Consider the following 115343-nt stretch of genomic DNA (forward strand, 5'->3'; position numbering starts at 1 on the left):
CACGAAGTTTGATAAAGGATTGGGTGATGTGGAAGCATTGCAGGATATCATTTATGAAATCCAGGACAAATCGGATGAGTACATGGAAAACAACGACCTGAAGTATTTGGGAGCAATCCAGTTCTCCGGTTCATGGATCGAAGGAATGTATTTGGGAATCGACAATAAAAAAGACAAGGAAGAGATCGGGAAATTGCTGGTTGAGCAAATGAGCTTGTTGAAAAACATCATCAAAGGATTCAAGAGCCATCCGGCACAGGAAGATGCACGTTTGAAAGAAGTGATCAAAATGTATGAAGGAATTCTGAATACTTACGAAGGAATGGCTTCCGTGAAGAAAGTGTCCAAAAATATCAACCGCGAAACACCTGAATTAACCGATGCCGAGTACAAAACTTTGGCGGATGAAGTGAAAATGGTGCGTTCCAATATTGTTAAACCAGGGAAATAATTTTTTATGATAAAGCTATTCAAATTCACCCTTCCGCTTGCTGTTTGTTTATTGTGGATCGGATTGGTTTCAGGAGGGAATGATAACGTGCTGGAAGCGCAAATGAGCACCTTGAAACAGGAATGCAAAGAAATGATCAAAGGAACGCGCTACGAAGGTTCCAAGATTACGTACTTCACAGCTGGTTCTTCCAAACAGGTCAAAAATATCGAAGTGTATACTTTCCTGCTGGATGAATACAAATTTGCGATCAGCGCGAAAAAATGTACGGCTGCACTGACGGTGAAAATCTACGATGCACCGGCTGATAATAAAGACCGCGTATTGATCAAGGAATTCAAAAAAGTACAGGGTAAAAACCTGAAATTCAGCACCACGGAATTAAACGATGCGTACGTTGCAAAGATTCCGGATGCTGATCGTTTGAGAAATATCCACATTGAATATTCCATCGGTTCCGGAAAGGGGACAAAAGAAGGGATTGTTTTAGTTTACGGTATTGAACCTTAAATCACAGAAATGAGGCTTATATCCGAGATAAAGCCTATTTTTGTACTAAATTTTATAAGTGATGATTAATGTAACTCTTCCTGACGGATCAGTTAGACAATACGAAGCAGGAGCAACAGCATTGGATGTTGCTCTTAGCATTTCTGAAGGATTGGCTCGTAACGTATTGGCAGCCAAAGTGGATAACGTGGTAATCGACGCGACTCGTCCGTTGACCGGTGACTGTACCTTGCAGTTGCTGACCTGGAACGATGCGGACGGAAAATCGACCATGTGGCACTCTTCAGCTCACTTAATGGCGGAAGCCCTGGAGTTTTATTATCCGGGAATCAAATTGGCTATCGGTCCTCCGATTGCCAACGGTTATTACTACGACGTCGATTTTATGGATTACACCTTCAAAGAAGAAGATCTTCCGAAAATCGAAGAAAAAATGAAGGAACTTGCAAAGCTAAAGAACCCTTTTGTACGTAAAGAAGTTTCCAAAGCAGATGCATTGGCTTATTTCACCGAGAAAGAAGATCCGTACAAATTGGAGTTGATCCAGGATTTACCGGATGGTTCGATCACGTTCTATACGCAGGGGAATTTCACGGATCTTTGCCGTGGGCCGCACATTCCGGATACCGGGTTCATTAAAGCAGTGAAGTTGATGTCGATCGCCGGAGCATACTGGCGCGGAGACGAAAAAAATAAGCAGTTGACACGCGTTTACGGGATTACTTTCCCGAAACAAGCGGAGTTGACCGAATACCTGGAGAAAGTGGAAGAGGCAAAACGCCGTGACCACCGTAAATTGGGGAAAGAACTGGAATTGTTTACCTTCTCTCAGAAAGTAGGTTCAGGTTTACCGCTGTGGTTGCCGAAAGGAGCTGCATTGCGTGAGCGTTTGGAAAATTTCCTGAAGAGAGCACAGCGTAAAGCCGGTTACGAGCAGGTAATCACTCCGCACATCGGGAACAAGGATTTGTATGTGACTTCCGGTCACTACGAGAAATACGGTGCGGATTCGTTCCAGCCGATCAAAACTCCGGACCCGAACGAGGAATTCCTGTTGAAGCCGATGAACTGTCCGCATCACTGTGAGATTTTCAAGAGCAGGCCGCGCTCCTACAAAGATTTACCGGCTCGTTTTGCAGAGTTCGGAACCGTTTACCGGTACGAGCAAAGCGGTGAGCTTCACGGATTGACACGTGTACGCGGATTTACGCAGGATGATGCGCATATCTTCTGTATGCAGGACCAGGTGAAGGACGAATTCAAGAAGGTAATCGACTTGGTATTGTACATTTTCAAGACATTGGATTTCCAGAATTTCAAGGCACAGATCTCTTTGCGTGATCCTGAGAATCCGACGAAATACATCGGTTCCGATGAGAACTGGGCAAAGGCGGAAAGTGCGATCATTGAAGCGGCAGCAGAGAAAAACCTTCCGACAGTAGTGGAATTGGGTGAAGCGGCATTTTACGGCCCGAAACTCGATTTCATGGTGCAGGATGCTTTGGGAAGAGAGTGGCAGCTTGGAACAATCCAGGTAGATTACAATTTACCGGAGCGTTTTGAACTGGAATATACGGGAGCAGATAACCAAAAACACCGTCCGGTAATGATTCACCGTGCGCCTTTCGGGTCCATGGAACGTTTCGTTGCCGTGTTGTTGGAACACTGTGCGGGAGACTTCCCGTTGTGGTTAACAACCGAGCAAGTTGCAATCCTACCGATCAGCGATAAATACAACGATTATGCGAAAGATGTATTGGAATTGCTAAATAATTCCGATATTCGCGGATTCGTTGACGACCGTAACGAAAAGATAGGCAAGAAAATACGTGAGGCGGAACTGAAAAAAATCCCGTTCATGCTGGTTGTCGGAGAGAAAGAAGCTGAGGAAAAGCAAGTATCTGTAAGACAGCGTGGAGAAGGAGATAAAGGTTCGATGGCAATAGATGCTTTCGCAACTTTAGTGGGCCAGGCTATAGAAAAAGAATTGTCGACAAATGTTTAATAAACTGAATGAGAAAAGACAGTAGAAAACCAGTAAGAAAAGAAAATAACGACGAGCACAAAATAAACGGGAAGATCACCGCACGTGAAATCCGTTTGGTTGTGGAGGGAGAAGAACCGAAAGTTATGAGTTTGAGTGCTGCACTGCAATTGGCAGAAGAGCAGGAACTGGACTTGGTGGAAATCTCTCCGAACGCGGTGCCACCGGTTTGTAAGATTATGGATTACCGTAAATTCTTATACAACCAAAAAAGAAAGCAAAAAGAATTGAAAGCGAAACAAAGTAAAGTTGTTTTGAAAGAAATTCGTTTTGGTCCGAATACAGACGATCATGATTTTCAATTTAAATTGACCCATGCACGTAAGTTTTTGGAAGAAGGTTCCAAGGTAAAGGCATATGTATTTTTCCGCGGTAGAACGATTGTGTTCAAAGACAGAGGTGAAATCCTGTTGTTGAAATTCGTTCAGGAATTGGCTGATATCGGGACATTGGAGCAAATGCCGAAATTGGAAGGGAAGAGAATGATCGTGATGATCAACCCTAAGAAGAAGTAATTATAAATGATCAATGGAGGAATTATCAGGACTTGATAATTGATAATTCAGAAATTGATCATTGAAAGACTATGATAAAGTGTTCATTTTTTAAAAAAGAGAAAAATGCCAAAAATGAAAACAAATTCCAGTGCAAAGAAACGTTTCACTGTAACTGGATCAGGTAAAATCAAGAGAAAACACGCTTTCAAAAGCCACATTCTTACGAAAAAAACCAAGAAGCAAAAACGTAATTTAACTCACGCAGGTTTGGTTCACGAATCAGATTTGTCGAACGTTAAATTAATGTTGAACATGAAGTAATCCCTCACTTCTTTCAAGAAGGGAAATTTTTGTCCCGGTTCAGCCGGGGCGGTAATTGTTTAACCAGGTAATGAGTACCAAAGATCCGCCGCGGCGGACACTCCTTATCAAAAAAACTAAAAGTTATGCCAAGATCGGTAAATCACGTTGCTTCAAGAGCTCGCAGAAAGAACTTTATGAAGTTGGCCAAAGGATACTACGGCCGTAGAAAAAATGTTTGGACAGTAGCGAAAAACGCTATTGAAAAAGGATTAAATTATGCTTACGAAGGTCGTAAGCAAAAGAAAAGAAATTTCCGCGCTTTGTGGATTCAGCGTATCAACGCTGGAGCTCGCCTGCACGGAATGAGCTATTCTCAATTCATGGGGGCTGTAAACAAAAGCGGTATCGAATTGAACCGTAAAGTTTTAGCTGACCTGGCAATGAACCACCCTGAGGCGTTCAAAGCTGTAGTTGACTCTGTGAAAAAATAAAAATCGAAAATACACTTTATCAAATAAGAAAGGCGGTTCGAAAGAATCGCCTTTTTTGTTATAAATCTTAATCAATAAAATGTAACTCCGGATTTACTTTGTAGATAGTACAGGTGTTTTCATTCGTCCAATAATCCGGGAATGATCCGCTGATAAGCTTCACTCTTAATAATTCCGTTATGTCCGACTCCTTTCAGTACAAATAAGCGGTCACCGGTTTTGAATTCTTTTTTCAGTTTCCGGGAAGAACCGACATAAATTCCATGATCTTTGTCTCCGTGAAAAATAACCACCGGCATGGTACAATCCTTCAGATACTCATTGGTTTTCAGTTGATACCTCAAAATGAAAGTGGGAAGGAAGGGATATTTATGGCGCATCAGATCCGTGAGGTTGTAATAGGGAGCGTGCAGAATCAATAATCTCGGGTGGTTGACCGAGGCAAGTCTGGAAGCAAACCCGGTTCCGATCGAGTAACCTAAAACACATATCTTATTTTCAGGATAGGATTTCTTCATTTCATTGTAAGCTGTCTGCACATCCCGGTGCAATTGTTCTTCGTTGTCAATACTTCCTTCACTCTTTCCATAACCCCTGTAATCCAACATGAAAACGTCGTAATGCAGTTTTGTAAAGGTTTCGGCAACAATTCCGCAGGAATTCACAGATCCTCCGTTTCCATGTAAATAAAAGATAAGCCCCCTGGATTCCGGCACTTTAAACAGCAGGCCATTCAGGATTTTGCCATCTGTTGTGCGAATGCTTCTTTCTACGAATTTCTGATCGAATTCAAAAGTGAAATCTCCCGGATGTTTGGTCGGGAGGAAAATAATCCCTTCCTGCTTATAATAGAGCAGGATACATCCTGAGACATACAATATGCCGATAAGCAAAAGTGTTCTCAGGAGAAATTTTCTCATTTTAGGTGATTTAAACTTTGTTATAAAGATAGAATTAATCCGGTCGCTGCTTCAAAATAATTCGTGCAAATTTCCAGGTCCGGTTTACCGAGGGACTGAAATTAAATACATATTGCATTTCGCTGCCTATAAGCTTTGGAGTGATGATCTGCTGAAAACTGGCTTCGTATTTTTGGTTGGGGATTTGTGCCAGTTCATCTACTTTTTCACTGCTTTGATATTCGAAAACACTGATGGAAGAATTTTCCATTCCGCCCCAATCGGTCCAAATTTCGAATTTTAAAGTATCTCCTAGAGAAACTTCAAGCTCCAGGATTTGGGAAGCTCCTTCATAACTGGTTGCAACCAGTTTTTGATTGACATAAATCCGCATTTCATCCAACCCGTCCGCATAAGCGAATCTTCCTGCCAGCAGAACAATCAAAAAAAGGAAGAGCTTCATAATCGTCAATTTAATGAAAGGTACGAAAAACAGCTTACAATTCCGTATTTATCTGCTGTAGCGGATTGTTTTTTCAAAAGCTTTCGTTTTTTTCTTGTTCGTAAATCCTTTACGTGGTTGATAACTAATTTTGCCTTGTTGATTAATTATTAATCAAATTTAGATTTTAAAATAATCAAAAGTGTACTTTTGAAACCGGAACGAATCTACGGATTATTCCCTGTTCGGAAACGTTATGCAGCCGTAATTTTTAAAACTACGAGACATGAACGAACAACAACGAAGCATTGTCCACATGGACCTGGATACCTTTTTTGTCTCCTGTGAACGCCTGGAAGACAGCCGCCTGAACGGAAAGCCCATCTTAATCGGTGGAGCATCTGACCGTGGAGTCGTAGCCAGTTGTAGTTACGAAGCCCGCAAATACGGAATTCATTCGGCAATGCCCATGAAAATGGCCAAAGAGCGTTGCCCGGAAGCGATTATTATCAGTGGAAATTCGGCCAATTACACGAAATATTCGCGACTGGTAACGGATATCATCCAGGATGCAGTACCGGTGGTGGAAAAATCTTCAATTGATGAGTTCTACATAGACCTTTCGGGAATGGACCGCTTTTTTGGATGCTACAAGTATGCCGGTGAACTGCGGCAAAAGATCATGAAAGAAACCGGATTACCCATTTCCTTTGGAATGTCGGTTAACAAAACCGTTTCCAAGATCGCAACGGGAGAGGCGAAACCGAATAACCAGATGAATGTCATCGACGGGCAAGAAAAGGGATTCTTAAATCCGTTATCTGTGCAGAAAATTCCGATGGTGGGAATGAAAACCTACCAGACGCTTTGCAGCCTGGGAGTGAAACGCATCGGGACCATTCAGCAAATGCCGGTAGAAATGCTGGAAAGTGTACTCGGACAAAACGGCATTGCCATCTGGAAAAAAGCACAGGGAATTGATAACAGCCCGGTGATCCAGTACAGCGAGCGGAAATCGATTTCCAGTGAACGCACTTTTGAGAAAGATACGATCGATGTGGTACGTTTGAGAGCCATTGTTTTTGCCCTGGCAGAGAACCTGGTTTTCCAGTTGCGTAAACAGAAAAAAGTATGCGCCTGCATTTTGGTAAAGATCCGGTATTCCGATTTTCAAACCACGACCCTGCAGCAGCGGATTCCTTATTCGGCGGCGGATCATGAAATCATTCCGGTTGTAATGAACCTCTTTGAAAAATTGCATAACCGCAGGTTGCTGGTGCGTTTGGTTGGAGTTCGCATGAGCGAATTGGTACACGGGAATTACCAGATGCGCCTGTTCGACGAAGGTTCCAGATTGGCCACTTTGTACCATTCAATGGATGATATCCGGGAGCGTTTCGGAGAACGGGCAATCCAGCGTGCGATTGGCATGCAGGTGAAACGGATCGGACATTTTAATCCTTTTAGGGGAGAAACCCCGGTGATAGTTGCAAACCGTATTGTCTAACATTTTCTGCAAAGGGAGAAAATGGGAGCGGAATTATCGAATATCCGAAGCAAACAGGTTTGAACTACGCAGGCACACTTGTCTTGTAAACCATTTAGGTAATTGGTTTACAAACAATAAACCCGGAGGTGGTCCGTAATGGCGGATCGCCTCCACATCCAATGACGAAATGAAAAAGAAACGAATAGTCAGCCCGAACTGACATTAAATGAACAACCCGACCACCTGAAATCGCACCTGTTGTTGCCCTCTGTTCACTAATAACCACCACCACCGCCACAACCTAAGGCTAACCACAACGAACAGAGGGAAACGATTGGAACCAGGCTCCTGGATGTCACGCATGCTGCCGGATTAAGAGAGAAGGTATAAGCACCGTGACACCAGGAATTTGGTTGTTTAAAAAAAAAGAAGCTTCGACTCCGCTCAGCTTCCTTTTTCAAGAATCTTCGGTGACTTAGCGAAATCTAAGCCATCGCAAATTGGCAATTACTATGATAAATGTTCATTCGTGTTACAGTTTAAAATACGGGATGGTGGATCCGGAAGAATTGGTGCAATGGGGCGCAGGTTCCGGTTATGAACGCATTGCATTGACTGATATCAATAACACTTCGGGAATATTGAATTTTGTCCGTTACAGCCAGGAAAATGGCCGCATTCCTGTTGTGGGTGTCGATTTCCGGAATGGAATAGCATGTTGTTATGTGGTTTTGGCCAGAAACAATGAAGGCTTCATGGAAATAAATACGTTCCTGAGTAAGCATACACATGAAGAAACGCCTTTTCCGGCGAAAGCTCCGGCATTTCAGAACTGCGTGGTTATTTATCCCTGGGGAAAAGAACCGGAAATCCTTGAATCGTATGAGTTTATTGGTGTAGCAGCACACCAGCTGAACCGCTTTCGAATGAATCCGGATAAAGACGGAGCGAAATACCTGGCGCTTGCCGGTATGACTTTTCGTTCCAAACGTGATTTCAACACGCACCGCCTGCTTCGGGCAATTGATCAAAACGTGTTACTTTCCAAATTACCGCCTGAAGAGCAAACCAGGGAAGATGAAGTGTTTTTGCAAAGAGAAAGCTTGCTCGAACGCTATGAAGAATTCGGTGAATTGGTGCTCCGGGCAGAAAAAATCCTCGAAAGCTGTTCCATTGAATTTGAGTTTGCACCCCGGGCAGCTTCCCAGAATCTGGCGCTTTACACCAACTCCAGGGAAGAAGACCTCCAATTGATCCGTTCACTTTGTGAAGAAGGACTGAAAAATCGTTACGATATCACGACAACGGAAATCAAGGAGCGGATAGAAAAAGAAATCAAGGTGATTGATGAAAAAAACTACATCACCTATTTTTTGATCGCCTGGGATATTATTTCCTACGCGAAATCCAAAGGATATTATTATGTAGGAAGGGGAAGCGGGGCAAACAGTTTGGTGGCCTATTTACTGGGAATCACAGATGTGGATCCGCTGGAACTGGATCTGTATTTCGAACGCTTCATCAACCTCTACCGGCAGAACCCTCCGGATTTTGATATGGACTTTTCATGGCGAGACCGCGATGATGTGATCCGGTACGTTTTCGAACGCTTCGAGAATACGGCTTTGATCTGTACTTACAATACATTCCAGTACAAAGCTACCGTGCGGGAATTGGGGAAAGTATTCGGCTTACCCAAAACGGATATCGACATGCTTTCGGGCGATAAGAAAAGAGAACTCAAAGCCGATCCGATCCAGGAACTGGTCTTGAAATACAGTGAATTGATAGCCGGACTTCCTTCTCACCTGAGTGTGCACGCAGGAGGAATGATCATCAGCGAAAAACCGATCAATTATTTCACAGCCACTTTTTTGACTTCGAAAGGCTACAAAACAACCCAGTTTTCCATGATCGAATCGGAAGATGTGGGTTTGTATAAATTCGACATCCTTTCACAAAGAGGTTTGGGGAAAATCCGGGATACGCTGGATATTATTGCGTATAACCAACCGGATCGCCCGCCTCACGACATTCACGATGTGCGCCGCTTTATTGTGGATGATAACATCAATAAACTGTTGCGTGAAGCGACTGCAATCGGCTGCTTTTATGTGGAATCTCCCGGAATGCGTATGCTGATGATCAAGCTGCGAACCAATACCTACCTGGAATTGGTTGCTGCAAGTTCCATTATCCGGCCGGGAGTTGCCTCTTCGGGGATGATGCGGGAATATATTTTAAGGCATCGCAACCCGGAACGTGTCAGGGAAGCGCATCCTGTTTTGCTGGACATTATGCCGGATACTTATGGCGTAATGGTTTACCAGGAAGATGTGATCAAAGTGGCCAATCAGTTCGGAGGATTGGATCTGGCCGAATCAGACGTATTGAGAAGAGGAATGTCGGGAAAATTCCGCTCGCGGGATGAATTTTTGCTCGTCCAGGGTAAATTCTTTGAAAACTCCAGGCAAAGAGGCCATTCCGAAAGAGATATCAGCGAGATCTGGCGGCAGATCGAAAGTTTTGCCGGATATGCTTTTTCCAAAGGGCACTCGGCTTCATATGCGGTAGAAAGTTACCAGTGTTTGTACCTGAAAGCGTATTATCCGCTGGAATACATGGTGGCCACGATCAATAATTTCGGGGGATTCTACCGCACGGAAGTGTATGTGCTGGAAGCCAAAAAATTGGGAGCAACCATCGAAGCACCGTGCATAAACAGGAGCAAGGCAGAAACAATTATTCGCGGAACGGTTATCTGGCTGGGATTTCAGCACATTTCGGGAATCGAATTAAAACACATGCAGCGATTGGTACTGGAACGGGAAACAGGAGGGGAATTTACCGGTTTCAACGACCTGATGCAGCGCATAGAAATTCCTTTGGAACAATTGTTATTACTGATCCGGATAGGAGCGTTGCGTTCCTTTGGAATCCCGAAAAAAGAATTGATGTGGAACGCTCATTTGAACGTTCACAAAGTCGTGTTGAAGTCGGAAAGCCAGCCCGAACTATTTTTACAGGAACGCCGGGAATTTGTGTTCCCGGAACTTACGGAAACAGATTTTGAGGAAGTTTTTGAGCAGATGGAATTACTGGACTTCCCCTTGTGCAATCCGTTCGAAGTACTAAAAGAAAAACCGCTGGATGGAGTTCTGGCGAAAGACCTGTTGAACTATGTAAACCGCAAAGTCCGTGTTTACGGATATTTGATCGCGGTGAAAAAAATTGTGAGCGCCAAAAACCAGATCGTGCATTTCGGGACGCTTTTCGATGCCGAAGGTGAACAATTAGATACCGTTCATTTTCAGGATGTTGCTTTGAAACAACCGTTCCGGGGAAAAGGAATTTATGCGATTGATGGAAAAGTTGCCGAAGAATTCGGGCATTTTACCATAGAAGTGGAAAGTATGGAAAAAGTTCCTTACCGCGAAGACGTGCGGTATAGCGAATAACTCATACAATTGTGTTATATTTGCAGTGAGAAAATAAATTCACACAAATAATTTTTGACAACAGTGCTAATTAAAAAAGTTGTATTTTTGCGACATCAAAACTACGCTACACATCTAATCAATAATGTTACATGAAATTGTTTGATTTTTTCAAGTACAAAAAGACGCAAGTCAAAGACAAAGAGCCTCCTATTACATTAGAACCGGGTGTAGATGTCTTTGATAAAATTCAACAGGAATTTATTAGTAAGGCAACCACAAACGCTGAGAAAATCGTACGTGCATTCAATACTAAATACGACGGAGCTTTTGATTATTCGATCCGCAGTTTAAACGTGCTGGATAGTTTAATCGAGGATTTTTCAGATTTTGCAGATCTTTCCGACGAAGAAATGATTGATGATTTTTGCGCACAAGCCGGGTCATACATCCTGGAAGTTGCACGAAGAACTTATGGCGGAGTTTATTTTTGGGAAGACGCTTTGAAGCAGCCCATGCTAAAAACAGGCCTTCCGGAATTTGAAATATCCATTTTGACCTTCGAAAAGGTGAAAAACCGGATCGTTAACGGAGATGAAGACAACATTCCTTATTTTTTCAAAGGATATTCGGAATGCGTTCGCAGGGCAGAAAAAGGCAATGTGGTAATATTTGTATAGTTCAAATGTTTCAGCCGGGGCTGATTCAAATGAGATTTACTTCAAAACGTTGAACTCTTTAAACTTTTTGAACCTTCTAAGCTTGGGACGAAGAAGATTTGAACTCTTTTTGAACCCCCTTTTAACCAATCAGTTATTCACCGGTTTTTTCTTCTTCCCGTAAAACTTTCTCTTATTGCGGTTTTTGTTTTTCCCGTTTCCGTTAGAAGGACCGTTTGAAGCCTTCCACTCCGGAACAGGCCCGAATGCTTCCGGAAGTGTTACCCGTTGGATTTCCATTTCGATCAACCGTTCGATGCGCGATAATTTCGGCATGTCTTTCTGATTGATTAGGGTAAATGCTTCTCCTTTGGTATTGGCGCGTGCCGTTCTCCCGATACGGTGTACATAATCCTCAGCGTCTCTCGGAGCATCGTAATTGATTACCAGGTTGATTTCCTTGATATCGATTCCACGGCTCATCACATCTGTTGCAACTAAAATACGCGTACGCTTGGAACGGAAACCTCTCAAAACTTCTTCACGCTCTTCCTGTTCCAGGTTCGAAGAAACACCCTGCGTATTTTTATACCCGGCTTTTCGAAGTGCATAAACGATTTCGTGAACCTTGCTTTTGGCAGAAGTAAAGATGATGATACTGTCGTAATTGGCCCGTTCTTTCAGGATAAAATCAAGCACCGCATTTTTTTGTTCGTCAAAACAAAGAATCACATGTTGTGTTACTCCCGCCGCAGGTTTTGAAATAGAAAGGGCAATTTCCTTCGGATGGATCAGGATTTTGGACGCCAGGTTCTTGATCTTTGCCGGCATTGTAGCACTGAAAAGCAGCGTTTGACGCTTTTTGGGAAGATGGGAAATGATGCGCTCAATGTCATCGGAGAATCCCATATCCAGCATTTTATCCGCTTCATCCAGGATCAGGTGTTCCAATTGCGAAAAATCAACATATCCCTGCATCATGTGGGATAACAATTTTCCGGGAGTGGCAACAATAATATCTGTTCCTTCAACCAGGGCACTTTTTTGTTCCTCCCAGCGTGCACCGTCACCACCACCGTAAATGGCAGTTGATCCCACTGAAACAAAATAAGACAATCCTTGAATTTCCTGTTCTATCTGTATGGCAAGTTCCCGTGTAGGGACCAATATTAACGTATTGATGGATGCGTCTTCCTTCCCGGTCAGCTTGTGCAGGATCGGCAGAATGAAAGCAGCAGTTTTTCCCGTTCCCGTTTGGGCACAAGCCAATAGGTCGTGATTAGCAAGTACTTCAGGGATGGAAAATTGTTGGATTGGAGTTGCATTTTCGAAGCCCATGTGATGGATGGCTTCAAGGACCAAATCATTTAATCCTAATTCATTGAATTTCATAAAGACAAAGTTAGTTATTCTTATTGAAGAAGAAATGCTTTTAGATAATAAGATGGTTTCTTAATAAAATGTTAAAAAAGATTCTTCAAGCAACTAAATAGTTACTATATCCGTTTAGTCTTCATAGATTTGCGTTATGAAGAAAAAAAATGCGGGTGCAAAGTTTTCCCTGAGCCTAACAGGTGTTTTTGCATCAATTGATAGTACATCCAGATTCATTTGTATGAAAGCTCTGCCTTTAATCCTCTTGCTGATTAGTTTTACGAATAGTTCCGACGCCCAGATCGCTTCGGATAATCTGAGCTGGGTTCCCACAAGTTCGGTTACTTCCGCAACAAGCCCGTCTTTTAATACCTGTAATGGTCCGGTTAGCTACACCATTACTTCGACGCTTGGTTTCAGGAATATTTCCGCAGCGGGTGATCCGAATTATACTACAGGAATGGTAACTCCGGCAGCAATTTTTGATCCGTCTACAACGATTCCTATGACGATTACCTTCTCGCAAACAGTGTGCAATATACGTATCCGGTTTGTTGATCTGGATGGTGCTCAAAATGAGTATCTCAATGCAATTTCTCCGGCATACAGCGGTCTGATCGATGAGGTTGGGAACTTTTCTGACCCGGGAGGTTCTACACAGGTAAATACGAATATCGATAATTCAAGTGGCTGGGTTGAATGGAACGGGCCAATTTCCAGTATTTCCTTCAATTACAATCGTCCCGGACCGGGTTGCGGTTTGATTATTGATTCCATGATCTTTGAATGTTGTTCAACTTCACCGTGCAGTCAGTTTCCTCCATTGAATCTTGGGAATGACACCACGCTTTGTCAGGGTGCATCCATCACGTACACGGTTCCTGCCGGATATGATACCTACAACTGGAATATCGCACCGGGGAACCAGTCTAGTGTTACGATTACTTCACCGACCACTTTGGTACTGAATGTTGCAAATTATACACAAAACCTGGTAGTGAACGGAGACTTTGAAGCCGGAAATACCGGATTCACAACCGGATATGGTCCGGGGACCGGCGGAAGTTTCGGATTATTGACGAATCCGAGTACCTATGCCATCACTACGAATCCCAACAGTGTTCACAATAATTTCGTGAATTGTGCGGATGTGACAACAACAGGGCCCGGAAACATGATGGTGGTAAACGGTTCCACTGTGCCGAATACAACTGTTTGGTCGCAATCAATTACGGTAGATCCGAATACGAATTATTCCTTTTCTGCCTGGGTAACCAGTGTGGAAAACATTACTCAGCCAAACGTGGCAATTTTGCAGTTCTTCATTGATGGAGTTCAGATCGGGCCAGTATTCAGTCCGACGTTAAACGGGTGTGACTGGCAGCAGTTTATTCAAACCTGGAATTCCGGAGCGAATACTTCCGCTACCATCAGTATCGTGGCGCAGGTATCCAGCGGAAACAATGACTTTGCACTCGATAACATTACTTTTAATACGGTTTGCCCGCAAACGGACACGATTGTGATTTCGTACGATTCGTCAAGCATCAGTGCCGGGCCGAACATTACTTTCTGTGCGAACGAGCCTCAAACGGTTACTGCAACTGCTAATTTTGCCAACCCGAATTTTACCTGGGTTTCCGGACAAACGGGAGCAACAATTGCTCCGATCGTTTCAGGAAGTTATGTGGTACAAGCTGTATCTCCTAACGGATGTAACCTGAAAGATACCGTAGCAGTAACTGTTAAAGCGATGCCATGGGATTTTGATACGGTTGCTCAGATCCCTTCCGATTGCGGAACAAACAACGGGGCGGTTTACGTCTTGATGAACGGAACGTTTAACGGGAACCAACCGATTTATACCTGGAGTGGTCCGGGAGCGAATAATCCGAACCAGATCAATGCTTCCGTATGGCAGAATTTATCTCCGGGATGGTATTACATTGATGTGGAAAGTAATGGTTGCCACAGAAACGATTCCATATTGGTAGTTCCGTTGAATCCACCTGTGGCTAACGTTTCTGCCAATCCAACTTCCGGTTACGGGCCATTGTCTGTCACCTTTACAAACGGAAGTACCAACTCGAATACTTTTGACTGGTATTTTGGAAATGGAAACAGTACCACGACAACGGATCTTTCCTCTCAGAACCAGGTATACGATTCAGTGGGAACTTATTTGGTAACACTGGTAGCAATCAACGGAAGCTGTACGGACACTGCTTTTGTAAATGTCACCGTACTTCCTCCTCCGGTTCCGCCGGTTATTCCTCCGGTAGTGCCGGTAGATCTGAAAACTCCGAACATCTTCACACCGAACGGGGATAACGTAAATGACTTCTTCACATTCGAATTGCTGAACATCAAATCACTGGATGTAACGATTGTGAACCGCTGGGGGAACCCGGTTTATACTTCCAGTGCGATTCCATTTATCTGGAACGGAAAAGATGCAGCCGGCAATATGATGGACGACGGAGTGTACTTCTACAAATACACTGCAAAAGGAGCTCAGGACGAACCGTTCGAAGGACAAGGGTTTGTGCAGCTGATCAGATAAAAAACAAATGTAAAAGATATACGATGGCGGGCTTGGATTATTTCCGGGCCCGCCATTCTTTTAAGGTCAATTCTTCATCTTCTGCCACATCGTAATAATAGATGCTGTTGTCGGGATAAATGCGGAATTCAAAATAAGTTGCCAAAGCCTCACCGTTGTCCTCCGAAATGGAAATGCCGTAGTATTCCTGGTCATCAGACGGTTCGGAAGAGATACGGCCTACCAGGTGGCGTTTTCCCTTCGATTCACGTTCTACTTTATCGGATAAAGCCTGCACTTCCGGAAGTTTCCAGATTTCGTCAATGAGCTTGTCTTCCGTTTTGGTTATTTTAACATGGGTATCTTTTTTCGGCTTGGGAGCTTCGGCTTCTGTTTCCACCTTCGTTCCGTCAACGCTTTTCTCTGTCTCAACAGGAGCTACAGGAACTTCGGTTTCTTCCGGCGTGTCGCCACATGAAAACAGAAGGGTCGTAAAAAGAATTGCTGCTATCGGTTTGTAATTTTTCATGAAAACAAGTTAATTATAATTCCGTATATTTAGTAATAATTTTAACACCTGTTATATGAAAATAGTAGTCGGATTATTAGCATGTTTTATCAGTTCATTCAGTTTCGGACAAGTTGCATTGGCGATGCCGGAATACAACGTTGTGTACCGTGGATACGACAATAAGTTTGAAATCGGAGCAGGAGCGGATACCCGTTTTATCGTTTTGGAAAGTACACAGGCTGAAGTTTTCAGAGGAGATTCCTGTTTTTATGTCAGACCGAACGGGCCTGAGAAAACCATTACGGTGACGATGAAAAACCTGAAGGAAAATAAGGTGTTGAAAACGTACGAATTCCGCGTGTTGAATATGCCCGTTCCTTCTGTTTATGTGGGAAGTGCTCTGGAAGGAACAACAGTTGTTACCCTGGATAATGCAGATGTTCGTGTAGGCTACGAAGAAACTGCCGTGCTGCAGAGCGCCGGATTTGACGTGATCAGTTATGAAGTGACTTCCGTTTCCATTGCAAACCCGCTTCCTTCCATTACAGGATCGAAAATTACCCCGGAAGTCATCGAAGCGCTGCGAAAAGCAAAAGAAGCAAGCAAAGGAAAACCGATTACGTTCAACCTGGTCGTTCAGGCGAAAGGAAAAGATGGACTGATCCGTAAAAGAACCGCGGCGTTTATTTATTAAAGGTTAAAAGTTCCAGGAGTTCAAAAGTTCCAATACTGTTAAACTTTTGAACCCTTTGAACTTGTTTTGAACTTTATGAGGTTTCGGTGAAGTTTTGTTAACTTTGCGGCATGATTCCCGGATTTACTCGCTTTACAGCCCTTTTTGTATTCCTTTTTTTGCTTTTTAGCTGTCAGACAGAAACCATGTCAACTAAAAAAGCAGGCTCTCAAAAGGCGTCCGGTGAGTTTCGGTTTCCGAAGTTCAATCCGGTTCCGAAATCTTTTGTTCCGCATTATTACGATAGTATCAGTCAGTTTTACCGCGATCGCATTGCACCCGATTTCAACGGAATGTTCCTGGTGGCAAAAAACGGTGAAATTGTCTATGAACGCTACAAAGGAATGGCGAATCATCAGTTCAATCGACGGGTGGACAAACACACACCGCTGCATGTTGCCTCTATTTCCAAAGTCGTTACAGCGATGGTGATCTGCAAATTGGCGGATTCAAACCTCGTGGTGCTCGATAAGGACATTCGTTCGTATTTGCCGGAAATCATGTATGAAGGAATTACAGTAAGGATGTTGCTGAATCACCGCAGCGGAATTCCTTATTACGGTTATTTTCCGTATTCCATCTGGCCGGCAAACAAAAACCTGACCAACCAAAAGATTGTCCAGTTGCTGAATGCGTATAAAATGCCTTTGTATTTCCCTCCGAATTCACAGTTTTCCTATTGCAATACAAATTATGCGCTATTGGCATTGATAGCAGAACGAATTACACATAAAAAGTTTCCCGCGTTGGCGAAGAAAATGATCTTCGATCCCTTGAAAATGACCGACTCGTTTATCAATGACGGATCGCAGAATTCAGATTCGCTCGCAAGATCCTACGATTCGCGAAACAGATTGGAGCCGTTTACAAACCTGGACGGCGTTTATGGAGATAAGAATTTATACACCACCGCAAGGGATTTGCTGAAACTGGATAAAGCGACTTATTCCAACGCTTTTTTAAGTGATTCGATCAAGAAACAGATTTTCAGAGGTTACAGCTACGAACACAAAGGAAAAAGCAATTACGGCCTGGGATACCGCATGCGAGAAGACAAGGGAAAATCAACCTTGTTCTTTCACACCGGATGGTGGCATGGAAATACCGGATGTTATGCTTCACTCAGACAGGACACCATTTGCATGGTCATCATATCAAACCATTATACTAAAAAGGTTTTCAGTATCAATCATTTGTCCGTTTTGTTCGGGAATTATCCTTACGAGCCATTGATCGACACGAAAGAAAATTTCATCAAACCGAATGCAGCTATCCGGCAAATGGATGAAGCTGTGCGGAAAAAGAAGAAACCATGAGTTCGGAATCGGGTCAAATGTGTTATTGCTGCAGTCAAAAAAGCTTCGAGGCATGCTGCGAACCTTTTCTGCTGGGAACTGCTTTTCCTGCAACTGCTGAAGAATTGATGCGTTCCCGTTATTCGGCCTACGTGACGAAAAATGTTCCGTACATCATGGAAACGACTTCCCCGAAATTCCGGAAATATTACAGTGCAAAATCCATCCTGGAATGGGCAGCTTCCAGTACATGGATCAGTTTGGAAATACTTTCTGCTTCCGAAAAACGCGTCAAATTTGTGGCAACTTACCTGGATGGGAATGGGGAATTAACACGTCATACCGAAGATTCCAGGTTTGAGAAAATAGGAGACCGCTGGTATTTCAGGGACGGAAATTAATTCAAAATTCAAAAAATTGTGATTAGCAAAATTAGATATGTTGATCTGCTCGAATCCGATAATTCGTAATCCGGCATTCGCAATTGGGAATTATTTAAACAATTCTTTCAAAACCCGGCCTTTCCCGGTTGGTACGGAGAAATGCAGGATTTCGGAGATCGTTTTGCTGATATCCAATTGCTCTGCGCACTCTTTGGATTCTACGTTCTTCTTGAAATCGGGGCCCATGGCCAGTAAACTGATGTGTCTGCATCCTTCACAGTTATCGCCGTGGCTGATGTATCCATCCTTGTGTCCGTCCAAATGACGGCCGTGATCGTTGGTAATGATCAAAGCAGTTTTGTCTTTCAATTTCTCATTCGACTGGATCATGTTCCACAACTGGAAAGCATAATCGTCGCATTTTTGGATGGATTTCAGGTACATGTCCCATTGCTTCGAATGCGCGTAGGCATCGGCTGCCAATAAGTTGATCAGCATCAGATGCGGCGGGTTATTCCCTGAAAGCAATTCGGTCACTTTATCAAATGTTTCCTGGTCTGAAGTGTAATCGGCCCCGTTTCCGTGCAATCCGCAGTACGTTTCCGGTTTGTACACATTCCACCATTTCTTGTAGTTCGTATTTCCAAGCACTTCCAGTTTTCCCTTGCTGGAAACCACCCATGCGTCCGATTTAGGAACTCCTTTTTCCCGCAGGTAGTATTGGAACATGGTTGGATACTTGGGCAATTGTTTTCCGGCATTTGAAAGACGCTGGTATCTTCCTGTAATAATCGCCGAATGCCCGGAAATGGTGTAAGTAGGTCCGTTATTCCGGAAATTGCTCAGCAATACGCCTTCTTTTTTGAGTTCATTTCCAAGATGCGGGATGTATTGATAAGTCGTGTCGCCAAATGTTTCCGTATAGCGGGGCCCGTCAATAATCAGCACAAAAACGTATTCCGTATGGTATTTTACGGGTTGCTCCTCAGGCAGTCTGTTGAAATCGAAAGAGGAGGTAAGGATTACTCCAACTGCGATTACCACTGAAAGTAACAATTTAGCCATGTTTCACTTTGAAGCCATAAAGTTACTTTTTTAAATGAAATAGAACGATTGTGAAATATTAGCATTCTAAAATAAACCCAATTTTGTAACGTTTCTTAATTTTAGAATTCTAAACTGAGAGACTTCTGCTTATGGTAAGCTTTTTCGGGATTAAATTTTTAATTCATTGCGTAAGATTTCTATTTTCAAATAGGGAAAAAGATCATTCCTTTTTTGTATCTTACTATTCATTAATTTCAAATCCGGTTCAAAAGATTCCTTTCAAATTTACTCTACAATTTTTGCCGCAATTTTAACTAAGGAGATTACAACTATTTATTTCGATGACTATGAAGAACAAGAGAGTATTAATAATTGATGACGAAGTCGATGCTAGGCGTGTTATCTCTAAATACTTGGAGCGCTATTTTCCAAATTTCCAGGTTCTCGGAGAAGCAGATTCATTTAAATCTGCTGTACAACTAATCAATGAAACAGAAGCTGACCTGATATTCATCGATATCAATTTGGGTGATGGTACGGGGTTCGATGTACTGGATGAAAGCGATGCTTTTGCTGCCCAGATTATTTTTACGACTGCTTTTGATCAATATGCCGTGAAAGCTTTCAGGTACCAGGCTTTGGATTATCTGATGAAACCGATCGATTCGGAATTATTTGTGGAAGCGGTCAACCAGGCATTGGATAAAGTGCGTGAAAGACGTTCCATGAGTGCCGACCAAATTATGATTTCATACGGGAACGGAGAGCGTAAAATTTCCATTCCCACAGCAGACGGAATGTGTTTCGTGCGCCTGGATTCTATTGTGTCGTTTGAAGCAGACAGTTCTTATTGCAAAGTTTTCCTCGATGACGGAAAGGAAATCCTGGTTTCCAAACCTCTTAAATTCTTCGATGATAAATTAAAAGTGAATGTCAACTTTATTCGTCCGCATAAATCATTTATTGTCAACATGAAATTTGTGGAAGAATACCTCAAAGAAGAAGGCGGTTACATCAAGATGAAAAACGGCTTGAAAATCCCGATCTCACGCCAGAAGAAAGAAGATGTGATCCGCGATCTGCAAACGCATTTTTTGTAAAATATTTTTGGCATTCTGGTAGGGACGCGACGCATCGCGTCCCCACTGGCCAAAAATATTTTAAGGGATCAATTTCTTATAATCTCCGGTAAATAAGGATACATTCAATACTGCGGTTCTGAGGTTGAACTCCGAAGTCAGTTGCCTGTTCTTTGCCTGGATGATAGAGAACTGGATTTCGCGCAATTCAAATTGTGTCAATGAACCGTTTTCAAAGGATTTTTGAGCGATCTCAAACATTTCAGTGGTATTCACTATTGAACTGTTCTCCAAACGGTACATTCTTTCTGAAAAAGTGTAATCCTGCCAAGCTTTGTCCACTTCCGTCTTAATGGTTTGTTCCTGTTTTTCAACGGCATATTCGGCATTTTCTTTCTGAAGTTTGTTATTCTTCACGTTAGTCACGTTGGATAGACCGTCGAGAATGGTCCAACTCAACGTGAGCCCGATTCCCGGACCTAAACTGCGGTTGGAAGAGAGCACGCCAACTTCGCTTTTGGAAATTGTAGCTGCATATTGGGTATAGAACGACAATTGCGGATAGTAACGGCTTTGCAGTTCTTTTCGCTGCTGATCAATAATAGCGATCTGGCTTTTCTGAACCAGCAAACTGGTGTTTTGAGCGAGTGCGTTTTCCAAAATAGTGGTTTTGTCCAGCGCCTGAATGACCGGAATATTATCGTCTACATCGAAGGATGTTTCGCCGGCTTCTCCCATCACCATAGCCAAATCCACTTTCATTTTACTGATGAGGTTTAAATGGCCCAGGTAATTCGAACTGTCGGTATTGAGATCCAATTTTGCCTGGAGTAACTCCAGATCACTGGCAGCGCCGTTTTTGGATCGCAGCAGGATGAGTTCGTAACGCTCTTTGGATAATTGAATGGCTTCCTCATAGACGACCTGCATGCGTTTGTAATATTGTAAACTGTAGTACAAAACGGAAGCCTGGTAGATCGACATTTCCATCTGTGCGGTAAGATTCACGGTTGCCAGGTCTTCCTGCAATTGCAGGCGTTTATCCCGTGCAAACATTGCAAAACCATCAAAGAAAGTCCAGTTCAGGCGGGCAGAAGCTACCAATGAGTTGTTGTTTGCTCCTTTCTTTTCATTCACCTGTCCGGAATAAAATTCCTGACGCGTATTGGTGGTTGTCCAGTTCTGATCGGCATTTATAGCAATTGTCGGGAGATACCCTGCCGCACCGACATTGTTCGAATTATCGGCCATTTGGACATTGTTGCGCTGGATCAATACATCGAAATTCTTTTCCAGCGTGCGTTTGATAACCTCCTCCAGGGAGAGTACCTGCTGGGAAAAAGCGTTGGTGCTGAAAAAAATAAGGAAGACAAGAATGCTGTTTTTCATGGCTTTACTTTCAATTTTTTGGATGTCAGGTAGACGTATAATCCCGGTATCACGAACAGTGTAAGAATCAGGGAGAATGCCAAACCACCTACAATGGTAATACCCATGGAAACCCGGCTGGTTGCCGCATCACCCAGTGCCAGTGCAATCGGAAGTGCTCCCAGGATAGTTGCCAGGGTGGTCATCAAAATAGGCCGGAAACGCTGAGCCGCGGCTTCTATGATCGCATCACGGATGTTAAATCCTTCCTCACGTTTTTGGTTTGCAAACTCCACGATCAGGATTCCATTCTTAACGACCAAACCAACCAATACAATGACACCGATCTGGGAAAAGATATTGAGTGTTTGATCGGTAATCCACAAGGAAAGGAATGCTCCTGCCAGAGCCAGGAAAATAGTGATCATGATAATGACCGGATCACTGAAACTTTCAAATTGTGCTGCCAGAATGAGGTAAATGAGTACCAGGGCCAGTATAAAAGCGAAAATGATGCTGTTACCGCTTTCTGCGAATTCCTTGGATGTTCCTGCCAAACTGTGGGAGAAACTTTCCGGAAGTACTTCTGCAGCAACTTTATCCATTGCCCGTATTCCGTCGCCAATCGTAAATCCATCATTGGGCTGTGCAGAAACAGTTGCTGAAATGTAGCGGTTATACCGGTAAAGCTGTGGCGGGCTCGATTCATTGGAAAGCTTAACCACGTTGTCTATCGGAATCAGATTTCCCTGGTCGGTACGAACCTGCACAGTACTTAAGTCGGCCGGATCATTTCTTTTATCCCGGTTTGCCTGGCCGATTACCTGGTATTGTTTACCATTCAAAACGAAATAACCGTAACGTTGCCCCGAAAAATAAAGTTGCAGGGTGGAAGCAATCTCTTTTACATCTACGCCCAGGCTGGAGGCTTTGTCGCGGTCGATCTCGACCTGCAATTCAGGTTTGTTGAATTTTAAATCCACATCAACCATTTTAAAAGCAGGATCTGCACTTGCCTTTTCTAAAAACTTCGGAAGGATCTCTTTCATCTGATCGAAGTTCGGGGCCTGGATAACATATTGGACCGGAAATCCTGCCTGGCGTCCACCACCGATCGTTTGCTCCTGGATGATCATGTTCTTCGCAAAGTTGTAGGATCCCAAAACCGGAGTGAGCGCATTGACAATTTCTTCCTGCGTGCGTTTCCGTTCTTTTCCCGGTACGAGGTTTACCCGGATAAAAGAGGTATTTACGGCATTGGAAGAGAAATTCGGAGAAGTTACAGCGATGATATTGTCTTTTTCCGGCATCGTATCGATTAAACTGATCAATTGCTGCTGGTGTGCGTCCATGCGTTCGAAAGAAGTTCCTTCGGGGGCAGTGGAGCGGATTTGAAACCGCCCCTTGTCTTCCATAGGAGCAAGTTCGGACTGTAAGCTCAGGAACGTCCAGATGATGATCCCGATACACGTTAGTGTCAGGATGAATGCGATCCACGCCCGTTTCATAAAACGGGTAAGGCCGTTTCGGTAACCTGACATCAATTTATCCAGCCATACTTCCGTCATTTTGTAAAAACGTGAATGCCGTTCCTTCTTTTTCAATAAACGGGAACTCATCATTGGCGTCAGTGTCAATGAAATAAAAGCGGAAATGATCACCGATCCCGCAACCACGATCCCGAATTCACGGAATAAACGACCCGTTAATCCCTGCAGGAAAATAACCGGTAAAAACACTACGGAAAGTGTGATGGTTGTGGAAATAATGGCGAAGAAAATTTCAGCGGAACCTTTGTGCGCGGCTTCTTTCGGATCTTCTCCTTTCTCCACGCGCGAGTAAATGTTTTCCATCACTACAATTGCATCATCAACAACTAATCCGGTAGCAAGAACAATTCCCAGGAGTGTCAGTAAGTTGATGGAGAAGTTGGAAATGTACATGATGAAAAACGTCCCGATCAAAGAAATGGGAATCGCAATAATGGGAATGAGCGTTGTGCGCCAGTCACGCAGGAACAGGAAAATAATGACAACTACCAAACCGAAGGCTATCAAAATAGTCTCTTCTACTTCTGAAATGGATTTACGGATGTTTTGTGTGGCATCCAAAGCTACTCCTAAACGCACATCAGCCGGAAGTTCTTTTTTGATCTGATCGATCTTCTTGTAAATTTCATCAACTATTTCAATGTAATTTGCCCCGGGTTGCGGATTCACAGCAATACCGATCATCGGAGTTCCGTGATTTCCGCGAAGCAATGTACGCTCGTTTTCGGGAGAAAGAACAGCCTGGCCGATGTCTTTTAAACGAATGATCTGCGTTCCTTTCCTGGCAATAATCATGTTGTTGAATTCTTCCTCCGTGGAAAGCCTTCCGAATGTGCGAATCGTAAGTTCGACAGAGTTTCCTTCAATACGTCCGGATGGTAATTCGACATTTTGATTTGTCAGGGCATTCTGAACTTCGAAAGGAGTGATATTCATACCTGCCATTTTCTCCGGGTCGAGGTTGAGTTTCATGGAAAACTTCTTTTCTCCCCAGATGCGGATTTCGGAAATTCCTTTGACCGTCTGAAGGCGCTCTTTAAAGACGTTATTCCCCAAATCAGACAGTTCCAGCAAGGATTTTTTATCGGACTGAACAGTCAGCGAGAAAATGGTTTCGGCATTGGCATCTGATTTTACGACCACAGGCGGATCAGCGTCCTGGGGAAGGTTTCGGATTGCTCCGGATACTTTGTCGCGAACGTCGTTTGCCGCCGCATCGAGGTCTACACTCAAATCAAATTCCACCGTAATGGAACTTCTTCCGTCTGAACTGGTGGAACTTACGGTCCGGATCCCGGAAATACCGTTAATGGCTTCTTCCAGTGGTTCGGTAATCTGTGACTCGATCACATCCGGGTTTGCTCCGGTGTAATTGGTTGTAACGGTAATGATTGGCGGATCAACGGAAGGAAACTCGCGAACTCCCAGGAACAGGAACCCGATCACCCCGAAAAGAACCACGATGATCGAAAGTACAGAGGCCAGTACCGGCCTGTTGATACTTAGGGACGCGATATTCATTGGCCGGCGATTTTAGTTTTCACAGCTGATCCTGCTTTCACAGCCAGCAATCCGGAAATCAGCACCTGGTCGCCTTCTTTCAAATTCCCGATTACCTGTACTTTATCCGGCGTTCTGATGCCTATTTCAACAGGGATTTCTTCTACCAATCCGTTCCGTACAACGAATACCTTTTGGCCTTTCAAGATCGGAACAACGCTTTCTGTCGGAACCATGAATGCATTTTCTTCTTTGCCCATGTCGTAATTGATCGAAACAAAAGATCCTGCAATAAGCCCACCGGGGTTGGGAAGAGAAGCACGAACAGTCATCATTCGTGTTCCTTCGTCTATGCGCGGTTCGAAAGCATACACTTTCCCGGAATACGACTTGGAATCACCGTCTGTTTTGAATTTGATGATCTGCCCGATCCGGACATTCCGTGCATACTTTTCAGGTACGGAGAATTCGATCTTGACAGGATTTTCCTGTACAATAGAAGTAATCAGGGTGCTGGAAGAAATAAAAGCTCCTTCACTCACATGCCTCAAGCCGATTTTCCCTGAAAAAGGAGCGCGGATCGTTGCTTTGGAGATCTGAACGTTTAACAGATCCAATTTCGCTTGGGCATCTGCAAGTGCCGATTGGGAAACTTCGTAATCCTGCAAACTGATTCCTTTTGACTGGTATAAACTTCGTTTTCGTGCTTCGTCTTTTTCCGCCAGGTCCTGTTCTACCAGCAATTGTGCTTTTTGCGCCTTCAGGATGTCGGAATCGACCTGCACAAGAACGGTTCCTTTTGCAACGGTTTGCCCTTCTCTGAATGAAATACGCTGGATTCTTCCGGAAACTTCCGAATAAATATCTACTTGCTCGTTCGGTATCACAGAACCGGGAATGGCTATGGACCGGACAACTTCACCGGCTTTGATCTGAACAACATCCACGGTAATGGTGGGCGCTTTTTGCGCTTTTAAATCCTCTTTTTTCTCTCCGCAGGCGCTCAGGAGAAGGATAAATGCCAGAATCGGTGAAATCTTTGTTGTCATGGGTTTTATTTTCGTTGGATGAAAAAAATTCCGGCAGGTTTATTTCTGCGGGTAAAAAAATTCAAACTGGTCTGCCGGGATATCTTGTGTTTTGGTAACCAGTTCCGACAGAATTAACTGAAAGTTAGCATGTAAAGATGGATCAAGCAAGCTGAAAAAGTATTCATTGGCCTCTTTAATCCCTTTTTCGATTTCCAAAATCCATGGTTCCGCCTTGGCAGTAATGTGAAGCGTGCGTTCCCTGCGGTCTTTGGGGTTGGTTTTCCGCTCGATAAAACCGTCTTTTTGCAAAGCATCAATAATACGCACCATGGAAACTTTATCCATTAAAAGCTGATCTGCCAGTTCCTGCTGATTAATATTTCCGCTGTTCTTGCCGATGAGGTACAAAGGGAAATAATACCGGTCAACAGGAGTGTGTTCCAGGAGCATTGCTACTTTCCCGATATATTGTTTTGTTAGAATGCTGAAAAATCGGCCTAACGGCCATTCTTGTGTATTCATAATCTTTTTTTGGATAGTTAGTAAAGCTAACTAATTACGGGGTAAGTAGTTTTTGATTTAACGAAAAATTGACGAAAATTAGCAGATTCATGTACATTTACATTCCTGTATCAACAAGTTCATCATTTTGATCAAGTATATCCTATATAGCCTTTTTCTGGTTTTCACTGCTGCAAAAGCTCTTTCGCAACAAACAAAAGAGATTTCCTGGGAATACAACTACAAGCATTTTGGGATTAAAAATGGGTTGCCGAGTTCGGAAACTTACCAGGTTTACCAGGACAAATCAGGGTTGTTGTGGGTTTTGACTGACAGGGGAATAGTGCGTTATGACGGATATGAGTTCCATACTTATACGATGGAAAGCGGATTGGCTGACAATGTCAATTTCCGGGTCGTGGAAGATTCGCAGGGAGGTGTCTGGTTTGTCGGGTACAACGGATTGTTGAGTGTTTTCAGGGATGGAAAAATGCAACCCTATCCATACAATCACCTGATTAGGAAGAAGCTCGATACCGCCCAGAATCCAATCATTTCCATGCACGTTAATGAGGATCTTTCCATTGTTTACAGTTCTTTCAAATCGGGAATTTTTACAATCAGTAAAAATGGCCGGTTAAAAGAGTTGCCCTTTCGATCACTAAACGGAGCGTCATTCTGGCAGTTCGGGAATGATTTTCTGCCCCATAGTGCTTTGCACAGAGTCAATGGTCCGGTAAATACCTATTTGATAAGGAATAACCGGAAAATAGTCATCGGTAAGCTTTTTTTTACGATTACAGTCAGGGCTAAGGAACACAAGAAACAGTATTTCGCCCTAGCCAATCACAAAGCTTACATGAATGGTGGGAAACAATTCGAATTGATTCCCGGTACAACTGCTGCAATTGGATTGGATACAGATGAGGAATTCGTATATATCGGATATTACAAGGGAGGAGTGAAAAAATTCCGTTTTGATCGCAGAACCAGAAAGCTGATCCTGGCAGGGCATTACTTAAAAGGTTTTTCAGTGACATCGGCTTGCCGGGATCTGAATGGCACGTTGTGGTTTACCACGCTGGAAAAAGGAATGTTTGCTATTCATGATGAAGCTATCCGGCAGTTATCAATCAATGGCAAACGATTCAACGGTGAAGTCCGGTTCATCAATGGGAATAAAGACAAAGTGGTATTGACTCATTATGTGGGAAAATGGCAGCAGCTTTACCCGCCTTATTTGTGTAAAGATGCAGGAAAAATGCTTGAGAAGTATAATTTACTGCCTTTTGGAAATGGATTTGCCTTTAAAAAAGGGATTGTGGATTGGAGTGACTGGCCTGAAGTGGACGATAGCTATCCGGTAAATCCGGTCTATCAAACTGGAAAGTCACTTGTTGGAAACACGAAGGAAGATACTACCAGGGTTATGGAAATAAGACCTGTGAATACTATTTTGAGGGTTTTGGCGCATACCGGTGGAGACGACAAGCTTAGCAGCGCGTTTCATTGGTATTACATCACTGCGAATAATCAGCTTTTTGAAGTGTATAACCAGGGAGTGTTTGTTTTGGAAATACAGCATAAAAAATTTGGCGACAAACCACGTCCTGTTTTAAAGAAAAGGATCCATTTGATGAAATATAATCCCGTGTGGGGATTGATTGCCTGCTCAAATTCGGAAGGAATATTTACCATAGATACGCATACCGGAAAAGCGAGAGAATTTGCTTCTGATCTGGGATTAGGGAAACAAATTTTAACCTTCTTTTTCGATGAAAAAGACCAATTATGGGTTTCAACACGGAAAGGAATTTTCCTGCTTGTCAGGAAGCATGGAAAGATGTCGGTCAATTCGTTTCTGGATAACAGTCTTTTATCCAGCAGTGAGATCACAGACTTGTATGCGTATAACCAGGTGGTTTACCTGGGAACCAAAGTGGGCGTTCAAAAAATTGAATGGCAGAAAGTAAAAAAAGGATTGAGCGGTTTTCCGTTGGAAGTATTTTCCGCGAGGGGATTTACCAGTAATAAACAGCTTGTCAGAAGCAAGGTTTATCCGGCTAAAACGGATCTGATCAAAATTTCGCTATTCAGTAAAAAACTCGATAAACCTGTCGAATACCGTTACCGTTTTGCTGCAGATGAAACATGGGTCAAATCCAATAAAGGAGAGATTATTTTGAACCATCCAACCAACGGGGATTTTAACCTGGAAGTGGCATGTTTGAACGAAAACGGAAAATGGTCTGCATCCAAAATTTTGTATAGTTTTTCCGTTGAAAAGGTCCTTTTCCTGCGTTGGTATTTTCTATTGCTTTATGCTGTCTTGTTAATTGTTCTGTTTTACATGATCCTGAAATTATCGATTCAATCGGTCAATAAGAAAAACTACATGCTCAACCGGATGATGGAACTGGAACGCATGGCACTTTCTGCTCAAATGAATCCGCACTTTATCTTCAATTCACTGAACTCCATTCACAGTTTCCTGTTGTATGAAGAAAATGAGAATGCCGAAAAATACCTGCTGCGATTCGCCAAATTGATCCGCCAGACGCTTTCCAACTCCAGGGCAACCTACATTACGGTTGAAGAGGAATATGAAACGTTGAAGAATTACATTTTACTGGAAAATATGCGTTTTAAAAATGGGTTTACCTTCCGGATCGAATGTGATTTCAATCAAATGCCTTTAAATCCATGCATTCCGCCGATGCTGATCCAGCCTTACGTTGAAAATGCCATTATTCACGGATTACCGAAACGGACCCAGGGTGCTGAACTACTGATCCGGTTCTACAAAGAAGGTGACCGTCTGAAAGTAATGATCCGGGATAACGGAATCGGTTATAAAGAATCGCAAAGGAACAAGCGGGATACCGGGCATAAATCTTATGGGACACAGATCACGGAAGAGCGGATGAAATCCCTCCAGGAAAGGAACAGGGAAGGTTTCAGTGTGGAGGTAAGTGATGCGGACGAGTCCAATCCGGAATTCCCGGGAACAAAAGTCATTTTGACTATTCCCATTTAAACAGGCTAAAAAAATGAAGAGATACGGAATTCTTTTACATTTGCTGTAAATCTAAATCTCCGGTACTGTTTTGATCAGGTCTTTTTTTTGTGGGTTTCTCTTTCTTGGAATTGCAATTACTGTATTTGCACAAGAAAATCGTATTTCATGGGAATACAACTATGATCATTTTGGAATCAAGAACGGGCTTCCAAGCTCGGAAACGTACCAGGTTCACCAGGATAAGTCAGGACTGTTGTGGATTTTAACAGACAGGGGAGTTGTGCGCTACGACGGATTTCAGTTTAAAACTTACACCACAGAAAATGGATTGTGCGATAATGTCAATTTCCGGATGGTGGAAGGCCTTGATGGAGGAATTTGGTTTATCGGGTTTAATGGACTGTTAAGTGTGTACAAGAAAGGGGAAATGAAGCCCTACCGGTACAATCCGAAAATTCAAAAATCCTTGAAGTCATACAAGTCGGGTAATATAATGATCCATGTAAACCGGGATGGATCGATCATCTATAATTCTTCCGGACGAACAACTGTTAAGATCAGTAAAAAAGGAAGAGTAACTAATTTAATGAAGGAAACGGTGGATGCCGGCTACCTGATGGATTATGGGGGGCAGCTGCTGCTTCAAAAGACCATTACAACGAATGATTTCAAGAAGGTTTTTTTGATCAGAGGGAAGAAGAAAATATTTCTGGGAAAAATCGTTTTCAACCAAACACTTCGGGCAAAAAAACACAAACAGCATTATTTTGTGATTGCCGGATCGAAAGCCTATTTGCATGACGGGTACCAATTTCGTTTGATTTCAGGAAATCAGTCAGTTATCGGTTTAGATACAGATGATCAATACCTTTACATCGGTTTTTACAAGAACGGAGTAAAAAAATACCGGTTCGATCCAAAGACCAAAGAGCTTGTTTTCGTCCGGCATTATTTCCCGAATTACTCTGTAAGTTCAGTGAGCTTAGATCACAATGGGGCTTTGTGGTTTACAACCCTTGAGAACGGAATTTATGTTATTTACGATGAGGCTTTTCAACAGCTTTATATGAATAAGCACAAATTGAACGAAGAGATCCGTTTCGTGAATGGAAACAAAAACAAAATTATCCTCACTTACCATGTAGGTAAATGGCAGCAATTGTATCCCCCTTTTTTACAAAAAGAACAGGGAAGAATAAATCATCAATTCAATATGCTGCCAGCTAATAACGGTTTCATTTTTCACAAGGGAGTTGCGGATTGGAGCGATTGGAAGGACGTAGATGATAGTCATAGTCTGATCCCGCTCTATAAAACAGATACTTCTTTTTTGGGAGTAGATCAGTTTGCAAGGGAAATTGTCGAGGTGGGAAAAAGCACAGTAACCAGGAATGACTTTAGCGAAGTGGTCCGTTCGGGAATAACCGGATCGTTTTACTGGTTCCATTTCTACAGGAAGGATAAGTTGTTTATGTTGTTCGATGACGGGGTGTTTGTTCTTCCAGTTAAAGACGGAAAACTTCAGAAATCGTATCGTCCAGTGCTCTTGAAACGACTGGACCGTTTGATTTACAACCGTGTTTGGGGGCTTCTTGCCTATTCAACAAGTGAAGGAGCTTTTGAAATCAATGAGGAAACGAACAGGGCGGTGCAGTTTGCCCCGGATTTAAATCTGGGAAAACAGATCATCCGCATTTTCTTTGATGAAAAGGACCAGTTATGGTTGGCAAACAAAAAAGGAATATTTCTGCTGGAAAAGAAAAACGGGAAAGCGAAAGTCCTGTTTTTCGTGAATCGTGACCGATTGTCTTCTCCGGAAATTATGGATATGTATGCCTATGAGGATGTGCTTTACCTGGCAACTAAATTCGGTGTTCAGCGGATAAACGTTCCCAAAGTGAAGAAAAAACAATTTACGAATCCGATTTCTTTACTTGAGATAAAAGTATTTGCAAATAACAGGAAATTGGAACGGAATATCGTTTATCCTTCTGAAACGGACCTGATTAAAATCTTTCTGATGAACAAAGGTTTGGATGGCAGTAACCATTATAGGTACCGTTTCGGTGCAAACGAAACATGGAATGTTTCAGATAAAGGAGAAATTGTTCTGAATAATCCATCTGATAAAGTATATGCTTTGGAAGTTTCTTATCTGGATTCGTTTAATCATTGGACGAAACCTGTAAAACTGGGAGTGTTTGAAGTTGAGAAAATCATTTTCCTGCGCTGGTACTTTATCTTGCTTTATATCGGGTTGGTCGTTCTTGTGTTCTATGGAATTTTGAAATATACGGTAAGAGCAGCAAACCGCAAGAGTGAATTGTTGAACCGGATGATGGAGTTGGAACAAATGGCACTTTCTGCTCAAATGAATCCACATTTTATCTTCAATTCATTGAACTCCATTCACAGTTTCCTGTTGTATGAAGAGAATGAGAATGCTGAAAAATACCTGCTGCGATTCGCCAAACTGATCCGCCAGACGCTTTCCAACTCCAGGGCAACCTACATTACGATTGAAGAGGAATATGAAACGTTGAAGAATTACATTTTACTGGAAAACATGCGTTTTAAAAATGGGTTTACCTTCCGGATCGAGTGTGATTTCAATCAATTGCCTTTAAATCCATGCATTCCGCCGATGCTGATCCAGCCTTACGTTGAAAATGCCATCATTCACGGATTACCGAAACGGACCCAGGGTGCTGAACTGCTGATCCGGTTCTACAAAGAAGGTGACCGCCTGAAAGTAATGATCCGGGATAACGGAATCGGTTATAAAGAATCGCAAAGGAACAAGCGGGATACCGGGCATAAATCTTATGGAACACAGATTACGGAAGAGCGGATGAAATCCCTCCAGGAAAGGAACAGGGAAGGTTTTAGTGTGGAGGTAAGTGACGCGGATGAATCCAATCCGGAATTCCCGGGAACAAAAGTCATTTTGACAATTCCTATTTAAACCGGCAAAAAAAATAAAGAGATACGGAATTCTTTTACATTTGCTGTAAATCTAAATCTCTGGTACCGTTTTGATAAGGTCTTTTTTTTGTGGATTTCTCTTTCTTGCGATTGCATGTATTGCGTCTGCGCAAAAAAATAGTATCTCATGGGAATACAATTACGATCATTTCGGAATAAAAAACAGATTGCCAAGTTCAGAAACCTACCAGGTTCACCAGGATAAGTCAGGACTATTGTGGATCCTCACGGACAAAGGAGTTGTTAAATACGACGGATTTGAATTTTATACCTATACCACGGAAAACGGACTGAGTGATATTGTCAATTTCAGAGTGGTGGAAGATCCGAACGGAGGAGTCTGGTTTATTGGATTTAACGGCCTTTTAAGTGTTTTCCAGAATGGGAAAATGCAGGCTTACAAATACAACCATTTACTTGAGAAGCATGTCCCGGTCGGGAGAAACATAGGCATCTCCCTTCATGTCAAAAAAGACCAGTCGATTGTTTACTGTGTTGCCCAAAAGAAAATGATTGCTGTAAGTGCAACTGGTAAAGTGAAGGATTTATCTGACGGGTTCAATGAAAACACGTATCTTTTTGAGTTTGGTAATGAATTATTAAGCCTGCAGAAAACAAACGCTACGACATCGGATATTTATTTGAATAAGAATAATACCAGCGGTTTATTGGGAAATGTCCGTTTAGCAGGAACAACCAGGGCTAAGAAATATCAAGGCAAGTATTTTTTGACAACGAATTACAAGCTTTATTTTAGTTATGATCAAAGGTTCATACAGGTGGTCGATGATCCGGGGCATGAGATAATTGGCTTGGATGCGGATAAAGACTTTTTATATGTAGGATTGTACAAGAATGGGTTGAAAAAGTTTCGGTTCGATCCGGAGAAAAAAGAACTGGTACTCGTCAGCCACTATTTACCAAATTATTCAGTAACCTCGGCGTATAGAGATTTCAATGGAACTTTATGGATTACGACATTGGAAAACGGCATTTTTGCTTTGTATGACGAAGCATTCAGACAATTATCCGTCAACGGGAATAAAGTGAACGAAGAGGTGCGCTTTATCAGTGGAAATAAGGAAAAGATCATTATCAACTATTATGTGGGTAAATGGCAGCAATTGTACCCGCCGTTTCTCTGTAAAGACGTCGGTAAAATAGTTTATAAGTATAATTTGCTGCCTGTAGGAGATGGATTCGCTTTTAAGAGTGGGATTGTGGATTGGAGCGGCTGGAAGGATGTCGATGCAACTTATGATGGAAATCCTGTTTATACCAACGGACAATTCGTGATGGGCTTGTCGAGACGACGGTATGAAATAGTTGAGATGAAGGGGCCCGTATACATGAACGGATATGATGTTAATTTTATTGACCGGTCAAAGCTGGTAGGAGCTTTTTACTGGTTTTATAAATTCAGGAATAAGAAAATGTTCATTTTATTCGACGAAGGTGTTTTTTGCTTTGATCTGGAAAAATCAAAAATGTCAGAACATTACCGGCCTGTTTTAAGAAAGCGGATCAACCAGTTGGAATATAATAAAACCTGGGGCTTACTGGCCTATTCAAGCCTGGCGGGTATTTATCACATTGACATGGAAAGTGAGGTAGCTTCCGGATTTGCTCCGGATCTCAACATCGGAACACAGGTTTCGGGTATTTTCTTCGATGAAAAAGACGGGCTTTGGGTAGTAAGTGAAAAAGGGCTGTTTTTATTGGAAAAGAAAAACGGGAAAATAAACAGTAGTTGTTTTGTAAACAGGAACCTGATTTCCAGTGCAGAAGTAATGGATATCTATGCCTACAATAAGACCGTTTATGTTTCCACCAAGTTTGGTGTTCAGAAAATCGACTTCCTGAAAGTGAAAAAAGAACGCAGAGGATGCCCGATTGAACTTTTTTCAGTCCGTGCTTTTGCCAAAAACAAGGAACTCTCACCTGGTAAGATACTTCCTTCAAAAACAGATCTTATTAAAATCAATCTTTCCAACAGGAACCTGAATCCTTCTGTTGTTTACAAATACCGGTTCGGTAAAGATCAAACCTGGACGAAAACAGATAAGGGTGAAATTGTCCTGAATAATCCTTCGAATGGGATTTATACATTGGAGGTTTCCTATCTGAATCACTTAAATTATTGGACAAAACCGGTCAAACTGACTGTTTTTGAAGTGGAGCAGCACATTTTTCTGCGCTGGTATTTTATCTTGCTTTATATCGGGTTGGTGATCGGATTGTTTTATGGAGTTTTGAAGTATACCATAAAAGCTTCTAACCGGAAAAACGAATTGCTGAACCGGATGATGGAACTGGAACGCATGGCGCTTTCTGCGCAGATGAATCCGCACTTTATCTTCAATTCATTGAACTCCATTCACAGTTTCCTGTTGTATGAAGAAAATGAGAATGCCGAAAAATACCTGTTGCGATTTGCCAAACTGATCCGCCAGACGCTCTCCAACTCCAGGGCAACCTACATTACGATTGAAGAGGAATATGAAACGTTGAAGAATTACATTTTACTGGAAAACATGCGTTTTAAAAATGGGTTTACCTTCCGGATCGAGTGTGATTTCAATCAATTGCCTTTGACTCCTTGTATTCCGCCGATGCTGATCCAGCCTTACGTTGAAAATGCCATCATTCACGGATTACCGAAACGGACCCAGGGTGCTGAACTGCTGATCCGGTTCTACAAAGAAGGTGACCACCTGAAAGTATTGATCCGGGATAACGGAATAGGTTATAAAGAATCGCAAAGGAACAAGCGGGATACCGGGCATAAATCCTATGGGACACAGATCACGGAAGAGCGGATGAAATCCCTCCAGGCAAGGAACAGGGAAGGTTTCAGTGTGGAGGTAAGTGATGCGGACGAGTCCAATCCGGCATTCCCGGGAACAAAAGTCATTTTGACGATTCCTATACCAACTAATTGAAAATGCAAAATTCAAAATTCAAAAAAGAGTGTCTACAATTTTTTGCATTCTACATTTTAAATTTTGAATTGATTAGCCGTGCATCGTCTCTGCCTTCCCGTATTTGTCCATCAGGGATGCTTCAAATTCCAGGAATGCTTTCCAGCGCGCATCCACGTCAATTCCATCGCCGTATTTGCGGGCAAAATTCAGGAATACGGTATAATGACGTGCTTCGCTTTCCATCAGGCTTCGGTAAAACCCGCGAAGGTCTTCGTCGTTGATCTCTTCTGAAAGGATTTTGAAGCGTTCGCAGCTGCGGGCTTCGATCATTGCTGCAAAAAGCAACTGGTTCACCATGTGCGATTTTTTGGGATTACCCGAATGTGCGTGCTTTAAAAAGTCCAGCAAATCATGGACATAAGGATCCTTGCGCTCAAACCCAAGTTCAAATCCGCGCTCCAGTATCTTATCGTGTACCATCCCGAAATGTTCCATTTCTTCCTGGCAAATTTCTATCATGGCTTTTACCATATCCGGGTATTGCGGGTACTGAACAATAATAGAAATGGCATTGCTGGCTGCTTTTTGTTCGCAGAAGGCATGATCTGTCAGGATCTCCGCAATGTTTTTCTCTACAATGTTCACCCAGCGCGGGTCGGTTGGTAATTTTAAACCTAACATAATTGAAATTTTACCGCAAATTTCGCGATTTCTTGAATTCAAATCCTAGTTTTGTTAGAATAAGTTTGAATTATGAGATCGTTAGTTGTGTTGTTGCTGGTTTGTTTTTCCTGGAATTTCAATCCGTCATTTTCCCAAAAAAATGCCCCGAAAGTAGTTGTCGGAATTGTAGTGGACCAGATGTGTTACGATTATTTATACCGCTTTTATCCGCAGTTCGGCAAGGACGGTTTCAAACGGTTGATGGACAAGGGAGCTCATTTCAGAAACGTGACCTATAATTACGTTCCTACCTATACCGGCCCGGGACACGCGTCCATTTACACGGGAAGCACACCGAGCAATCACGGAATTGTAGCCAATGAGTGGCATTACCGGCCTTTTAACCGGGAAGTGAATTGCGTGGAAGACACAACGGTTTCAACGGTTGGTTCAACAAGTGCTTACGGACAGCGGTCGCCGTATTTCCTGCGATCAAACACCATTACGGACCAATTGAAACTCACTTACCCGTCTTCCAGGGTGATCGGAGTTTCCATCAAAGACCGGAGCGCCATTTTACCTGCGGGGCATTTGTCAGACGGTTCTTATTGGTACGATTATGCAACCGGGAATTTCATCACTTCGACCTTCTATAAAAAAGAACTCCCGCTTTGGGTGAGCCAGTTCAACGATCAAAAACTGGTTTCGAAATATATAAGTACCCCGTGGAATTTATTGAAAGATTCGGTTTGCTATACGTACATCAACCAGGACAATTCTCCTTATGAAGGATTGGTAGAAGGGAAGACAAGTCCTGTTTTTCCTTACGACTTCAGTAAAGCAGCTCTGATTGATCAGTACAATTTATTCACTATCACACCTTCGGCAAATACTTTCCTGACAGATTTCGCCATTCAGGCACTTTCCAAAGAACAACTGGGAAAACATGCAACAACCGATTTCCTGACAATCAGTTATTCGACTCCGGATATTGCAGGCCACACCTTCGGACCTTATTCCCTGGAGATGGAAGACATGTATTTCCGTTTGGACCGGGAACTGGCGCGTTTGTTCCAGACCCTTGATAAAGAAGTAGGTAAAGGACAATACGTGGTATTCCTGACGGCAGATCACGCCGTTGTTCCAGTTCCGCAGTTTTTGAAAGATCATCAATTGCCGGGAGGTTATTTGTTTCTTCAGAGCAAGATAGCGGACTTGAGAAAAGCTTGTGTGGCAAAATTCGGGAAAGACTATTTGAATACGATTGAGAACGACAATGTGTATTTGACCGATAATGTGTTGGGTACCGAATTGGAAGCATCCGTTATTACGCTGTTCAAAGCAGAAATTGCGAAATGGACGGAAGTAAAGCGCGTTTACACGAAAGAAGAATTGCTTTCCAAAACGGCAGAAAACTGGCAGCAAATGGTAGCTTCCGGGTATGACAAGGAACGAAGCGGGGAATTGATCTTCATTCTTCAGCCGGGTTATCTGCCAAAAACGGCTGATACTCCGGGGTCACACAAAGGAACAAGTCACGGCTCTGCATTTAATTACGACACACATGTGCCGGTGTTGTTTTATGGAAAAGATATTCTTCCGCAGGATGTATTTACACCATACGAGATTGTGGATATTACAGCAACCTTGGTGCATATACTGGATGTGCAGCGGCCAAACACCGCAGTCGGTAAACCGATGGTGGAATTATTTAAGTAGTGACGCGATGCCTCGCGTCACTACTTGTTTAAAATCGCCTCACATATGTTTAAAGATCGTGTCACCATATTTAAAAAAATAAAATAAACCAGTCAGATAATTGATTCATAATCGATTAGAACAAAAAGTAAAGGCAGCCGGGCGAAGCCGAAGCCCCGTTTTTACTTTTTTTATTGAAAAATCTTTCCATCTGCTTGCAGAAATTGAAATAATCACTAATTTTGTGCACCCAAAAGGGCGGAATTGATCGAAATTCCTGGAAATTGAAATAGAATATTTGGTGTTTTACACTTAAATATATGCGGATGTGGTGAAATTGGTAGACACGCTAGACTTAGGATCTAGTGCCGAGAGGTGTGCGGGTTCGAGTCCCTCCATCCGCACTTCAGATGGTCTCGTTGTTTGTCAATGAAGACCATTTTTTGTTTATACACATTAAGAATTAAAAGAAAACGGAATGAACGTAACACGTCAAGAAGTTAATGCAGAAACAGCATTGTTAACAGTGCAGGTTTCACCGGCAGACTACCAAAGCAAAGTAGCTGCTTCCTTAGATAAATATCGCAAGCAAGCGAAAATTCCTGGATTCCGTCCGGGGAAAGTTCCGATGGGCTTGATCCAAAAACAATACGGAAAAGGTGTTTTAGCTGAAGAAATGAACAAATTGGTTTCCGATGCTTTGTATGCTTACGTTCAGGAAAATAAACTGGAAATCCTTGGAAACCCGATCCCGAAAGAAGGATCAGAGGTAAAAGGCGATTTCGACAATCCGGGAGATTTTGAATTCGTTTACGAGATCGGATATTCTCCGGCTATCGATTTGAAATTGACCAACAAAAGCAAATACGATTACGTTCAGGTGAAGATCGATGATAAACTGATCGACCAGCAAATCGATGATTTACGTCGCCGTTACGGAAAAATGACTTCCACGGATGAGGTAAACGATACGGATATGATTTTGGCCCAATTCGTTGAGTTGAATGAGGACGGATCTATCAAAGAAGGCGGAATCATGCACTCTTCAACAACTTCTATGGAGTTTGTGGAAGACAAGAAAGTGAAAAAATCATTGGTTGGTAAGAAAGTAGGAGATAAAGTAACGGTTTCTGCTTCTGCAATTACACGTGGTGACAGCGATAAAGCTGCAATGCTTGGAATTAAGCCGGAAGAATTGGCAAACCATTCAGATTCCTACCAAATGACTATCAACGACATCAAGCGTATGGAATTGGCTGAATTGAACCAGGACTTGTTTGACAAATTGTTCGGTGAAGGGGCTATTTCTTCTGAAAAAGAATTGCGTGAGCGCATCGGCTCTGATTTGAAAAACATGTTCGCAAATGATTCGGACCGTTTGTTGACTCGCGAAGTTTACCGTGATTTGGTTGAAAACACACCTGTAAACCTTCCGAATGACTTTTTAAAGCGTTGGATCCAGTTGTCAAACGAGAAGCCGATCACTATCGAGCAAATCGAAGCGGATTACGATAGCTATGCAAAAGATTTGAAATGGCAGTTGATCCAGGGGCATATCTTCAAAGCGAACGATATCAAATTGGATAACGCAGAAGTGATCGAATTCACAAAAGGATTGATCGCAAACCAGTTTGCACAGTACGGAATTCCTGCTCCTGAGGATGCGGAATTGACCAAACAAGCTGCGGGAGCGTTGCAAAACCGCGAGGAAGCAAACCGTATTTACGACATGCTTGCAGAAACAAAATTGACACAATACTTCAAGGATACAGTGAAATTGAACTCGAAAGAAGTTTCTTACGATGAGTTCGTTGAACTGGCGAATAAGTAATTAGGTTATATTAATCATATTGAAAGGGAGGCAGTTTGTCTCCCTTTTTGTTTTTTTAGAAGAATTAATTCGAATATTGAGACAAAAAATTACTTTTGATGTTTAGCTGCTATTTTCTTGTAACCACTATAACAGCCATTATGTATCATACTTATCAAATCCTTAAAATTTTATCTAGGGATTCGAGAAAATCTAAATTGTAAAGAATGCGTTATACTTATTTTAGTTTTAAAAATTTTAAAGGTATTGAATCAGCTAGAATAGAGCTTTCAAAAAAATCAAATAGTAATATTTATACATTGGTTGGACTTAATGAAAGTGGTAAAACTACAATACTTGAAGCAATTAATTTTTTTGCACATAATCCTGAAAAACTTGATGCCTTAGATCTTCAGAATTATTCAATTGATGATATTCATGATTTAATTCCAATTAACAAACGGGATAATTTTAATGATGAAATTACTATAGAAGCTGAAGTTGTCATGGAAGATTCTGATATTGAAGGCTTGAAGAGAATATATAAAGAAAATGATCTGAATCTAGTCTCCTTTGAGAAGAATATTATCTTCACTCAAAGCTATGTTTTCAAAAATTCGATTCATGATCAAAATGAATCCCAAATGTTATGGAGACCTAATTTTTACGGAACTGAAGGGAAAAAGAAAAAAGTTCAAAAATTCGATAAAACTCAGACTGATTTAGTTGTCAAATATATTTTGGAATGCTTGCCAAGTATTTTGTATTTTCCAAATTTCTTGTTCGAATTTCCGGAAAAGGTTTATTTGAATTCAACCATAAATGACAAAAAACATTTGTTTTATCAGAAAATAATACAGGATGTTCTGGATTCCTTGGAAAATGATACTGATGTGAGTGAGCATTTAGTTAAAAGAATTCAATCAACAGATGATAAGGAAAGAAGGAATTTAGATAGTTTGATTGGTAAGATGCAAAAGAAACTTACAGAAGTTATTTTTACAAAATGGAATCAAATTTTCAATAAAGAAATATCAAAGACGGAAATAATATTAAGAGCATCTAAAGATGAGAAAGGGCCCTTTATTGAGTTTAATATAAAAGATGATGTTGATACTTATCGCATAAATGAGCGTTCTCTTGGGTTTAGATGGTATTTTGTATATATTTTGTTAACTCAATTCAGAAGCTATAGAAAAAAGAATAATCAGGTTTTGTTTTTGTTTGATGAGCCTGCGTCTAATTTACATCCTTCTGCTCAGTCTGAATTGCTTAATAGTTTTGAGAAATTGCATAATGTTATTTACACTACCCATAGTCATTATTTGATAAACCCTAAGTGGTTAGAAAATACTTTTGTAATAAAAAATGATGCAATAGATTATTTAGATGAATCAAATTATGTATCCAAAAACACTAAAATTCATGTGAAAAAATATCGTGAGTTTGCGGTGAAACATCCAAACCAACATAGTTATTTTCAACCAATTTTGGAGGTGTTAGATTACAAACCTAGTAATTTGGATTTAGTTCCTGATGCTGTTTTTACAGAAGGAAAAAATGATTTTTACACGTTGAATTATTTACAAAACATTTATTTTAAAACTAAGAAACCAATAAGTGTAATTCCTGGAACTAGTTCAAGTAATCTGGATACTTTAATAAGTCTCTATTTAGGTTGGGGAAGAAATTTTATTATTCTTTTAGATTCTGATAAAGAAGGTCGTAAACAACGTGATAGATATATTGAAGCTTTTGGAGAAAGCATTTCAAAAAGAATTCATACTTACGATATGATTGATCCTACGTGGAAAGATTACACGTTGGAAAAGTTCTTTAAAGAAGATGAAAAACATACCATCCAACAAAGAAATTATCCGTCAAGTCACAAGTTTAATAAAAAACATTTTAACCGAAGTATCCAGGAGCTTAATTTAAAAATGGAAAAAATTAGTTTAAGTAAAGAGACTGAAACAGATTTAATCAAAGTATTTAAATATTTGAGTGAAAGGTTAAAATAGTGTGGAATTGTATTCAAAGGATTGAAAGATCTATTAGTCTTTTAGGAAACTATTTGACTAACTTAGTACCTTCATTAAAACTCCATGAATAATACGTTAACTCCAGGACTGATTACCGCCGTTTTGATCGGTTACTTCGGATTGCTTATCCTGATGGCTTACCTGACATCCCGAAAAGCCGATACAGATTCGTTCTTTACAGGAAACAGGCAAAGTCCCTGGTATTTGGTAGCATTCGGTATGATCGGTACTTCACTTTCCGGAGTTACGTTCATTTCTGTTCCCGGAAAAGTATATTCCGAAGGAATGGCCTATTTCCAGATCGTTTTGGGTTACATTCTCGGTTACGTAGTTATCGCACAGGTGCTGATGCCGCTCTATTACCGGCTGAATGTTACGTCCATTTACGAATACCTGAACAAACGCTTCGGAATAGTGAGCTACAAAACCGGGGCAGCATTTTTCATTCTTTCACGCACCCTCGGATCAGCAACCCGTTTGTACCTTGCCACGGAAGTGCTCCAGATGTTCCTCTTCGAAGATTTGGGTGTTCCTTACTGGGTTACAACTCTTACGACCATCGTCCTGATCTGGGTTTATACGTTCAAAGGCGGCGTGCGGACAATCGTTTATACAGACGCATTCCAAACGATCTTCCTGGTTTCATCCGTTGTTATTTGTACGGTCATCATTGCACAGACTTTGGGAGTGGATTTCTCAGGCTTGTACAACAAGATCACTTCTTCCAGCACTAAGAACGGGTATTCCATGTCGCGTATTTTCTTCTTCGATGATCCGAATTCTCCCCTGTATTTCTACAAGCAATTCTTCGGAGGAATGTTCCTGGCGATTGCAATGACGGGGCTGGACCAGGATTTGATGCAAAAGAACCTGACGTGTAAATCCATCGGTGATGCGAAGAAAAACATGTATTCTTTTACAACCGTTCTGGTAATTACCAACTTCCTGTTCCTGCTTTTGGGTGGAGCATTGTACGTGTATACACAGGCAAAAGTCATCGACGTTCCGGCAAACACCGATCACACATTCCCGCAACTGGCTTTGAGTAATTTTGGTTCCATAGCCGGGATTTTCTTTTTACTGGGAATCACCGCGTCCTCGTATGCATCGGCAGATAGCGCACTTACAGCACTTACCACCGGTTTTTGTATCGATTTCCTGAACTTTAACCGGAGAGAAGAAAAAGAAAAGAAACGCATCAAATTACTGGTGCATATCGGGTTTTCCCTGCTTTTCCTGTTGATCATTATTGCAACGAACTGGTATGTGGATTCCACGCCGGGAACAGATCTGATCGGTTTGATCCTGAAGTTGGCAGGTTATACCTACGGTCCTTTGCTCGGATTGTTTGCTTTGGGAATTTTCACCAAACGGCGTTTGAATGAAAACCTGGTGCCGTTGATTTGTGTGTTGATCCCGGCAATCTGTTTCTTTATCAGCAAGTATTCACAGGCCTGGACAGGCGGTGTTTTGCAGCCCGACGGAAAATATGCCGGCGGATACATATTCGGGAATGAATTGCTGATCCTGAACGGGTTATTGACCTTCATCGGATTGTGGCTGATTTCGAAACCGGGAAGTGAAACTGTCCAATCTGTTCAAACAGTTTAAAAGTTCAAGGTATTAAATCTTTGAACCTTTGGAACCTCTTTTAAACTTTTGAACAATTAAACTATGACACATCCAAAAGCATTTCTTTTCGACCTCAACGGGACCATCATTGATGACATGGACTTTCATTTACAGGTCTGGAACAGGATCATCAATGAAGACTTGCACGGTGGCCTCACCCTGGAACAGGTAAAAAAACAGATGTATGGCAAGAACCACGAATTGCTGGAGCGTGTTTTTGGAAAAGGAACCTTGAGTGAAGAAACAATAGCTATCTATTCTCAAAAGAAAGAAGAATTATACAAGGAATTATACCGGCCGTATGTGGCTTTGATTCCTGGCCTGAGTACTTTGCTGGAAAAAGCTGAAAGATCGGGTATTTCCATGGCGATTGGTTCGGCGGCAGATCGTTCGGCAATTGATTTTATAGTGGATAGCCTGGATATCCGTTCCCGTTTTCAGGCCATTGTAGGTGCGGAAGATGTAACGAAAAGTAAACCGGATCCGGAAGTGTTTCTGAAAGGAGCGGCGCTTTTGGGCGTAGAACCGGAGTCCTGCATCGTGTTTGAGGATGTTCCCAAAGGAGCAGAAGCAGCTATGAATGCAGGAATGAAAGTGGTCATCGTTACCACCACGCATCACCCGGAAGAATTCACGAAATACCCGAACGTATTGTTTTTCATAGAAGACTTTAACGACCCTCGCCTGGCTGATTTGTTCAAATAAATCGTAATTCAGCAATCGCAATTCGCAATTAGTAATTAGAAAGACGTATCTTTAATTTAACAAATAGCAACCATGAACATCATTCTTCACGACAACGAATTGCACCTGCGTTTTGCGCCATTAACACTAACGCGCCCTGTTGGTGATTTGAGGGTTGGAATTCTGACCAATAAAGAGCGGTGGGAAAAATGGATCCCGGAAGCGACGGTTTCTTTCGAGACGGAAAAATACATTTCCAAAAAGTTTCCGCGGATTTCAGGGAAAGCAGAAATCGAAGTCAACGCAGCGATTATTCCTACGGAAGCCATTGCAGCGGCAGTGGTACTCCTGGAAGATAACCAGGTGTTGGTTTCGGAAGATACCTGGATTGCCAGAAGAGGAGACGGAAAGCAAAAGATCAAATGGACGGAACAACATCCGCTGGAACTGACTCAGCGCTGGGATTTGTTCCAAAAGAACGACGAGATCCTGGTTGCCGACTATTTCTTACTGACAGGTGGCAGGGAATCACAATACATTTCACATTCAAACACGATTATCGGAGATCCGTCACTGGTTTTCCTGGAAGCAGGAGCATCGGTGGAAGGATCGTTTTTAAATACCACAGCAGGTCCTATCTATATTGCCGCAGATGCCGAAGTGATGGAAGGTTCCATGATCCGCGGGCCATTCTCACTGGGAGAACACGCAGTGGTGAAAATGGGAGCTAAAATTTACGGAGCAACCACCATCGGGCCGTTTTGCAAAGTCGGAGGTGAAATCTCGAATTGTGTGTTCCAGGGATATTCCAACAAGGGGCATGACGGATTCTTAGGAAATTCATTGATTGGTGAATGGTGTAATTTCGGTGCCGACAGCAACACTTCCAATCTGAAGAACAACTATTCCATGATTCGAACCTGGTCTTATGAACAGGGTGCCGATGTGGAAACCGGTTTGCAGTTTATGGGAGTTTGTATGGGCGATCACAGCAAATGCGCTATCAATACGATGTTCAATACGGCAACGGTAGTCGGGGTTTCCTGCAATATCTTCGGTGGTGAATTCCCGAAAAAATTCATTCCGTCCTTCTCCTGGGGCGCTGTAAACGGAACAGATCTCTTCGACCTGAAAAAAGCAAAAGATGCTGCAAATGCCATGATGGACCGACGCGGTCTGGAACTCACGGAAGGCGATCACTACATATTCGATTACCTGGCGAAGCACGGTGGATAACGGGCGTTATGACCGTTTAATCAATCACAGGTACACTTCAATCCTTCAATCCTGATTTAGCGTCAGGAATCCGCATGATCCGCCAACGCTTTCTCAATGACACCCGTTTGCCCTTATAAGCAAACATGTTTAACTACTAAATAATGTCATTATGAGAATAATTTCTACCTGTCTCGTTCTGTTAATAAGTGGATTTGCTTTTTCCCAATTTAACAGAACCTTTATGCATGGAACTGCAACAAGCGGCAATGCGGCTTTTTCAAGTTTCAGTTACTTCGATTCCCAGAACAAGATAAACCTGGCAAGTTTATCCGCTGTAGGTTCCGGACAAATCAAGATTTCAACACAGCGCATCTCCGATCTGGGTGATGTGGAGGCTTTTGATCAGCGATCATACGCTGTGACGCTGCCCGGAACTATTCAGAATGTCGTACTCCTGACTGTCATAGAGCAAGGAAATGAATTGTATTATGCGTTGGAAGTCGGGACTTCTTCTTCCATGAAACTGATCTGGTTGAAGGTCAACAAGACCACCGGTGCATTAATCAATTCCGTGACCAGTACGAGCAGTTACCGGCTTTCTTATTTTGAACCGAAACTGATCGGGAACGAATTAGTTACTTACGCACTTATAAATACGGGTGGTTTCGTGCGTGTAGCGGTAAATGCCGGTACTTTTAACCTTCCAACGGAAGAAGTGGTGGATGCTACCATTTCAACTACAGTTACACCGACAAATATTCTGAATGCCGGTTACAAAAGCGGTAATCTCTTTGTAGTAAACGGATTGGAGAAGATCGTTTGCAGTATAGGAGTGCCTACAGCCGTGCTTTACACCAGAACAGCCGCGAATACCTATACCAGTGTAACATCCGGTATTACAACAACGCGTTCGGTAAGTTCTTTTTTAGTTGACCCGACTACAATCGGAATTACAAATGGTGCGAATATCGAACATTACAACGCTGCCGGAGCAATGACCAATAGCGGTGTTTTTGTGTCGCCTTCCGGTGCAAATGCCAGCCAGGTTGAGTTTGTGAATAACAGATACCACCTTTTCTACAAGTACAATAATGCTTTCAAAGGCATTTTCTTTCTGGCAGATCAGTCGTTCAACTTTATTGATTCGGTAAGAACTACGAATATCATTTATCACATTGTTAAAAGAGGTGCTGACGGAGTGGTGCTTACAGGATCGAATGACACAAAAGGCTTGTCACTTGACCTGGAGAATAATCCGATGCAGGGAAGAGCGGCTTATTGCGAGTTTTATAAAAACCGTCCGGTGTTGCAGCGAGAAGAGTACGAAACTCCTATCCAGGCAGGATACAATTTAAGAGCCTCCATCGGTTTGGGTACCAAAGTAATCACTAGCCCTGATAACCTTTCCGGAGCAACCTACAATGGGATTTCCGCTTGTTATAACCTCAGTGAAAGCTTTGTAGGATTTATCGGGAACGATACCATTGCAAATGCCGAATCCGGTTTCAACGAGCAATACCACGAACTTCCCGGCCCGTATACCACAAGTTCCATGTACGACGAGGTTCTGGAAGCAAAATACAACCGTCCTTACCATGTGAGCCTTCAAATGATCGAAGATCACATTGATTCCCTGCAATCAGGATCGTCCAGCTATGTTCCGGTATGGCAGATCAGAAACTGGCCTGCACACGGAAATACCGCTTTAGGGCAGGAAGCAGATCTCGCACCTTTCGTAGATGTGAACAGTAACGGAACTTATGAACCGCTTCAGGGAGATTATCCGAGCATTTATGGAAATGATTGCGTGTTCAGTATCACACATTACAGAACAAACGGAAATGCAGCGAAAGCAGTTGAGTTCCACAGCTACGTGTATACGGAAGCATGTGATACTTCGGAAACTTTTGAGAATGTACTGATGCGAAAAATCCAAGTGTATTCCCGCGGAGCTGAAATTGATTCCATGTTCTTCGGTGGGCGTTTTGACGGCGATTTAGGAAATTATAACGACGATTATTTCGGAACGAAAGTCGATTTAGGATTGGTATACAATTACAACGCAGACCTGAACGATGAAGACAATGCAGGCCGCCGCGGTTTTCACGATACCATTCCTGCACAGGGAATCATGGTGTTGAAAGGATTCAAACAGGCAAACGACGGATTGGATAACGGAATCGGTTTGATGCCGGGTGAATCTGTAAACGGTTACGGATACAACGATGGAGTTACAGACAACGAGTATGAAGGATTGTATGCTTCTTCCATTTACACAGGAACGAACGCAGCCCCTGCTGTATCAGATCCTTCAAATACCGGGGACTTACACCATATCCTGAACGGGTATTTCCGGTTCGGTGATCCTATGTATTATGGAGGGATAGGTTTTCCGGGAAGTCCGGGTGTGACCGCTGTCCAAACCAAGTATTTGTATTCCGGTTATCAGGACCCGAACCATTTCGGAACAGAAGGAATTGATCCAGGATTTGATAACTGGTCAGAATATGAACCGACTGGTCCTGGATCAACTGCAAATCCGGGTGGAGATCGCCGCGGAGGATATTCTTTCGGGAAAGCAGCTTTAGGCAACGGCGAATCTTTCGAATTGGATTACGCATACCTGATCAAAAGCGAAGGCGTACAAACCGCCGCTATTTTCGATCCTGTAAATGCATTATTCGCAAAAGCAACGGCTGTCAGAAACGCTTTCTTAAGCAACGAAGGACCATGTGGGATCGACTTTGGTACCGTTCCGGAAGATTTGGGAGTGGAAGAAAGCATGATCAATGGGGATTCCTATACGGTTTACCCGAATCCAACTACCGGTTCTGTGCGCATCAACGGAATTTCAGAAGCAGGAGCAACCATTCATGTGTTTGATATCAACGGAAAATTGCTTCAAACAATATCCGGTTATCAAACCATGCAGGAGATTGACCTGAGCGGTTTGGATGGAAACCTGTTCATCATCCGAATTACTGACGGTTCCAAATATTCGCAAAAAAGAGTTGTGAAACACTAAGTGTTAAGTGACTGAGCCTAGTCGAAGTCACCCTGGAATTAAAACCCATTCGTCATCCGGCGGATGGGTTTTTGTTTATAATTCGTTGATTAATTCAGGATTTGAAGCTCCTGCTTTCGGAATAAGAAACTAGATTTGCGTACAGGACACACATTCTTTTTTATGAAGCTTGATCAAAACATAAAAGTAGCTGTAGACGCCATTGTTTTCGGGTATTCCGGGAATAAACTAAGCGTGTTGCTCATCAAGCAAAAATTTGGTGTCATGAAACAGCAATGGGCTTTGGTAGGCGGTTTTGTAAAGGACGATGAATCCTTGTCTGCAGCTGTAAAACGGGAACTCCAGGAAGAAGCGGGAATAGAAGTGAACTTCCTGGAACAACTTTATACCTTCGGAGACAATATTCGCCGCGACCCGCGTTTCCGGGTCATTTCAGTGGCCTATTTTGCTTTGGTAAATCCTGCCCAGTTCCAGGTAAAAGCAGATACCGATGCGGAGGATGCGCAATGGTTCCCGATCGATGAACTTCCCGATTTGGCTTACGATCATAGGGAAATTGTAGAAACGGCCATTCAACGGTTGAAAAATAAAGTGACCTACCAACCGATCGGGTTCGGGTTACTTCCGGATGAATTTCTATTCTCCGAATTGGAAAACCTGTATTGCACGATCCTCAACCGGGAAATAGACCGCCGGAATTTCCGGAAGAAAATCCTAAGCTTCGGATTTGTAGAAGAAACAGACCGGTTTGCCAGTAAAAAGAGCGGACGCCCGGCAAAATTATTTCGATTTAATGCGTTAAAATACAACGAGTTAATTGCAAATGGAATACACTTTGAAATTAATTTTGCGTAATTTTTACGCAAAATACTTGCTAAATCAATGCGTGTATTTTATATTTGCGTAAAAAGAACACAAATTAAAATCTATGATACTCAATCTCGACAAAAATTTCAAACCGCTTGAGGGCAAAGAAATTGAATTCCAGGTATTCACTTTTGCAGGTGGAGAACCGCACATCAAGATCAACCCGGATTTTGACACCACACAAGCGGTAACGGTAACACATCGCCTGAATTCCTTCCACGATTTGGGAATTTTATGCCTGGCAGCAGATGCATTACAGCGTATGGAACTGGAATTGGCCCAATTAATCATTCCTTATTTTCCGGCAGCGCGCCAGGACCGGGTGATGATCAAAGGTGAACCGCTTTCCGTGAAAGTTTATGCAGACATCATCAACGGATTGGGTTTCAAAAAAGTAACCGTTTTCGATGCACATTCCGAAGTAACACCGGCCTTATTAAACAAATGTGATGCTGTTCCGAATCACCGGTTTATCGCCGAAGTAATCAAACAAATCGGGAAAGAACCGTTATTGATTTCTCCGGATGGAGGAGCTTTGAAGAAAATTTACAAAGTATCCGAATTCCTGAACGGGCTGGATGTAGTGGAATGCAGCAAACACCGCGATGTAAAAACCGGGAAACTGGAAGGCTTCAAAGTCTATTCCGATGACCTGGGCGGTCGTGATTGTTTGGTGGTGGACGACATTTGCGACGGCGGCGGTACATTCATGGGGCTGGCACAGGAACTGAAGAAAAAGAATGCCGGGAAATTGTACCTGGCGGTCAGTCACGGAATTTTCAGCAAAGGAGTAGCGGACCTGGCAAACTATTTCGATCGTATTTTCACTACCGATTCTTTCAAGGAACTGGAGCATCCGAATATGACCCAAATCAAATTAAATCAAACTATTTTATCTTAAAAAATCAATCGATATGAATCCTTTATTATTAACAGACGGGTATAAAGTAGACCACAGAAGACAATATCCGACCGGAACAACTTTGGTGTATTCCAACTGGACTCCCCGAAAAAGCAGGCTGGACGGAGTAAACGAAGTGGTTTTCTTCGGTTTGCAATACTTCATCAAAAAATACATTTTGGAAGATTTTGAAGAACATTTCTTCAAACAACCGAAGGAAAAAGTACTGGCGCAATACGAGCGACGCATCAACAATTACCTGGGAGAAAACCAGGTCGGGACGAAACACATTGCAGACCTGCACGATTTGGGATACATTCCGATGGTGATCAAAGCATTGCCAGAAGGAGCAATCGTTCCGATGAAAGTGCCGATGTTTACGATGTATAATACGTTGCCGGATTTCTTCTGGCTGACGAATTACTTCGAAACCCTGGTTTCAGCAGTTGTTTGGATGCCATGTACTTCTGCAACTCTGGCAAGACAATACCGTCTGATCCTCGATAAATTTGCTGCTGAAACATCTTCTATGCCGGAATTTGTAGACTGGCAGGGACACGATTTCTCCATGCGCGGAATGGCAGGTATTGAAGCGGCTTTAATCTCAGGAATGGGACATTTGACCAGTTTCACAGGAACAGATACCATTCCGGCCATTGAAACATTGGAGCACTATTACGGTGCGGATTCTAATAAAGAACTCATCGGAGGATCCGTTTCAGCAACGGAACACAGTGTGATGTGCATGGGAACGATTGAAGATGAGATCGGAACGTTCAGAAGATTGATTTGCGACGTATACCCGAAAGGAATCGTATCCATCGTTTCCGATACCTGGGATTTGTGGAAAGTACTGACAAATTACCTGCCTCAATTGAAAAATGAGATTCTGGGGCGTGAAGGAAAAGTAGTGATCCGCCCTGACAGCGGTGATCCGGTAGATATCATTTGTGGAAATCCGGAAGGGAAAACGGAGTACGAACGCAAAGGAGTCGTGGAATTATTGTGGGATACATTCGGTGGCCAAACCAATGAAAAAGGATTCAAAGAACTGGATCCGCATATCGGTGCAATTTACGGGGACAGCATCACAACCACGCGGGCCACACACATTTGTGAGCGCTTGAAAGCCAAAGGATTTGCATCTACGAATGTGGTTCTTGGAATCGGTTCTTACACGTACCAATACAATACACGTGATACGTTCGGGTTTGCCATGAAAGCAACTTACGGAGAAGTAAACGGAGTAGGGCGAGAGATCTTCAAAGCTCCGGTTACGGACGATGGAACGAAAAAATCTGCCAAAGGATTGATGAAAGTGGAATTCACAAACGGCACTTATGTTTTACAGGACCAGGTAAGCTGGGAAGAAGAAAAACAGGGAGCATTGAAAGAAGTGTTCAGAGACGGAAAATTACTGGTAGACCAATCTTTGGCAGAAGTCAGAGAACGGGTGAAAGAATCAACGACTGTTTCTGAGAAAATCTGAAAAAACTGAAATATCTTTCAGGAATGAAAAGCTGTCTCTGTGTGGGGCAGCTTTTTAGTTTTAGGTTCCTGTAGTATCTTCGCATGAAATCAGTTCAGCATGAAAAAAGAATACTGGGATGTAAGCGATGAGCAAGTCATAGAGAAAACAGGTAAACCCATTTCTTTTTGGATGGAAACCCTGAAAGATTTCAAGGCGGAAGAAAAGAAGTCGAATGAAGTGGTGGCATTCCTTCAGGAAATGCACGCTGTTCCTCGTTATTGGGCACGGACTTTAACGACTCATTACCTGAAAGGCCTTGAATGATAATCGTTTACTTTTCGGGAAAGAAGACATGCATAAGTATGAAAAGATTCATGTGTACGTTATTGTGCTTTTGGTTTGCTTTTACTGCTAATTCCCAAAAGAACTTTCATTTTTCCGATTCCACCTTTACTTTGGGCCAGAAACACATATTAACGGATGTGCGTTACGCATTGGGCGGCTACAACCAATTGCTGGTAACAGATAGTCTGATGTTGTCCCAGTTGGATAGCGTGGTACAATTTTTAGAAAAGAACAATACGATCACTGTTGAGATCGGCGTTCACACGGATCATAGAGGATCGGATACCTCGAATGCAAGAATCACTCAGTTTCGTGCCGAATCCGTTCGCAATTATTTAATAGCACGCGGAATTCCTTCTCTAAGAATTACTGCCAAAGGGTATGGCGAAAGTCAGTTGGTTGTTCCTTCGGAAGAAATCGAAAAATACCGGAAAACCGATAAGAAAACCTACGAAGCTCTGCATCAGCGGAACAGAAGAACCGAATTAAAGATTACAGGAATTTGATTTCAACAGTTTCCGGAATTGTCGTAATTTATAGTTCGTAAATGACTATGTCAAATCGTCAGGGAATTTGAATTGGCACAGCTCTTGCCAAACCCTATCGTCTGCGTTTTTTTAGTGAATGAATGAAATTCATTTATAAGAACAATGACATTTTGACGTTAAATACACATACATGAAAGATTCATTCGACCATACAATTATCGTTTCATCGGAAGAGGATGCAGAATTTTTGCCTTTGATGTCCCAGGACGACGAGGACAATATGAACAAAGAAATTTTCCCGGAAGATTTACCGATTTTGCCTTTACGAAATAATGTACTTTTTCCGGGAGTCATGATTCCGATTACGATCGGACGCGATAAATCCCTGAAATTATTGCAGGACGCCAATAGCGGAAAACGCATCATTGGAGTGGTTGCCCAAATTGACCAGGAAGAGGAAAGCCCGGAATTCAATGATTTGCACCGCGTCGGAACAGTTGCGCAGATCGTGCGTTTGCTGAAAATGCCTGATGGTTCATCGACTGTAATTATCCAGGGAAAAAGACGTTTCGAAATCACCGAACCGTATCAAACCGAGCCGTACATGCGTGCCAAGGTGAATTTCCTGACAGAGATCCTTCCGGAAAAAGACGACCAGGAAATGGAATTGCTGTTCCGCAACGTTAAAGAACTGGCGCTTCAAATTATCAAAGACAGTCCGAACATTCCTTCCGAAGCAGCATTTGCTATCGGCAATATCGAATCTCCGACCTTCATGGTGAATTTTATTTCATCCAACATGAATGCGGATGTGAAGAAAAAGCAGGAATTGCTGGAAGAGTTGGATTTCCGCAAACGTGCACGAATGGTGGTGGAGCATTTGACACTGGAATCCCAGTTGCTGGAAATGCGCAACGAAATCCAGTCTAAAGTACGCATGGACATGGACCGCCAGCAGCGCGAATACTTCCTGCACCAGCAAATTCGTACTATTCAGGACGAGTTGGGCGATAACCCGCAGGAACAGGATGTAAAAGACTTGGAAGACCGCGCAGCTAAAAAATTGTGGTCGAAGGAAGTGTCGAAATTGTTCTACAAGGAATTGGCAAAATTACAGCGCATGAATCCGCAGGGAGCTGAATATACCGTTCAGCTGAATTACCTGGATACGCTGCTGGACCTTCCTTGGAACGAATATTCGACCGATAATCTGGATTTGAAACATGCGGCGAAGATCCTGGAACGCGATCACTTCGGATTGGAAAAAGTGAAAGAGCGTATTTTGGAATACCTGGCGGTTTTGAAACTGAAAGGCGATATGAAATCCCCGATCCTGTGTTTCTACGGTCCTCCGGGAGTTGGAAAAACTTCCCTGGGGAAATCGGTTGCTGAAGCTTTGGGCCGCAAATACGTGCGCATGTCTTTGGGAGGTGTTCACGACGAAGCTGAAATCCGCGGTCACCGTAAAACCTACATCGGAGCGATGCCTGGCCGGGTAATGCAGCATTTGAAAAAAGCAGGTTCCGCCAACCCGGTTTTCGTATTGGACGAAATCGATAAACTGGGAAGAAGCAATCACGGAGATCCGTCTTCCGCTTTGCTGGAAGTACTGGACCCGGAGCAAAACTCGGCGTTCTACGACAATTACGTGGAAACGGAATTCGACCTTTCCAAAGTGATGTTCATTGCAACGGCAAATAGTTTGTCAACTGTGCAGGGGCCTTTGCTGGACCGAATGGAAATCATCGAGGTGAACGGCTACACGATTGAAGAGAAAATTGAGATCGCGAAAAAACACTTGTTGCCGAAACAGCTGGAAGCACACGGGATTACGAAAAAAGACCTGGTAGTAGACCGCAAAACACTGGAACGCATCATTGAGAATTACACCAATGAATCCGGAGTACGCGGTTTGGATAAAAAACTGGCAAAACTGGCTCGTCACCGGGCAAAACAAGTGGCTTTGGAAGAGAAATACGAGGAGAAAATCGGTATCGATGAATTGACAGGTATTTTGGGGGCTGGCCGCGAAAAAACGAAATACGACAACAACGATGTTCCTGGAGTGGTAACAGGTTTGGCCTGGACAAGTGTCGGAGGCGATATCCTGTTTATCGAATCTTCCCTGACAAAAGGAAAAGGGAAACTGACCCTTACCGGAAACCTGGGAGATGTGATGAAAGAATCCGCGGTGATAGCCCTGGAATTCTTAAAAGCACACAGCGACTGGCTGGATCTGGACCAGGATTTATTCGACGAGAAAAACGTACACATTCACGTTCCGGAAGGAGCAACTCCGAAAGACGGGCCGAGTGCCGGTATCACCATGCTGACTTCATTGGCCAGTTCTTTCTCGGGAAGAAAAGTGAAAAAGAACCTGGCAATGACCGGAGAAATTACCCTTCGTGGCGAAGTGCTTCCGGTTGGGGGGATCAAGGAAAAGATACTGGCTGCAAAACGTGCAAACATCAAAGAAATCATCTTGTCTGAGCGCAACCGCAAAGACGTGGAGGAGATCACTGCTGATTACGTAAAAGGACTGAAATTCCATTATGTCAAAAAGATGAAGGAAGTCATCGATCTGGCATTGGAAAAGAAAGGAAAATAAAACCAGTAGGCGCGCGATTAATCGCGCGCCTACTGGTTTATAAATGTGGAGGCGCACTGCATTGCGTTCCCACATTTTTTTATCTTTGAAAACCAAATCAGCAAACAAGTGGTTTTTAGCAGTACTCTTTTTCTTTTTTACTTCCTGCCTTTATTCCTGCTTGTTTACCATGTAGTTCCGAAAGCGCTGAAAAACTGGACCATTTTCTTTTTCAGCATCCTGTTCTACACCTGGGGAGCTCCCGTTTTCGTTTTTATCTTGTTGGGAACTTCCTTTATGGACTTTCTGTTTGTTCGCGAAATTCATCGTTCACAGCAAGCCCGGAAGAAGAAAACCCTGCTGATACTCTCTCTGACGGTCAATCTGGGGCTTTTGGCCTATTTTAAATACTCCAATTTTTTTATTGGAAATGCGAATGCCATTTTGGAAAGTTTCGGGCTGAAAGAAGTTTCCTGGACGAAAGTCATTATGCCGATCGGGATTTCATTCTTTACGTTTGAATCAATAACTTATACTGTGGATGTTTACCGCGGGAAACATGCTCCGCTGAGCAATTTGAAGGATTATTTATTGTACCTGCTGGCTTTTCCGAAACTGATTGCCGGACCGATCGTTCGTTTCCAGGAAATTGCCGATGAGGTGATAGAGCGAAAAGAGAACATCGATGAAAAATTGATCGGTTTCTACCGTTTTACCCTTGGTTTGGCGAAAAAGGTATTGATTGCAAATGTCATGGCGGAACAGGCAAATGTCATTTTCGACAGCGATTTTCATCAATTGAGCGCTTCAACGGCGTGGATCGGTATTATAGCTTATACCATGCAGATCTATTTTGATTTTTCCGGTTATTCCGACATGGCGATCGGATTGGGGAAAATCATGGGCTTTCATTTTCCGGAGAACTTCAACAGTCCTTACAGTTCCAAAAGCATCACGGAGTTTTGGCGCAGGTGGCACATGACTTTGGGAAATTTCATGCGTGATTACCTGTACATTCCACTGGGAGGGAATCGCGTTTCATCCAAATCGCGTTTGTATTTCAACCTGGCTTTGGTGTTTATTCTTTCCGGGTTCTGGCACGGCGCCTCCTGGAATTTTGTGGTTTGGGGAGCTTTCCACGGAACTTTCCTGATTCTCGACCGCATTTTCCTGGTAAAACTGCTGAATCGCCTGGGAAGTGTGGTTTCGATTGCTTTTACCTTCCTGGTGGTTATGATGGGATGGGTCATTTTCCACATCGAAGACGATTTGGGGCAAGTGGGACTGTACTTTCAACGCTTGTTTGATTTTAGTTGGGATTCAACATTCATCACCTTGCCGAATTTTTGGCCTTTGCTTGCAGTGGCGGCTTTCTTTTCATTTTTCCCGGCTTTGCGGATCGGAAAGAACATCCAGGAATTTGTCTATAACCGGAATGCGTATTCACTATCAACAAACGGGCTTTTCCTGCTGGTGACTGTTTTGCTGTTTATAATGAGCGCAAGTTCTGTTATTTCATCCGGGTTTAATCCGTTCATTTATTTCCGTTTTTAAGATGAAACAGCAGCCGTCATATAAGCGATTAAAGCAACTTGTTTTTGCAGGGATTATCGCGGTGTTGTTTATTCCGATGATTCAGCACAAGTTTCGCTTCCTGGAAGAGAAGCCGTTAAACGGTTCTTTTGCACTTTCTACGAAACCCGAATGGACCAAAAAGAGCTGGTTTTCGGGCGAATACCAGGAAAAACAGGATAAATACCTTGCCGAACACACCGGATTTTATCCTTCCTGGGTGCGTTTATACAACCAGTGGAATTTCAGCCTGTTTGATGTCATTCACGCGAATGGCGTGATTGCAGGAAAAGAACACTACCTGTTTGAGGAAAATTACATTTCGGCTTATTACGGGATGGATTTCGCAGGTGATAAAAAAATAGCCGAAACAAGCAGGCAGTTGAAGCTGGTGCAGGATACCCTGAAGAAAAAAGGAATAGACCTGGTTGTTATCCTGGCTCCCGGAAAAGCAAGTTACGTGCCTGAATTCATCCCGGATAAATACGCCTCTTCTAAAAAAGGCAAGACCAATTTTGAAGGTTATCTTAAAGCATTCAACAAACAGGCTGTTGCTTATATCGACATGCACACCTGGTTTGAATCCATGAAGCGTACGACAAAACATCCTTTATTTTCCAAAACCGGGATACACTGGACGGCTTATGGCCAGTTCTTAGTAGCTGATTCCCTGGTAAACTACGTTTCAAAAAGCACGAAGCATGAAATACCCCGGTTGGTATTGGAGAAAACGGAACTTTCAGATATAGCCTTGATTGATGACGGGGATATTCAGAAAGGTGCGAACCTGATGTTCGATATCCGGGATTTGAAATTGGCCTACCCGAAATTCCATCCGAACCGTGCACCGGAAAAGGAAGATCCGAAAGTCATGGTGGTTTCGGATAGTTTTTATTGGGGATTATTCAATTCCAATGTATCCAATTGGCTGTTCAATAACGGAGAATTCTGGTATTATAACGAACAAATCTATCCGAATTCCTATACAAAGGAAACCTGGGCGAAAGATCAGGATCTGAATAAAAAACTGGAAGAAAACAAGGTGGTGTTCATTATTTGTACGGATGCCAATTTGCCGCGTTTGGGCTTTGGTTTCATAGAGCGTGCTTATGAGCTTTACTATCCGAAAAATAAAGGGACTGCTTTCGCAAGTCCCCTTATTTGATTTAGGCGCAGGTAGAAATCGGTGTTTACTTTAGGTAACTTTTATTGTGGTTCAGTTTTTTCTGTTGGTTCTACCGGTAATTCAATAGCAGGGACTCCGGCCGTTGGTTCGTAATAGTCCGGAATGACTTCACCCTCAATTACATCTCCGTTAATCTGGATAGGAGCTTCTCCAAGCGTGTAACTGCATTTGGCAGGTTCTGCTTTTAAAGTCAGGATCAATTTCTTCCCTTTTGCAAAAGATTCCAGTTTTTGTTGGTGCAAAGTGTCTGCAATGTGTTTTTTGGAAAGATAAATCAAATCAAAAGTTTCCTTCTTGAGATGGTCTTTGTATACCGTGAGTTCGAAATTCCCGGATTCATCCGTGTAGCCTTTCAGGATCGTTTTTCCTTCCTGGTGGATCTCAACCGGAGAGTTTGCCAAAGGCTTTCCGGTTTTTTCATCTTTTAGTTGTCCGCTGATCTTCATAGGGAATTTCAGCTTGTTGAAGGCTTTTTGTTTCACAGTAGCTGCATCATCCGGTGCCGACTCGCAGGAAGAGGTTATCGGACCCAAAAAACCAAGTATACCCAGTAAAGATAATCCTACCCGATAGGAAGCACCGGACAATGCAACAGATGAAGTTTTCGAACTGATTTGGTGGTTATTGAAAATCCCACAAACCTTTTTCGGGCTTGAGGAAATAATGTGGCTGATTTCAGGTGCTGTTTTCTGACGAAAATCGATCAATGTTTTCTCACAGCTGGAACAATAATAGTCACCGTCACGTTTTTCCATTTGCGTATGTGACTGATTACAAGGTAATGACATGATCGGCTTGCTCATAACTGTAGTTTGATGAACTGAAAATAGAGATTAATTGATTCGCCTCTTTTCAAAAAATGTGAAGTGTATATTTGCTTTAGTCAGAGGTAAACTTTTGATCTTAAAAAGAATCGTTCGCCGGATTTTGAAATAAAAAAGGGATTTCGGGGTACTTGTTTGAAGGGATTATGTAGTAATTTTATCGGGAAAAGCAGTGATTAGTTCAAATTCATTGCTGCTAAAAGAGAATGGAACCGATGAAAAAGTTGAAGCAAGTACCGCTGGAGCAAATTAACCTCATGGGAAAAAATACCATGATGGACCACCTGGACATGAGATGTGTTGAATTGGGGGATGATTACCTGGTTGCAACCATGCCCGTTGATCACCGCACGCACCAACCGATGGGATTGTTGCATGGCGGAGCAAGTGCTGCATTAATCGAATCGATTGGTTCCATGGGATCTGCCTTGCTGATCGATTTATCGAAAGAAGCTCCGGTTGGGATCGAGATCAACGCCAATCACATCGGGGCGATTAAAAGCGGTTCGGTGAAAGCCATCGGGAAGATCGTACACGCAGGTTCGCGCACCCACATTTGGCAGGTAGATATTTTTGACGAATCCAATGACCGCTTGATTTGTACAGGCCGGTTAACCGTAATGATAGTTCCGAAAGCGTGAAAGATTTATTGATTTACAGATTGCCTAAAGCTTCGCCTGTTATAAAAAGAGGTGCTTTTTCCGAATTGAAAGCAGGAGAAAAACCGCTTGGATTTGTTGTTTCCGATTTTTTGCGCGAACGGATTTTTCATTTCAGTGAAGCTGCGGAATTTGATCCGGAATTTGACTTTCATTACAATGGGAAATTCCCGACAGTTATTTCACGCAGGGATTACCAGATCGAAGCACAGGCTTTTTTGAATTCCTTTCCTTTATTGGGGGTCGAAAAGGGCGTTTTTTCGCGTGTGAAACAGACTCCTTTCCCGGGTGAAAAAGCATTTGACCTGTTCCACATCCTGGAAAATACCTATCCCAATGCCTTCTGCTACCTGATTTCTTCATCGGAATTTGGTACCTGGATAGGAGCTACACCGGAATTGCTGATGAACCAGGAGGGAATGGTTTGTAAAACCGTTGCATTGGCGGGAACTCACGGCGAAAACGAAGAGCACGAATGGACGCCGAAAGAATTGGAAGAACATGCTTTTGTAGTAGATGCCATCAAGGAAACACTGGAACGCAACGAATGTGTGGAAATTGAAGCTGAAGGGCCGTATGTGGTTCAGGCCGGGCCTGTTCAGCACTTGAAAACAGATTTTCACGCACTCCTGACGAAACCCAATGCGTGGTCCATTGCTTTGGATTTGCATCCGACTCCTGCAGTTTGCGGAACTCCGCGCAGAAATGCCATGGAAGCCATCGCAAGCCGTGAAATGCACAACCGCGAATTGTATACGGGGTTTATCGGCTTATTTGAAGAAGGAAATACGAATTTGTTTGTAAACCTGCGTTGCGCGCAGTTATTTGCAGATAAAGCATTTTTATACGTAGGTGGAGGTTTTACGGTGGATTCGATTCCGGACCTGGAATGGGAAGAAACGGAACACAAAGCCGAAACCCTGATGCGGGCAATGAAGAAAGTTTATTAAAAGTTCAAAAGTTCAAAAGTTCAAAAGTTCAAAAGTTCAAAAGTTACTTTAGTTTTAAACCTCTTGAACCATTTAAATATTTTTGATCTTTTTGAACCCTTTGAACCTTCAAAGAAGTTAATTTTACACCATGATTTCAAGTGCAAAATTGGAAGTGCAACTCATCGTTGATGGTTGTAAAAAAGTAGGTGTAACGCATGTGGTTATTTCCCCCGGATCCCGGAATGCTCCGTTGAGTATTGCTTTTGATGAAGATCCTCACTTCCATGTTTTTGTAGTGCCGGATGAACGTGTGGCGGCATTTTATGCACACGGAATGGCCCAAAAGCTGAAGAAACCGGTCGTTATCACCTGTACTTCAGGTTCTGCACCCTTGAATTATTACCCGGCTATTGCCGAAGCATTTTACCAGGAAACTCCTTTGATCGTTATTTCTGCCGACAGGCCTGTTGAGTGGGTCGACCAGGGAGACGGGCAAACCATTCGCCAGGAACGTGTATTCGATCAAATGGTCTTGAAAAGTGCGCAATTGAATGAAATCCATTCGGACAATCAGCGCTGGCATTTTGAACGCAAGCTTTCGGAAGTGTTGCAAGCTGCAAACGGCGCGAGAAAAGGCCCGGTGCATCTGAATGTTCCTTTTTCCGAACCGCTCTACGAAACAACGAGTGATATTCACGTGCTGAAGAATTGGGTAGAACTTGCCGAAACGCAGTCTTCTCTGACAAAAAACAGCAAAAACAAACTGGAAACGCTCTGGAACGGTTCTGAAAAGCGACTGATCATTGTAGGGCAAATGGAGAGAGATACGGATTTGCAGGAAGTTCTTGAAAAATTAGCTTTGGACGGATCAACAGCAGTCCTGACAGAACATACTTCGAATGTATTCAGTCCGTATTTTGTTTCAAATATCGACAGAACGCTGAATATTATCCCGGAATCGGAAGTGAAATCCTTTCACCCGGATTGCATTGTTACCATCGGCGGAGCAATTATTTCAAAGAAGATCAAAGTGTTTTTGCGTCAATCCAAAGCGCCGGTTATTCGTTTCGGGGAAGATTTTCCGTTCATGGATACCTATCAGCATTTGCGCTTTACGGCTCCTGTTACTGCTCTGCATGGTTTGGAATTTCTCCTGGAATTGGTTCAAAACAATCCGCATAAATCGCGTTTCGGGTTTGCCTGGAAGAAAATCGACCAGTTTGGTTCTGATGATCAGAAGCAGATTTGTGCCGCGCAGCCCTGGAGTGATCTGAAAGCGATGGAATTTGTCATGGATGTGATCCCGGATTACTGCAACCTGCATATTTCAAACAGTTCACTCATTCGCTATGCCTTGTTATTCGATCCGATCAAAACGGTAAATTACTGGTGTAATCGCGGAACAAGCGGAATCGACGGAAGCAGTTCAACGGCGGTCGGTTCGGCAATCGTCTCCCCGAATGAGCCACATGTCCTGGTAACAGGCGATCTTTCCTTCTTTTACGATTCCAATGCCTGGTGGAGCAAATACCTTCCTGCCAACCTGCGGATTATTTTGGTAAATAACGGGGGCGGAGATATTTTCAACATCATTCCCGGACCGAAGTCAACCAATCAGTGGAAAAAGATTTTTGTTGCCGAACAGGAACTATCTGCAAAGGACATTGCAAAAACATACGACCTGGAATATTTCCACGCAACATCACAAATTGATCTGGACCGGCAATTGGAACCGTTTTTCGCTGCAAGTGCCAATGGAAAACCAAAGCTTTTGGAGATTAATACCATGAAGGAAGCGAATAGTGAAATCCTGGAAGCGTATTTTAAAGCGTTTAAGAAAAGAGTATAAATGTTCAAATGTTTCTGACGTGGCAGATTCAAATGTTCAAATTTGGGTTCAAACACGATTTGATCAGAATATTGATTTTGAACTTTTTGAACCCTTTCAACTCTTGAACCTGGAAGAAAACAAAGGGAATCCAAACTGCTAAAAACTACTACGAAAAAGACAGCTGGACTCCCTGATTGGTTTGAATGCCTCTTAATAGGGCAAGGTTCAATAATGCTAATGTAAGTAAATCAGTCTTTTAAAACAAAATTTAAATTCCAAAAATTCTGTTAAAAATGAAAAAAATCACAAATCCATTTTTTGTAGTTCAATTGGGGTTAAATTTGTTCCAAAAAATAGAAAGTGGATTTTCATATATTGACTACCGGCATCGGAATTTTTTACCTCGTTGTATTAACCCTGTTAGAGATTGTTCTGGGGATTGATAACATTATTTTTATCTCCATCATTACCGATTCTCTGGTAAAACAGGATCAGCGTAAAGCACGGCTGTTAGGTTTGAGCCTTGCATTGATCATTCGATTGTTGATGCTGAGTATTGTTTCGTACATCATGACACTGGATAAAACGCCTTTGTTTACGGTTTTCGATATCAAGTTCACAGCCCATTCACTGGTGTTATTGATCGGGGGATTGTTCCTGATCTATAAATCAGTCGGGGAAATGCACTCCAGTGTGAAAGGAACACACGATGAAATCAAGAAAAAGAAGAAAGTGCGTTTAGGCGCTGTGGTTTTGCAAATCGTTGCAATCGACTTTATTTTCAGTTTCGACTCTGTGATCTCTGCGATTGGTATGACCAACGATATTCGCCATGAAACACACGGAAACCCGTTCATCATTATTGTTTTGGCCGTTATTATTTCGATGATCATCATGCTGATCTTCGCAAAACCGATTGCAGACTTTATCAATGCGCGACCAACGATCAAAATGATCGCGCTGGGCTTCCTGGTAACGATCGGAGTATTGTTGATTGCAGAATCATTCGGTCAGCACATCCCGAAAGGATACATTTATTTCGCGATGGTCTACGCCTTGCTGGTGGAGTTCCTCAACATCCGTATGCGCAGAAACAATAAGGAACAGGAATAGTGACACCGGAAGAAATTTTGGCTGTTCTGCGTATTGAAAGCCCGGATGAGGTAGAAGATGCGCTGGAATCGGAGCTTTTTGAGATCCGGAAATCCATCCTGGCGAAACCCTTGTTGCGTTTGACGCTCAAGTCGAAGCTTACAAGATTGAACATCCTGGCGAAAATTGCAAAGAACGGGCACTTGCTTCCGGAACAACCGGTCATTCCGTTTCAGTACGAATTGGAACAGACTGACCGCGTTCTGGCTTTGTGGGAAAATTACATGCAGGCAAAAAGCCGCTGGAAAATGATCTTTACCCAAACGCATACGCCGCTTGCAATGGCAGCAATTCTTGAAGAAGGACTACAGATGGAATTGGCGTTTTCAAAACAATTTCTCGACCGCGACTGGGCGGAGGAAGAACCGGTTTTCGGTACGGAACCCGATCCGATGCTGATCCAAAACGGGTTGAAACAAGCTGCCCAAAAAGGCTGGTTAACCTTCGCTGATTTGGAAAAGAATAAAAGTGAGTTGGAAAAAGACCTGCTACTTGCTTTAAAGCGCTTATCTTTGCTGCCGAAATATTTACACTGAGCGAAGCAGAAGTGCTTTGCTAAAAAGAATCAAAATAGATAAACAATGAGCGAAGGAACTTTTGATAAGTTAAAAGAACAATTAAGCATGGAGGAATGGCCCAATGTCTATTTCTTTAAATTCATTGTACCGAATACTCCGCATTCTTTGGCTCAAACAACCGCTTTATTTGATGAAACGGCACAAATCCAGTTCCACGAGTCAAGCAATGGCAAATTCGTCAGTGTAAGTGTGAAAGAAATGATGCTGGACGTGGATTCGATCATTGCGATTTATGAAAAAGCTCAGGTAATCCCGGGAATAATTTCCTTGTAAACGATGAAGAAAAGAAGTGTATTGACCCTGGTGGGGCTGAGTCTGGCAATTACGTTATTGATCCTGTTCCGTGTGAATTTCGTGAAAGGAATCCGTTCCTGGGAAAGTAAAGTGCTTGGAACGCTGATTGCCCTGGCTGCGATTATGATGTTGTATGTTGCCTATAAATCGGTGATTAAGCGGTTCTCCAAAGGAACTTTGAAAAAAGAAGAATATGCCTTGCTTTTCGACCTGGAAAATAAATCCCAAAGCGGCGAAGTGGAATTCTATTTCACCATTGAGCAATCTAAAAAAGTTGTGTTTTCAATTTTGAATGAAAAAATGGAAGCAATCAAAGTCGTCCAGGACAAAGAATTTCCTTCCGGAGGCCATATTGTCCGCTTTGATGTCAAGGAGTTGGCCAACGGGATCTACTTCTATTGCCTGGAGACAGATAATCAGAAAACCATGAAGAAAATGTTTGTTCAGCATGACAATCTGACAGTGTAAATTGTCCTGGCAAAGCTTTTGACAAACAAAAACAAATAGTAACTTTAGACCGACGAAAGAAGTCACACAAAATTGAAACAATTATGGCATTAGAAATCACAGATGCAAACTTTGAAGAGCTTGTATTGAAATCAGACAAACCGGTTATGGTAGACTTTTGGGCAGAATGGTGTGGTCCATGTAGACTAATAGGTCCAATCGTTGAAGAAATGGCAAACGAATACGACGGTAAAGCAGTTATCGGTAAGGTAAATGTTGACTTGAATCCGGGAGTTTCTGCTCAGTTTGGAATTCGTAACATCCCTACGATCATTTTCGTAAAAGGTGGTGAAATTGCTGACAAATCAGTTGGTGCTGTTCCGAAAGGACAGTTGACTGCTAAGTTAGATGCATTGATTTAATTTAGAATTCAATCATAAAAAGGTCCGCTTGTCGGACTTTTTTTTTGAACCCTCACACGTATACACATGAAGAATTTTTGGAGACGCCTGCGATTGTATGGATTTGGCTTTGGTGTCGGGCTGATAATGGTTTTTTTCTTTTTCAGGAACCGCGGTTGTACCTGGCTGCCCGAAAACCGGGTAAAGAATACCTTCCTGGGGAAAGTACTCGTCATTTCGGACGCAAACCAGCGGATTTTTGACAAGCAAGGCCTGAGCGATTCCCTGATCGTTTCTTTTCTGAACGACGGCGCAATTGCTTTCGGATCGAGCAAGAAACAGGGAAACCTGAAGGTTTACGAGATCGAAAAAGAGATCAACGGAAAGAACGTCGAATTGTGGTTTTCCATGCCTGAAGATGCATATGTTGCCGAAGCTGTCTGGCCGAAAGGATCCATCCAGAAATTCAAAAGTACCACCGAAGGAATGGGGCGGATGATCCATTTTCCGAACGTGAAAAGCTTTGTTTACCTGAAGGAAAACGATGAGTTGAAAAAACAAATGGCCGAATTCGGGATCAAGGACGAAGAACAGCTTCAGTTCCTGTTGATGAAAAACGGATTGATCGATTTTTCAAAGTCGCAATTGAATGCTGAACCGGTGCCGGAACAAATGGTGGTTATTCCGCGAAAAAACGGGGATACACTGACCTCCAGAACGACGTGGTTCAAGGATCATATCGAGTTTTACGAATTCGGTCGCAACTAGCTTCGGATTCAAGTCATTTCAACACAATGACATGTTAATAAATATGGGTTAACACATACGTAACCTAAAGGTTTTTACTAATTTTGTCGAATGGAATTTTCAGCGCTGCAAATAGCTACTATACTGAACGGTGAAGTCGTTGGCAACTCGGATGTTACAGTTGCTGGCCTGGCTAAAATTGAAGAGGGACAGAAAGGCACACTTTCATTCCTTTCGAATCCGAAGTATGAAGAATATATTTATACAACGCAATCAAGTATTTGCATTGTCAATAAAACATTTACACCTTCCAAACCGCTTCCGGAAACATTGACGCTGGTAAAAGTAGACGATGCTTATGCGTGCTTTGCCAAGTTGCTGGAAGTTTACAACCAAATGCGCCAGAAACAGCCGAAGATCGAAACTCCTTCTTTTATTTCTGAAACCGCTAAAGTCGGGGAAGGCTTATACCTGGGAGCATTTGCCTACATCGGTGAAAATGCCGTGATCGGGAACAATGTGAAAATTTATCCGCAGGCATACATCGGAGACGGAGTAGTCATCGGAGACGATTGTACAATCCACGCCGGAGTGAAGATTTACGCCGATACGAAAATCGGGAACCGTTGTGTATTGCACGCCGGTGTTGTGATCGGTAGTGACGGTTTTGGTTTTGCACCGGACGAAAAAGGCGTATTCTCCAAAGTTCCCCAAATCGGGAATGTGATTTTGGAAGACGACGTGGAAATCGGTTCCAATGCAACAATCGACTGTGCAACGATGGGATCAACCGTTATCCGTCAGGGAGTAAAAATCGACAATTTGGTTCATTTGGCGCACAACGTAGAGGTTGGACATCATTCGGCAATTGCGGCTCAGGCAGGTGTTGCCGGTTCGGCAAAAATCGGGAAGCACGTCATGATCGGCGGACAAGCCGGTATCAGCGGGCATTTGCATGTAGCCGACGGGACAAAAATCGTAGCACAATCCGGAATTCCGAATACCATCAAAAAAGCGGAAGTATTGATGGGATCACCGGCCATTCCTATGGATGATTACAAGAAATCATTCGTCGGATTCAGAAGACTTCCGATCATTATCAAAAAACTATCTGAACTAGAAGATAAAATTAAAACACTTTCAAAATCTGCAGAATAATATGTCGGAAAAACAGTTTACCCTTAAAGAAAAAATCACATTCAATGGTGTTGGTTTACATACCGGAGAAGCAGTAGTTATGGAAATTCATCCGGCTGCTGAAAACCACGGATACAAATTCCAGCGATTAGACGTAGACGGTCAACCGATCATTAAAGCAGACGCAGATTTAGTAGTTTCTACGGATCGCGGTACTACATTGGAGGCAAACGGAGCAAAAGTGTATACCACCGAGCACGTATTGGCGGCATTGTACGGAATGGAAGTTGACAACGCGCTGATTACACTGACAGGGCCGGAGATTCCGATTATGGACGGATCTTCTTTGCCGTTTGTAAAAGAAATCCAGCGAGTTGGAAGAGAAGAGCAAAATGCAGAACGCCTGTATTTCGAATTGACTGAAAACATCAAGTGGGAAGACGCCGAAAAAGGAATCGAGTTTTTGGTTGTTCCCGATAAAAATTACCGCGTTACGGTAATGGTGGATTACAATTCACCGGCTTTGGGCACGCAGCATGCTCACATGTATCATTTGGGTGAATTCGAGAAGGACATCGCGGCGTGCAGAACATTCTGTTTCTTGGGAGAATTGGAGTTCCTGGCTAAAAACAACCTGATCAAAGGAGGAAGTTTGGACAATGCCATCGTTTTGGTTGAAAGAAACGACGTGACGGAAGAAGAACTGGACCGTTTGGCGAAATTGCTCGGAAAAGATAAATTGAAAGTGAATTACGAAGGGATCGGGGTCCTGAACAGCCTGAAATTGCAGTTCGAGAACGAACCGGCTCGTCATAAATTATTGGATATCGTAGGTGACTTGGCTTTGGTAGGCCGTTTCATCAAAGGACATATTTTGGCAGCCCGTCCGGGACATTCCGGGAATACACGCTTTGCCAAAGTGTTGAAAGAAGAAATTAAAAAACAAGAAAAAGGGCCGCGTTCATTTGATCTGGAGCGCGAACCGCTTTACAATATCAACGATATCGAGCGCATGCTTCCTCACCGTTACCCGTTCTTACTGGTTGATAAGGTGATGGAGATCACAGAGGACAAAATCGTGGGTGTGAAGAACGTAACGATGAACGAACCGATGTTCCAGGGACATTTCCCGGGCAACCCGGTTTTTCCGGGAGTTCTTCAAATTGAAGCAACAGCGCAGTGCGGAGGAATTTTCGCTTTGAGTAAAGTAGAAGATCCGCATTTGTACTCCACGTATTTCATGAAAATTGATAACGTGAAGTTCAAGCAAAAAGTTATTCCGGGAGATACATTGGTATTCGAATTAACATTAATTTCACCTATCAGACGTGGGTTGGTACACATGCAGGGAAATGCATATGTAAACGGAAAACACGTCATGGAAGCAGAAATGCTTGCACAAGTCATTAAAGATAAAGTAGAAGCATGATAAGTCCGTTAGCACAGGTTTCTCCGAGCGCGAAATTAGGAGAAGGGGTAGTTGTAGAAGCATTCAGTACAATTTACGATGATGTTGTCATCGGAGCAGGAACGAAAATCCATCCGAATGTAACCATTTATCCGGGTGCCAGAATCGGTGAAAATTGTGAGATTTATCCGGGTGCGGTGATTGCCGTAATTCCCCAGGATTTGAAATTTGACGGCGAATACACCACCGTGGAGATCGGTGACAGAACCGTGATTCGTGAGTGTGTAACCATTCACCGCGGAACGAAAGATATGTGGAAAACTACTGTAGGAAACGACTGTTTGCTGATGACTTACGTACACGTTGCCCACGACTGCCAGATCGGGAATAATGTGATTATGGCAAGTTATTCCGGTTTGTCCGGACACTGTGTAGTGGGAGATTATGCGATCCTGGAAGGACGTTGCGGATCCCAGCAGTTCATTCATGTCGGAGCGCATTCCTTTATTGCGGGCGGATCATTGATCCGTAAAAATGTTCCTCCTTACGTGAAATGTGCGCGTGAACCGCTTACTTATGCCGGTATTAACTCTGTGGGATTGAGAAGACGCGGATATACGGATGAGCAGGTTCGTGAGATCGAAGATATTTACAGAATCATTTTCGTTCAGAACAGCCACGTAACGAAATCATTGGATATCGTGAAAGAAACTATTCCGGATTCACCGATCAGAAGAGAAATTCTTTCCTTTATCGAAGCTTCCGATAAAGGAGTAATTAAAGGATTGATATAACAACCTTTACAACGGTATTTGCTCTTTTTTCGAAATTAATTGTAAATTAGATCAACTGACTTATTTCAATGTTATCAAAGAAAACAAAATATGCTTTACATGCTTTGACCTACTTGGCAAAGAAGGAAGCTAATGAACCAACTTTGATCCTTGAAATAGCAGAGAACAGCCGTATTCCCCGGAAATTCCTGGAATCCATTCTTCTGGACCTGAAAAAACAGGGAATCCTGAATTCCAAAATGGGGAAGGGCGGAGGTTATTTCCTGCGGCAAACACCGGCACAGATCCAGATATCCACAATTATCCGGCTTTTCAACGGGCCGATTGCGCTGCTTCCGTGCGTGAGTTTGAATTATTATCAACGCTGCGATGAATGTACGGATGAAAAGACCTGTGGTTTGAATAAAGTGTTTATCGACGTCCGGAATGAAACACTTCGCATTTTAGAAAACAAATCAATTCAGGATATTGTCAATCAGGAATTGTAATAGCATACCATCCGGTTGCGGCCGGATAACAAACAATCAAAGTGGTACATAGAAATCAGATTATTGAAGTTAAGATCGACGATTTTGCATTCGGCGGTCAGGGAATTTCACGCATGAAATCGGAAGAAGGGGATTTTATCCTGTTTGTGGAAAATACCTTCCCCGGACAATTTGTAAGAGCACGTGTTGACAAGAAGAGAAAACGCCATGCCGAGTGCAAATTGCTGGAAGTACTGGAGCGTTCTCTTTTGGAAAAAGCATTGCCTTTCCAGGAGATTTCAGGTGCTCCTTACCTGTTTGTACCGATTGAGGTGCAGCAGGAATACAAGAAAAAATCTACACTGGATGTGTACCGCAAGATCGGCCGCATTCCGGACCCGAACAGTTTGTTCGACACCTTTATTTCCTCTCCGGAAGCATTCTTTTACCGCAATAAAATGGAATACAGTTTTTCCAGCATTGAACACGTGCCGGAAACAGGAGAAGAAATTGACGATGCTTTCGCTTTGGGTTTCAAACGAAGAGGAACCTGGTGGAAAGTAGAGAACCTGAATAAACCCAGCGGATTATTCGATGAGCAATGGGAAACCATTCTTCCGGAATTCCGCGATCTGCTGAAATCATTCGGGCTCCCGGCCTGGCATCCGCCAAGAAAAGAAGGTTTTTTCCGTCACATCGTGGTGCGTAAGTCATTCGACCAGGACCAGTTGTTGCTGCACATCGTAACCAGTTCGGCAGGAATCAAAAAGTTCGACAAAGCACAGGTTGTTTCCTTTTTGAAAGAAAAGCTAGGGAATCGCCTTGCCGGAGTCTGGCATACCATCAATGACAATGTTGCCGACCGTGCAAAAATTGAGAACGGGACCAGCGAACTGCTTTTCGGTGACTCGGTAGTTGTTGAAAAAATGCTGGGATTGTCTTTCGAGATCAGCATGGAAAGTTTCTTCCAGACCAATCCGAAAAGTGCCGAGCGACTATATACCAAAGCAATCGATTATGTTTGCGACCACGCGAAAGACGGAGGTGTAATCATGGATTTGTTTTGCGGAACAGGAACAATCGGACAGTTGGTGGCACAGCGCGTAAATGCCGGAGAGATTATCGGTGTAGACATCGTGGAGGAGGCCATTGAAGACGCCAAACGAAACGCTAAGCGCAATAAGCTGGAGCATTTACATTTCTTTGCGGCAGACGTAGGAAAATTCCTGTCGCTGCACCCGGAATACCTGAACCGCATTGATACGATCGTATTGGATCCGCCGAGAGCAGGTATCGCCCCGAAAACCTTGCAGAAAGTGATGGCTTTGGGAGCTTCTCATTTGGTTTATATTTCCTGCAATCCTTCCACACAGGCACGGGATACGGAAACGCTGGAGCAAGGAGGCTATAAACTCACGAAATTGTCGTTGGTAGACCAGTTCCCGCATACGAGCCACATTGAGGCTATTGCGGTTTATGAAAAGATATAATAGCATTCCCGTAGGTACGCGATTAATCGCATTCCTGCGGGAAAATATCAACAAATAAACGGGATTACCGCCTTTCGGTCTTTCGGGTAATCTTCAAATGTTTGCTTATACCATTTGTGATTTGCAAGAGCTCTTGGGAATAAATTGCAGAAGGTAAAGAAAGCGAAGCAAAATGCCGGCATATTCCAGCACAGGATTGCGAAACCGATCCATTCTACCAGTTCCCCGCCCAAGTTCGGCGCTGAAATGTAATTAAACGGTCCGCCATATGGGATTTTATACCCGTCTGCCGGATTCTTTCTTAAACCGATCAGAATGGTGTCTGAATAAATGTTTGTGAACATCCCGAAGACAAACAGGAAGCCTCCAACTATGAACTGCCAGGAAGTGAACCAATCCAAGGTATACGAAGAAAAATGTGACAGGTAATAACCGATCAGAAAACCGTTTGCCAGGTTGTGGAACATAGCCATCCCGACGATACTTACCGGAATCTGCTTGCCTTTTGTGCGCGTTCTGAACGGATAAATAAAGCTTCTGTTAATATAATGAGCTGTAAACAACCCTACGATCGTCCAGTCAACGGCAGAAAGCGTTTTCGGGCCGGTGAGAATGAACGAATAAAGAACAACCAGCACAAAACCTTCCATGATCACCCAGCCCCAGCGGTTCGACATTAACGGGCCCCATTTGGAATTGGTGAATTTCCCGTATGGAGCATCTTTGAACTGAAGTCCTAAAAATGCAATGATCCCTACACCGATCCAGGCATAGCAGAAGTAGTAAAATGTTTCTTGTGTCATACTAGTGATTCTCGCGATGCCAAGATAATAAATCTTTCATCGTTTCATCGACCGGGCGCGGATTATGTCCCAAATCTTTTTTGGCTTTCTCCGATTGAATGTGTTTGTTGCCGAATTCCAGGATTTCAATACTTTCTCTTGTCACGGAAGGATCCTGTTTCATGAGTTTGTAGTAGGTGCCGATAACCGGGAGGAAAGATTTCACCAGGCCGATCGGCACTTCAAAACACGGAATGCGTTTATTGGAAACTTTGGCAACCACGCGGGAAAGGTCTTTTAAGGTATAATAGCTTCCCCCGAGAATGTACGCTTCTCCCAATTGGCCTTGCGTCAGTGCATTGCAGACCGAGTTTGCAACATCGCGTACATCGACCCAATCGTAGCCGCCTTTGAATACGAAAGGAATGCGTCGTTTCGCCATGGAAACAAAAGCATTGTTCTGCTTGCATTTTGCATAATTCGGAGGGCCGAACACACAGGTAGGATTTACAACAATAATGGGTAAACCTTCTTCAAAGTATTTGCGTGCGATCATTTGCCCGTCGCGCTTGCTCTTGTCATATGAATAGGCCGAATCGGAGACAAAATTCCGCGTTTCATTCATCGGTTCATCCATCGGAAGGTGATCGTATGCATGTACGGAGGAAAGATGAACAATCCGTTTCAGGTTGCTCGCTTTTGCGACTTTCAGCACATTTTCCAGTCCTTCGATATTGACTTTCTGTACCAGTTGGTTTTTATCCCCGTTGATGGAAATAACGGCCGCGCAATGAATGAGGTAATCGCAGTCTTTCATTAGCTCAGTCAAAGCTGCTTCGTCATGCAAAGAACCCTTAACGGTTTCGATGTTTTTGCTTTCCAGGAAATTGCTTTTGGAATGGACCAGTGCTTTGATGGTGTAATCCCGGCGGATCAATTCTTCAATGATCGCATTCCCGATATGGCCGTTGCCGCCTGTGATAGCAACTTTCATTATTTTCCTTTTGCTTTCACAATGATCAATACGGTATGCATCAGGATTTTCAGGTCGAGTGCAATGGATCTGTTCCGCAGATAAAGCAGGTCAAATTTCATGCGCTGGATCATTTGATCCACATTTTCGGCATAGCCGTATTTTACCTGTCCCCAGGAAGTAATTCCGGGCCTTACTTTAGTTAATTCCAGGAATTGAGGTTCGCGTACTTTGATCTGGTCAATAAAGAATTGTCGCTCCGGCCTAGGACCTACCAGGGACATATCGCCCTTCAGTACGTTGAAAAATTGCGGAAATTCATCCAAACGCGCTTTGCGCATGAACTTACCGATCGGTGTGATCCGCGGATCATCGGTACTTGAAAGCTGTGGGCCCAATTTTTCCGCATCGGTGTACATTGTACGGAACTTAATGATCTTAAACGGTTTTCCGTTCAGTCCGATGCGTTCCTGGAAAAACAGGATAGGTCCCGGAGAAGAAAGTCTCACGGCAATTGTCAGGAAAATATAGACCGGGATGAGTAAAATAATGGCAATAATGGAAAAGACTATGTCGAATAAACGCTTGGCAACGCGCTGCCAGTAAGGCATTACTTCTGCATTGACCTCCATCAGAAGCGCTCCGAAAATGTTGTTCAATTTTACTGAACCCGAAAGGATGTCATACATATCGGGAAGTACTTTGATGACAATATTTTCTCCGTTGATCCGGGAAATAATGGTTTTCAAACGTTCGTGTTCCGTACTTTCCAGAGCAATGATAATTTCTTCGATGCGGTTATCTGCAATGATTTTTTCGAGTTGGTCAACATGGCCCAGGTAAGGCATTTTGTTTTCCAGCAGTTTGTCGATGCCGTTCAGGTTCACGAACCCCACAAATTGATTTCCGCCTCCTTTTTCGATTCCTTCTATTTCCTGGTAAATGGCCACTGCTTTTTCGGATCCTCCGATCAATAAAGTTTTAAATCCGTCTTTGCGCAAATGAATTCTTCTTACGAGAATACTGGTGATCACCAATCGGGAGAAAAAAGTAAATCCGAAGTGAAGCAGGGTCAATGTTAAAAGGGAACGGTAGTAATTCACGTACGTATTTACGTCATCGTCCAATAACAGCACAAAAAACAAGACGATTGACCCGAAAATGGTTGCAAAAGCTGTGTAGGAAAGGATTTTTAAGCGATACAATCTTCTTACATCCTGGTACGTTCCCTGAAGTGCGTAAAACAGGAGCCAAAGTGCCGGAATGATTAGTATTCCGTAGTAAAAAGTTTGATTGAAAGAGAATTGTTCGTGCTCAATATTTGTTTTGCGGTAATAATAAAATAACGCCCACGATAACGCCGCCGTCAGGAAATCACTCGCAATAAATAAACCTCTGAACAATTTTTGCATTCTAACTGATAATTCTAGAAGTGTACCACTTTAATGTTATCGATAGAAACCTCACCCGAACTTAATCCTGCATCCAAATGCATTCTCAGATATTGGCGATACTTAATTCCGTTGGGAGTATTGGAAACCACATCTTTCAAATCAATGTAGATCTTTTTCCATTGCAGGTTGTCGGGACTTTGCTTGTTTGCCGTATAACCACCATGATCTACGGTATTACCGCTGACTTGTCTTTCGATCATTCCTGTCAAAATAGAACTGGTGTTTTTGTAGTCGAATTCCAGGTAAACCTCAGCACCGCTCTTGGGTAAAGTGAGTTCAGGCAATAAACCGATCCACAAAGAATCCGTTGTATTCAGGGAAAGATACCCGTAATTACCCCAGGGACCATTGGTAGGAATCTGGAGATTCAAATTCGGGCTGGAATTAACGGTTTCTTTTTCAAGGGTCAGGGAAGAGCTTTCGAAATCTTCGATATCAAAATGGGTGTTCGCTTCGTAGCTGGTAACCGGGTTGAAAGTGTAAGTTTCTCCCGGATTCAACTCTAAAGTGGTTTCGAAAGCTTTCGCAAAGGGATAGATCTTTTTAGCTACAGAAAGCCCGTTGTTTCGAATGGCAGGAAACAGTTGCACTTTGCAATTGCCGGAAACAAGCACCGGAATTTTGCAAGGCACTTCAAATACGCCGATAACTTTTCCGTCTACATATACCCAAACGTCACTAAAATTATGAGTTAACGCTCCGGGCGACATTGCCGAATTCGGGTTTGAATTAAGTGTCCATTGATTGATCTCAAGCCAAACAGGCAGCGGATTATTCTTCACGCAACTTGACAATCCGAAGGAAAGCAAAACAAAAAAGTATAAATATTTCATAGATAAGCCTATCTGTAGCTAACGCAAATTTACGTTAATTATTGTCGAAAACCGATAGATGTGCGGATTTCAGTTTGTCAATAATTTGGTAAGCTACATCCAAAGCACGGTATGCATCATCGATCGAAACGACAACAGGTTGATTATGAACGATGGAGTTATAAAATGAGCGCAATTCTTCCTGGATGGCGTTAGTCTTTTTAATTTCCGGTTTCAGAGCCGAAAAGTTCACATCGTCATTGAGTTGAAAGCTGAAAAATCCTGGCGCTTCTTCGTCTTTCGGTGTAATCATGATCTGGTCCACAGACTGGTTTAAGAAATCGATCACCAGGTATCCTGTTTTCTGGAAAATGCGTGTTTTTCGCATGTTGTTCAGCGACATCCGGGAAGCTGTCAGGTTGGCTACGCATCCGTTGTCGAATTCAATGCGTACGGAGGTAATATCCGGAGTTCTGCTAACTACGCTCACACCACTTGCAGAAATTCTGCGGATGGATGAATTGACACAACTCAAAACGATGTCCAGGTCGTGGATCATTAAATCGAGGATCACCGAAACGTCTGTTCCGCGCGGATTGTATTGTGCCAGGCGGTGAATCTCAAAGAACATCGGTTTGACGATCAACGGAGCTGCAGCCTGGAAAGCAGGATTGAATCGTTCTACATGCCCAACCTGCACAATTACACCTGCCTCGCGGGAAAGATCCAACAGGATTTTTGCCTGTTCAGTTGTTTCAGCAACCGGTTTCTCAATAAATACGTGTTTGCTGGAACGAATCGCCTTATAAGCAATGTCGTAATGATGAAGGGTAGGAGCAACCACATCTACGCAATCAGATGCATCAATGAGTGCCTGCATATCGTCCCAGCGCTTTACGTGATATTCGGAGATTGTTTTTTCGGCAGATTCATCCGACGGATCGTAAAAACCGATCAATTCGAACAGGTCCGGCAATTCAAGCAGCAACCGGATGTGGATCCTGCCCAAATGTCCTGCTCCAAAAACACCGATTTTCAATTTTTTATCCGCCATATTACAAATGTACGGATTCACCGAAGCGAATCCCGGAACAAACAGTTGTGTTATTAACAACGCATGTTTAGTTGAAGAAATGAGCTCAGAATCTGTCTGTTACCTGGTAAATAGTCAGAATTGCGAAAAAAAATCCGTTTCCCTGTAGGAATTTTAATAGAAATGCTTATTTTTGCGCCCACTTAACGGAGGTTGTAGCTCAGTTGGTTAGAGCGCCGGATTGTGGTTCCGGAGGTCGCGGGTTCGAGACCCGTCTCCCTCCCTCCAAAATAAAAAGGGCATTTTGCGATAGCGGAATGCCCTTTTTATTTTTCCTCAATGCTCGCACTCACTCTCACACTTTTTAATCGTAATGAATGCCCTTTTTTATTTTGGCAGTGTGAGTGATGAGATCAGAGTGTGTTTCTCATTTTACTCTCATTCTTATTGATGTATCCCTTCTTTAAATTCCTCGATCATTTTCCGGTTGAAAGCAGGTAAATCCTGTGGAGAGCGACTGGTAACCAATCCGTTGTCAACGACCACTTCTTCGTCCAGCCAACTTGCTCCGGCGTTTTGCAAATCAATTTTAACGGACTCAAAAGAAGTCATTTCGCGCCCTGCTACCACGCCTGCGCTGATCAATACCTGCGGACCGTGACAAATAGCTGCAACTGGTTTCTTCGCATCAAAAAAATCTTTCACGAAATCCAATACCTTGTTTTCCCGTCTTAATTTATCGGGGTTGATCACGCCGCCGGGAATTACCAATCCATCGTATTCAGAAGCTTTTACATCGTCGATGATATTATCAACCGGGTATTCTTTTCCCCAGTCACCTTTCGACCAGGACTTGATCGTTCCGCTTTTCAAACTCACAATTTCGGCCTGCCAGCCTTGTTTTTCAAGCGCTTCTTTCGGTGATTGCAATTCACTTTCCTCAAATCCGTCGGTAGCCAAAATGGCAATTCTCTTATCCATAATTCCTCGTTTTTACAATTGAAACTGTAAGTTACGGGAGCGGTGCCAGTATAAAAACCGGTTGCTGTTAAAGTGTGGTAAAGGATGTTAATAAACTAGTGAGGGTGAAAAATTTTTCAACCTTACTAGAACGAAACCCGCAATTGTACCGTAATATCTGATTTCTTTGAACCTTTAATCTCTTCTGCGCCGGAACTGATCGCATTTTTGTTGGCGTAGAGGTAAGTTCCGTAACGGATCCACAAATCGCAATGTCTCAGGAATGAAAACCGGACCAGAGCGTAGGCTCTTGATCCTTGATAATAATAAGCCGGGATCGAAAAAACGTAAAGAGCATTGTTTTCGAAGGTGTAAATCCGCGAATCGTAACTGTCTGTATCAAACAAAGCATAACGCAATGTCAGGTCAAAAGGCAATTTCTTGGGCTTAAACAGGATGTCCTGCGTAAAGATCCAACCGTCTTCCGCCGGACTGCTTTTACGATTGATGGTCACGTATTCAACCCGACTTTTCAGCGTAAAGCTTTCCAGTACTTTGTAAGACATGTTCAAGCGGTAATTGTTTTGTACCACATCTTCTATCGGAGTGATCGTTCCGTCCGAATCGCGCGAGTTTTTTTGACGGACCTGTTGTCTGAAGCGTGCATATATTTCAAAGACTTTATTCGGCTTATAAGTCGGCTGAACTAAGAATTCATAGCCTTTTGAAGGAGCATCAACCTGGTACTTCAGCCAGGGAAATTTGAAAAAATCGATGTAGGAACTTACCGACCATGCCGGCGCTAATCTGACCTTAATCCCGGAAAACAATCCGCTCTCATTCTGGGTGTTGCTTCCTTCTGAGAATCCGTTGTTGTAGAAGGAGAAATATCCTTTCGAGTAATTCCGGTAAATGACGGAGATGGAAACACTCGGATCTAAAATGGCCATTAGACCGTGCAGTTGCGCAAATGATTTCGAATGGGTACTGTAGGAAACTTCCCCGAAAAAGTTGACGTTTTTCAATACGAAATTATAGTCTCCGCTGATCGCCGTTGTGTTTTTTCCTCTGAATGCGTAAAGGTTGTACGGAACAGTGTCTTTTTGAAGCGGTTGGTTGTATTGCTGGTTTACGACCGCAATTCCTGCATTGAATCGAGTAGAGTTATAGCTCACGTAATTCCCGATAACCTGTTCGCTCAGTTTGTTCTTTTTGGCAATTTCACTGTTGGTACGGTGCAAACCGGAAAGATCGATTGTTGTGACAAATTCCAGATCATCTGTTAATGAATCGTTGATTCCCGAACCGTCTATTTTTTTGTTGCTGTAGAAAGTCAGCAAGTTCCACTTTTTATACCCGATAATAGCTGCTCCTCCGCGGAAAAAACGGTTTTCATCGACAGAAGTATAAGGCCGCAGTAAATTTGCAGCTTTCTTGGATGAGAAAATATCTGCACTTTTCCCAAAAGCATATCCGCTCCAGGTATTCAATCCTTGTCCGATCTGGATTTGGTAATCACCGGCTGCAACCGCGCGTACGTATTTTCCGCCTTTGTAAAATGCGTGAAAGGAATAATAATCGAAGCCGTTTTTCTGTGAGCCTTTGAAGAATTCTTCCCCAGGGTCTTTTTCGGCGGTGAATCCCAGGCTGATGTTTGTGCGGTAAGTATAGCGGAAACGGGTGTAGTATTTATCCGCATTCCCATGATAATACCCGTTGGAATTATTCAAAATGGAATCGGAGACCGGAGTGTATCCTTTTTTTCGTTCCGGTGTGCGCTGGTAACGGGTATACCATTCGATCTTCCCGTTTTTGATCGCATCTTTGAACGTAATGTGCAGATTTTCAAGCCGGTCGTCGACTTTGATGAAGGGAAGTACGAGTGAAATGGTGTTCAAATCCCAGTATTTCAGGGATTGAAGCTCGTAAATACTGATGAATTTCCCGAATCGTTCGATATGCAGAAGCGCATCGGTAATCTGGACTTCTGTCAGTAATCCGAGGGAACGCAATTCATCCGGGTTTGTATTATTCAGGTTAATGGGATTGTCGTAGAAATAGTTCAGCTGATCGAAAATGTTGGTTAAATCCAGTTCTTCCGATTCGGATTGTTCCGCGATAAACTCGACCCGTTGCTGGATAATCTCATTCCGTTCCTGTCCGAAAACACAAGAGCAAATAGTGGTGAAAAAAAGCAGCAGCAGTCTATTTTTTCTCATGCTCTTTGAATTGGTAGTTTAAACCGAAATTGGGCGACCAACCAAGTGTTTGATGGTATTTGGATCCCAGGTCGATGGAGAATCCGGAAACCCGGTACCTGATTCCGAGTGCAAATTCCATCGGTGCACTTTGAGCTCCGAAACGAATATAAAGTGGTTGCACCGGTTGATATTCCACGGCTCCTTTGAATGAAATTTTGGTAATGACCTGTTTTTCAACTTCTGCAAAAATGGAAACCTTTTTAGATGGTTTGTATTGAAATCCTCCGCGCAAAACCGTTGCAAAGCGGTCGTTTGTAGGGTTGGTGCGCTGTCTGCCGATATTCATGACAGATATTCCGACACTCCATTTTTCGGAAATTTTCGCCAAAACCCCGGCTTCAACAGTTCCGCTAATCGTTGAACCATAGTTTCCTCCCAGGCGCAAAGTCTGTACATTTCCCTGGACACCAACCTGGAGAAAATCCGTGAATTTCATACTGTATCCCAATCCAGCCCGGGTATTCCGGTATTGCTGATAACCGAAAAATTGTCCGCCGGCAGAAAGAACACCAACTTTTAAAGGAATGGCAACAGCAAGGGCTTGTGTTTGAAGTTCTTTGGTTAAAAAACGCGTTTCGTAGTAAGCACCGATTGAAATAGCCCTGATGGAAGCGGTAGCTCCCGGATTGTGGTGATATGCCCAGACATCATTGAGGCAAACACTGGTATTGGCCAGCGAAACTGCCCGTGATCCAACCGGATTCCATCCTTGTCCGAATGAGAACAGGTAGCTGAAGGATGTGAAGAGTAGTAGTAGTAAAAGTCTTGTCATGTTTTATTTTGAGAACAAACGGTGTTTGAGTGGAATTTTTTGGAGAAAATAATCCTCCTGCGTCAGGAAAAACCAATTATTTCCGGCATCCGACGAAATGGCGTAGATTTCATAGTTTTTATCGGAATCATCACGTGTTTCCTTATAAATCGTGTATTTGCGTTCAATCCAGTCGCCTTGTGATTTCATTTCCCTGAATAATGGATTGTATAAATTAACTGAATTTTCTCCGGTTTCGTTACTAAAGTGTTGAATAAATTCAGAATCTCCTAGGGAAGTATAATAACGGACAACGGCTGGATGACTTAAACCAGCATATTCCAGTGTGTTGTTTTCGTTATAGGATTTGACGTATTTGGATAATTGTTTATTTAACCGGTTTTCCTGCTCAGCAGACAAGGTGCAGGAGAATACCAGGAAAAGGACCATTGTGAAATTGAAAAATTTGAGCATGGATAATCAGTTTTGTCTGTGACTAAAATTAAATTATTTTTGAGAAAAATCTACTATGAAAAAAATCTTAACGCTACCTGTATTTTTATTTAGCGTATTTGCGGCATTTGCCCAGCTTACAGACCAAACTATTTCGATCAATGGCGTTTCCCGTGCTTATAAATTGTATATCCCGTCAGGATTTAACGCCCAGACTGAAAACCCGGATATGATCATCATCATGCACGGCCTTGGAGGAACCAATTCGGATATGGTAGGTGCCGGTTTCAATTTTATTGCCGATACTGCCCGTGTGATTGCGGTTTATCCTCAGGCTTTGAATAATAACTGGGGAATGTCGGCTTGGAATAACGGAACACTCCTGGGAAGTACGGCGGACGATATTGCGTTTATGAATGCATTGATCGATAAAGGGTTGAGTGATTACCACGTGAATCCTGCCCGGGTTTACGCTACCGGTTTTTCTATGGGGTCGATCATGTCTCATCACATGGCTTGTGTGATGAATAACCGCATTGCAGCTATCGGAGCGATGTCGGGAACGATGCCTTCTTCGGATATCAGTTCCTGTGTTCCTGCTTATAAAACACCGGTTATTCATTTGCACGGAACGGCTGATGGAACGGTTCCTTACGACGGATCAGCTTTGCCTTCTTTGAGTCTGGTTCCGCAAACCATGGCTTTCTGGAGAGGTGTTCATGGTTGTGATGCCGCTGCCGATTCTACACGTCTTCCGGATACAGGTACAGATACCATTACGATCGACCGTTTTGTCTACGACAATTGTAATCCGTCAGGGTCTGTGGAGCTGTGGAGATTCAACAATGCTGACCATGTTTATTTATACAAACCGGTGAACGATATCAACGAAATGATCGAAGTTTGGTTGTTTCTTCGGAAATGGACTCATTCAAATCCTACATCGCTTGGATTGCAAGACCAAGAGCTTTCAGTGCTGAAGATAAGTCCGAACCCATCCAATGGATTGGTACAGGTGAGCAGTGAGTTTGCTGGAATGTTTCAGCTAATCGATTTAAAAGGATCTGTGATCATTGAACAGCAAATTCAGGCAGGAACAACAGAGTTGGATCTGAGTGCTGTGAACAAGGGAGTTTACCTGGTGAGAATAGGAGAGAAGACCAGTAAGTTTGTTCTGAACTAAAAGGGAATCATTAAAAAAATAAGGAAATCCATTCGTTAACAAACGGATGGATTTTTTTATGAGAAGTACTTCGTAATTTCTTCTTCATTCATCGGCACATAGCTGAATGAACAGGAAATCATATCCTGGATTCGCAATTTTTCAGGGTATTGGATTGCCTGGATTGGTTGATGCCTGATCTCACCCTGCGCAATCGTTGCTTCAATGAATAAGTCTGCGCTTTCTATTTTGTAGAAGCGGGAGAATCCGTCCAGTTTACGGTATATGGGGAAAGTTTGAGGGTTCAAAAGTTTAAAAGTTTAAATGGTTCAAAATGGATTTGGAGGTATGTAAGTTTGAACCTGTTTAAACCCTTTGAACCGAATGTGATGAATAAAAAAACCATCCGACAATGTGGATGGTTTTTTTATAATGATGAAATGTGTTTAATTCACTCTGAAAATAACGCGTCTTCCTTTTGCCAGTTTCAAATCGTCATCATCTGTTTCTTTGATTTCCGGGCTTGGATTTTCACTTCCTTTGCTTTCGGATTTCAAACGCGAAGCACTGATTCCTTTTGAAATCAGGTATTCCTTAACAGTCTGATTACGCTTCGTATCCATGTCCGCATAGAAATCTTTTTTCTCAGCCAATTTGTCTTCTTCTTCGTTGTTGTGTCCGATTACTGTGATTGTCATGTTCGGATTTTCCGTTAAAACCTTTGCAACGATATCCAAAGCAGCTTTTGCTTGCGGAGTAAGGAATGTTTTCCCGAATCCGAAGTAAATTTCTTGTTTCTCGATACGCTCTTTGGTAGACATTTTGTCGTTATCTGCAACCTGCTTCATGTAAACTGTTGTAGACAATTCGTTTTTGTCTTTGTCTGCATCGTAGCATTTACAGTCTTCGTCTTTATCCAGCATGGTTACAACCACGTCATCGATGTAATAGTATGCAGCAATAATCTGGTTGATCTTCGAATCTTTCGGTTTTTTGTTTACTTCGTATTTCGTATCCTGGTCAGAAGTAAAGTTCCCGATTGTCAGGAATTTCTCACCGCCTTCAGCCTTGTAAGAACCACATACTTTCTCCCAGTTGTAAGTTGCATTGAAAACCTTATTGTCGGGATGCTGAATTTGAGTCTGATCGATCAAATGTACTTTTTGATCCGTCCCGAATTCTTTTTTCGAAATGTTTGCCCCGATCTGGTTGCAGGAATACTTGGAAGCTTCAGATAAAGAAACGTAGAACGAAATACAATAAGTCACATCTTTTTTCAAAGGTGTTTTTAATTTGGCCGTAATGTAAGTTCTCGGAAGCTTGTTTCCGTAAGAAAATGCATAAATTCCGGCATAATTTTCACCTTCTTTCGGTGTTTCTTTTCCGTAAGCATTATCGGGAGCACCCACATCCGGAATCTTGGAATCACTTAAAAAGTAATCAGCTCTTGCTCCGGTAGGAGATTTCCATCCGGTTGCCAAATCAATCTGACCTAATTTTTTCGGTTTCCCTGCGTTGGACTCAAATCCCCCGTTATCGATCAGGTTGTCTCCTTTTTGCGCTGATGCAATCAGTGGTAATCCAATCAAAGCACCTAATGCAAGTTGTTTTAGTTTCATACTATTTGGTTTCATAAGATTTTACAGTTTTAATGAATGTTTTAACCTTTTCTGGGTCGACATCCGGATAAACACCGTGGCCTAAGTTAACAATATGTCTTTTATTATTGCCGAACGAATTTAACATTTTTATTGTTTCAGCCTCAATACTTTGGTGAGAACCGTATAAAGCACAAGGATCCAAATTTCCCTGAAGCGTTCTGGAATCACCGATTAAAGAGCGCATCACCGGAATATCCATGTTCCAATCGAGCCCAATCGTATTACAATCTAATTTCGCCAAAGCCGGGATGGATGTGATAGCTCCCTTCGAAAATAAGGTAACCGGAACATCTTCAATAGCGGATGCTATTTGTGATAAATAAGGAAGAGAAAAAGTCGCGTACTGCTCCGTTCCTAAAATTCCAGCCCATGAATCGAACACTTGTATCATACTTGCTCCGGCTTTAACCTGTGCTTTTAAATAAGCGATTGTAACATCTGTGACGTGCTGTAACAATTGATGTGCCAAAGTCGGATTGGTATACAGGAGTTTTTTCGCTTCGCTGAATGTTTTTGAACCGTGCCCTTCCACCATGTAGCAAAGAATGGTCCACGGCGCACCCGCAAATCCGATTACCGGAACACGCCCGTTCAGTTGTTTGACTGTTAAACGAATGGCTTCCAAAACATACCCCAGGCGGTCTTCAATATCGAAATCGAACTCCAGTCTTTTGGCGTCTTCTTCCGATTTGATGGTATGCTCGAACCACGGTCCGCGTTTTTCGACCATTTGATAAGGAATGTTCATTGCTTCCGGAACCACCAGGATATCCGAAAAGATAATCGCTGCATCCACATCCAGGATATCAACCGGTTGAATCGTTACTTCTGCAGCCAAGGCCGGGTTTTCAACCAATTCTTTAAATCCGCTCACACTTTCGCGAACTGCGCGGTATTCGGGTAAAATTCTTCCTGCCTGGCGCATTAACCAAACCGGGTATCGTTCAATATCTTCGCCTTTTGCAGCGCGTAAGATCAAATCGTTTTGCAAATTCATCGGTGCAAAAATAGGTAATATAAAAAAACGTAGGGATGAAAAATTTTTCATCCCTACGTTTTCAATGAATTATGCCCATTTGATTCCGGATTTCCCGTTTTTCTCCAAAATTCCATTGATGGTTGAAAAAGGTTTGCTGCCGAAGAACCCACGGTAAGCAGATAACGGAGAAGGATGCGGTGCTTTTAATATGAAATGTTTGTTGGGATTAACTCTTGCAGCTTTTGCCTGTGCGGGAGATCCCCACAAAACAAAGATCACACCTTCCAACTGGTCATTGATGGTCTGGATCACATCATCGGTGAATTTTTCCCAGCCCTGATTAGCATGAGAAAGCGGCTGGCCTTCACGTACGGTCAGGATAGAATTCAATAATAAAACCCCTTGTTTGGCCCAGTGGTTCAAATCCCCGTTTGGCGGTGCCGGAATTCCCAGATCATCTTCCAGCTCCTTGAAAATGTTTTGCAGGCTCTTAGGTAAAGGTCGCACATGCGAATCACAACTGAAACACAATCCGTGTGCGTGGCCTCTCGTCGGATATGGGTCCTGGCCTAAAATAACGACTTTGAGCTCATCAAAGGGACAGCTGTCGAAAGCCCTGAAAATGTATTTTCCCTCCGGGAAGATCTGGTGCGGAAAACGCGTGTATTCCTGCTTCACAAATTGAACAAGGTTTTCAAAATAAGGAGCTTCAAAAGATGGCTGAAGGACCTTTTCCCACGAAGGATGTATCGAAACTTTCATTTAGCTAAGGTAATGAAAGTTCAAAAGGTTTCAGCCCGCGGCTGATTCAAAGTTTCAAAAGGGTAGTGAGTTCGGGAGGTTCGGGAAAGTCAACTTTTTGAACTATCTTTGTGCCCCATTAAACAGCAATCATGAGCAACGACGTAGAAATTGAAAAGCGCAGGACCTTTGGAATTATTTCGCATCCCGATGCGGGTAAAACAACTTTGACTGAAAAGTTACTGCTTTTCGGAGGAGCGATTCAATCCGCAGGTGCCGTGAAAAACAACAAAATCAAGAAGACCGCTACTTCGGATTTCATGGAGATCGAGAAGCAACGTGGAATCTCGGTTGCCACTTCGGTAATGGCTTTTCAGTATTCCGGGAAGCAGATCAATATTCTGGATACTCCCGGCCACAAGGATTTTGCGGAAGATACTTACCGAACGCTTACTGCTGTTGACAGCGTTATTCTGGTGATCGACTGCGCAAACGGGGTGGAAGAACAAACAGAGCGCCTGATGGAAGTTTGCCGCATGCGCAAAACACCGGTGATCATTTTCATCAATAAGATGGACCGCGACGGAAAAGATCCGTTCGAATTGCTCGACGAACTGGAATCTTCCCTCGACATTAAAGTAAGACCTTTGGCATGGCCTATCGGAATGGGCGACCGTTTCAAGGGAGTTTACAATATTTACGACAAGAACATCAATTTATTCGCAGCGAATAAGACCAAGATCTCTACGGACATCGTTTCCCTTTCAGATATCAATTCTTCGGAATTGGATGAGTTGGTGGGTGAGAAGCCTGCTTCCGAATTGAGAGAAGAACTGGAAATGGTGGAAGGTGTTTACGATGCTTTCGACCGTGATTCTTACCTGGCGGGAGATGTTGCCCCGGTTTTCTTCGGGTCGGCAGTCAATAATTTCGGGGTGAAAGAGTTGCTGGATACGTTCGTGCGCATTTCACCTTCTCCAAGAGGAAGAGATACGGATGCCGGACGCATGGAACCGTCTGATAAGAAATTCTCCGGATTTGTATTCAAGATCCATGCGAACCTCGATCCGAAACACCGCGACCGTATCGCGTTCTTACGCATTGTTTCCGGGAAATTCGAACGAAATACATTCTACAACCACGTGCGTTTGGATAAGAAATTCAAATTCCCGAACCCGACATCTTTCATGGCTCAGGATAAAAGTGTGATTGACGAAGCTTTCCCGGGAGACGTAATCGGTTTATACGATACCGGTAACTTTAAGATCGGTGATACTTTGAATGAAGGAACACCATTCATGTTTAAAGGAATTCCAAGCTTTTCGCCGGAATTGTTCCAGGAATTGGAAAACCTCGATCCGATGAAATCCAAACAGCTGGATAAAGGAATTACACAATTAATGGACGAAGGAGTTGCTCAAATGTTCATTCAGCAGCCGGGTAACCGGAAGATCATCGGAACGGTCGGACAGCTTCAGTTTGAAGTAATTGCTTACCGTTTGGAGCACGAATATGGCGCAAAATGCCGTTTTGTTCCGAAAAATTACCACAAAGCCTGTTGGATTACGACAGATAATGACGAACAATTGAGAGATTTCATGCGGGCAAAATCCCAGTACCTGGCGAAAGACAAGGACGATAACCTGGTTTTCCTGGCGGAAACATCTTTCTTATTGCAAATGGCAGAAAAGGATTACCCGGATCTGACATTCCACACAACCAGCGAATTCAAACTGGAGGCGAAACACGCGTAGTATGATATGTACGTAGGCCCGCGATTAATCGCGGGCCTACTATATTTTATAAATCCGGTAATTCCTCCAAAAACACATCCGGGTTCCTGCATTCCACAATCACGTGGTTCAATCCGTTTGTCATCCAGAAATAAGCAGCCTTGCTTTTTTGGATGTAATTGCTCGTTTGCAGGAATACTTTTTCATCCAGGTTGATCTCTGAAGCCTTGCATTCTACAATAAGTTTCGGATTTCCGAAAGCATCGATTACCACAATGTCACAGCGGCGGTTCTGGCCGTTGATCTTCAGTAAATGTTCGCTATTTATCCGCTCAATTGGAGTTCTTTTATGATGAATGAGGTAGTGGATCACGTGCTGTCTTACCCATTCTTCGGGCGTCAGCAATAGTTTTTTTCGTCGAATGATGCACCACACGAAAAACTCCTCCTTCTCTTTCGAAAGTTTCAATTGCGCGGAAGGTAAATTCAACGAGGGGTACGACATTTAGCAAAATTACGAATTCCAAATTCCTAATTACGAATTTGAATTCGTAGCGGCGAAAAAATTTCCGTCCAGGTTGATATTTCCAGTAAGAAAATAATTCAACAATTGGGCTTTCATAATTCGTAATTCGTAATTTTGAAAGATGGATTACAAAGCGCTTCTCAAAGACATTAAAAACGGTGATTTCAAGCCTTTATATGTGTTGCATGGTGAAGAACCGTATTTCATAGACCTCTTGTCTGATGCTATCAGCGAGCATGCAGTGGACGAATCCGAAAAAGATTTCAACCTGGCGGTTTATTACGGGCGCGATATCGACGCGCTCACGCTCATGAGCGAAGCCCGCAGTTTTCCGTTTATGGGAACTCGTAAAGTGGTGATTGTTCGTGAGGCGCAGGACATGAAAGATATTTATGAACTGGAAAAATTACTTCCGAATCTGGTGGAAAGCAACATTCTGGTGATTTGTCATAAATACAAAGCACTCGACGGAAAACGCAAGTTTACCAAAGAGATTGCGAATGTGGGGGTGAATTTTAAGTCGGAAAAAGTCAAAGACTACAACCTCACGGAATGGATTGCAACGTACGTTCGTTCCGAAGGATATGAGATTACTTCGAAAGCGGCTGCTTTACTAGGAGAATTTTTAGGGAATGACCTGTCGCGCATTGTCAATGAATTGGACAAGCTGGCTATTGTGCTGGAAAAGGGCACGAAAATTTCCGACATCCATATCGAAGAAAATATCGGGATTTCGAAAGATTATAACGTATTTGAACTAGTGAATGCCATTGCGATTCGCGATACGCTGAAAGCTTTTCAAATCGCTGATTACTTTGAGAAAAACCCGAAAGATCACTCGATAATTGTGGTCATTCCGTCTGTTTTCAAATTATTCACCAACATGATGCGCGTACACTTCGCTCCGAATAAATCTCCGGAAGCAATAGCCTCTTCGGTTGGATTACATCCGTTCGTAGCGAAAGAACTAATCCGCAACTGTCCGAATTATCCGCCGAAAATACTGGCACGAAACGTAGAGATTTTGCACAACTACGACCTGAAAGCAAAAGGAGTAGGGAACAGTTCTACTTCAGATGGTCAGTTATTGAAAGAAATGTTGGTCCAAATACTCAACTGATGAGACGCTTTTTCCTCCCCCAAATTCCAGATACGGAACTGATTTACCTTCCGGAAGAAGAATCCAAACACATTGTTCGGGTATTGCGTTCCGAAGTGGGTGACCAATTCCTGTTACTGGACGGAAAAGGATTGATCGTTACTGCCGAAATTATCGATGCACATCCGAAAAAATGCCAGGTAAAAGTGGTTGCGAAGGAAATAAAAAGCCGCAGTGGAAATGGTTTTCATTTAGCAATTGCACCGACTAAAAACCTGGATCGCATGGAATGGATGGTGGAGAAGATCGTTGAGATCGGCGCTACAAAATTGACCTTCCTGAATTGTGAACGGTCGGAACGTGTGCAATTAAAACCAGACCGTTTGCAGCGTGTTGCTATTTCTGCCATGAAACAGGCTCAGCACGATTTTTTGCTGGAGATCGAAGCATTGCAAAACTTCTCGGATTTCGTAGCAAACAACCCGAATGGCGGAATTGCTCATTGTATGGAAGGCGAGAAGAAATCAGTGCGCGAATTGAATCATCCGTTTCGTATTTTAGTGGGCCCGGAAGGCGATTTCAGTGAAAAGGAAGTACAACTTGCTTTGAAACACGGATACGAAGCCGTACATTTGGGAGAATCGCGTTTGCGAACAGAGACAGCCGGAATGGTTGCCTGCGTACTAGCCGTTAACAGTTAAAAGCATGAAAGTATTCATTATAATCACCGTCCTTTTTTGGAGCGCGACCGGATTCGCCCAGGGAAGCTATCAAATTGCATTTTTGAAATACAGCGGAGGTGGAGACTATTACGCCAATCCGACTGCTTTGCCGAATTTGGCCGCATTCTGCAATGCAAACCTCGGAACTACCATTTCGAAAGAAGCTCCTTACGTGGATGTCGGAAGTCCCGAATTGAGCTTGTACCCGTTTATCCACATGACTGGTCACGGAAACGTGGTTTTCTCACTCACGGAAGCTGAAAACCTGCGCAATTACCTCTTGGGAGGTGGATTTTTGCACATCGACGACAACTATGGGATGGATAAGTTTATCCGCGAAGAACTAAAGAAGGTATTCCCGAATAATTCGCTGGTGGAACTTCCGTTTTCGCATCCCATTTTTCATCAGAAATACGATTTCAACGGTTTACCCAAAATTCACGAGCACGACGGAAAACGTCCGCAGGCGTTCGGGATCATTATTGAAGGCCGGTTGGTTTGTTTGTATACTTTCGAAACGGATTTGAGCGATGGCTGGGAAGACCAGGCCGTGCACAACGATTCAGAAGAAAAGCGCAAGCAAGCACTTCAAATGGGTGCGAACATCCTGATGTACGCCTTCCTGGGCGACTCGAAGTAACAGAGCAGGCACGAGACCGGGAATGAGGACTTGAAAAGGTGTTCTTGCTTTCGGACTAATTACTTTCTTCATTCTGTTTCTCATTCTCATTCTGTCCTTGTTAACAGATGCTAAAACCTTTTTTTGTTTCATCACTTTTAGCTACATTCAAAACAGTTCACATCTAAAAATAGGAAGTTATGAGTTGGTTATGGGCATTAATTATAGGAGGTGTCGCCGGTTGGTTAGCCGGGGCAATCATGGATAGCGACAGAGGAGGAATTTTCTTCAATATCGTACTGGGAATCCTGGGTGGTATTGTCGGGGCATGGCTTTTCGGCTTACTGCATATTTTCGCACCCGATAATATTTGGGGAGTTTTGTTGACGGCAACGGTCGGGGCGGTCGTCATCATTGTAATAGCCCGGTTGATTACGGGTGGTAAGGTTTAAAAGGAGAGATCAGCTACTGCTGATCCACTAAAGCAAATTGTCTGCTAAAGGCAGTACGATTTGGGTTAATAAAGGAGGCACGCGATTAATCGCGTGCCTTCCTGGTTTTATTACATTCTGTTAGGTACTGTAATTCCCAACAAATTCATGGAGCTCTTTATCACCTTCGCCACATTCTGACTTACCGTCAGGCGTAATGCTTTTTGATTTTCATCCGTCTCACTCAGGATCATCACATTCTGGTAGAATTGATTGAACAACTTCACCAGTTCGTACGTATAGTTCGCCACCACAGAAGGAGCGTACGTTTTTGCTGCTTCCTCAATAACGGAAGGATACAACACCAATTGTTTGATGATTTCCTTTTCGGAAGCACCGATTTCTGTGTTTGTGTCCAGTTTAAAGTCGCTTGCTTTCCCCAAAAGTGATTGGATACGTGCGTGAGCATACTGGATAAACGGACCTGTGTGGCCATTCAATTCGATGGATTCCGCCGGGTTGAACATCATGCGTTTCTTCGGGTCTACTTTCAGCAAATAATACTTTAAACCTCCCATCCCGATCGTCTTATACAAGGTTTCCCGATCGGCTTCGCTCATTCCGTCCAAATGTCCGCGCTCTGCCGTCATTTCTTTGGCGCTTTCAATCACTTCGTCCATCAGGTCATCTGCGTCAACCACCGTTCCTTCCCGCGATTTCATTTTTCCGGAAGGAAGGTCTACCATTCCATAAGATAAGTGGAAGCATGATTTCGCCCAGGAATAACCCAGTTTGTCCAAAATCAGGAATAACACTTTGAAGTGGTAATCCTGTTCATTACCTACGGTATAAATAATTCCGGTCAATTCCGGGTAATCGTTGAAACGGTCAACGGCAGTTCCCAAATCCTGCGTCATATACACGGAAGTTCCGTCCGAACGCAATAAAAGTTTGTGGTCCAATCCGTCGCCTGTCAGGTCGATCCAGACAGAACCGTCTTCTTTTTGGTAGAAAACGCCTTTGCTCAACCCTTCGTTTACCAGGTCTTTTCCAAGAATAAATGTATCGGACTCGTAGTACAAACGATCGAAATCAACGCCCATTTTTTCATAGGTTTGATTGAATCCGTCGTATACCCAGCCGTTCATGGTTGTCCAAAGCAGATACACTTCCGGGTCTCTTCCTTCCCAGCGAACCAGCAAGTCTTTGGCTTCGCGCAAAATGGAAGTTTCGTTTTTAGCCAGTTCCTTGATCTTATCGTCCAGTCCTGCAATGGCCTTTTCGTCTTTACCGGCTTTCGCTGCCGTAAATTCGTGGTATTTGGCAATTGCGGCTTCGGAATAACCTTCAAAGTTTCCGGTATTCCATTCCGCGATGATTTCTTTGGCTTCTGCGTTGAATTGCTTGTCGAATTCCACGTAGTACTTTCCAACCAGTTTATCGCCTTTCATACCGGTGTTTTCCGGATTCTCACGTTCTCCTTTTTCATTCAGAGGCGAGAATTTCTGCCATGCAAGCATGCTCTTACAGATGTGGATCCCGCGATCGTTGATGATCTGCGTTTTGATCACTTTGTGTCCGTAAGCATCGAGAATCTGAGCAACCGAATATCCCAGGAAATTGTTGCGTAAATGTCCCAAATGCAATGGTTTGTTCGTATTCGGGGAAGAGTATTCCACCATGATTTCCGGTTTGGAATGCTTTGCTGCCAGTCCGAATGATGCATTTGAGTCTATTTCGCTCAATTGTCTGGTCCAGTAATCATTCGGGAAACTGACGTTTAAGAATCCTCCGATAATGGAATAATCACTGATACAGCGTATATCGTCCCTTAAAAAATCACCAAGCACTTTTCCAATTTCTTGCGGAGCTTTTCCGGCAAGTTTCATCAAAGGAAACAATACCAAAGTAGTATCGCCTTCGAATTCTTTTTTCGTTTTTTGAAACTGAATCAGCGAGTCAGAACATTCGAAACCAAATAATTGATTGGATTTCTCAATGATTGCCGACTTGATTAAATCTTCCATCAGGACTGTTTATTTTTATTTTGTGTTATTATCATGTTCAAATGTTTCAAATGTTCAAGTTGAACTGTTTAAAACTTTGGAACTTCTTGAACTATTTTTGAACCTTTTGAACTGTTCAACCCTTCAACGCAGCGGTAACCGATTCCAACAAAGAAAAAGCCGTTTCTGCCATGGCGTTCACTCTGTTATCCAGGCACGGATTTACTTCAACGAACTCGATGCAAACCGTTTTTGGATTTTTAGCTAACAAAGTTAATATTTCTTCGGCTTCCTCGGGAAAAATACCGTTTCCAACCGGTGTTCCTGTTCCGAAAGAGGTGATTTCCGGGTCCATGGAATCCACGTCAAAGGAAACATAGATGAGTTCGCACGCTTCCAATTGCTTTAAAACGTGTTGTACAATTGCCTCCGCGCCTTCTTTTCGCACAAACTCTACCGTGTGATTGGTAATGTTATTCTCGGCGATTAACTGGTTTTCTTCGAATTCCGTATCCCTCACGCCGATAAATACCAAATCTGAAGGATTCAGTTTAACAGCGTTGGTGTATTTGTATTTAAGATCGTTCCAGATTCCTGTTGTTTGCCCGGAAGGAGTATTTCGCTGATAAGCCAGATTATCATTTCCCAGTGAAAGGCTCAACGGCATTCCGTGGATGTTCCCGGAAGGAGTAGTGTATGGAGAATGCAAATCTCCGTGTGCATCGATCCAGACAACTCCCAGGCGTTTTTCAGGATAAGCTGCCTTGATACCCGCAATTGTTCCTGCAGCCGATCCGTGATCCCCGGCAAGAATAATCGGGAAAGAACCTTTATTCAGCAAGTCTTTGGTCTTTTCGGCTACAGATTCGAAAACCAATTTGAATCCCAACAGGTTTTTGGCAAATTCAGTTTCGTTTTTCTGATCGAGAAATCCATTGTAATCCGGCAAAGGGTGAAGCGGGTATAATCCGAAGTAAGGATTGTTTGCTTTTCTGGCCGCTGTCATAATAGCTCCGGGCCCAAGGGATGATCCGCGGGTTCCTGCTGCCAGTTCTGAGGTATTTACAATGATTTCAATTTTCCGATGCATAACATATTGTTAATAGCGCAAAAATACATATTTGGTTTAGTCTGACTCTTTCAAGTTCCCGAAACCTTTTCAACAATTTGCCGTATTAAGTTCTTATTAAAGATCTTATATGTTGGTAAAGCAGTCATCCATATTCTTAGGAATTTGCATTTTTCTGTTGTGTTCGTGCACTTCCAAAAAGGAAGTCATCAGTGAGGGGACGATCATTTATTCGGCTGATTATCCGAACCACAAGAAGAATATATTCCTGTACAATATCCTGCCGAAAGAAATCCAGATCAGTTTTAAGGACGGAAAGGTCCGCAACGATATCAGTCGCGGTAATTTTCAAAATGTTTTGCTGTTCGACTGTAACAAAAAACAAATGGACATTTATTTTCAATACGGGGAAGAAGCATTTAAAACAAAACTGACCCCGGATGAGATCCGTAAAATGTTAAACGATCAAACAAAATACGACATCCGCTTTTCGGATGAAACCGATACGCTGGCAGGTTTTAATGTGAAAAAAGCCATTGCTACGAGCAAGAAAAACAAGTCGGATGTGATTACGCTTTGGTATACGGAGGAAATTGCATTGAAGAATCCGAACTGGTACAATACATTTAACGAAGTCCCCGGAGTTTTACTGGCTTATTCTGTCGACCGTTTCGGGATTCGCATGGACTATAAAGCCACGAGATTTATTCCCAAAGCAGACGAATCTAACAAACAGTTGTTTACTTTGCCGGCAAAAGGTACGACCATTAGCTACAATGAGTACAACCAAAAAATGAACAGTTTATTTGCAACATTTGAATAATATGAACAAATTCCTTGCTGCTTTCAGCATTACCCTACTTACTGTATTTACAGCGTTTTCCCAAAAACCGTTTTCAGGAGTTTTGAAGTACAAAGCAACCGTGATGGCACCGGATTCAAACGTGGTCTGGAAATCCTGGAATGTAACGCTTTACACCAATGATACGGTGGTTCGGGTGGAAACGGAAACCGAGCAATTCGGGGTGCAGGTCTATATCCGCAATATGACTTTGAACAAAGCGTATTTATTGCTTGAACTGGATGGGAATAAATATGCGATCCATACAGACTTGTCGAAGAAAACGGATACCATTCCAAAAACCTACACCGTTACGAAGAAAACGGGATCTAAAAAAATAGCAGGCCAAAAAGCAAAAAAATACCTGGTGAAGGATGAAAATACCGAAGGATTTTACTGTTATTTCGCCAAAAACCTGGGAAATAAATACCTGCAGGTTTACCCGGAAGTAAAAGGCCTGGCTTTGGATTATTACATTCCTTCCCAGGATGGTTTGATCCACTACGAATTGGTAGAGAAAAAGGACGAAACCGTGAACCGTGATTTATTCGGGATTCCTTCTGATTATAAGCGTATCAGCTTCGAAGAATTCATGCGCGCCTTTTATTCGAATAATGAACAGTAGTTTGTTTATAGTTAAATCGAAAACCATTAACCAAACCCCTCTGATGTCGTTATCTTCGTAAGATACTTCGTGAAGAATGGCATTGGAAAACGAATACAGGCAAAAAAGCGAGCAAACAGCTGACGAAAAAATCAAAAAGGAACCCAAGGGAAAGCCTGCGAAAGAACGCAAGCCTTCCGATAATGCCTTGTTGGAACGTCTGTCGAACCGCTTCGATAAAAAAAGATTTAAAACAATCCTTGGGATTGCAATGATCCTGTTTTCCTTTTTTACGTTTCTTTCCTGCCTTTCCTATTTCTTCACCTGGACTTCAGACCAGGACCGCGTTCTGGATGTTTCCCTGTTTACATTCCTGTTTGACAGCAACCCGGAACCGGTGCAAAACTGGCTGGGAAAATTCGGTGCGTGGATGGCTCATTTATTCATGTATCGCTGGTTCGGAGTTTCGTCTTTTGCCATTTCGTTCATCATTTTCCTGATCGGTTTCAAATGGACACTGAACATTTTACTCCTTCCTATCAGACGTTCAATTGCGGTAGCGGCCTTGTTCATGGTTTGGAGCTCGATCTTCCTGGGGTATTTCGTAGAACACATCGATTACTTAGGCGGGACTTTCGGTTTTGCAATCAATAACTGGCTGCGCTTAACGATCGGAAGCTTCGGAAGTTTCGTTGCAATTGTAGCGCTTCTGTGGGTGGTACTGGTAGTGCTGTTCAATGCAGATATTATGTCCTGGTGGAACCGGGCGAAAGGTGCGAAAGAATCGTTCTTCGAAGACGATCAGCCTGTTACGGCAAACATGACGGATATCCACGTGGTGAATACGATCCGTGAAGACCAGATCCGTGCGGAACAGGATGCAGCGGAAGTCAATTTCGACGAAGAAGAGGAAGAAGACGAATCGTATGGAGACGGGGAAGAAGATAGTTTCATCGTGATCCAGTCAGGAGCAGAAAAAATAGAGGAGGAGCCTTTTGTTGAAGAAGAACCGGTTGAGGTATTCGAAGAAGATGAAGAAGAGGAAGAAGGCGATTTCAAAGTCAGTATTGCGAAAGCAGAAACAACGCTTTCCGATGACGAGTTCAATTCCATTCGCCAGGAATACGGGGATTACGATCCAACCCTGGAGCTTTCCGGTTACTTGCTGCCCCCGATCGATTTGTTGAAAGACTACGGAAACGGGCAGGTTTCGATCAATAAGCAGGAACTGGAAGACAATAAGAACAGAATTGTCGAAACACTTTCTCATTACAAGATTGACATCGCGAAGATCAAGGCAACGGTTGGTCCGACGGTAACTTTATATGAAATTGTACCGGCTCCGGGAGTCCGTATTTCGAAAATCAAAAACCTGGAAGACGACATTGCATTGAGTTTATCCGCACTGGGAATTCGTATTATTGCACCGATTCCGGGGAAAGGAACAATCGGTATTGAAGTTCCGAACAGTAAGCCGGACATGGTTTCCATGAAATCACTGATCGCTTCGGAGAAATTTCAGAATTCCGATTTCGAATTGCCTATCGTGATGGGGAAAACCATTACGAATGAAACCTATACGTTTGATCTCACAAAAGCGCCACACTTATTGGTTGCCGGAGCTACCGGACAAGGTAAATCCGTTGGTTTGAACGCGATTTTGGTTTCCATCCTTTACAAGAAGCACCCGGCGCAGGTCAAATTTGTACTGGTCGATCCGAAAAAGGTGGAATTAACGCTGTACAACCGCATTGAACGCCACTTCCTGGCCAAACTTCCTGGAGAAGAAGATGCCATTATTACGGATACTTCCAAAGTTGTCAATACCCTGAATTCTCTGTGTATTGAGATGGATAACCGCTACGAATTGCTGAAAGATGCCCAGGTGCGTACGATTAAGGAATACAACGCGAAATTTATTGCCCGCAGGCTGAACCCGGAAAAAGGACACCGTTATTTGCCGTACATTGTAGTATTGATCGATGAGTTCGCGGATTTGATCATGACAGCCGGAAAAGAAGTGGAACACCCGATTGCCCGTTTGGCGCAGCTGGCCCGTGCGATTGGTATTCACCTGATCGTGGCAACACAAAGACCTTCCGTAAACGTTATTACGGGTATGATCAAGGCAAACTTCCCGGCACGTATTGCATTCCGCGTACTTTCGAAGATCGATTCGCGTACCATCCTGGATTCTTCGGGTGCAGATCAGCTGATCGGCCGCGGGGATATGCTCATTTCACTGGGTCAGGATTTGATCCGTGTACAATGTGGTTTCGCTGATACACCGGAAGTAGAAGATATTTGTAAGTTTATCGGGGAGCAGCGAGCTTATCCGGAGGCATTGATCCTTCCGGAGTATGTTGGCGCAGATGGCGGCGGAGATAATGATATCGACCTGGATGAAATAGATTCCATGTTTGCAGATGCGGCGCGTATAGTTGTGATCAACAATCAAGGTTCGGCGTCCTTGTTGCAGCGTAAACTGAAACTGGGTTACAACCGGGCAGGACGTATCGTGGATCAATTGGAAGGTTACGGAATTATCGGCCCGTTCCAGGGAAGTAAGGCGCGTGAAGTGCTCTTCAGTGATGTAGAAAGCCTGGAAGAATTCCTGCGTGCAAAAGGGATCAGTTAAGTTCAAAGAATTAAAATTGTTCAATTGTTCAAATGTTTCTGCCCCGGCAGATTCAAATGTTCAAATTGAACTATTAAACTTTGGAACCTTTTGAACCTCGTTAAACCTTTGATCTTTTTCGCAGAAAATCTTTTAAATATGTAATACTATTCTTGGCACAATTTCTGATATTTGCACAGAAAAATGTGAAACATGAAATACTTACTTATTTGCTTGACTTTATTGGGGGGAACATTGGCGTACAGCCAGGATGCCAAAGCAGACGGAATTCTTGATAAAGTTTCTGCTAAAATAAAGGGGCTTAAAACATTCTACGTAGAATTCAGTGCAACTATCAAGAACAGTACAAACGGAACGAACTCCAACATGTCCGGAAAAGGATGGGTAAAAGGAGATAAGTTCAGTGCTGTTTACGGAGAAACCACTTTGATTTCTAACGGTATTAAGAAATGGTCTATCGTAAAAGAAGAGAAAACCGTTTATGAATCAGATGCTTCCGGAGACGATGAAGATGCGATCAACCCGAAAAAACTGATGACTATCTGGGAATCGGGATTCAAGAGCAAATACGAAAAAGAAGAGACATTGAACGGTGAAAAAGTTCACATGATCTATTTGTACCCGAAAAACCCGAAGAAAGCGAATTACCATACAATCATCGTGTATGTTTCGAAAGAAGACAACGAAGTGAAAAAGGCAATCATGAAATCAAATGACGGAACGGTTTCCACATTTACCATGACCAAGTTTACTTCCAATCCGGCTATCGAAGACAGTAAATTTGTATTTGACAAGTCAAAATACCCGGGATACACGGTTGTGAAAGATTAAGATTAAATTAATTGATATATGAAAGGCGTTCAGGTTAAACCGGGACGTCTTTTTTGTTGTTAGTGTGTTGTAATTGTAATTCCGCCTGGTCATTTCTTCCATTATTTGGTTGCTTCGTTTTGATCAAAAAGTTTCTATTTGTGGTGAACAGACAGATTTAGTTACCACTTATAGCCTTATTTATGATTTTAAGTTTTCTTCGGTTTCATGCGTTGATTATTCCGGCGCTTGTATTTTGCTTTCATGCCCGTTCCCAGTTAACCACCAGCACCCTGGATGCTACAATTGATGCACAAGTTTATTCGGGCAATCCAACAACCAATTTCGGGACATTGGCGACATCAAACGTTTCTGTAGTTTCTGGGCCACGTGTCTACCGGTTTTATGTAAATTTTGACATCAATAGTTTAAGTATTCCTGCGAATGCAGTTGTCACAAGTGCGATTTTAAGGCTTACACCTACGGCAACCGGTGAAGGTGGTGCAGGAAGCTCCGATTTTGTGGTTAACGGAGTAACAAGCAGTTGGACAGAGACTGGGATTACCTATGCTTCACAGCCATTTCAGACAGTCGTTAATCAAGGTTTTACTTCTGCACTGGTAAGCAGTAAACGGGAATTTAATGATTTGAAAAATATGGTTCAAAACCATGTAAACGGAACCATTCCGATTGTTGGTTTCTGTGTGATGCGAATCCAGGAAACTACCGCAACAACAGCCTGTCAATACAATACAAGAGAAGCAACCACATCAACGGATCGTCCCAAACTGGAAATCAAATGGTACATTCCTTTTGCAATGACTACTGCCACAGTTACTCAGGCATCAACCGCAACCAGTGCGGACGGAGCAATTTCACCCACCATCACCGGGGGATCCGGAAGTAACACTTATTCCTGGATCAATAGCGGTGGATCAAGTGAAGGAACAACTTTGAATATTACCGGTAAAGCCCCCGGCTGGTATGGTTTGCAGGTTACTGGAAGTTTGGGTGATAAATTCTATATGTCCTTTATTATCGGGGCGAAATGTGAGGTGATTAATGTACTTTTTCGACAGGATCCGAATTTTATTGATAATGCAACAGTTATCCTGGGAAGTACTCTTTTTAATAATAGTAATTTCGGTACCGGTATCAACGCAGATGCAGGAGGAAAAGCATTGAGTGATAATTATTTTTTTCTGAGATATCGCCTCTGGTTTGACCCCAATAATTATTTCTACCAGGTCAATCAATACCTTTTCGGAAGTGCTCATTCCACTCAAACAAATGCTTGTATTTTAAACAGAGTCACGGCGGATTGGAATGAATTAACCATTACAGGAGCAAATCAACCGGGTGTGAATATATCCACACCTCCCGGAGTTTCGCTTCCTGCAACAGCAACTACTACGGAAAATAAAACACTGGATATTACGGCATATTTCCGCTACTGGACATTGAATCCAACAGCTAATTATGGATACCGTGTTAGCGGTACGGTTTCATCTCCGACGATCGGTTACCAGAGCTACAACTCTGACGATGCTACAACTGCTTCCCTGAGGCCTTATGTATCCATGGTCGTTGAAGACAATAATTGTGACAGGACGTCACACGTTTCATTCAAGGCCGCTTTGGACGGCCAGTTATATCTTGCTTACAAAGGAAATTTAAAACTGCAGTTTACTGAAGAATACCAGCAGGAAGGAGGTAAAAAATGGCCACTGAAACTCTACGACTATAATCGGACACTGATTGCAGGAATTAATTACAATGGCTCTCAGATTGGGTCCAATCCGCTATTGCCTGCGATCGATTATGTCTTTGGCGACAACCGGACAACACTCAATTTCAGTAGTTATGGTTTGCTTGACGGAGGATACTATATCCTTGAATTGACTAAGAGCACCGGAGAAAAAGAATACGTTGAATTTATTTACAAGAAATAATGGAAAAAAGGATAATCAGTAAAGAAGCGTCTAATCAAACGCGGCTCATTGCCGGATGTTTGTCGGTTTTAATGCTTATTCAAATAGGTCAACCGGTTGTCTATGCAGCAACGATCCGGGAGGCAAATCGAAATTTCAATCGGTTGAAAATGAATCTGCCTGCAGATGGTTTGGGATCAGCCCGCGTGAAGCAGGATCGAATGGATTTAAAGGAACACACAATCGACCGCCTCATTGACCGGGAAATAACAACAGATTTTATCGAGGAGCAAGGATCAAACAGCTTGGCAGTTGCCGCGTTGGGTGGGCCCGGACAATCGGAGTCATCCGGTTTTTCACTGACCAGCACGGATGGAATGGTGGATAAATTCTCCGGTGATTTCACGTATTCCATTCCCTTGGCGGATGTGGAAGGGTATCCGCTGGTACTGACTTACAATTCAGGGGTGAATATGCAATCAGAAGCATCCTGGGTTGGTTTGGGCTGGGATTTGAATGTGGGGGCGGTGAGCCGGGAAATGAGAGGTTTACCGGATGAGTTTAACGGACGCCAGACGATTGTAAAAACATTTCATCAAAAATCCAATACGGATTACGGGAATAAATTCGGTCTTTATGCGGGGGTGAAAATTCAAACACCGGGAGATGACAATCCACTTGCTCTTCAAACACAAATCACTGCCTTGATAGGAAAATATACCGATAACTACATCGGAAAGGGAAGAACATTCGATTTCCGCCTGCAATCTTCTCCTTCATTGGTGGTGGCGGATAAAGACAGTTATGGTCCGTCGATCGGTGGAACATTCGGTCTCGGATACAGCCGAGATTCCAAGCGCGGAATCGGCAGAAGTAATGATATTGGTTTTAATGCCGGTTACGCAAGCCCTAATTTACCTAGCGGAGCAGAGTTTTCTCTTTCATCCGGTAAAAATTACAATTCACGCCAGGGATTGGTATCGAAAACCACTTCTTTTGAATTGGGGGGAAAATTGGTCGGCGATAATGCCGGAGTGGGTGGAAGTTATGGAGCATCGTCTACCGTTATGTACGGAACACAAACTGCCATCCCTTACATTTCCATGCGTAACAGGAGTGTATCCAGTTCCAGCGAATTGAACATTCACATTGGTAAGGAAATAGGTAAAAGTTTTGTTTTGACTGCCGGGATAATTACCCAAACTCAAAGCCGGTCAACAGATGTGGTACTGAATTCCAATCACCAGATCTTTCAACCTGCCATCGGGTATTTCCACAACGGGAAATACTACAACTATTCTGTTACGGATTTTCAATATCCGTTAATGGATTTCAACCGAACCAATGATGTGGAATATTCGGAAGAAATGAAAAACCTGGCCTTTTCTGTTCAGACATACGACATTTTCCGGGTAAATGCCCTTGGACTGGGTGCTACTTTCAGGGGAAGAAGAAACGATTTCGGAACTTACAGGGATCCGGAAAAATCCAATGACAATAGCGTAAGCGGGACAAACCTTGCGGGGGGATATGTTAATGGAGCCCCATCGGTAATTAGCGTCAACCCGAGTGTGACAGTGGGGAATTCCAGTACAAAGGCCGGGGTGCTTAAAAAAGAAGACGGCAGCTATGCGATGGAATTTACGCAGGAGCCGGTGACAAATAAGTTTGATAAAGCGGTTTATTTCAAGGGAGTCGGTGAAATGACTCCGGAAGATATGACCGATGAAACAGCGTTGGGCGGAGCGAATAAAAGCTATGTCAGGCTGGCGAAAAGCAGCAACGGAAAAGATATTGTTCTGACGAGCGACCTGGTTACAAACGGTACTTCTTCAACAATCAACCCAACTGCTTTGAACCAGCCGGAAGCATTAGTAAGAGCAACCAGTTATTTACCGTATACGGCGGAAGATTACGCTGCCATCGGGTCTAAATATACTTCCTATAGATCGTATACACTGAATAGTTCTCCGGTAAATTTTACGTTGATCAACAGGTTGCAAACGAGCGCAGCCAATTCACCGAACTATTCCAACCATCTTTCGGCAATCGAAGTGGTTAATGAGGAGGGAATGAAGTATGTTTTCGGAATTCCTGCTTATGACCTGAATTCGTCGCAGGTAATGTTTTCTGCTGACGGATTGAGCACTACCACGAATACGGTTACATACAATACCGGTGATAACACGGTCAATAATCCGCATGGTGTTTCGGGGTATTATGATCAAACCATTGTTCCGGCGGTTGCCCATTCCTTTTTATTGACCGAATTACAAAGTTCGGACTACATTGACCGCTTGAATGATGGCCCTACACTCGATGATGTGGGATCTTATTACAAATTCAATTACACGCGCCTTTACGATGCTACCAATCCGTACAAATGGCGGATGCCCGTTGAGTTAAGATCGGCTTATTTCGATGAAGGAAAGCTGGCTACCAACACGGATGATATGGCCAATTATGCGTATGGCGAAAAAGAAATTTGGTACACCAATTCGGTGGAATCCAAAAATGTAATTGCTGAGTTTGTATTGAGTGACGCAACGAATCCGCGCATGGATGGTTGTGCCGTGAATGGCGACAACGGAGGTTTGAATCCTGCCAATCGACTGAAATATTTGAAGAAGATCGTGATTTACAACCGTTCAGAGCGCATGAATCCTACTACCGGTTCAGCAGCAGTTCCATTACAAATCATTGAATTCGAATACAGTTATGAATTGTGTAAGAACCATCCAACCAACGTAAATACGGGGACCAATTATAATGAATCCGGTAAACTGACATTGAAAGCTATCCGCTCCTACAGCGGTAAATCGGAAGAAATGGGTTTATATGCTTACAAATTTGATTATGAAACTGAAGAGAACCTTGATTTCACATACAATGTAGATGCATGGGGAAATCCAAAAATAGCGAGTCTTGCAAATACTAGAAAACCGCTGACACAATTTCCGTATGCTGATCAGGATGCAACCAATGCGGGTGATGTGGCAAAAATGTGGAAACTGAATAAGATCACCAATCCGACAGGAGGAACACTGGAAATCGTATACGAACCGGATTCTTATGCAACAGTGCAGAACACACGTGTTATGAAACATACGGATGTAGCAGGATTCACCAATATCTATGATTTACTGACAATTACCGGTGGATCAACCTGGAACGGAACAACCGGATTACATACGGATTTCCATCAGAACTTAAGCGGTTCCATGTCGGGAACCAATAAAACAAAAACAGAGAAATATTATGGCGATTTGGGAGTTCTGAATGAAAGCATGGTCCCGAATAATGTGGTGTTGTTTAAACTGGAACAAACCATTCCTAATTCGGTGACGGATGCCAATTCGGAGTTGAAAAAACTGTATTTCTCCCAGAATGAGGGAGCTCATCTGCCTTTAAAAGAACTGTTATTTAAATTGCATGTCAATGTAAAAGGATCGGCATTCGGAACCGAATTGATCAATGCTTTCGCCGAGATCCAGGAAGATATGGATGATATTGCATCGATCGGTGTACTTCCTCCGCTGGGAACCGATAATTTCTATTCCTACGGATATGTGATCCTGAAAACATCACAGGTAAAGAATAATGATACAAAACAAAAAGGAATTGTATTCAATAACATGGAATTATCAGCGATCCAATTTATTCGCAGGGAATTACCGGACCTGGTTTATGGAACCTGTGTGGGGTGTGCCGGTGACCTGAGCATTGATAAAGCATTGAAAAAAGACGGTGATGTGGATTTGATCATGCATCAGAACGGTTGGGCGAATTCAATTAGTACGGATATTAACTATGCGTTGACAACTGTTCGCCTGTACATTCCGGGGAATCTGAAATATGGTGGAAACGGTCGTGTGAGACAATTGATCTATACTGATAAATGGAATGCTATTTCGACCGAAAATGACGGGAAATACACGTGGGATTATTTGTACCCTTCCAGGTTTACAACTTCGGGAAATGCTGCTTCCGAGCCGGTTCCGGTTTTGGACGAATGCGAATTCTACCGGTGGGAAACCTATATCAACAGGATTGAGAAGTATCCGGATGAGTCAAGGTATTCTGTTGCTCCGGTATCAGCTATCCTATTACCGCCCGCGATGGTCGGCTACGAGGAAGTACGAGTGCAAATCAATGGAACCCCGAACAAAGGGTATTCGAAAAGTAACTATTACACCACTCATCAGTTTCCGATGATAACCAACAAAACGGATGTGATCAAAGGACTCGATATTGATGAGCCGACATCTGTTCTCTTGGGGAATTCTACGAGTAAACATGGCTACAGCCAGGGATTTGTGGTGGAAACGAATGATTTCCATGGAAAACCCAAAGAACAGGCAATCATTAATTCTGAACAAGCTGGAAACGGAGCAGTGAATGAAGTGGTGCAATCACGAACCACGTATAACTATTCGGGATTAACCAATACACACAAAGTTATTAAACGAAACGGAACCGTTGTGGATGCAAACCTGGCACAGGAAACAGATGTGCACCTGGATGCGCGGTACGTATTGAGTAAAAGTTTACATCAGCAGTTCGGGATCAATTTGAGTATCCTGCTGGTAGGACTACCACCGGTTCCAATCATACTGCCGTCTTATTCACGGGCAGAAACAGTAGAAGGTTTTTCCTCTGCGGCATTGATAAAACACATCAATCGTTCTGCGATCGTAGAAAGTGTGGTGACAGAAAACCTGGGATCGATCAATACAGCCCAAAACGAGTTATATGATTACCACACCGGAAATGTCTTGTTATCCAGCCTGAACGATGAGTACAATGACCGTTTGTATTCCTTTTCTTACCCGGCTCACTGGTATTACAAAATCCTTCGGGAATATGCCGAAAGTCATCGCGCTACAGTTTCAGTGATCATTAATTCGGACAATACGTTTTCCAATGCGGATGACGTCCTCACCGAAGGAGATTATGTGCGCTTGCTGGATATTTCCGGTCAGCCTGAAGCTTGGGTGGCACGCCACAATGTAACCAATCAATTGTATTTAATGGGCCAGGGCGGAAGTATTACAGCAACTTCTATCTCCAGTCCGGGAACGTTGCACAGTGTGCTTATTCTCCGATCAAACAGAGCCAATAAACAGGGAATGATCATGCAGAGTGTTGTTACAAAACACAACCCATGGTCGGGGTCCGCTATTGTGATGCCCGTATCGGAAATCATCAGCTCAAGTGCCATAACGCTACGGAACCGCAGAAGTATGAAATGCGGCATGGAAATGAAAGAAGAAACAAGGATGAACAACAACGAAGTGACCGTTGGATCAGTCGTTAATCCATACCTGTACGGTGTGCGGGGTGATCTGGTTCCGGATATCCAGTATACGTGGCAAAGTGAACGTCTGAATGCGCAGCATCCTTATAAAACGCGTTTCGACGGAACATATACCTCCTACAAACCATTCTATCAGATTCCTGCTATCGGAAGTACAAGCGGCTGGTTCCAGATCAACCAGAACGGACACCCGGATTACATCAGTCCGACGGATTTCTATTACTGGAGAAAAAGCGGAGTGGTTACAGCTTATGATCCGTACGGAGCTCCCCTGGAAAGTAAAAACCAGATCGATGTGAGATCATCTGTTTTGTACGGCTATAACAATTTATTTAATCTGGCTCCGATTGCGCAGGCTATGAATGCCCGTCAGCAGGATATTGGTTACGATGGGTTTGAAGATTACGGGTACTACAACTACCTGATCGATGATGCCGCAGGTGGTTCCAATACAAACGGGATTATGGTAAACAATACTCATTTTGACTTTAAGGCAGCAGATGCAGCCAATTCAAATGTTTCAATCAGCAATACGGTTCGTCACAGCGGCTTAGCGTCCCTGAGTATCGGGAATCTGTCTTCCGTAACCAATACGTATACGATTTCACCTTCCAATTGCCCGGTAACGGAACCGAATGACCGGCAGACACCTGCCTTGGGATTTGTTGCCAATTCCTGTTACTGTGTACAGCCTTTTGCTCCCGATGCGGTAAAATATGTAATCAGTGCATGGGTGAAGGTTAGTAATCCAGCAATAGCGGATGGACAAATAGTGGTTACCATTGCGGGAGCTCCGTACACGTTTACTCCGACAGGAAATATCCTGGATGGCTGGAGACGTGTGGAAGGAGTGTTTGATATTCCGGCGTCAGGCAGTATTTCTATCAAGCTGCAACACATCAATGGGGCAGCCGCTTATTTCGATGATTTGCGGATACATCCGTATACAGCCGGAATGACGACAACCGTCTACGATCCCAAAACCATGCTGCCGATGGCTACACATGACGGGTATAACTATACGACTTTCTACAATTACGATGAAAATTTGAACCTGGTTCGCATGAGAGTGGAAACCATTGAAGGGATCAAAACGGTATCGGAAAGCGAAATGAGTGGATTCAAACAACCAAAACCTTAATCAAGATGAGATCATTAGTAATCCTTTTTTTAGTTGTTTTTTCAGGCTTGCAGGTGCATGCAGGAATAGAACAGTTCAGCGCACGTAAATCGGGAGGTACGGATTTGGTAGTTTCCCCGACCGTTCCTTTGCTGAGGGTCTATGATGACCGGTATAATGAAATGTTTTCAAATCCTTCCTGGAGTTCAAATTACACGATCAAGAGTGTGAAGAACAGGGTTCGGTTGGGAATCAATCCGGCGGTAGCACAGACCAATGATTTGATCGGGAATATCACCGTTCAGATTAAAATGTGGAAATGGGTGAGCGGTAGCTTCACCATGAGTACAACTACACAAACGCTGAGTTTGAACTACGTTCATGCAACACCTACCGGTTCAGCCATTGATCTGCAAACGTATGCATTTTCGGATGCCCACCGGGTAGAAGTCTACCTGATTGCGATGGATGCCAGTTTGGATAAAGAGGATATCTATATCAGTTCTGAAATCGAAGTAGACCGAAATTATACGCTGACACCGGGAATGGTAACCGGTTTAAGTGTGGACGCCAGCGATGCGAATTATTACGAATTCAATTGGGACCAGAAAGTGGGTGCCGAAGGTTATGAGTTGGAATGGGTGCATGTGAGTGATGTAACAATGACCAGTAATCCGAATACGTTGGGCGGAACCTACCTGACAACGGGACAATTGAGTTATGACTATTACTTAAATTCCACCAGGGTATTTGTATTGGGGAATACCTGGCGCATACCGAAGGTTTTTAATAGCGGGTATATTGTCTACAGGATCCGCCCGATCGGTTATATCGGTAATACAACAGTTAGGAATGAAGGAGACTGGACAAATGTGGAAAGCGGGTTGATTGCTCTACACGTGGGGGCCAACGTGATCAACGTAGTTGGTGATTATGATCCGAATATGAACTGGAGTCACCAGGTGAGTTACGACGACAAAGGAAACCGTTTTGAAGGAATTTCCTATGCGGATGGACTTGGTCGTGGCCGCCAGCAGGTAGGACACAATACCGCAACCAAACAAGCTGTCGTGTCGAACGTCTATTACGATGAATTGGGAAGAGGAGTGATCGCAGATTTACCCACCCCCGTTGATGGAGAAGATTTGCATCACAAACCGAATTTCAATGCATTCCAGACAGACAACAGTCCTTCCGGGATTGACTACAAGGATTTTGATGCTGCAACAACCACAGCCTGTAATACCGTTACCGCGCCATTTTCCAATGCAAGCGGGGCCGGAAAGTATTATTCGTCGGCTAACACCACCCAGGATGGTGCCAACAAGCGCATTCCGGATGCAGAAAAGTATCCGTATTCCCGGGCTTATTATATGAATGATTTTACCGGTCGACTGGAAAAAACGGCTGGAGTAGGAGGAACCCTGCGTGGCGGAAATGGTCACGATTCCTGGTTCTATTACCCGACCCCGAACCAGGCTGAACTGGACGGATTGTTCGGTGCAGAAGTGGGTCAGGCCAGCCACTACGAGAAAATGGTGACCGTAGATGCAAATGGTCAGGCGTATATCCAGTATTCCGATATGGCCGGTAGAGTAATTGCCAGTTACCTGGCCGGAGATGCTCCGTCTTCCTTATCACCGATCGATGGGAACGGAGGTGTAACGGCAACAACCAATATTTTACCGCAAAACCAGCAGCACATTGATTGGAGTGTGCCGTCTTCTACTTTGACTTATAATGAATACTTTACGACATCCGGAAATTACACCATTAATTACGCCTTTACTCCGGCACAATTCCACAATGCATGCATGACAGAGAACTTCTGTATGGACTGTGTCTACGATATGACGCTTTCTGTAGTGGAAGAATGCTCCGGAACCGTAAAATATTCCAATACCATCACACTTGCTGGAGAAGATGTGGGAAATGTGTGTGCTGCTGATGCAGAAGAAAGCTTCACAAGTCCGGCTTTTTATTTGGACAAGGGCCTTTACCAGATTGTTAAAAAACTCAGTCTTCACGAACAGATTATCCAGGATAACTGGTGTGTTTATAGTGCGCAGTCTACTTGTCTGACACCATTGTCTGAGTTGTTTAATCCAGCTTATGCGGCTGAACCGTTTGAGAATTGTATTGACGAAATAACAGAGCAGGAAACGGACGACTGTACATTTTACCGGGCTCAGATGCTTGCAGATATGACACCGGGAGGTCAGTATGCCGGTTATATCAATACATCAGGATCATATAGCCCTTATATAGGTGGCTCTACAATACATTCTGTTTTAACGGAGGATGCTTTGGGAGCCAATATGGACTGGAAACATCCGCGTAAAGCAGATGATTCCGGTTATGATCATTATAAAGAGGCAGATGGAGTTACTGATGCCATGATCGATGGAAACTACGCAGAATATGCTTCATTTCAACGCTTTATTGAAAGTTTTCAACCAAGTTGGGCAAATGCATTGCTGCCTTATCATCCGGAATACTGCTTTTTAAAATTCTGTGAAAGTGATTTGACTGCATCGAATAATTACGACCGGGAGATGCTGAATACGTACGATTATGCCACTGCCTGTTCGGAAGGGTATTTTGCTCCGTTTACAGGATGTGACGTAACTCCGATTCCTTGTACGGCAACGGGAACAGATCCTTATTTCAGTACGCATGGAACGGATATTCCACAGATGTTAAGCCTGATGAATAATTATATGAGTTCGGGACACAGCGCGTGGGAAGAAGCAGTTTACCAGGCTTACTGTGGCGGAACAGGAGATTTTTCGTCCTGTATCTCTGCATTTAGTGATTCAAGCAATACCGATCAGGGATGTTACCTGGATTTGGTCTGGATCAATTACCGCTCGATTTACCTTCAACTGAAAAACATCGTTACTTACGGTGCACAAACCAAGATCTGTAATAATACCCAGATCGGAAGCGGAGACTGGTCCAACCAACATGCACTTTGGGGCAATTCGAATATGCTCGCCGGTTTTGATGCCAATATGGATGGAAGTATTTCAGCGAGTGAAGCTCAAACTACTCTGGAAACTTATTCGGCAAGTGCATGCCAGAGTGCGTGTCAGCAATATGCCAATGATTGGGTAGCACAACTTGCCGGTTGTGAACAGTATTGGGCATTAAGCGCTATGGACAGCGTTCAGTTCTACAATGACCTGGTGACGCTTTGTATGAGTGGTTGCGATACGGCTCATCCTGCCGGATCAACTACTGCACCTCCGGGATACGGTGGAACTTACAGCACGATCGATGAAATTCTTGCACATTATTTCGGATCGGGGTATGAAGACGAATTGTGTACTTCTTTGCTGATCTCTGAACCCGGTCCATATATTTCAAACGGGGCGCTGGATTCCATGCTGGTTCATCCGTTGGATACCTGCGGATGCCGGGCTATCGAACAAGCCAATTACGATCTGACCCATAATAACCCGTTAGGATACAACCTGGAACAAATGCTCGCGCACAATACGGGAATAGAATTACAGGATGCCAACTACTTGCTGTGTGAATGTGATAAGTTCGTAGAAGGGGCATATGATCCGAATGACCCGAATCCATGGGTTGCGAACGCGAATACGAACCTGATGAATCAGGATTTGGAAGTACCTGCAACATTAAGTTGCACGGAAGGATCCGGCTGTGTGGATTGTGCTGTTATTGATAGCCTGATGAATCTATTGGAAGACCGTTTTGACGATGTGGATGATTTTGAGAACACACAGACGTATACAACGATCGTTACCAATTACCTGAACAATTCCCTTAATTTTCATTTGACTTATCCGGATTATTTGTCCTATATCAATAAGTGTCATGCAACAAGCGGATCGCCGTATTGTTATACCAATCCGGTATTGAATGAATGGGCGGAGGTGATGACCTTGGTTAGCTACCAGGGAAAGATCATTACTCCATCGGGCACACCTGTAAATCTGCTTACTGGTAACATTGTATTTGCTAATAGCCAATTACAGGACGAATTGAATGGACACCAATACTGGTCTTCGTTGAGCGGGAATGTATTGACAACTACTTTCGGAAGCACGGAAGAGAATTGTTCCATTACATTAACGCTTCCTGACAATGCCGGTTTCACGTTTAAAGACATCATCCGTTTCGGTATGATTCAGCCGGTAAGTACCAATTGTTCGGAAAACAACGGTTTCACAGTAATGGTTTCTTACCTGAGTTGCGGAGAAGTAAAAACGGCAGAGCTTACCGGAACCAGCAGTTGCTTACGGGCTACGATTTGTTATTGTTCCGAAACCACCGAGTTGCTTTGTGACAAACTTCCTTCATACGATGATGGAAAAACTTGTTATCAGCCACGCCTGGATGAGTTGTATCAAAATGCGCTGGAACAATACCTATCGAACGTAGCAGATGCATACACTGCGTACGAAACGGAATACAGAAGCGATTGTGCCGCGGCATTCTCTACAGAAAAATTGAGTTACACAGGAATGCGCAACAATTATCACTATACCTTGTTCTTCTACGACCAGGCAGGAAACCTGGCGCGTACGGTTGCGCCGTTGGGGATTCCGTCAAGCTTTAATACGGCCAATGTAACTGCAGCAAGAAATTCGGTAGTAGATTTTTCTACTTACAATCCGTTGAGTATGTACAGTTCGGCACCGCCTTTCCCTGGAAATAGCTACGAAACCAAATACGAATACAATAGCTATAACCAGTTGGTGAGTACTACGAATCCTGATCAGCTGGATCCTGTTAATCCTTCTTTAACAGGGAAAACAAACTATTGGTACGATTATTATGGACGAATAGTGGCTTCCCAGAACCCGGTCCAGGCAATCGAATTTAAGTACAGCTATATTCTGTATGACAAATACGGAAGACCGGTAGAAACCGGGCAAATTGACCAGCAAGTTCCTCAGAAAGGAGGTGGAATGATTTCCATCCTTCCGATCAGTGAAGCAACAATTAAATCAGATGATAAGGGAGCCGGTTTCCAGGCCTGGGTGTATTCCGGGACACGAACCGAGGTGACCTATACCGTTTACGACAACGCGATGTCTCCGGCTGTAACAGCTAAATTTGAAACAGCACCTAAAAACCTGCGTTTGCGGGTTGCCAGTGTGGTGTATTTTGACGCAGTAAGCAGTTCTGTGATGCCATTGACAGGCTATGCTTCAGCGATCCATTATTCCTATGACGAACATGGGAATGTATTGGAAAACCTGCAGGATGTTCCGGCATTGGCCCCGGTGAAACAAGATGTGAAATCGACCCGCTACGAGTTTGAACTGCTGAGCGGAAATGTGAAGAAGGTCAAATACCAGGAGAAAGAGTACAACCAAACGACTGCTGTCTGGGAAGCAGGCCGCGACCGTATTACGCACGAATATGTATACGATGTACTGAATCGCCTCACCGAAGTATTCAGTACCAAAGATGCCGGTGTGCACAAAAACAGGGAAGCACATTACCGCTACTTCGATTACGGACCGATGGCTCGTGTGGAAATCGGTGAGTATAAGGTACAAGCCAACGATTTCAGCTATACGATCAACGGCTGGATCAAAGGAATGAACAGCAGTTCGCTGCAACCGGCTACGGATCCGGCGAGAGACGGAGCAAGCGGATTGACGTCCGGTTACTATGCTAACAACCTCATGGCGCATGACCTGGTTGCAAAAGACCTGGTCGGTTACACCATTGGTTATTTCCAGGGTGATTACAAAGGAATCAATACCACCGCTGCCAATTTTGAAGCAGATCCGTATTCCGGAAGTAACCCGATGGCAGCCGCAATCAAGTCTTTGTATAACGGAAACATTTCCCATTCGGTGACTTCGGTTTCCGGCCTGACAAACCAAACGCAGGCAGGTGTGTATGTGTATGACCAGTTGCAACGTCTCAAATCGATGGATGTCTACCGGGGAATCAATACATCCGCGAATAACTGGACCGCAGCAACTCACACGGATGATTACAAGTCGACATACAGCTACGACAAGAACGGAAACCTGAAAAGCTTGTTCCGGAACGGTTTTGTTAGCTCAGGTCCGCCTGCGACTGTTTTGGGAATGGATGATTTATCATACAACTACGTGTCGGGAACGAACAAACTGAGTTACGTGTCGGATGTATCCGCAACAGACGGGAATTATACCGACGATATTAATTCGGGGCAAAGTGCCGGCAACTATAAATACGATGAAATCGGCCAGCTGCTCAGTGATAACCAGGAAGGAATTACGAGCCTGGTATGGCGTTTCGGAGATAAAAAACTCCAGTCGGAGCAGGGGCCAAATACAGCATTGGAGTTCATCTACAATCCGTTCGGTCAGCGTGTAGTGAAAATCACGAAAAGCGTGCTTGGCAATACAATCGTGAAACAATCATCGGATTACTCCTGGTTGTATACGTATTATGCCTATGATGCCAACGGGCAGGTCATGGCTACTTACGATGTAATGATGAACAGTTTTGCAAGTACTCAGAAAGCAACGCTTAACGAACAACTATTGTATGGAGCATCCCGCCTGGGTGTGGTGAGCGCACAAAAAGTAGTGTACAACAATGCCTACACGGCTCTGGAAGACCCGGTGTTTACCAACGAAACCGGGAAGAAACGTTACGAGCTGACCAATTATTTGGGGAATGTAAATGCGGTGATCACCGATCGGAAGATAGTGACCCAGAACACACAGTTGAACGATATCAACACGTTTGACAGCGGGCTCACAGGTTGGGCAGCAAGTTCCGGTACGCCAACGGTAAGTGGTAGTCAGCTGAACATGACCCAAACCGGTTCTACGATCTACGTGTTTGAAAATTACAGTACGACGGTAGGAGAGGATTATGTGGTTTCCATCACTCCGATCCAGGGAACGACGAGCGGATTGAGTACTGTGATCAATGGTGTGACCTATGCGTTGGTAAGCGGTGTAACAAATAACTTCCGTTTCACAGCTACTTCAACCACCACCAGCGTGCGCGTGAAACCAACAACCGGTTCTGGAACGTATACGTATTACCTGCAGGACGTGACGATCAGGCAACGTGCCAAATACAACGCAGTAGCTTTGATGCAGGCAGATTACTACCCGTTCGGGATGGAAATGCCGGGCAGAAATAACAACATCGATAAGTACCGCTACGGTTACAACGGCATGGAATTAGACAACGAAGTGAAAGGAAACGGAAAATCCTACACCACCGAGTTCCGACAATACGACCCGAGACTGGGAAGATGGATGAGTTTGGATCCGTTGATGGCAGAATTTCCGTGGATGAGTCCGTATGTCGCGTTTAATGATAATCCTGTTTATTACACAGATCCATTAGGATTGAAAGGAGGTCCAGCTGTAGAATATATGTACGGAGCTGTAGATACTGAATATGAGAAAAAGGTTGTTTTGGATTTAGAAAATGTAACAGATTATCAAACACAATCATTTAGATATGATCAGGGAGGTGATCAATACTTGTTTCGAACATATACCTATTTTAATAAAAAATGGACGGTAACGGAAAAATCAATGACAAGAACTGGAGGACAGGATACGCATAACAATGAACATAGAAAACCTTTAGATGATATAGATGCTTCTTTAAAAAATCTTTCAGTACCATCTATTACTAAACCTGCTTCTGCTGTTTCAAATAGTGTTTCAAGAGCTAAGGATGTTACAGGAATATCTTCGGGCATAAGTAAGGGAGATCCGTACCGTGTCAATGGAACTGGAGGGACAAGTGACTTATATACGAAAAATGGAGAAAGACTACTTAATCAGACCGGAACAATAAAGAATGGTACTGCTGGGAAACAGATGTTTAAAACACTTGATGCGGTGGATAAGTATCTTGGACCAATTGGAACTGCAGCAGAGGTTATTGATATTGGTCAAGATATTGCAAATCATGAATGGGGAAGTGCTGCGGAAAAAACAGCCTTAGCTACGGCGGATATGATAGCCGATAGGTTATTAATGATTCCTACTCCAGTGACTGTAGCGACAGGAGCTTTGATAAAGATAACTGTGGTGGCTTGGGATTATTTCCCCATTCCTAAGCCTGTTTCAACTCCGCCTAAGTCTAAACCTATTGGAGGGTTGAATATAGACATAGATAGTATGGACCCTGTTAATGTTATTCCTTATAACATACGGAATTTAAATTTATATTATAATGTATTATCCGTTCAGAGGTTAACATTTAGATAATAATGATACCTTCCTAGTTAATAACTTTCAGCGTAACATTAAGGAATGGTAATAGAGAAAATTCTAGATTTCTATCCGTATGAGCAACAAAAAAATCCCGGTGTGAAAACACCGGGATTTATATTATCTGCGCTATCAGCGGGAGAAATCAGAATTCATACAACTCCACCAAAGCCTGCTTAAACCGTTCTGCCGGCAGGAATTGTTTTTCCAATGCTACTGCAAATGGCACCGGTGTATCCAAAGATGCCACACGTTTCACCGGAGCATCCAATGAATCGAAGCAGTTTTCGTTGATCAGCGCCACCAATTCACCACCGATTCCTCCTGTCATGCAGTCTTCGTGCAGGACGATTACTTTCCCGGTTGCGCGAACCGCTTCATAAATCGTTTCCGTGTCCAAAGGAAGCAGGGTTTTCAGGTCAACCAGGTTTGCAGAAATCTCCGGATGTGCATCCAGCGCTTCCATCGCCCAGTGAACTCCCAAACCGTAGGTAATGATGGTTAAATCGTCTCCTTTGCGCACATATCCTGCTTTCCCGATTTCAGTTGTGTAGTAATCGTCGTGAATGTCCTCGCGGATACTTCTGTACAGGTATTTGTGCTCGAAGAACAGAACCGGGTTCGGATCTTCAATGGAAGCATTCAGTAATCCTTTTGCATCACCCGGGAAAGCAGGATAAACCACTTTCAGTCCCGGAGTGTGGAAGAACCAAGCTTCGTTACTTTGACTGTGGAATGGTCCGGCAGCAGTATTTGCTCCGGTAGGCATGCGGACAACCACGTCTGCATTTTGCCCCCATCTCCAATGGATCTTCGCTAAGTTATTGATGATCTGGTTGAATCCGCAGGTTACGAAGTCTGCAAACTGCATTTCCACAACTGCTTTCATGCCTGCAATGGATAACCCGAGTCCGGCACCAACGATTGCTGATTCACAAATCGGCGTATTGCGCACGCGTCCTTTTCCGAATTGCTCTACAAAACCTTCGGTTACTTTGAAAGCACCTCCGTATTCGGCGATATCCTGTCCCATGATTACTAAATCCGGGTAGCGGACCATGCTTTCTCTCAAGGAGTCGGAAACGGCATCAATCAGGCGTTTTTCCGTTTTTTTATCGCTGATCGGCTCAATAACGGTTTGCGTAAAAGGAGCGTAAATATCGTCCAGTTCTCTTTGAAGATCCGCTTCGATAGGACCTTCGGCAAATGCGAT

87 protein-coding genes and 2 tRNA genes (2 of these 89 running past the window's edge) are annotated in these 115343 nt (G+C 43.2%); 61 read left to right on the plus strand and 28 right to left on the minus strand.

The features are described from left to right. From ABDW02_RS01335 to rplT, 6 genes are all read left to right on the plus strand, one after another. On the plus strand, positions 1–451 hold the 3' portion of the coding sequence (locus ABDW02_RS01335; protein ID WP_343631379.1) for a hypothetical protein. Its footprint begins 404 nt before the window's first position; 451 of the gene's 855 nt are visible here — the last part of the coding sequence; its start codon lies off the left edge, out of view; it ends in the stop codon at positions 449–451. A gap of 6 nt (positions 452–457) precedes the next feature. Continuing rightward, positions 458–961, plus strand: coding sequence for a hypothetical protein (locus tag ABDW02_RS01340; protein ID WP_343631381.1), 504 nt, complete (start codon positions 458–460; stop codon positions 959–961). A 61-nt stretch (positions 962–1022) separates the two neighbouring features. Beyond that, a complete protein-coding gene (thrS, locus tag ABDW02_RS01345; protein ID WP_343631383.1) occupies positions 1023–2966 on the plus strand; it encodes a threonine--tRNA ligase in 1944 nt (647 codons plus the stop codon). Between the two features lie 8 nt (positions 2967–2974). Continuing rightward, positions 2975–3520 carry a translation initiation factor IF-3 gene (gene infC / locus ABDW02_RS01350; protein WP_343631385.1) on the plus strand — a complete coding sequence of 182 codons (546 nt, stop codon included), beginning with the start codon at positions 2975–2977 and terminating at the stop codon, positions 3518–3520. 105 nt (positions 3521–3625) lie between these two features. Further along, a complete protein-coding gene (gene rpmI, locus ABDW02_RS01355; RefSeq protein WP_343631387.1) occupies positions 3626–3823 on the plus strand; it encodes a 50S ribosomal protein L35 in 198 nt (65 codons plus the stop codon). A 125-nt stretch (positions 3824–3948) separates the two neighbouring features. Beyond that, positions 3949–4296: a 50S ribosomal protein L20 gene (gene rplT / locus ABDW02_RS01360; RefSeq protein WP_294676005.1), complete on the plus strand. Its 348-nt coding sequence runs from the start codon at positions 3949–3951 to the stop codon at positions 4294–4296. 119 nt (positions 4297–4415) lie between these two features. Here the strand turns inward: rplT and ABDW02_RS01365 are convergent, their stop codons facing one another. Both ABDW02_RS01365 and ABDW02_RS01370 read right to left on the minus strand, forming a co-directional pair. Continuing rightward, positions 4416–5216 carry an alpha/beta fold hydrolase gene (locus ABDW02_RS01365; RefSeq protein ID WP_343631392.1) on the minus strand — a complete coding sequence of 267 codons (801 nt, stop codon included), beginning with the start codon at positions 5214–5216 and terminating at the stop codon, positions 4416–4418. Positions 5217–5250: 34 nt separating this feature from the next. Further along, positions 5251–5658: a hypothetical protein gene (locus ABDW02_RS01370; protein WP_343631394.1), complete on the minus strand. Its 408-nt coding sequence runs from the start codon at positions 5656–5658 to the stop codon at positions 5251–5253. A gap of 265 nt (positions 5659–5923) precedes the next feature. Between ABDW02_RS01370 and dinB the strand changes: the two genes are divergently transcribed. The 3 genes from dinB (at position 5924) to ABDW02_RS01385 (ending at position 11243) form a co-directional block, all read left to right on the plus strand. Further along, on the plus strand, positions 5924–7144 hold the full coding sequence (dinB, locus tag ABDW02_RS01375) for a DNA polymerase IV (RefSeq protein ID WP_343631396.1): 1221 nt from the start codon (positions 5924–5926) through the stop codon (positions 7142–7144). A 494-nt stretch (positions 7145–7638) separates the two neighbouring features. Continuing rightward, positions 7639–10584 carry a DNA polymerase III subunit alpha gene (dnaE, locus tag ABDW02_RS01380; RefSeq protein WP_343631398.1) on the plus strand — a complete coding sequence of 982 codons (2946 nt, stop codon included), beginning with the start codon at positions 7639–7641 and terminating at the stop codon, positions 10582–10584. 131 nt (positions 10585–10715) lie between these two features. Then, positions 10716–11243 carry a hypothetical protein gene (locus ABDW02_RS01385; RefSeq protein WP_343631400.1) on the plus strand — a complete coding sequence of 176 codons (528 nt, stop codon included), beginning with the start codon at positions 10716–10718 and terminating at the stop codon, positions 11241–11243. A gap of 129 nt (positions 11244–11372) precedes the next feature. Here ABDW02_RS01385 and ABDW02_RS01390 read toward each other — a convergent pair whose 3' ends face one another. Continuing rightward, positions 11373–12614, minus strand: coding sequence for a DEAD/DEAH box helicase (locus ABDW02_RS01390; RefSeq protein WP_343631402.1), 1242 nt, complete (start codon positions 12612–12614; stop codon positions 11373–11375). A gap of 223 nt (positions 12615–12837) precedes the next feature. On the opposite strand from ABDW02_RS01390, the gene ABDW02_RS01395 reads away from it, so the two are divergent. Beyond that, positions 12838–15159 carry a gliding motility-associated C-terminal domain-containing protein gene (locus tag ABDW02_RS01395; protein ID WP_343631404.1) on the plus strand — a complete coding sequence of 774 codons (2322 nt, stop codon included), beginning with the start codon at positions 12838–12840 and terminating at the stop codon, positions 15157–15159. Positions 15160–15196: 37 nt separating this feature from the next. Here the strand turns inward: ABDW02_RS01395 and ABDW02_RS01400 are convergent, their stop codons facing one another. Next, on the minus strand, positions 15197–15667 hold the full coding sequence (locus ABDW02_RS01400) for a hypothetical protein (protein WP_343631406.1): 471 nt from the start codon (positions 15665–15667) through the stop codon (positions 15197–15199). 55 nt (positions 15668–15722) lie between these two features. Between ABDW02_RS01400 and ABDW02_RS01405 the strand changes: the two genes are divergently transcribed. The 3 genes from ABDW02_RS01405 to ABDW02_RS01415 all read left to right on the plus strand — a co-directional run bounded on the left by ABDW02_RS01405 (position 15723) and on the right by ABDW02_RS01415 (position 18078). Then, positions 15723–16343, plus strand: coding sequence for a hypothetical protein (locus tag ABDW02_RS01405; protein ID WP_343631408.1), 621 nt, complete (start codon positions 15723–15725; stop codon positions 16341–16343). A 185-nt stretch (positions 16344–16528) separates the two neighbouring features. After that, entirely contained in the window at positions 16529–17698 is a 1170-nt protein-coding gene (locus ABDW02_RS01410) for a serine hydrolase domain-containing protein (RefSeq protein WP_343631410.1), read from the plus strand. Then, positions 17695–18078 (plus strand): YchJ family metal-binding protein, encoded by a 384-nt coding sequence (locus tag ABDW02_RS01415; protein WP_343631412.1) that lies wholly within the window; start codon positions 17695–17697, stop codon positions 18076–18078. The genes ABDW02_RS01410 and ABDW02_RS01415 overlap by 4 nt, the downstream gene beginning before the upstream one ends. A 90-nt stretch (positions 18079–18168) precedes the next feature. Here ABDW02_RS01415 and ABDW02_RS01420 read toward each other — a convergent pair whose 3' ends face one another. Next, a complete protein-coding gene (locus ABDW02_RS01420; RefSeq protein WP_343631414.1) occupies positions 18169–19125 on the minus strand; it encodes a sulfatase-like hydrolase/transferase in 957 nt (318 codons plus the stop codon). Positions 19126–19454: 329 nt separating this feature from the next. Here ABDW02_RS01420 and ABDW02_RS01425 point away from each other — a divergent pair, with 329 nt between their 5' ends. Then, positions 19455–20207: a LytTR family DNA-binding domain-containing protein gene (locus tag ABDW02_RS01425; RefSeq protein WP_343631416.1), complete on the plus strand. Its 753-nt coding sequence runs from the start codon at positions 19455–19457 to the stop codon at positions 20205–20207. 60 nt (positions 20208–20267) lie between these two features. On the opposite strand, the gene ABDW02_RS01430 is transcribed toward ABDW02_RS01425, so the two are convergent. Genes ABDW02_RS01430 through ABDW02_RS01445 form a run of 4 tightly spaced genes read right to left on the minus strand, consistent with a single transcriptional unit; the run spans position 20268 to position 26157 of the window. Next, entirely contained in the window at positions 20268–21575 is a 1308-nt protein-coding gene (locus ABDW02_RS01430; protein WP_343631418.1) for a TolC family protein, read from the minus strand. Continuing rightward, complete coding sequence (locus ABDW02_RS01435; RefSeq protein ID WP_343631420.1) at positions 21572–24625, minus strand: efflux RND transporter permease subunit; 3054 nt, start codon at positions 24623–24625, stop codon at positions 21572–21574. Before ABDW02_RS01435 ends, ABDW02_RS01430 begins: the two co-directional genes overlap by 4 nt. Next, positions 24622–25653: an efflux RND transporter periplasmic adaptor subunit gene (locus ABDW02_RS01440; protein ID WP_343631422.1), complete on the minus strand. Its 1032-nt coding sequence runs from the start codon at positions 25651–25653 to the stop codon at positions 24622–24624. The genes ABDW02_RS01435 and ABDW02_RS01440 overlap by 4 nt, the downstream gene beginning before the upstream one ends. 39 nt (positions 25654–25692) lie before the next feature. Continuing rightward, positions 25693–26157 (minus strand): MarR family transcriptional regulator, encoded by a 465-nt coding sequence (locus ABDW02_RS01445; protein ID WP_343631424.1) that lies wholly within the window; start codon positions 26155–26157, stop codon positions 25693–25695. Positions 26158–26284: 127 nt separating this feature from the next. Here ABDW02_RS01445 and ABDW02_RS01450 point away from each other — a divergent pair, with 127 nt between their 5' ends. The 3 genes from ABDW02_RS01450 to ABDW02_RS01460 all read left to right on the plus strand — a co-directional run bounded on the left by ABDW02_RS01450 (position 26285) and on the right by ABDW02_RS01460 (position 35082). Next, entirely contained in the window at positions 26285–29173 is a 2889-nt protein-coding gene (locus ABDW02_RS01450) for a histidine kinase (protein ID WP_343631426.1), read from the plus strand. A gap of 70 nt (positions 29174–29243) precedes the next feature. After that, the gene (locus ABDW02_RS01455; protein WP_343631428.1) at positions 29244–32120 is read left to right on the plus strand and encodes a histidine kinase; all 2877 of its coding nucleotides are present in this window, start codon (positions 29244–29246) and stop codon (positions 32118–32120) included. Positions 32121–32307: 187 nt separating this feature from the next. Next, positions 32308–35082 (plus strand): histidine kinase, encoded by a 2775-nt coding sequence (locus ABDW02_RS01460; RefSeq protein WP_343631430.1) that lies wholly within the window; start codon positions 32308–32310, stop codon positions 35080–35082. 72 nt (positions 35083–35154) lie between these two features. Here ABDW02_RS01460 and ABDW02_RS01465 read toward each other — a convergent pair whose 3' ends face one another. Beyond that, positions 35155–35745 carry a tRNA-(ms[2]io[6]A)-hydroxylase gene (locus tag ABDW02_RS01465; protein ID WP_343631432.1) on the minus strand — a complete coding sequence of 197 codons (591 nt, stop codon included), beginning with the start codon at positions 35743–35745 and terminating at the stop codon, positions 35155–35157. A 72-nt stretch (positions 35746–35817) separates the two neighbouring features. Here ABDW02_RS01465 and ABDW02_RS01470 point away from each other — a divergent pair, with 72 nt between their 5' ends. The 16 genes from ABDW02_RS01470 (at position 35818) to ABDW02_RS01545 (ending at position 57232) form a co-directional block, all read left to right on the plus strand. Beyond that, positions 35818–37446: an alkaline phosphatase family protein gene (locus tag ABDW02_RS01470; RefSeq protein WP_343631434.1), complete on the plus strand. Its 1629-nt coding sequence runs from the start codon at positions 35818–35820 to the stop codon at positions 37444–37446. 301 nt (positions 37447–37747) lie between these two features. Next, positions 37748–37829: transfer RNA gene (locus tag ABDW02_RS01475), tRNA-Leu, on the plus strand. 74 nt (positions 37830–37903) lie between these two features. Further along, complete coding sequence (gene tig / locus ABDW02_RS01480) at positions 37904–39256, plus strand: trigger factor (protein WP_343631436.1); 1353 nt, start codon at positions 37904–37906, stop codon at positions 39254–39256. Positions 39257–39462: 206 nt separating this feature from the next. Further along, positions 39463–41256, plus strand: coding sequence for an AAA family ATPase (locus tag ABDW02_RS01485; RefSeq protein WP_343631438.1), 1794 nt, complete (start codon positions 39463–39465; stop codon positions 41254–41256). A gap of 84 nt (positions 41257–41340) precedes the next feature. Further along, on the plus strand, positions 41341–42888 hold the full coding sequence (locus ABDW02_RS01490; RefSeq protein WP_343631440.1) for a sodium:solute symporter: 1548 nt from the start codon (positions 41341–41343) through the stop codon (positions 42886–42888). Positions 42889–42951: 63 nt separating this feature from the next. After that, complete coding sequence (locus ABDW02_RS01495) at positions 42952–43614, plus strand: HAD family phosphatase (RefSeq protein ID WP_343631442.1); 663 nt, start codon at positions 42952–42954, stop codon at positions 43612–43614. A gap of 72 nt (positions 43615–43686) precedes the next feature. Beyond that, the gene (locus tag ABDW02_RS01500) at positions 43687–44829 is read left to right on the plus strand and encodes a putative sugar nucleotidyl transferase (RefSeq protein WP_343631444.1); all 1143 of its coding nucleotides are present in this window, start codon (positions 43687–43689) and stop codon (positions 44827–44829) included. A gap of 223 nt (positions 44830–45052) precedes the next feature. Continuing rightward, the gene (locus ABDW02_RS01505; RefSeq protein ID WP_343631446.1) at positions 45053–47836 is read left to right on the plus strand and encodes a T9SS type A sorting domain-containing protein; all 2784 of its coding nucleotides are present in this window, start codon (positions 45053–45055) and stop codon (positions 47834–47836) included. A 162-nt stretch (positions 47837–47998) separates the two neighbouring features. Beyond that, positions 47999–48691 (plus strand): NUDIX domain-containing protein, encoded by a 693-nt coding sequence (locus ABDW02_RS01510; RefSeq protein WP_343631448.1) that lies wholly within the window; start codon positions 47999–48001, stop codon positions 48689–48691. 73 nt (positions 48692–48764) lie between these two features. Next, positions 48765–49604, plus strand: coding sequence for a ribose-phosphate diphosphokinase (gene prs, locus ABDW02_RS01515; RefSeq protein WP_343631450.1), 840 nt, complete (start codon positions 48765–48767; stop codon positions 49602–49604). A gap of 13 nt (positions 49605–49617) precedes the next feature. After that, positions 49618–51093 carry a nicotinate phosphoribosyltransferase gene (locus tag ABDW02_RS01520; protein WP_343631452.1) on the plus strand — a complete coding sequence of 492 codons (1476 nt, stop codon included), beginning with the start codon at positions 49618–49620 and terminating at the stop codon, positions 51091–51093. Between the two features lie 99 nt (positions 51094–51192). After that, a complete protein-coding gene (locus ABDW02_RS01525) occupies positions 51193–51399 on the plus strand; it encodes a DUF4287 domain-containing protein (RefSeq protein ID WP_343631454.1) in 207 nt (68 codons plus the stop codon). Between the two features lie 38 nt (positions 51400–51437). Then, positions 51438–51926 (plus strand): OmpA family protein, encoded by a 489-nt coding sequence (locus ABDW02_RS01530; protein ID WP_343631456.1) that lies wholly within the window; start codon positions 51438–51440, stop codon positions 51924–51926. 172 nt (positions 51927–52098) lie between these two features. Further along, positions 52099–54516 (plus strand): endopeptidase La, encoded by a 2418-nt coding sequence (gene lon / locus ABDW02_RS01535; protein ID WP_343631458.1) that lies wholly within the window; start codon positions 52099–52101, stop codon positions 54514–54516. Positions 54517–54624: 108 nt separating this feature from the next. Continuing rightward, a complete protein-coding gene (locus tag ABDW02_RS01540) occupies positions 54625–56049 on the plus strand; it encodes an MBOAT family O-acyltransferase (protein ID WP_343631460.1) in 1425 nt (474 codons plus the stop codon). Position 56050: 1 nt separating this feature from the next. Further along, positions 56051–57232 (plus strand): hypothetical protein, encoded by a 1182-nt coding sequence (locus ABDW02_RS01545; protein ID WP_343631462.1) that lies wholly within the window; start codon positions 56051–56053, stop codon positions 57230–57232. 41 nt (positions 57233–57273) lie between these two features. On the opposite strand, the gene ABDW02_RS01550 is transcribed toward ABDW02_RS01545, so the two are convergent. Beyond that, positions 57274–58056 carry a hypothetical protein gene (locus tag ABDW02_RS01550; protein WP_343631464.1) on the minus strand — a complete coding sequence of 261 codons (783 nt, stop codon included), beginning with the start codon at positions 58054–58056 and terminating at the stop codon, positions 57274–57276. A 236-nt stretch (positions 58057–58292) separates the two neighbouring features. Here ABDW02_RS01550 and ABDW02_RS01555 point away from each other — a divergent pair, with 236 nt between their 5' ends. The 14 genes from ABDW02_RS01555 (at position 58293) to rlmD (ending at position 70414) form a co-directional block, all read left to right on the plus strand. Beyond that, entirely contained in the window at positions 58293–58718 is a 426-nt protein-coding gene (locus ABDW02_RS01555) for a hotdog fold thioesterase (protein ID WP_343631466.1), read from the plus strand. Further along, positions 58715–59686 (plus strand): chorismate-binding protein, encoded by a 972-nt coding sequence (locus ABDW02_RS01560; protein WP_343631468.1) that lies wholly within the window; start codon positions 58715–58717, stop codon positions 59684–59686. Before ABDW02_RS01555 ends, ABDW02_RS01560 begins: the two co-directional genes overlap by 4 nt. A gap of 130 nt (positions 59687–59816) precedes the next feature. Next, the gene (gene menD / locus ABDW02_RS01565) at positions 59817–61517 is read left to right on the plus strand and encodes a 2-succinyl-5-enolpyruvyl-6-hydroxy-3-cyclohexene-1-carboxylic-acid synthase (protein WP_343631470.1); all 1701 of its coding nucleotides are present in this window, start codon (positions 59817–59819) and stop codon (positions 61515–61517) included. 342 nt (positions 61518–61859) lie between these two features. Next, positions 61860–62612, plus strand: a complete 753-nt coding sequence (locus ABDW02_RS01570) for a TerC family protein (RefSeq protein ID WP_343631472.1) — start codon at positions 61860–61862, stop codon at positions 62610–62612. Next, positions 62612–63187: a hypothetical protein gene (locus tag ABDW02_RS01575; protein WP_343631474.1), complete on the plus strand. Its 576-nt coding sequence runs from the start codon at positions 62612–62614 to the stop codon at positions 63185–63187. The genes ABDW02_RS01570 and ABDW02_RS01575 overlap by 1 nt, the downstream gene beginning before the upstream one ends. Before the next feature lie 45 nt (positions 63188–63232). Continuing rightward, complete coding sequence (locus ABDW02_RS01580; protein ID WP_343631476.1) at positions 63233–63502, plus strand: DUF493 family protein; 270 nt, start codon at positions 63233–63235, stop codon at positions 63500–63502. A gap of 3 nt (positions 63503–63505) precedes the next feature. Then, positions 63506–63991, plus strand: a complete 486-nt coding sequence (locus tag ABDW02_RS01585) for a hypothetical protein (protein WP_343631478.1) — start codon at positions 63506–63508, stop codon at positions 63989–63991. A gap of 83 nt (positions 63992–64074) precedes the next feature. Continuing rightward, on the plus strand, positions 64075–64392 hold the full coding sequence (gene trxA / locus ABDW02_RS01590) for a thioredoxin (protein ID WP_294676283.1): 318 nt from the start codon (positions 64075–64077) through the stop codon (positions 64390–64392). Positions 64393–64458: 66 nt separating this feature from the next. After that, positions 64459–65139 carry a hypothetical protein gene (locus ABDW02_RS01595; protein ID WP_343631481.1) on the plus strand — a complete coding sequence of 227 codons (681 nt, stop codon included), beginning with the start codon at positions 64459–64461 and terminating at the stop codon, positions 65137–65139. Positions 65140–65229: 90 nt separating this feature from the next. Further along, the gene (lpxD, locus tag ABDW02_RS01600) at positions 65230–66276 is read left to right on the plus strand and encodes a UDP-3-O-(3-hydroxymyristoyl)glucosamine N-acyltransferase (protein ID WP_343631483.1); all 1047 of its coding nucleotides are present in this window, start codon (positions 65230–65232) and stop codon (positions 66274–66276) included. A gap of 1 nt (position 66277) precedes the next feature. After that, the gene (locus ABDW02_RS01605) at positions 66278–67684 is read left to right on the plus strand and encodes a bifunctional UDP-3-O-[3-hydroxymyristoyl] N-acetylglucosamine deacetylase/3-hydroxyacyl-ACP dehydratase (RefSeq protein ID WP_343631485.1); all 1407 of its coding nucleotides are present in this window, start codon (positions 66278–66280) and stop codon (positions 67682–67684) included. Next, positions 67681–68457, plus strand: a complete 777-nt coding sequence (lpxA, locus tag ABDW02_RS01610) for an acyl-ACP--UDP-N-acetylglucosamine O-acyltransferase (protein WP_343631487.1) — start codon at positions 67681–67683, stop codon at positions 68455–68457. Before ABDW02_RS01605 ends, lpxA begins: the two co-directional genes overlap by 4 nt. 68 nt (positions 68458–68525) lie before the next feature. Further along, complete coding sequence (locus tag ABDW02_RS01615; RefSeq protein WP_343631489.1) at positions 68526–68945, plus strand: Rrf2 family transcriptional regulator; 420 nt, start codon at positions 68526–68528, stop codon at positions 68943–68945. Between the two features lie 41 nt (positions 68946–68986). Then, positions 68987–70414 carry a 23S rRNA (uracil(1939)-C(5))-methyltransferase RlmD gene (gene rlmD / locus ABDW02_RS01620; protein ID WP_343631491.1) on the plus strand — a complete coding sequence of 476 codons (1428 nt, stop codon included), beginning with the start codon at positions 68987–68989 and terminating at the stop codon, positions 70412–70414. Positions 70415–70461: 47 nt separating this feature from the next. Here the strand turns inward: rlmD and ABDW02_RS01625 are convergent, their stop codons facing one another. From ABDW02_RS01625 to ABDW02_RS01645, 5 genes are read right to left on the minus strand one after another with little or no spacing between them, the layout of a single operon-like run. Further along, on the minus strand, positions 70462–71217 hold the full coding sequence (locus tag ABDW02_RS01625; RefSeq protein ID WP_343631493.1) for a DUF1295 domain-containing protein: 756 nt from the start codon (positions 71215–71217) through the stop codon (positions 70462–70464). Position 71218: 1 nt separating this feature from the next. Next, complete coding sequence (locus tag ABDW02_RS01630; protein WP_343631495.1) at positions 71219–72190, minus strand: NAD-dependent epimerase/dehydratase family protein; 972 nt, start codon at positions 72188–72190, stop codon at positions 71219–71221. Further along, positions 72190–73581, minus strand: coding sequence for a sugar transferase (locus ABDW02_RS01635; RefSeq protein WP_343631497.1), 1392 nt, complete (start codon positions 73579–73581; stop codon positions 72190–72192). The genes ABDW02_RS01630 and ABDW02_RS01635 overlap by 1 nt, the downstream gene beginning before the upstream one ends. Before the next feature lie 14 nt (positions 73582–73595). After that, on the minus strand, positions 73596–74456 hold the full coding sequence (locus tag ABDW02_RS01640) for a hypothetical protein (protein WP_343631499.1): 861 nt from the start codon (positions 74454–74456) through the stop codon (positions 73596–73598). A 34-nt stretch (positions 74457–74490) separates the two neighbouring features. Then, positions 74491–75489, minus strand: coding sequence for a Gfo/Idh/MocA family oxidoreductase (locus ABDW02_RS01645; RefSeq protein WP_343634244.1), 999 nt, complete (start codon positions 75487–75489; stop codon positions 74491–74493). A 187-nt stretch (positions 75490–75676) separates the two neighbouring features. Here ABDW02_RS01645 and ABDW02_RS01650 point away from each other — a divergent pair. Continuing rightward, positions 75677–75752: transfer RNA gene (locus tag ABDW02_RS01650), tRNA-His, on the plus strand. Positions 75753–75912: 160 nt separating this feature from the next. Here the strand turns inward: ABDW02_RS01650 and ABDW02_RS01655 are convergent. From ABDW02_RS01655 to ABDW02_RS01670, 4 genes are all read right to left on the minus strand, one after another. Beyond that, positions 75913–76449, minus strand: a complete 537-nt coding sequence (locus tag ABDW02_RS01655; RefSeq protein ID WP_343631501.1) for a type 1 glutamine amidotransferase domain-containing protein — start codon at positions 76447–76449, stop codon at positions 75913–75915. 125 nt (positions 76450–76574) lie between these two features. Next, entirely contained in the window at positions 76575–78647 is a 2073-nt protein-coding gene (locus ABDW02_RS01660; protein ID WP_343631503.1) for a hypothetical protein, read from the minus strand. Further along, positions 78634–79461 carry a hypothetical protein gene (locus ABDW02_RS01665; RefSeq protein WP_343631505.1) on the minus strand — a complete coding sequence of 276 codons (828 nt, stop codon included), beginning with the start codon at positions 79459–79461 and terminating at the stop codon, positions 78634–78636. Before ABDW02_RS01665 ends, ABDW02_RS01660 begins: the two co-directional genes overlap by 14 nt. Before the next feature lie 3 nt (positions 79462–79464). Then, positions 79465–79914, minus strand: coding sequence for a hypothetical protein (locus tag ABDW02_RS01670; protein ID WP_343631507.1), 450 nt, complete (start codon positions 79912–79914; stop codon positions 79465–79467). 55 nt (positions 79915–79969) lie between these two features. Here ABDW02_RS01670 and ABDW02_RS01675 point away from each other — a divergent pair, with 55 nt between their 5' ends. Then, positions 79970–81076: a PHB depolymerase family esterase gene (locus ABDW02_RS01675; protein ID WP_343631508.1), complete on the plus strand. Its 1107-nt coding sequence runs from the start codon at positions 79970–79972 to the stop codon at positions 81074–81076. Between the two features lie 56 nt (positions 81077–81132). Here ABDW02_RS01675 and ABDW02_RS01680 read toward each other — a convergent pair whose 3' ends face one another. From ABDW02_RS01680 to ABDW02_RS01695, 4 genes are all read right to left on the minus strand, one after another. Then, a complete protein-coding gene (locus ABDW02_RS01680; RefSeq protein ID WP_343631510.1) occupies positions 81133–81363 on the minus strand; it encodes a hypothetical protein in 231 nt (76 codons plus the stop codon). Between the two features lie 138 nt (positions 81364–81501). After that, entirely contained in the window at positions 81502–82674 is a 1173-nt protein-coding gene (locus tag ABDW02_RS01685) for an OmpA family protein (RefSeq protein WP_343631512.1), read from the minus strand. 1 nt (position 82675) lies between these two features. Then, the gene (gene hemE / locus ABDW02_RS01690) at positions 82676–83713 is read right to left on the minus strand and encodes a uroporphyrinogen decarboxylase (protein WP_343631514.1); all 1038 of its coding nucleotides are present in this window, start codon (positions 83711–83713) and stop codon (positions 82676–82678) included. 69 nt (positions 83714–83782) lie between these two features. Then, complete coding sequence (locus tag ABDW02_RS01695; protein ID WP_343631516.1) at positions 83783–84457, minus strand: uracil-DNA glycosylase; 675 nt, start codon at positions 84455–84457, stop codon at positions 83783–83785. A 131-nt stretch (positions 84458–84588) separates the two neighbouring features. Here ABDW02_RS01695 and ABDW02_RS01700 point away from each other — a divergent pair, with 131 nt between their 5' ends. After that, on the plus strand, positions 84589–86190 hold the full coding sequence (locus ABDW02_RS01700) for a peptide chain release factor 3 (protein WP_343631518.1): 1602 nt from the start codon (positions 84589–84591) through the stop codon (positions 86188–86190). Between the two features lie 46 nt (positions 86191–86236). Here the strand turns inward: ABDW02_RS01700 and ABDW02_RS01705 are convergent, their stop codons facing one another. Beyond that, on the minus strand, positions 86237–86674 hold the full coding sequence (locus tag ABDW02_RS01705) for a type I restriction enzyme HsdR N-terminal domain-containing protein (protein ID WP_343631520.1): 438 nt from the start codon (positions 86672–86674) through the stop codon (positions 86237–86239). 142 nt (positions 86675–86816) lie between these two features. Here ABDW02_RS01705 and holA point away from each other — a divergent pair, with 142 nt between their 5' ends. The 4 genes from holA (at position 86817) to ABDW02_RS01725 (ending at position 89587) form a co-directional block, all read left to right on the plus strand. After that, entirely contained in the window at positions 86817–87815 is a 999-nt protein-coding gene (gene holA / locus ABDW02_RS01710; protein ID WP_343631522.1) for a DNA polymerase III subunit delta, read from the plus strand. Further along, a complete protein-coding gene (locus tag ABDW02_RS01715) occupies positions 87815–88495 on the plus strand; it encodes an RsmE family RNA methyltransferase (protein ID WP_343631524.1) in 681 nt (226 codons plus the stop codon). The genes holA and ABDW02_RS01715 overlap by 1 nt, the downstream gene beginning before the upstream one ends. A gap of 4 nt (positions 88496–88499) precedes the next feature. After that, positions 88500–89156, plus strand: a complete 657-nt coding sequence (locus ABDW02_RS01720; RefSeq protein ID WP_343631526.1) for a DUF4159 domain-containing protein — start codon at positions 88500–88502, stop codon at positions 89154–89156. 179 nt (positions 89157–89335) lie between these two features. Next, on the plus strand, positions 89336–89587 hold the full coding sequence (locus ABDW02_RS01725) for a GlsB/YeaQ/YmgE family stress response membrane protein (RefSeq protein WP_343631528.1): 252 nt from the start codon (positions 89336–89338) through the stop codon (positions 89585–89587). A gap of 110 nt (positions 89588–89697) precedes the next feature. On the opposite strand, the gene argS is transcribed toward ABDW02_RS01725, so the two are convergent. Beyond that, positions 89698–91593, minus strand: coding sequence for an arginine--tRNA ligase (gene argS / locus ABDW02_RS01730; protein ID WP_343631530.1), 1896 nt, complete (start codon positions 91591–91593; stop codon positions 89698–89700). Between the two features lie 115 nt (positions 91594–91708). Further along, positions 91709–92662, minus strand: coding sequence for an arginase (locus tag ABDW02_RS01735; RefSeq protein ID WP_343631532.1), 954 nt, complete (start codon positions 92660–92662; stop codon positions 91709–91711). Positions 92663–92771: 109 nt separating this feature from the next. Here ABDW02_RS01735 and ABDW02_RS01740 point away from each other — a divergent pair, with 109 nt between their 5' ends. The 7 genes from ABDW02_RS01740 (at position 92772) to ABDW02_RS01770 (ending at position 114127) form a co-directional block, all read left to right on the plus strand. Continuing rightward, on the plus strand, positions 92772–93464 hold the full coding sequence (locus ABDW02_RS01740; protein WP_343631534.1) for a hypothetical protein: 693 nt from the start codon (positions 92772–92774) through the stop codon (positions 93462–93464). 1 nt (position 93465) lies between these two features. Then, positions 93466–94107 (plus strand): hypothetical protein, encoded by a 642-nt coding sequence (locus tag ABDW02_RS01745; protein WP_343631536.1) that lies wholly within the window; start codon positions 93466–93468, stop codon positions 94105–94107. A 76-nt stretch (positions 94108–94183) separates the two neighbouring features. Then, positions 94184–96724, plus strand: a complete 2541-nt coding sequence (locus ABDW02_RS01750; RefSeq protein WP_343631538.1) for a DNA translocase FtsK 4TM domain-containing protein — start codon at positions 94184–94186, stop codon at positions 96722–96724. A gap of 192 nt (positions 96725–96916) precedes the next feature. Then, positions 96917–97555 carry an outer membrane lipoprotein carrier protein LolA gene (locus ABDW02_RS01755; protein WP_343631541.1) on the plus strand — a complete coding sequence of 213 codons (639 nt, stop codon included), beginning with the start codon at positions 96917–96919 and terminating at the stop codon, positions 97553–97555. 182 nt (positions 97556–97737) lie between these two features. Further along, positions 97738–99486: a DNRLRE domain-containing protein gene (locus ABDW02_RS01760; RefSeq protein ID WP_343631543.1), complete on the plus strand. Its 1749-nt coding sequence runs from the start codon at positions 97738–97740 to the stop codon at positions 99484–99486. Then, positions 99486–105923: a hypothetical protein gene (locus ABDW02_RS01765; protein WP_343631545.1), complete on the plus strand. Its 6438-nt coding sequence runs from the start codon at positions 99486–99488 to the stop codon at positions 105921–105923. The genes ABDW02_RS01760 and ABDW02_RS01765 overlap by 1 nt, the downstream gene beginning before the upstream one ends. A gap of 5 nt (positions 105924–105928) precedes the next feature. Continuing rightward, complete coding sequence (locus ABDW02_RS01770) at positions 105929–114127, plus strand: RHS repeat-associated core domain-containing protein (RefSeq protein WP_343631547.1); 8199 nt, start codon at positions 105929–105931, stop codon at positions 114125–114127. Positions 114128–114275: 148 nt separating this feature from the next. On the opposite strand, the gene ABDW02_RS01775 is transcribed toward ABDW02_RS01770, so the two are convergent. Next, positions 114276–115343 carry the 3' portion of a dehydrogenase E1 component subunit alpha/beta gene (locus tag ABDW02_RS01775; RefSeq protein WP_343631550.1) on the minus strand. The gene runs 939 nt beyond the window's last position, so only the last 1068 of its 2007 coding nucleotides appear in the window; the start codon falls outside the window, past its right edge; the stop codon is at positions 114276–114278.

The organism is Fluviicola sp. (assembly GCF_039596395.1).
GTDB lineage: Bacteria > Bacteroidota > Bacteroidia > Flavobacteriales_D > Crocinitomicaceae > Fluviicola.

Coding starts and splice junctions, on each gene's coding strand:
- ABDW02_RS01645 (WP_343634244.1), bottom strand. CDS start 75,489: ATGGCGGATAAAAAATTGAAAATCGGTGTTTTTGGAGCAGGACATTTG.
- ABDW02_RS01595 (WP_343631481.1), top strand. CDS start 64,459: ATGAAGAATTTTTGGAGACGCCTGCGATTGTATGGATTTGGCTTTGGT.
- ABDW02_RS01640 (WP_343631499.1), bottom strand. CDS start 74,456: ATGAAATATTTATACTTTTTTGTTTTGCTTTCCTTCGGATTGTCAAGT.
- ABDW02_RS01390 (WP_343631402.1), bottom strand. CDS start 12,614: ATGAAATTCAATGAATTAGGATTAAATGATTTGGTCCTTGAAGCCATC.
- rpmI (WP_343631387.1), top strand. CDS start 3,626: ATGCCAAAAATGAAAACAAATTCCAGTGCAAAGAAACGTTTCACTGTA.
- lpxD (WP_343631483.1), top strand. CDS start 65,230: ATGGAATTTTCAGCGCTGCAAATAGCTACTATACTGAACGGTGAAGTC.
- lon (WP_343631458.1), top strand. CDS start 52,099: ATGAAAGATTCATTCGACCATACAATTATCGTTTCATCGGAAGAGGAT.
- ABDW02_RS01745 (WP_343631536.1), top strand. CDS start 93,466: ATGAACAAATTCCTTGCTGCTTTCAGCATTACCCTACTTACTGTATTT.
- ABDW02_RS01465 (WP_343631432.1), bottom strand. CDS start 35,745: ATGTTAGGTTTAAAATTACCAACCGACCCGCGCTGGGTGAACATTGTA.
- argS (WP_343631530.1), bottom strand. CDS start 91,593: ATGGAAGATTTAATCAAGTCGGCAATCATTGAGAAATCCAATCAATTA.
- holA (WP_343631522.1), top strand. CDS start 86,817: ATGGATTACAAAGCGCTTCTCAAAGACATTAAAAACGGTGATTTCAAG.
- dnaE (WP_343631398.1), top strand. CDS start 7,639: ATGATAAATGTTCATTCGTGTTACAGTTTAAAATACGGGATGGTGGAT.
- ABDW02_RS01545 (WP_343631462.1), top strand. CDS start 56,051: ATGAAACAGCAGCCGTCATATAAGCGATTAAAGCAACTTGTTTTTGCA.
- ABDW02_RS01720 (WP_343631526.1), top strand. CDS start 88,500: ATGAAAGTATTCATTATAATCACCGTCCTTTTTTGGAGCGCGACCGGA.
- ABDW02_RS01665 (WP_343631505.1), bottom strand. CDS start 79,461: ATGACAAGACTTTTACTACTACTACTCTTCACATCCTTCAGCTACCTG.
- ABDW02_RS01400 (WP_343631406.1), bottom strand. CDS start 15,667: ATGAAAAATTACAAACCGATAGCAGCAATTCTTTTTACGACCCTTCTG.
- ABDW02_RS01635 (WP_343631497.1), bottom strand. CDS start 73,581: ATGCAAAAATTGTTCAGAGGTTTATTTATTGCGAGTGATTTCCTGACG.
- ABDW02_RS01700 (WP_343631518.1), top strand. CDS start 84,589: ATGAGCAACGACGTAGAAATTGAAAAGCGCAGGACCTTTGGAATTATT.
- ABDW02_RS01625 (WP_343631493.1), bottom strand. CDS start 71,217: ATGACACAAGAAACATTTTACTACTTCTGCTATGCCTGGATCGGTGTA.
- ABDW02_RS01725 (WP_343631528.1), top strand. CDS start 89,336: ATGAGTTGGTTATGGGCATTAATTATAGGAGGTGTCGCCGGTTGGTTA.
- ABDW02_RS01585 (WP_343631478.1), top strand. CDS start 63,506: ATGAAGAAAAGAAGTGTATTGACCCTGGTGGGGCTGAGTCTGGCAATT.
- ABDW02_RS01530 (WP_343631456.1), top strand. CDS start 51,438: ATGAAAAGATTCATGTGTACGTTATTGTGCTTTTGGTTTGCTTTTACT.
- ABDW02_RS01760 (WP_343631543.1), top strand. CDS start 97,738: ATGATTTTAAGTTTTCTTCGGTTTCATGCGTTGATTATTCCGGCGCTT.
- ABDW02_RS01505 (WP_343631446.1), top strand. CDS start 45,053: ATGCATGGAACTGCAACAAGCGGCAATGCGGCTTTTTCAAGTTTCAGT.
- ABDW02_RS01670 (WP_343631507.1), bottom strand. CDS start 79,914: ATGCTCAAATTTTTCAATTTCACAATGGTCCTTTTCCTGGTATTCTCC.
- ABDW02_RS01715 (WP_343631524.1), top strand. CDS start 87,815: ATGAGACGCTTTTTCCTCCCCCAAATTCCAGATACGGAACTGATTTAC.
- ABDW02_RS01395 (WP_343631404.1), top strand. CDS start 12,838: ATGAAAGCTCTGCCTTTAATCCTCTTGCTGATTAGTTTTACGAATAGT.
- thrS (WP_343631383.1), top strand. CDS start 1,023: ATGATTAATGTAACTCTTCCTGACGGATCAGTTAGACAATACGAAGCA.
- ABDW02_RS01705 (WP_343631520.1), bottom strand. CDS start 86,674: ATGTCGTACCCCTCGTTGAATTTACCTTCCGCGCAATTGAAACTTTCG.
- dinB (WP_343631396.1), top strand. CDS start 5,924: ATGAACGAACAACAACGAAGCATTGTCCACATGGACCTGGATACCTTT.
- ABDW02_RS01490 (WP_343631440.1), top strand. CDS start 41,341: ATGAATAATACGTTAACTCCAGGACTGATTACCGCCGTTTTGATCGGT.
- infC (WP_343631385.1), top strand. CDS start 2,975: ATGAGAAAAGACAGTAGAAAACCAGTAAGAAAAGAAAATAACGACGAG.
- ABDW02_RS01605 (WP_343631485.1), top strand. CDS start 66,278: ATGTCGGAAAAACAGTTTACCCTTAAAGAAAAAATCACATTCAATGGT.
- trxA (WP_294676283.1), top strand. CDS start 64,075: ATGGCATTAGAAATCACAGATGCAAACTTTGAAGAGCTTGTATTGAAA.
- ABDW02_RS01470 (WP_343631434.1), top strand. CDS start 35,818: ATGAGATCGTTAGTTGTGTTGTTGCTGGTTTGTTTTTCCTGGAATTTC.
- ABDW02_RS01495 (WP_343631442.1), top strand. CDS start 42,952: ATGACACATCCAAAAGCATTTCTTTTCGACCTCAACGGGACCATCATT.
- ABDW02_RS01655 (WP_343631501.1), bottom strand. CDS start 76,449: ATGGATAAGAGAATTGCCATTTTGGCTACCGACGGATTTGAGGAAAGT.
- ABDW02_RS01340 (WP_343631381.1), top strand. CDS start 458: ATGATAAAGCTATTCAAATTCACCCTTCCGCTTGCTGTTTGTTTATTG.
- ABDW02_RS01425 (WP_343631416.1), top strand. CDS start 19,455: ATGAAGAACAAGAGAGTATTAATAATTGATGACGAAGTCGATGCTAGG.
- ABDW02_RS01520 (WP_343631452.1), top strand. CDS start 49,618: ATGAATCCTTTATTATTAACAGACGGGTATAAAGTAGACCACAGAAGA.
- ABDW02_RS01660 (WP_343631503.1), bottom strand. CDS start 78,647: ATGAGAAAAAATAGACTGCTGCTGCTTTTTTTCACCACTATTTGCTCT.
- prs (WP_343631450.1), top strand. CDS start 48,765: ATGATACTCAATCTCGACAAAAATTTCAAACCGCTTGAGGGCAAAGAA.
- hemE (WP_343631514.1), bottom strand. CDS start 83,713: ATGAATTTGCAAAACGATTTGATCTTACGCGCTGCAAAAGGCGAAGAT.
- ABDW02_RS01735 (WP_343631532.1), bottom strand. CDS start 92,662: ATGCATCGGAAAATTGAAATCATTGTAAATACCTCAGAACTGGCAGCA.
- ABDW02_RS01370 (WP_343631394.1), bottom strand. CDS start 5,658: ATGAAGCTCTTCCTTTTTTTGATTGTTCTGCTGGCAGGAAGATTCGCT.
- lpxA (WP_343631487.1), top strand. CDS start 67,681: ATGATAAGTCCGTTAGCACAGGTTTCTCCGAGCGCGAAATTAGGAGAA.
- ABDW02_RS01755 (WP_343631541.1), top strand. CDS start 96,917: ATGAAATACTTACTTATTTGCTTGACTTTATTGGGGGGAACATTGGCG.
- rplT (WP_294676005.1), top strand. CDS start 3,949: ATGCCAAGATCGGTAAATCACGTTGCTTCAAGAGCTCGCAGAAAGAAC.
- ABDW02_RS01630 (WP_343631495.1), bottom strand. CDS start 72,190: ATGAAAGTTGCTATCACAGGCGGCAACGGCCATATCGGGAATGCGATC.
- ABDW02_RS01555 (WP_343631466.1), top strand. CDS start 58,293: ATGAAAAAGTTGAAGCAAGTACCGCTGGAGCAAATTAACCTCATGGGA.
- ABDW02_RS01385 (WP_343631400.1), top strand. CDS start 10,716: ATGAAATTGTTTGATTTTTTCAAGTACAAAAAGACGCAAGTCAAAGAC.
- ABDW02_RS01550 (WP_343631464.1), bottom strand. CDS start 58,056: ATGAGCAAGCCGATCATGTCATTACCTTGTAATCAGTCACATACGCAA.
- ABDW02_RS01770 (WP_343631547.1), top strand. CDS start 105,929: ATGAGATCATTAGTAATCCTTTTTTTAGTTGTTTTTTCAGGCTTGCAG.
- ABDW02_RS01485 (WP_343631438.1), top strand. CDS start 39,463: ATGCGTTATACTTATTTTAGTTTTAAAAATTTTAAAGGTATTGAATCA.
- ABDW02_RS01430 (WP_343631418.1), bottom strand. CDS start 21,575: ATGAAAAACAGCATTCTTGTCTTCCTTATTTTTTTCAGCACCAACGCT.
- ABDW02_RS01440 (WP_343631422.1), bottom strand. CDS start 25,653: ATGACAACAAAGATTTCACCGATTCTGGCATTTATCCTTCTCCTGAGC.
- ABDW02_RS01750 (WP_343631538.1), top strand. CDS start 94,184: ATGGCATTGGAAAACGAATACAGGCAAAAAAGCGAGCAAACAGCTGAC.
- ABDW02_RS01410 (WP_343631410.1), top strand. CDS start 16,529: ATGTCAACTAAAAAAGCAGGCTCTCAAAAGGCGTCCGGTGAGTTTCGG.
- ABDW02_RS01765 (WP_343631545.1), top strand. CDS start 99,486: ATGGAAAAAAGGATAATCAGTAAAGAAGCGTCTAATCAAACGCGGCTC.
- ABDW02_RS01580 (WP_343631476.1), top strand. CDS start 63,233: ATGAGCGAAGGAACTTTTGATAAGTTAAAAGAACAATTAAGCATGGAG.
- ABDW02_RS01435 (WP_343631420.1), bottom strand. CDS start 24,625: ATGAATATCGCGTCCCTAAGTATCAACAGGCCGGTACTGGCCTCTGTA.
- ABDW02_RS01740 (WP_343631534.1), top strand. CDS start 92,772: ATGTTGGTAAAGCAGTCATCCATATTCTTAGGAATTTGCATTTTTCTG.
- ABDW02_RS01420 (WP_343631414.1), bottom strand. CDS start 19,125: ATGGCTAAATTGTTACTTTCAGTGGTAATCGCAGTTGGAGTAATCCTT.
- ABDW02_RS01365 (WP_343631392.1), bottom strand. CDS start 5,216: ATGAGAAAATTTCTCCTGAGAACACTTTTGCTTATCGGCATATTGTAT.
- ABDW02_RS01685 (WP_343631512.1), bottom strand. CDS start 82,674: ATGAAACTAAAACAACTTGCATTAGGTGCTTTGATTGGATTACCACTG.
- ABDW02_RS01415 (WP_343631412.1), top strand. CDS start 17,695: ATGAGTTCGGAATCGGGTCAAATGTGTTATTGCTGCAGTCAAAAAAGC.
- ABDW02_RS01500 (WP_343631444.1), top strand. CDS start 43,687: ATGAACATCATTCTTCACGACAACGAATTGCACCTGCGTTTTGCGCCA.
- ABDW02_RS01615 (WP_343631489.1), top strand. CDS start 68,526: ATGTTATCAAAGAAAACAAAATATGCTTTACATGCTTTGACCTACTTG.
- menD (WP_343631470.1), top strand. CDS start 59,817: ATGATTTCAAGTGCAAAATTGGAAGTGCAACTCATCGTTGATGGTTGT.
- ABDW02_RS01525 (WP_343631454.1), top strand. CDS start 51,193: ATGAAAAAAGAATACTGGGATGTAAGCGATGAGCAAGTCATAGAGAAA.
- ABDW02_RS01510 (WP_343631448.1), top strand. CDS start 47,999: ATGAAGCTTGATCAAAACATAAAAGTAGCTGTAGACGCCATTGTTTTC.
- tig (WP_343631436.1), top strand. CDS start 37,904: ATGAACGTAACACGTCAAGAAGTTAATGCAGAAACAGCATTGTTAACA.
- ABDW02_RS01445 (WP_343631424.1), bottom strand. CDS start 26,157: ATGAATACACAAGAATGGCCGTTAGGCCGATTTTTCAGCATTCTAACA.
- ABDW02_RS01405 (WP_343631408.1), top strand. CDS start 15,723: ATGAAAATAGTAGTCGGATTATTAGCATGTTTTATCAGTTCATTCAGT.
- ABDW02_RS01675 (WP_343631508.1), top strand. CDS start 79,970: ATGAAAAAAATCTTAACGCTACCTGTATTTTTATTTAGCGTATTTGCG.
- ABDW02_RS01695 (WP_343631516.1), bottom strand. CDS start 84,457: ATGAAAGTTTCGATACATCCTTCGTGGGAAAAGGTCCTTCAGCCATCT.